The 97,230-nt window shown below is 68.8% G+C and carries 93 protein-coding genes, 3 pseudogenes and 2 riboswitches (1 of these 98 cut by a window edge); of the genes and pseudogenes, 50 read left to right on the forward strand and 46 right to left on the reverse strand.

Features of this window, described 5'->3' with window-relative positions; genetic code table 11:
* A protein-coding gene (locus QSJ95_RS10335; RefSeq protein ID WP_285642151.1) for an alpha/beta fold hydrolase crosses the window boundary here: on the reverse strand, nt 1–463 show its beginning. Its footprint begins 1,097 nt before the window's first position; 463 of the gene's 1,560 nt are visible here — the first part of the coding sequence; its start codon is at nt 461–463; its stop codon lies beyond the left edge, outside the window.
* A gap of 157 nt (nt 464–620) precedes the next feature.
* Between QSJ95_RS10335 and tusA the strand changes: the two genes are divergently transcribed.
* Both tusA and QSJ95_RS10345 read left to right on the forward strand, forming a co-directional pair.
* Nucleotides 621–860: a sulfurtransferase TusA gene (tusA, locus tag QSJ95_RS10340; RefSeq protein ID WP_009622807.1), complete on the forward strand. Its 240-nt coding sequence runs from the start codon at nt 621–623 to the stop codon at nt 858–860.
* A gap of 274 nt (nt 861–1,134) precedes the next feature.
* The gene (locus QSJ95_RS10345; RefSeq protein ID WP_285642154.1) at nt 1,135–1,998 is read left to right on the forward strand and encodes a LysR family transcriptional regulator; all 864 of its coding nucleotides are present in this window, start codon (nt 1,135–1,137) and stop codon (nt 1,996–1,998) included.
* Between the two features lie 325 nt (nt 1,999–2,323).
* Here the strand turns inward: QSJ95_RS10345 and QSJ95_RS10350 are convergent, their stop codons facing one another.
* The 4 genes from QSJ95_RS10350 to QSJ95_RS10365 form a co-directional block, all read right to left on the reverse strand.
* Nucleotides 2,324–2,452: a hypothetical protein gene (locus QSJ95_RS10350; protein ID WP_285642156.1), complete on the reverse strand. Its 129-nt coding sequence runs from the start codon at nt 2,450–2,452 to the stop codon at nt 2,324–2,326.
* On the reverse strand, nt 2,449–3,018 hold the full coding sequence (locus QSJ95_RS10355; RefSeq protein ID WP_285642158.1) for a DUF4865 family protein: 570 nt from the start codon (nt 3,016–3,018) through the stop codon (nt 2,449–2,451). The genes QSJ95_RS10350 and QSJ95_RS10355 overlap by 4 nt, the downstream gene beginning before the upstream one ends.
* An 89-nt stretch (nt 3,019–3,107) precedes the next feature.
* Nucleotides 3,108–5,504: an ATP-dependent DNA helicase gene (locus QSJ95_RS10360; protein WP_285642160.1), complete on the reverse strand. Its 2,397-nt coding sequence runs from the start codon at nt 5,502–5,504 to the stop codon at nt 3,108–3,110.
* The gene (locus QSJ95_RS10365) at nt 5,501–7,150 is read right to left on the reverse strand and encodes a VRR-NUC domain-containing protein (protein ID WP_285642162.1); all 1,650 of its coding nucleotides are present in this window, start codon (nt 7,148–7,150) and stop codon (nt 5,501–5,503) included. Before QSJ95_RS10365 ends, QSJ95_RS10360 begins: the two co-directional genes overlap by 4 nt.
* A gap of 499 nt (nt 7,151–7,649) precedes the next feature.
* On the opposite strand from QSJ95_RS10365, the gene QSJ95_RS10370 reads away from it, so the two are divergent.
* Complete coding sequence (locus QSJ95_RS10370; RefSeq protein ID WP_009622801.1) at nt 7,650–7,994, forward strand: PilZ domain-containing protein; 345 nt, start codon at nt 7,650–7,652, stop codon at nt 7,992–7,994.
* On the opposite strand, the gene QSJ95_RS10375 is transcribed toward QSJ95_RS10370, so the two are convergent.
* The 7 genes from QSJ95_RS10375 to QSJ95_RS10405 are packed head-to-tail and all read right to left on the reverse strand — an operon-like array spanning nt 7,995 to nt 14,253.
* A complete protein-coding gene (locus tag QSJ95_RS10375; RefSeq protein ID WP_064582856.1) occupies nt 7,995–10,091 on the reverse strand; it encodes a flagellar biosynthesis protein FlhA in 2,097 nt (698 codons plus the stop codon).
* Nucleotides 10,088–11,230, reverse strand: a complete 1,143-nt coding sequence (locus tag QSJ95_RS10380; RefSeq protein WP_285642165.1) for an EscU/YscU/HrcU family type III secretion system export apparatus switch protein — start codon at nt 11,228–11,230, stop codon at nt 10,088–10,090. The genes QSJ95_RS10375 and QSJ95_RS10380 overlap by 4 nt, the downstream gene beginning before the upstream one ends.
* Complete coding sequence (gene fliR, locus QSJ95_RS10385) at nt 11,223–12,023, reverse strand: flagellar biosynthetic protein FliR (protein ID WP_285642167.1); 801 nt, start codon at nt 12,021–12,023, stop codon at nt 11,223–11,225. Before fliR ends, QSJ95_RS10380 begins: the two co-directional genes overlap by 8 nt.
* Nucleotides 12,024–12,025: 2 nt before the next feature.
* Entirely contained in the window at nt 12,026–12,298 is a 273-nt protein-coding gene (locus QSJ95_RS10390) for a flagellar biosynthetic protein FliQ (RefSeq protein WP_009622793.1), read from the reverse strand.
* A gap of 7 nt (nt 12,299–12,305) precedes the next feature.
* Nucleotides 12,306–13,061 carry a flagellar type III secretion system pore protein FliP gene (gene fliP, locus QSJ95_RS10395; protein WP_285642170.1) on the reverse strand — a complete coding sequence of 252 codons (756 nt, stop codon included), beginning with the start codon at nt 13,059–13,061 and terminating at the stop codon, nt 12,306–12,308.
* Nucleotides 13,058–13,417, reverse strand: coding sequence for a flagellar motor switch protein FliN (locus tag QSJ95_RS10400; protein WP_043271854.1), 360 nt, complete (start codon nt 13,415–13,417; stop codon nt 13,058–13,060). The genes fliP and QSJ95_RS10400 overlap by 4 nt, the downstream gene beginning before the upstream one ends.
* Nucleotides 13,414–14,253 carry a FliM/FliN family flagellar motor switch protein gene (locus tag QSJ95_RS10405; RefSeq protein ID WP_285642173.1) on the reverse strand — a complete coding sequence of 280 codons (840 nt, stop codon included), beginning with the start codon at nt 14,251–14,253 and terminating at the stop codon, nt 13,414–13,416. Before QSJ95_RS10405 ends, QSJ95_RS10400 begins: the two co-directional genes overlap by 4 nt.
* Nucleotides 14,254–14,755: 502 nt before the next feature.
* On the opposite strand from QSJ95_RS10405, the gene QSJ95_RS10410 reads away from it, so the two are divergent.
* The 17 genes from QSJ95_RS10410 (at nt 14,756) to QSJ95_RS10490 (ending at nt 29,260) form a co-directional block, all read left to right on the forward strand.
* The gene (locus tag QSJ95_RS10410; protein ID WP_285642175.1) at nt 14,756–16,147 is read left to right on the forward strand and encodes a sigma-54 dependent transcriptional regulator; all 1,392 of its coding nucleotides are present in this window, start codon (nt 14,756–14,758) and stop codon (nt 16,145–16,147) included.
* A gap of 13 nt (nt 16,148–16,160) precedes the next feature.
* The gene (gene fliE / locus QSJ95_RS10415; RefSeq protein WP_043313269.1) at nt 16,161–16,487 is read left to right on the forward strand and encodes a flagellar hook-basal body complex protein FliE; all 327 of its coding nucleotides are present in this window, start codon (nt 16,161–16,163) and stop codon (nt 16,485–16,487) included.
* A gap of 20 nt (nt 16,488–16,507) precedes the next feature.
* A complete protein-coding gene (gene fliF / locus QSJ95_RS10420) occupies nt 16,508–18,190 on the forward strand; it encodes a flagellar basal-body MS-ring/collar protein FliF (protein WP_285642178.1) in 1,683 nt (560 codons plus the stop codon).
* A complete protein-coding gene (locus QSJ95_RS10425; RefSeq protein ID WP_285642180.1) occupies nt 18,162–19,205 on the forward strand; it encodes a FliG C-terminal domain-containing protein in 1,044 nt (347 codons plus the stop codon). The genes fliF and QSJ95_RS10425 overlap by 29 nt, the downstream gene beginning before the upstream one ends.
* 7 nt (nt 19,206–19,212) lie before the next feature.
* Nucleotides 19,213–19,908: a flagellar assembly protein FliH gene (fliH, locus tag QSJ95_RS10430; protein WP_009622779.1), complete on the forward strand. Its 696-nt coding sequence runs from the start codon at nt 19,213–19,215 to the stop codon at nt 19,906–19,908.
* Between the two features lie 2 nt (nt 19,909–19,910).
* Entirely contained in the window at nt 19,911–21,245 is a 1,335-nt protein-coding gene (fliI, locus tag QSJ95_RS10435) for a flagellar protein export ATPase FliI (protein ID WP_285642184.1), read from the forward strand.
* On the forward strand, nt 21,242–21,667 hold the full coding sequence (locus QSJ95_RS10440) for a flagellar FliJ family protein (RefSeq protein WP_009622775.1): 426 nt from the start codon (nt 21,242–21,244) through the stop codon (nt 21,665–21,667). The genes fliI and QSJ95_RS10440 overlap by 4 nt, the downstream gene beginning before the upstream one ends.
* Before the next feature lie 71 nt (nt 21,668–21,738).
* Nucleotides 21,739–22,020, forward strand: coding sequence for a flagellar biosynthesis anti-sigma factor FlgM (flgM, locus tag QSJ95_RS10445; protein ID WP_043271848.1), 282 nt, complete (start codon nt 21,739–21,741; stop codon nt 22,018–22,020).
* Nucleotides 22,017–22,457 carry a flagellar protein FlgN gene (gene flgN / locus QSJ95_RS10450; RefSeq protein WP_285642188.1) on the forward strand — a complete coding sequence of 147 codons (441 nt, stop codon included), beginning with the start codon at nt 22,017–22,019 and terminating at the stop codon, nt 22,455–22,457. Before flgM ends, flgN begins: the two co-directional genes overlap by 4 nt.
* Nucleotides 22,458–23,026: 569 nt before the next feature.
* On the forward strand, nt 23,027–24,334 hold the full coding sequence (gene fliD / locus QSJ95_RS10455; protein ID WP_043313279.1) for a flagellar filament capping protein FliD: 1,308 nt from the start codon (nt 23,027–23,029) through the stop codon (nt 24,332–24,334).
* Nucleotides 24,331–24,726: a flagellar export chaperone FliS gene (gene fliS / locus QSJ95_RS10460; protein ID WP_009622771.1), complete on the forward strand. Its 396-nt coding sequence runs from the start codon at nt 24,331–24,333 to the stop codon at nt 24,724–24,726. The genes fliD and fliS overlap by 4 nt, the downstream gene beginning before the upstream one ends.
* Nucleotides 24,710–25,033 carry a hypothetical protein gene (locus QSJ95_RS10465; protein WP_249920127.1) on the forward strand — a complete coding sequence of 108 codons (324 nt, stop codon included), beginning with the start codon at nt 24,710–24,712 and terminating at the stop codon, nt 25,031–25,033. Before fliS ends, QSJ95_RS10465 begins: the two co-directional genes overlap by 17 nt.
* A 2-nt stretch (nt 25,034–25,035) precedes the next feature.
* On the forward strand, nt 25,036–26,142 hold the full coding sequence (locus QSJ95_RS10470; protein ID WP_285642191.1) for a flagellar hook-length control protein FliK: 1,107 nt from the start codon (nt 25,036–25,038) through the stop codon (nt 26,140–26,142).
* A gap of 40 nt (nt 26,143–26,182) precedes the next feature.
* The gene (locus QSJ95_RS10475) at nt 26,183–26,668 is read left to right on the forward strand and encodes a flagellar basal body-associated FliL family protein (RefSeq protein WP_009622764.1); all 486 of its coding nucleotides are present in this window, start codon (nt 26,183–26,185) and stop codon (nt 26,666–26,668) included.
* 10 nt (nt 26,669–26,678) lie between these two features.
* Nucleotides 26,679–27,410: a FliA/WhiG family RNA polymerase sigma factor gene (locus tag QSJ95_RS10480; protein ID WP_009622762.1), complete on the forward strand. Its 732-nt coding sequence runs from the start codon at nt 26,679–26,681 to the stop codon at nt 27,408–27,410.
* 3 nt (nt 27,411–27,413) lie between these two features.
* On the forward strand, nt 27,414–28,286 hold the full coding sequence (gene motA / locus QSJ95_RS10485) for a flagellar motor stator protein MotA (RefSeq protein ID WP_043313286.1): 873 nt from the start codon (nt 27,414–27,416) through the stop codon (nt 28,284–28,286).
* Entirely contained in the window at nt 28,283–29,260 is a 978-nt protein-coding gene (locus tag QSJ95_RS10490; RefSeq protein ID WP_285642195.1) for an OmpA family protein, read from the forward strand. Before motA ends, QSJ95_RS10490 begins: the two co-directional genes overlap by 4 nt.
* Here QSJ95_RS10490 and QSJ95_RS10495 read toward each other — a convergent pair.
* From QSJ95_RS10495 to flgA, 4 genes are all read right to left on the reverse strand, one after another.
* Complete coding sequence (locus tag QSJ95_RS10495; RefSeq protein WP_285642197.1) at nt 29,227–29,688, reverse strand: hypothetical protein; 462 nt, start codon at nt 29,686–29,688, stop codon at nt 29,227–29,229. The two genes, QSJ95_RS10490 and QSJ95_RS10495, sit on opposite strands and share 34 nt — an antisense overlap.
* Nucleotides 29,685–30,530 carry a winged helix-turn-helix domain-containing protein gene (locus QSJ95_RS10500; protein WP_285642199.1) on the reverse strand — a complete coding sequence of 282 codons (846 nt, stop codon included), beginning with the start codon at nt 30,528–30,530 and terminating at the stop codon, nt 29,685–29,687. The genes QSJ95_RS10495 and QSJ95_RS10500 overlap by 4 nt, the downstream gene beginning before the upstream one ends.
* A 218-nt stretch (nt 30,531–30,748) precedes the next feature.
* The gene (lafA, locus tag QSJ95_RS10505) at nt 30,749–31,633 is read right to left on the reverse strand and encodes a lateral flagellin LafA (RefSeq protein ID WP_285642200.1); all 885 of its coding nucleotides are present in this window, start codon (nt 31,631–31,633) and stop codon (nt 30,749–30,751) included.
* A 525-nt stretch (nt 31,634–32,158) separates the two neighbouring features.
* Entirely contained in the window at nt 32,159–32,782 is a 624-nt protein-coding gene (gene flgA, locus QSJ95_RS10510; RefSeq protein ID WP_285642202.1) for a flagellar basal body P-ring formation chaperone FlgA, read from the reverse strand.
* A gap of 264 nt (nt 32,783–33,046) precedes the next feature.
* Here flgA and flgB point away from each other — a divergent pair, with 264 nt between their 5' ends.
* The 15 genes from flgB (at nt 33,047) to QSJ95_RS10585 (ending at nt 45,388) form a co-directional block, all read left to right on the forward strand.
* Nucleotides 33,047–33,415, forward strand: a complete 369-nt coding sequence (gene flgB, locus QSJ95_RS10515) for a flagellar basal body rod protein FlgB (protein ID WP_009622749.1) — start codon at nt 33,047–33,049, stop codon at nt 33,413–33,415.
* 2 nt (nt 33,416–33,417) lie between these two features.
* Nucleotides 33,418–33,849, forward strand: coding sequence for a flagellar basal body rod protein FlgC (gene flgC / locus QSJ95_RS10520; RefSeq protein ID WP_009622747.1), 432 nt, complete (start codon nt 33,418–33,420; stop codon nt 33,847–33,849).
* Entirely contained in the window at nt 33,846–34,511 is a 666-nt protein-coding gene (locus QSJ95_RS10525; protein WP_285642207.1) for a flagellar hook capping FlgD N-terminal domain-containing protein, read from the forward strand. Before flgC ends, QSJ95_RS10525 begins: the two co-directional genes overlap by 4 nt.
* A 20-nt stretch (nt 34,512–34,531) precedes the next feature.
* Nucleotides 34,532–35,719: a flagellar hook protein FlgE gene (flgE, locus tag QSJ95_RS10530; RefSeq protein WP_285642208.1), complete on the forward strand. Its 1,188-nt coding sequence runs from the start codon at nt 34,532–34,534 to the stop codon at nt 35,717–35,719.
* A 9-nt stretch (nt 35,720–35,728) separates the two neighbouring features.
* Nucleotides 35,729–36,454: a flagellar basal body rod protein FlgF gene (locus QSJ95_RS10535; RefSeq protein WP_043271832.1), complete on the forward strand. Its 726-nt coding sequence runs from the start codon at nt 35,729–35,731 to the stop codon at nt 36,452–36,454.
* Between the two features lie 53 nt (nt 36,455–36,507).
* A complete protein-coding gene (flgG, locus tag QSJ95_RS10540) occupies nt 36,508–37,293 on the forward strand; it encodes a flagellar basal-body rod protein FlgG (protein WP_009622739.1) in 786 nt (261 codons plus the stop codon).
* A 5-nt stretch (nt 37,294–37,298) separates the two neighbouring features.
* Nucleotides 37,299–37,961 (forward strand): flagellar basal body L-ring protein FlgH, encoded by a 663-nt coding sequence (flgH, locus tag QSJ95_RS10545; protein ID WP_043313434.1) that lies wholly within the window; start codon nt 37,299–37,301, stop codon nt 37,959–37,961.
* A 13-nt stretch (nt 37,962–37,974) separates the two neighbouring features.
* Complete coding sequence (locus QSJ95_RS10550; RefSeq protein WP_074986158.1) at nt 37,975–39,078, forward strand: flagellar basal body P-ring protein FlgI; 1,104 nt, start codon at nt 37,975–37,977, stop codon at nt 39,076–39,078.
* 9 nt (nt 39,079–39,087) lie between these two features.
* Entirely contained in the window at nt 39,088–40,053 is a 966-nt protein-coding gene (locus QSJ95_RS10555; RefSeq protein WP_285642211.1) for a lytic transglycosylase domain-containing protein, read from the forward strand.
* Nucleotides 40,050–41,417 (forward strand): flagellar hook-associated protein FlgK, encoded by a 1,368-nt coding sequence (gene flgK, locus QSJ95_RS10560; protein WP_285642212.1) that lies wholly within the window; start codon nt 40,050–40,052, stop codon nt 41,415–41,417. Before QSJ95_RS10555 ends, flgK begins: the two co-directional genes overlap by 4 nt.
* Nucleotides 41,418–41,449: 32 nt before the next feature.
* Nucleotides 41,450–42,364, forward strand: a complete 915-nt coding sequence (flgL, locus tag QSJ95_RS10565; protein WP_249916917.1) for a flagellar hook-associated protein FlgL — start codon at nt 41,450–41,452, stop codon at nt 42,362–42,364.
* A 13-nt stretch (nt 42,365–42,377) separates the two neighbouring features.
* Nucleotides 42,378–43,412 (forward strand): hypothetical protein, encoded by a 1,035-nt coding sequence (locus QSJ95_RS10570; RefSeq protein ID WP_285642218.1) that lies wholly within the window; start codon nt 42,378–42,380, stop codon nt 43,410–43,412.
* Between the two features lie 114 nt (nt 43,413–43,526).
* Nucleotides 43,527–43,856: a tryptophan synthase subunit beta gene (locus QSJ95_RS10575; protein WP_074986169.1), complete on the forward strand. Its 330-nt coding sequence runs from the start codon at nt 43,527–43,529 to the stop codon at nt 43,854–43,856.
* Between the two features lie 425 nt (nt 43,857–44,281).
* The gene (locus tag QSJ95_RS10580) at nt 44,282–44,992 is read left to right on the forward strand and encodes a 2OG-Fe(II) oxygenase (protein ID WP_285642222.1); all 711 of its coding nucleotides are present in this window, start codon (nt 44,282–44,284) and stop codon (nt 44,990–44,992) included.
* Between the two features lie 51 nt (nt 44,993–45,043).
* Complete coding sequence (locus QSJ95_RS10585; protein WP_043313309.1) at nt 45,044–45,388, forward strand: SH3 domain-containing protein; 345 nt, start codon at nt 45,044–45,046, stop codon at nt 45,386–45,388.
* A gap of 292 nt (nt 45,389–45,680) precedes the next feature.
* Here QSJ95_RS10585 and QSJ95_RS10590 read toward each other — a convergent pair.
* Nucleotides 45,681–46,037 (reverse strand): annotated as a pseudogene (locus tag QSJ95_RS10590) (acetoin dehydrogenase dihydrolipoyllysine-residue acetyltransferase subunit); the annotation flags it as partial.
* On the opposite strand from QSJ95_RS10590, the pseudogene QSJ95_RS10595 reads away from it, so the two are divergent.
* Nucleotides 46,033–46,185: pseudogene (locus QSJ95_RS10595) on the forward strand (helix-turn-helix domain-containing protein); the annotation flags it as partial. The pseudogenes QSJ95_RS10590 and QSJ95_RS10595 sit on opposite strands and share 5 nt — an antisense overlap.
* A gap of 68 nt (nt 46,186–46,253) precedes the next feature.
* Here QSJ95_RS10595 and QSJ95_RS10600 read toward each other — a convergent pair.
* The 10 genes from QSJ95_RS10600 to QSJ95_RS10645 form a co-directional block, all read right to left on the reverse strand.
* Nucleotides 46,254–46,997 (reverse strand): class I SAM-dependent methyltransferase, encoded by a 744-nt coding sequence (locus tag QSJ95_RS10600; RefSeq protein ID WP_285642225.1) that lies wholly within the window; start codon nt 46,995–46,997, stop codon nt 46,254–46,256.
* Nucleotides 46,998–47,314: 317 nt separating this feature from the next.
* Nucleotides 47,315–48,706: an efflux transporter outer membrane subunit gene (locus tag QSJ95_RS10605; RefSeq protein ID WP_285642227.1), complete on the reverse strand. Its 1,392-nt coding sequence runs from the start codon at nt 48,704–48,706 to the stop codon at nt 47,315–47,317.
* A complete protein-coding gene (locus QSJ95_RS10610; RefSeq protein ID WP_285642229.1) occupies nt 48,703–51,888 on the reverse strand; it encodes an efflux RND transporter permease subunit in 3,186 nt (1,061 codons plus the stop codon). The genes QSJ95_RS10605 and QSJ95_RS10610 overlap by 4 nt, the downstream gene beginning before the upstream one ends.
* 117 nt (nt 51,889–52,005) lie before the next feature.
* Entirely contained in the window at nt 52,006–53,238 is a 1,233-nt protein-coding gene (mexE, locus tag QSJ95_RS10615) for a multidrug efflux RND transporter periplasmic adaptor subunit MexE (RefSeq protein ID WP_285642231.1), read from the reverse strand.
* A gap of 486 nt (nt 53,239–53,724) precedes the next feature.
* Nucleotides 53,725–54,627, reverse strand: coding sequence for a hydroxymethylglutaryl-CoA lyase (locus QSJ95_RS10620; protein ID WP_285642233.1), 903 nt, complete (start codon nt 54,625–54,627; stop codon nt 53,725–53,727).
* Between the two features lie 229 nt (nt 54,628–54,856).
* Complete coding sequence (locus tag QSJ95_RS10625; RefSeq protein ID WP_285642234.1) at nt 54,857–56,806, reverse strand: acetyl/propionyl/methylcrotonyl-CoA carboxylase subunit alpha; 1,950 nt, start codon at nt 56,804–56,806, stop codon at nt 54,857–54,859.
* A gap of 88 nt (nt 56,807–56,894) precedes the next feature.
* Nucleotides 56,895–57,692: a gamma-carboxygeranoyl-CoA hydratase gene (locus QSJ95_RS10630; RefSeq protein ID WP_285642236.1), complete on the reverse strand. Its 798-nt coding sequence runs from the start codon at nt 57,690–57,692 to the stop codon at nt 56,895–56,897.
* An 81-nt stretch (nt 57,693–57,773) separates the two neighbouring features.
* Nucleotides 57,774–59,381 (reverse strand): carboxyl transferase domain-containing protein, encoded by a 1,608-nt coding sequence (locus QSJ95_RS10635; RefSeq protein ID WP_285642238.1) that lies wholly within the window; start codon nt 59,379–59,381, stop codon nt 57,774–57,776.
* Between the two features lie 99 nt (nt 59,382–59,480).
* Nucleotides 59,481–60,644 carry an isovaleryl-CoA dehydrogenase gene (locus QSJ95_RS10640; protein ID WP_285642240.1) on the reverse strand — a complete coding sequence of 388 codons (1,164 nt, stop codon included), beginning with the start codon at nt 60,642–60,644 and terminating at the stop codon, nt 59,481–59,483.
* 43 nt (nt 60,645–60,687) lie between these two features.
* Nucleotides 60,688–61,080, reverse strand: a complete 393-nt coding sequence (locus QSJ95_RS10645; RefSeq protein WP_043271816.1) for a MerR family transcriptional regulator — start codon at nt 61,078–61,080, stop codon at nt 60,688–60,690.
* 210 nt (nt 61,081–61,290) lie between these two features.
* Between QSJ95_RS10645 and QSJ95_RS10650 the strand changes: the two genes are divergently transcribed.
* From QSJ95_RS10650 to qhpG, 4 genes are all read left to right on the forward strand, one after another.
* Entirely contained in the window at nt 61,291–63,198 is a 1,908-nt protein-coding gene (locus QSJ95_RS10650; protein WP_488417238.1) for a sigma-54-dependent Fis family transcriptional regulator, read from the forward strand.
* Nucleotides 63,198–64,931, forward strand: a complete 1,734-nt coding sequence (locus QSJ95_RS10655; RefSeq protein ID WP_285642246.1) for an ABC transporter ATP-binding protein — start codon at nt 63,198–63,200, stop codon at nt 64,929–64,931. The genes QSJ95_RS10650 and QSJ95_RS10655 overlap by 1 nt, the downstream gene beginning before the upstream one ends.
* The gene (gene qhpE, locus QSJ95_RS10660) at nt 64,924–65,592 is read left to right on the forward strand and encodes a subtilisin-like serine protease QhpE (RefSeq protein WP_285642248.1); all 669 of its coding nucleotides are present in this window, start codon (nt 64,924–64,926) and stop codon (nt 65,590–65,592) included. The genes QSJ95_RS10655 and qhpE overlap by 8 nt, the downstream gene beginning before the upstream one ends.
* Before the next feature lie 220 nt (nt 65,593–65,812).
* The gene (qhpG, locus tag QSJ95_RS10665; RefSeq protein WP_285642250.1) at nt 65,813–67,120 is read left to right on the forward strand and encodes a flavin-dependent monooxygenase QhpG; all 1,308 of its coding nucleotides are present in this window, start codon (nt 65,813–65,815) and stop codon (nt 67,118–67,120) included.
* On the opposite strand, the gene QSJ95_RS32985 is transcribed toward qhpG, so the two are convergent.
* From QSJ95_RS32985 to QSJ95_RS10705, 9 genes and pseudogenes are all read right to left on the reverse strand, one after another.
* The gene (locus QSJ95_RS32985; protein WP_502945270.1) at nt 67,121–67,675 is read right to left on the reverse strand and encodes a methyl-accepting chemotaxis protein; all 555 of its coding nucleotides are present in this window, start codon (nt 67,673–67,675) and stop codon (nt 67,121–67,123) included.
* A 303-nt stretch (nt 67,676–67,978) separates the two neighbouring features.
* Nucleotides 67,979–69,253 (reverse strand): annotated as a pseudogene (locus tag QSJ95_RS32990) (methyl-accepting chemotaxis protein); the annotation flags it as partial.
* Nucleotides 69,254–69,346: 93 nt separating this feature from the next.
* Nucleotides 69,347–70,672, reverse strand: a complete 1,326-nt coding sequence (locus QSJ95_RS10675; protein WP_043313438.1) for an alginate export family protein — start codon at nt 70,670–70,672, stop codon at nt 69,347–69,349.
* A gap of 583 nt (nt 70,673–71,255) precedes the next feature.
* Nucleotides 71,256–72,071 carry an ABC transporter permease gene (locus QSJ95_RS10680; protein WP_058072229.1) on the reverse strand — a complete coding sequence of 272 codons (816 nt, stop codon included), beginning with the start codon at nt 72,069–72,071 and terminating at the stop codon, nt 71,256–71,258.
* A gap of 10 nt (nt 72,072–72,081) precedes the next feature.
* Nucleotides 72,082–72,915, reverse strand: a complete 834-nt coding sequence (locus QSJ95_RS10685) for an ABC transporter permease (protein ID WP_285642257.1) — start codon at nt 72,913–72,915, stop codon at nt 72,082–72,084.
* Between the two features lie 9 nt (nt 72,916–72,924).
* Nucleotides 72,925–74,040 carry an ABC transporter substrate-binding protein gene (locus tag QSJ95_RS10690; protein ID WP_285642259.1) on the reverse strand — a complete coding sequence of 372 codons (1,116 nt, stop codon included), beginning with the start codon at nt 74,038–74,040 and terminating at the stop codon, nt 72,925–72,927.
* A gap of 62 nt (nt 74,041–74,102) precedes the next feature.
* Entirely contained in the window at nt 74,103–75,188 is a 1,086-nt protein-coding gene (locus tag QSJ95_RS10695; RefSeq protein WP_285642262.1) for an ABC transporter ATP-binding protein, read from the reverse strand.
* Nucleotides 75,189–75,305: 117 nt separating this feature from the next.
* Nucleotides 75,306–76,235 (reverse strand): LysR substrate-binding domain-containing protein, encoded by a 930-nt coding sequence (locus QSJ95_RS10700; RefSeq protein ID WP_009622667.1) that lies wholly within the window; start codon nt 76,233–76,235, stop codon nt 75,306–75,308.
* A 4-nt stretch (nt 76,236–76,239) separates the two neighbouring features.
* On the reverse strand, nt 76,240–77,283 hold the full coding sequence (locus tag QSJ95_RS10705) for a helix-turn-helix transcriptional regulator (protein WP_285642266.1): 1,044 nt from the start codon (nt 77,281–77,283) through the stop codon (nt 76,240–76,242).
* A gap of 103 nt (nt 77,284–77,386) precedes the next feature.
* Between QSJ95_RS10705 and QSJ95_RS10710 the strand changes: the two genes are divergently transcribed.
* A complete protein-coding gene (locus QSJ95_RS10710; RefSeq protein ID WP_285642267.1) occupies nt 77,387–79,132 on the forward strand; it encodes an amidohydrolase in 1,746 nt (581 codons plus the stop codon).
* Entirely contained in the window at nt 79,129–80,034 is a 906-nt protein-coding gene (locus QSJ95_RS10715; protein ID WP_285642268.1) for a CobW family GTP-binding protein, read from the forward strand. The genes QSJ95_RS10710 and QSJ95_RS10715 overlap by 4 nt, the downstream gene beginning before the upstream one ends.
* A gap of 517 nt (nt 80,035–80,551) precedes the next feature.
* Here QSJ95_RS10715 and QSJ95_RS10720 read toward each other — a convergent pair.
* From QSJ95_RS10720 to QSJ95_RS10730, 3 genes are all read right to left on the reverse strand, one after another.
* Nucleotides 80,552–81,865, reverse strand: coding sequence for an NAD(P)/FAD-dependent oxidoreductase (locus QSJ95_RS10720; protein ID WP_285642270.1), 1,314 nt, complete (start codon nt 81,863–81,865; stop codon nt 80,552–80,554).
* Nucleotides 81,866–82,066: 201 nt separating this feature from the next.
* Nucleotides 82,067–83,431 (reverse strand): glutamine synthetase family protein, encoded by a 1,365-nt coding sequence (locus QSJ95_RS10725; RefSeq protein ID WP_285642272.1) that lies wholly within the window; start codon nt 83,429–83,431, stop codon nt 82,067–82,069.
* Nucleotides 83,432–83,582: 151 nt separating this feature from the next.
* Nucleotides 83,583–83,768, reverse strand: a complete 186-nt coding sequence (locus tag QSJ95_RS10730; protein WP_009622653.1) for a hypothetical protein — start codon at nt 83,766–83,768, stop codon at nt 83,583–83,585.
* Between the two features lie 176 nt (nt 83,769–83,944).
* On the opposite strand from QSJ95_RS10730, the gene QSJ95_RS10735 reads away from it, so the two are divergent.
* Nucleotides 83,945–84,214 carry a MoaD/ThiS family protein gene (locus QSJ95_RS10735; RefSeq protein ID WP_058072220.1) on the forward strand — a complete coding sequence of 90 codons (270 nt, stop codon included), beginning with the start codon at nt 83,945–83,947 and terminating at the stop codon, nt 84,212–84,214.
* 17 nt (nt 84,215–84,231) lie between these two features.
* Nucleotides 84,232–85,335: a WD40/YVTN/BNR-like repeat-containing protein gene (locus tag QSJ95_RS10740; protein ID WP_285642277.1), complete on the forward strand. Its 1,104-nt coding sequence runs from the start codon at nt 84,232–84,234 to the stop codon at nt 85,333–85,335.
* Here QSJ95_RS10740 and QSJ95_RS10745 read toward each other — a convergent pair.
* On the reverse strand, nt 85,332–85,595 hold the full coding sequence (locus QSJ95_RS10745; RefSeq protein ID WP_285642280.1) for a hypothetical protein: 264 nt from the start codon (nt 85,593–85,595) through the stop codon (nt 85,332–85,334). The genes QSJ95_RS10740 and QSJ95_RS10745 overlap by 4 nt on opposite strands.
* A gap of 546 nt (nt 85,596–86,141) precedes the next feature.
* On the opposite strand from QSJ95_RS10745, the gene QSJ95_RS10750 reads away from it, so the two are divergent.
* Nucleotides 86,142–86,894: a CatB-related O-acetyltransferase gene (locus QSJ95_RS10750; protein WP_051879051.1), complete on the forward strand. Its 753-nt coding sequence runs from the start codon at nt 86,142–86,144 to the stop codon at nt 86,892–86,894.
* A 51-nt stretch (nt 86,895–86,945) separates the two neighbouring features.
* Here the strand turns inward: QSJ95_RS10750 and QSJ95_RS10755 are convergent, their stop codons facing one another.
* Nucleotides 86,946–87,203 (reverse strand): hypothetical protein, encoded by a 258-nt coding sequence (locus tag QSJ95_RS10755; protein ID WP_285642283.1) that lies wholly within the window; start codon nt 87,201–87,203, stop codon nt 86,946–86,948.
* 362 nt (nt 87,204–87,565) lie between these two features.
* Here QSJ95_RS10755 and QSJ95_RS10760 point away from each other — a divergent pair, with 362 nt between their 5' ends.
* The 5 genes from QSJ95_RS10760 (at nt 87,566) to QSJ95_RS10780 (ending at nt 90,999) form a co-directional block, all read left to right on the forward strand.
* Nucleotides 87,566–87,982 carry a hypothetical protein gene (locus QSJ95_RS10760; protein ID WP_009622640.1) on the forward strand — a complete coding sequence of 139 codons (417 nt, stop codon included), beginning with the start codon at nt 87,566–87,568 and terminating at the stop codon, nt 87,980–87,982.
* Between the two features lie 32 nt (nt 87,983–88,014).
* Nucleotides 88,015–88,076: riboswitch (Fluoride riboswitch) on the forward strand.
* Between the two features lie 135 nt (nt 88,077–88,211).
* Nucleotides 88,212–89,456 (forward strand): cation:proton antiporter, encoded by a 1,245-nt coding sequence (locus QSJ95_RS10765; RefSeq protein WP_285642285.1) that lies wholly within the window; start codon nt 88,212–88,214, stop codon nt 89,454–89,456.
* On the forward strand, nt 89,453–89,872 hold the full coding sequence (locus QSJ95_RS10770; protein ID WP_285642287.1) for a universal stress protein: 420 nt from the start codon (nt 89,453–89,455) through the stop codon (nt 89,870–89,872). Before QSJ95_RS10765 ends, QSJ95_RS10770 begins: the two co-directional genes overlap by 4 nt.
* Before the next feature lie 21 nt (nt 89,873–89,893).
* The gene (locus QSJ95_RS10775; RefSeq protein ID WP_285642289.1) at nt 89,894–90,364 is read left to right on the forward strand and encodes an HAD family hydrolase; all 471 of its coding nucleotides are present in this window, start codon (nt 89,894–89,896) and stop codon (nt 90,362–90,364) included.
* A 20-nt stretch (nt 90,365–90,384) separates the two neighbouring features.
* On the forward strand, nt 90,385–90,999 hold the full coding sequence (locus QSJ95_RS10780) for a histidine phosphatase family protein (protein WP_285642290.1): 615 nt from the start codon (nt 90,385–90,387) through the stop codon (nt 90,997–90,999).
* 697 nt (nt 91,000–91,696) lie between these two features.
* Here QSJ95_RS10780 and zapE read toward each other — a convergent pair.
* From zapE to ilvD, 5 genes are all read right to left on the reverse strand, one after another.
* A complete protein-coding gene (zapE, locus tag QSJ95_RS10785) occupies nt 91,697–92,779 on the reverse strand; it encodes a cell division protein ZapE (RefSeq protein ID WP_058489993.1) in 1,083 nt (360 codons plus the stop codon).
* 47 nt (nt 92,780–92,826) lie between these two features.
* Nucleotides 92,827–94,110: a phosphopyruvate hydratase gene (gene eno / locus QSJ95_RS10790; RefSeq protein WP_285642292.1), complete on the reverse strand. Its 1,284-nt coding sequence runs from the start codon at nt 94,108–94,110 to the stop codon at nt 92,827–92,829.
* 40 nt (nt 94,111–94,150) lie between these two features.
* The gene (gene cfa, locus QSJ95_RS10795; RefSeq protein ID WP_285642294.1) at nt 94,151–95,311 is read right to left on the reverse strand and encodes a cyclopropane fatty acyl phospholipid synthase; all 1,161 of its coding nucleotides are present in this window, start codon (nt 95,309–95,311) and stop codon (nt 94,151–94,153) included.
* Nucleotides 95,308–95,748 (reverse strand): hypothetical protein, encoded by a 441-nt coding sequence (locus tag QSJ95_RS10800; protein ID WP_253411069.1) that lies wholly within the window; start codon nt 95,746–95,748, stop codon nt 95,308–95,310. Before QSJ95_RS10800 ends, cfa begins: the two co-directional genes overlap by 4 nt.
* A gap of 118 nt (nt 95,749–95,866) precedes the next feature.
* Nucleotides 95,867–95,932, reverse strand: a riboswitch (Fluoride riboswitch).
* A gap of 48 nt (nt 95,933–95,980) precedes the next feature.
* On the reverse strand, nt 95,981–97,230 hold a 1,250-nt coding region (gene ilvD, locus QSJ95_RS10805), incomplete at its 5' end, for a dihydroxy-acid dehydratase (protein ID WP_285642298.1).

Here is a 97,230-nt window from a genome sequence, read left to right on the forward strand (position 1 = left end):
GGTCGCCCGGGCCGTCCATGCGCAGGCGCGGCAGGTGCGCGGCGGCCCAGTCGATCACCGCGCTGGCGTCGCTCACCTCGAAGCGCGGGTCCATCATCTCGATGCGCCCGTCGCTGCCGCCCCAGCCGCGCTGGTCGTAGCTGAGCACCCAGTAGCCGGCCTTCCAGGCCTTGAGCGCGGCGCGGCCGGACATCATGTTCTTGCCGTAGAAACCCTCCGGCCCGGTCACCCGCCAGCCGCCCCAGCCGTGGGTGTGGACGATCAGCGGCGCCGTCTCGCCGGCCTTCAGCGCCGGCTGGAACACGGTGGCGGACAGCCGCGTGCCGTCGCGGGCGCTGATCACCGCGTCGTACCAGGTGGCGGGCAGGTCCTGGCCGGCGCTGGCGGAATAGTCGGGGAGGTTGTCGCGGGCGGCGCAGCCGGCGAGCAGCAAGGCGAGGCAGAGCAGGGCGGGCAGGCGCATGGGCGGGGACATCCGCTGTCGGGGAAGGCGCCGAGCTTAGCCCAGCGGGCCAGGCCACGGGCCCGACGAAAGATTGGCCCGCCGCCGTTCGCCCGCCAGGCGTGACCCTGCCCGCGCTTTGGGCGACAATGCGCCATTCGTTTTGCGGAGCCTTTCCATGTCCCAACCTGTCGACGCCATTCTCGACGCCACCGGCCTGAACTGCCCCGAACCGGTCATGATGCTGCACAACAAGGTGCGCGACCTGCCGGCCGGCGGCCTGCTCAAGGTCATCGCCACCGACCCCTCCACCCGCCGCGACATCCCCAAGTTCTGCATCTTCCTCGGCCACGAACTGGTGGAACAGCAGGAAGAGGCGGGCACCTACCTGTACTGGATCCGCAAGAAGCTCGATTGAGCCTGTCATCGCCGACGATGTTTCCTGGACGTAGGGCGAATAACCGTTCGCGGTTATCCGCCGTTTGGCCTTGGCCGAACCCCGCTCGGGGCCGAGCCTGGACATGCTTGCGGGGAGCGCCAGGCCCGGCCATGGCGTTGACGATGAGATAGGCCAGTCGGCGGATAACGCCGTAGGCGTTATGCGCCCTACGCCGGCCACCACGAAACACCTCGCGCTTGACCTTTCCATGGCGAAAACGAATGCTGCCCGTTCTCCATCATTGGAAATGGACATGCCCGCCATGAAAGCCCTGGACATCGAGGCCGTGCAGGCCTTCGTGCTGGTCGCCGAGCTGAAGAGCTTCACCCGCGCCGCCGAGGCCCTGGCCAGCACCCAGTCGACGGTGAGCCTGAAGATCAAGCGCCTGGAAGACCATCTCGGCCGCCGCCTTCTGGAGCGCACGCCGCGCCTGGTGCGCCTGTCCGCCGACGGCGGGGTGTTCCTGGAGGCGGCCCGCGGCCTGGTGGCGGCGCACCGCCAGGCGCTGGGCGCGTTCGCCGGCGGCCAACCCAGGCGGCTGGTGGTGGGGATCAGCCACCATATCGTCGGCGCCGAACTGCCGGGCCTGCTGCGCCAGCTCACCCGCGCCGAGCCGGGCCTGCTGCTGGAGCTGCGGGTGGACAGCTCGCGGGAAACCCTGGAACGCTTCGACCGTGGCGAACTGGACGTGGCCCTGGTGCTGCAACAGGGCCCGCCGCGGCAGGATGCGGAGGTGGTGCTGCAGGAACCCTTCGCCTGGATGGGCGCCGCCGACTTCCAGCCATTGCCCGGCCAGCCGCTGCCCCTGGCCGCCCAGGCCGAGCCCTGCAGCGTGCGGCGCATGGCGGTGGACGCCCTGGACCAGGCCGGGGTGGCCTGGCGCGAGGTGTTCGTCGGTGGTGGGCTGATGACCATTGGCGCGGCGGTCAGCGCCGGGATAGCCGTGGCGGCCCTGGGCCGCCGGGTGGCGCCGGCGGGTTGCGAGGACGTGGGGACGCGGCTGGGGCTGCCGGCGTTGCCGGGGCGGGATGTGCTGCTGTTCTCCCATCCGCGGGATGCGCAGGCGCGGGGGATGTTGCGGACGTTGGTGGCGGCGGTGCGGAGTACGGTGGGGTAGGGGATGGCTATCCGACCTGGGGGCTTTTCGTAGGAGCGAGCTTGCTCGCGAACGAGGCTTCCTGGGACTTCAGCGCCAGACCAAGAGCACCCTCTCCCCAGCCCTCTCCCTGAAGGGAGAGGGGGCTTGTCCGTGCCGGCTGCAAGCCTGATGTTCGCCGGATACGCCAGAGTTTCCGGCTGACTCCGTAATACCCGTTTCTGCCCAACGGTCCCCTCTCCCTTCAGGGAGAGGGTTAGGGAGAGGGAGCGGAGTCAATCCGAAACATCGCAGTTACCGGGAAACTCCATTCGCGAGCAAGCTCGCTCCTACGAAAAGCCCACCCTCACCCCACCAGCACCCGCGCCACCCGCGCCACCCGCGCCACGCCCCAGGCCATGCCCAGCACCATGAAGGCGCCGAAGGCCAGCCCTGCCAGCTGTGCCGCCAGTTCCCGTTTCTGCCTGTCGTTCATGGCAGTCGCTCCAGCCCTGGCCGTGCCAGGTACAGGACTTCGTAGCCGACGCTGTCCGCACGCAGCTCCAGCGCCCCGGCGCTCATGCTGAAGCGCAGCAGCCTCCAGCGTTGCAGGTCGGCCACCAGCCAGACCGCCAGCACATCCTCCCGGCCCAGCAGCGCCTCGCCGGCGGCCAGGGCGCCGTCGCGCAGGGCGGCGGCGCCTCTATCTGGCAAGGGTAGTTCCTCGCGGTACAGCGCGCGGGCCGGGCGATCGAAGGCCGGGCCGCGGCGGGCGGCGAGGGGCAGCCAGGTTTCCACCGGCGGGCGGCCGAAGGCGTCGATCACCCCCTGGAAGGCTTCGCCGGCCAGGAAGGCCGCGGCGGCGGCCGGTTCGTGCCAGAGGTAGACCGAGGCGTAGAGGTTGCCTTCGGCGCCGTGGCGGCCCTTTTCCTGGAGGACGAAGGCCTTGCACGCCAGGCCCGGCCAGGCGTCCCACTGCGGGCCCTTGGCGGCGGCGCGTTGGCGGATGGCGTCGAGATCGTGCTCCGCCGGCAGGCGGTGGCTGTATTGCATGGCGAACATGGCGGGCTCCTTTTCAGCATGGGCTGGAAGGAGTCTGCGCGGCCGTTTTCATGTGAAACAGGTATGGATACTTGTTTCAGTGATTCGATCTAGAAATCATTGAAACCCAGCTCGCCCTGGGCCTGTTCCGGCTTCGGCCGTGCCGGGCGCTGGCGGGCCGGGGGCGCGGGCGCCTTGCGTGGCGCGCTGTTTTCCGCTTCCGGCTCCGGCGGCGGCAGGGCCAGGCGGCAGCTGCGCACCGTCCACCAGCGCGGCAGCAACTGGCGCACTTCGCTGCGGCCGAAGCGGTCGTCGATCAGCCAGACCACGCCTTCGTCCTGCTGGGTGCGGATCACCCGGCCGGCCGCCTGCACCACCTTCTGCAGGCCGGGGTAGAGGTAGGTGTAGTCGTAGCCGTCGCCGAACTGGTTATGCATGCGCTGGCGGATTTCCTCGTTCACCGTGTTCACCTGGGGCAGCCCCAGGGTGGCGACGAAGGCGCCGATCAGGCGGTCGCCGGGCAGGTCGATGCCTTCGCCGAAGGCGCCGCCGAGCACCGCGAAGCCGATGCCGCGGCCGCCGTTGCGGAACTGTTCGAGAAAGCCCTCGCGCTCGCTCTCGTCCATGTTGCGCGCCTGCACCCAGACCGGCACGCCCGGCTCGTCGCGGACGAAGCGTTCGCGCACCTGCTCCAGGTAGGCGTAGCTGCTGAAGAAGGCCAGGTAGTTGCCCGGCCGTTCGCGGTACTGGCGCGCCATCAGCTCGCAGATCGGCCGCACCGACTGGGCGCGGTGCTGGTAGCGGGTGGATAGGTTGCGCACCACCTGCACTTCCAGCTGCTCGGCGCGGAACGGCGATTCCACGTCGATCCAGGCGGTGTCCTCGGGCAGGCCCAGCAGGTCGCGGTAGTAGTGCGCCGGCGTCAGGGTGGCGGAGAACAGCGTGCAGCTGTGCGCTTCCTCGAAGCGCGGGGCGAGGAAGGGCGCGGGGATGACGTTGCGCAGGCACAGGGTGGAATAGACCCGGCCGCTTTCGGTCTGGCGGCGGGTGATGTCGAACAGCGAGTGCTCGCCGAAGGCCTCGGCCAGGCGGCAGAAGGCCATGGCGTCGAGGTAGAAGCTCAGCAGCTCCAGGCTGTTGCCGTCGGGCTGTTCGCTGAGGTGGTCGGTGATGGCGGTCACCGCCTTCTGCAGCGCGAGGATGAATAGCTCCGGGGCCAGCGGGTAGACCTGGTATTCCAGCTCCTGGTCGCGGTGCAGCTGGTTCCAGTGGCGGCCGACGCGTTCCAGCGCGCCCTTGAGCTTGGCCGGGGCGATGCGGCGCAGGTCCTGGAAGTCGGCCTGGTCCAGCTCGCCGGTGTACATCTTGCGCCCGCGCTCCACCAGGTTGTGGGCCTCGTCCACCAGCAGCGCCACCTTCCATTCGTTGAGCGCGGTGAGGGCGTAGAGCAGGGCGCTCATGTCGAAGTAGTAGTTGTAGTCGCACACCACCACGTCGGCCCAGCGGCTCAGTTCCTGGCTCAGGTAGTAGGGGCAGATGGCGTGCTCGCGGGCCACCTCGCGGACCCGCGCCTGGTCCAGCCAGGCGCCGTCGAGGGCGGCCAGGCGCGCGGCCGGCAGGCGGTCGTAGAAGCCCTTGGCCAGCGGGCAGGAGTCGCCGTGGCAGGCCTTGTCCGGGTGTTCGCAGGCCTTGTCGCGGGCCACGTGCTCCAGCACCCGCAGCGGCAGCTCGGGCTCGTCCTGGCGCAGGCTGGCCAGGGCTTCCAGGGCCAGGCGCCGGCCGGGGGTCTTGGCGCTGAGGAAGAACAACCGGTCCAGGCCCTGGCCGGGCATGGCCTTGAGCTGCGGGAACAGGGTGCCGAGGGTCTTGCCGATGCCGGTGGTGGCCTGGGCCATCAGGTGGCGGCCATCGCGGGCGGCGCGGTACACCGCCTCGGCGAGCTGGCGCTGGCCGTGGCGGAACTGCGGCCAGGGGAAGCGCAGGCTTTCCAGGGCGCCATCGCGGGCCGCGCGGTGGGCCATCTCGCGTTCGGCCCAGACCACGAAGCGCTGGCAGTGCTCCTCGAAGAAGGCGTGCAGTTCGTCGGCGCTGAAGCTTTCCTGGAACACCGTTTCCTTCTGCGTCATGACGTTGAAGTAGACGACCGCCAGGTCGATCTGCTCCAGGTCCTGCAGGGCGCAGAGCAGCCAGCCGTAGACCTTGGCCTGGGCCCAGTGCAGCTGGCGGTGGTTGTCGGGGATGCGCGAGATGTCGCCGCGGTGCGTCTTGATCTCTTCCAGGCAGTTGCGCGCCGGGTCGTAGCCGTCGGCGCGGCCGCGCACCAGCAGGTTGCGGTAGGCGCCGGCCAGCGGCAGCTCGGCGAGGTAGCCGGGGTCGCGGCGGCCGACCACGGTGGCGTGCCCGGCCATGCCTTCCTGGGCGCTGGGCGAAGGGGTGAAGCGCAGGTCGAGGTCGCCGACCTTGGCGGTGAATTCGCAGAGGGCGCGCACCGCGACCTGGTAGTTCATGCGGCCGGCTCCCCGGCCCAGGTCACGTAGCAGACCTCCACCGGCATGCCGTGCTCGGCGCAGAAGGCCAGCCAGCGCTTCTGGTTATCCTGCAGGCGGTCGCCGGGGCCCTTCACCTCGATCATCCGGTAGCCGCGCTCGGCGGGGTAGAACTGGATCAGGTCGGGCATGCCGGCGCGGTTGGCCTGCAGGTCTTCCAGCAGGCGGCCGAACCAGGCTTTCAGGTGCGCCGCCGGCAGGCAGGCCAGGGCCTGTTCCAGCAGGCTTTCGTCCAGCAGCTCCCAGAACACGAAGGGCGATTGCAGGCCCTGCTTCTCGCGGTGGATGCGGCGCATTTCGTCGGCGTAGGCGCCGCTGTCCAGCAGCGCCAGGCGGGCTTCGAACAGCTCGGCGCGGCGGGCGCGGAACCGGCTGTCGTAGAGGTCCGCGGGGCCGGCGTGGAAGGGGTGGAAGAAGGCGCCGGGCAGCGGGGTGAAGATCACTTCCCAGCAGAGCAGGCCGAACAGGCCGAGGACCAGGGTGTTCTCCACGTAGTGCACCGGCGCTTCGGGGCGGGCCAGGTGCAGCTGCACGCACTGCTCGACGCTCAGGCCGGGCTGCGGCTCCAGCTCCAGGTCGATGCGTGGCGGCGGCGCGGCCTTGGCCTTAGCCGGCTGGGCGTGGCCGAGCTGGCGGCGCAGGCGCACCAGGGCGCGCTCGATCAGCTGCGCCTCGGCGGCGTCCTGGGGTTGGGCCGCGGCTTGCAGGGCCAGGTCGTAGGCTGCGGCATGGCGTTCCAGGCGCTCCAGCACGCGCACCTGGCGCTGGCGGGCGGCGACGTGTTCGCTGGCGGCATAGACCTGCAAGGCGCCCTCCCAGTCGGCCTCGCGCTCCAGTTGCTGGCCGATGTGGAACAGCACGCGCCCGCGACGGCGCTGCAGCTGGGCGGTGCCGCAGTCGACGCTGGCGATCAGCGGCAGCAGTTCCTGGGCGGCGGCGCCCAGGTCGAAGGCTTCGCGGCAGCGTTGCAGGAACAGGTGCGCGTCTATCTCCTCGCGGCTGGCGAAGCCGCGGGATTCGCGGGTCAGCGGGACGGTTTCGTAGCGCAGGATGCCCAGGTCGGTGAGGACGAATTCGGTCCAGTCCTGGTACAGGTTGCCGAAGAACATCAGGCGCAGGCGCTCCACCTGGGGCGCGATGGCCAGGCTGTAGACCGCCTCGTCCAGTTGCGGGCACCAGGCAGCGAAGGTGCGCGGTGCGGGTTCGGCCTCGGCCAGTTCGGCCAGTAGCTCCGGCTTGCGCAACTGGCGGCTGGACAGCTGGGCGCCGAAGCAATCGAGGATCTCGTCCTTGCGCAGCAGGCCGAAGAGTTCCTCCAGGCCCAGCGCGGCGGCGCCATCCAGCCAGCCGGCCTCCAGCAGCGGCGCGGCGGCCCGGCGCGGGCAGCCGATCTCGGCGTAGTCCAGCTTGCTGGCGCGAAAGTGCGGGCCCTTGCGCATGATCAGCCGCACCAGCAGGGCGCGGGCCTCCAGCGGCATGGCCTGAAAGTCGCGGAGGAAGGCGCGCTCGGCGGTGTCGAAGAGGTCGTCGTAGCGTTCTTCCAGCCAGGCGAGGGCGCGGTGGAAGTTGGCCAGGTAGTAGAAGCGCGGGTCGGTCTGGAAGGGCATGGGCGAGGGCAGGGGCTGTATCTTTATACAGATATCAGGTGGGGTGGGGATTGGCAATCGGTGGGGGATGGGCGGGGGGATTTGTTGGTGGGGGGGGGTGGGCTTTCGGGCTTCTGGGCTTCTGGGCTTTTCGTAGGAGCGAGCTTGCTCGCGAATGGTTTCTCCCTGTCGCTAAATCGCCTGGGGTTGAGTCCGTTCCCTCTCCCTAACCCTCTCCCTGAAGGGAGAGGGGACCGTTCGGCGTGCGTTGGTGTTTCGGCGTTAGCCGGCTAGTGCGGAGACTGCCGGTTGAAGCCAGGCCTTCTCTCGGCACGGACGGCTCCCTCTCCCTTCAGGGAGAGGGCTGGGGAGAGGGTTGCGGACTTCGGCCCTGCTCCGGAGCCAGGCTTGGCACCGTTGTTCGCGAGCAAGCTCGCTCCTACAGTTTCAACGCCGGCCTTAAGGTTTCCCGCCCCCCGGTCGCCCTGCATTTCAAATCCCCCGCACGACGAGGTCGGGTATGCGCCAGCACAACCGTATCGTATTCCGCTCCATGTTTCGCATCCGCGTGCTCGACGCCGGCGGCGAGCTGCTCGGCTATGTCGCCGACCTTTCCGAAAGCGGCCTGAAGATCCGCTGCGACGTGCTGCTGGCGCCGGACAGCCAGTTGGAGCTGCGCCTGCGCATGCGCGACCGCGAGGAGCGCATGCGCGAGGCGCAGGTGAAGGTGCGCTGCGTGTGGTCGGGGGAGAACGCCCAGACCGGCCAGTACGAGGCCGGCCTTGCGCTGGAACAGCCTTCGGTTTCCTTCAACGAGCTGATGACCGAGCTGCGCGCCGGGCGCCGCAGCGCCACGCCCAACTGATCAGCCGAGGGTGCCGAGGACGTTCACCGCCACCCGCTCGGGTATCTCGTTCTGCGACAGCACGTGCAGCCCCGGGCTGAAGACCCTTGCATAACGCGCCAGCAGCGGGCGCAGCTGCGGCATCACGGTGAGGATCGGCGGGTGGCCTTCCTTGCGCAGTTTCTCCTTCACCACCGGCATGGTGTTCTGCAGCTGGTTGAGCAGGTTGGGCTCCACCGGGATGTTGTCCAGGCTCACCGGGCCGGCCTGCTGGGCGATGGCCAGGGCGCTGAGCAGGGTGTTCTCCAGGTTGTTGTCGAGGATGAACACCGACAGCTCGCCGCGCTCCCCGGCGATGCCCGAGACGATGCTGCGGCGCAGCGCGTAGCGCACGTCGGAAGCCAGCAGCACTGGGTCCTTGGTGGTCTCGGCGGCTTCCACCAGGGTGGTGGCGATGCTCACCAGGTCGCGCAGCGGCACCTGTTCCTGCAGCAACTGGCGGTACACCCGGTGCTGCAGGCTGAAGCTCAGCTGCGCGCGTAGGTGCTCGGCGAGCTTCGGCGCCTGGGCCGCCAGGCGCTGCATCAGGTGCTCGACGTCGTCGTGCTTGAAGATGTCCGGCAGGTGCTCGCGGATCACCTTGTTCAGGTGAGTGGCGATGACGCTGGCGCAGTCGATCACCTGGTAGCCGAGGTTGAGCGCGCGCGGCTTGTCCTCCGGGCGGATCCACACCACCGGCATCAGGTAGGCCGGGTCGTGGCCGAGAATGCCGTCGACCTCGCCGTAGGTTTCCGCCGAGGGAATGGCCATCAGGCGGTCGGCGTGCAGCTCGGCGCCGTCGATGCGCTCGCCGCTGATGTGGATGGCGTACTGCGAGGCCTTCAGCCGCAGGCTGTCGCGGATGTGGATTTCCGGCAGCAGGAAGCCCAGGCTCTCCGACAGCGTCTGGCGCACCCCGCGCACGCGCTGCACCAGGGGGGCGCCGCCGGCTTCGTTGACCAGCCCGACCAGCTTGTAGCCCAGGGAGATGGACAGCCGCTCCACCAGCGGGATGTCTTCCCAGCCCAGCTGCTGGGCGCGTTCCTGGTCCATGGCCTTGCCGATGGCCTCGACCTGCTCCAGGCTCTGCGCCTCGCCCGGCGGCTCGGCCAGGGACACGCGCCAGGCGACGAAGGCGATCAGCGCGGCGAAGCTGAGGAACGCCAGGTGCGGCATGCCGGGGACTATCGCCAGCACCGTAACGATGCCCGCCACCGTGTACAGCAGCGAGGGCGAGGCGAGCATCTGCCGGCGCACCAGCGCGGTGATCTCCGCCGACTCGTTGACCCGCGTGATGATGATCGCTGCCGCGGTGGACAGCAGCAGCGCCGGGATCTGCGCCGCCAGGCCGTCGCCGATGGTCAGCAGGGCGTACTGGCGGAAGGCGTCGGCGCCGGCCATGGCGTAGACGAATACGCCGATGGCCACGCCGCCGAACAGGTTGATCAGCAGGATCAGGATGCCGGCGATGGCGTCGCCGCGGACGAACTTGCTGGCGCCGTCCATGGCCCCGTAGAAGTCGGCCTCCTTGGACACCTCGGCGCGGCGCTTCTTGGCCTCGGCCTGGTCGATCAGGCCGGCGTTGAGGTCGGCGTCGATGGACATCTGCTTGCCCGGCAGGGCGTCCAGGGTGAAGCGCGCGGTGACCTCGGAGATGCGCTCGCCGCCCTTGGTGATGACCATGAAGTTGATGATGGTGAGGATCACGAAGACGATCAGGCCGACGATGAAGTTGCCGCCGATGACCACGTGGCCGAAGGCCTCGATCACCTTGCCGGCGGCCGCCGAGCCGGTGTGCCCGTCGAGCAGCACCACCCGCGAGGAGGCCACGTTCAGCGACAGCCGTAGCAGGGTGGTGACCAGCACCACCGTGGGCAGCAGCGAGAAGTCCAGCGGGCTGCGCGAGGACACGCTGACCATCAGCACCAGCAGGGCGATGCCGATGTTGAAGGTGAAGAGCACGTCCAGCAGCAGCGGCGGCAGCGGCAGGATGATCATCGCGAGGATGGAGAGGATGACCAGCGGGATGCCGATCCGCCCGCTGCGCAGTGTCGGCAGGAGCTGCTCGAGGAAGTTCATGGTTGGCCTCTGCTTGCCAGGCTGTCGGGGATGGGGAGGTTCTTGGCCAGTTCCGGCTTGCGCAGCCGGCGCCCCTGGCGGTAGGCGCGCAGCTGCAGGATGTAGGTGAGGACGTGGGCCACGGCGGTGTACAGCCCGGCCGGAATCTGCTGGTTGACCTGGGTGCTGAAGTAGATGGCGCGGGTCAGCGGCGGCACCTCCAGCACTTCAAGATTGTGCCTGGCGGCCATCTGGCGGATGTACAGGGCCATGTCGTCCATGCCGCGGGCCAGCACGTAGGGCGCCTGGGCCTTGTGCGGGTCGTACTTGAGGGCCACGGCGAAGTGCGTCGGGTTGGTCAGCACCACGTCGGCCCTGGGCAGCACACGGTTGATCTGGCGCTGCAGCAACTGGCGCTGCACCTGGCGGATGCGCGCCTTCACTTCCGGGCGGCCTTCCTGGGTCTTGTGCTCCTCGCGGCGCTCCTGCTTGGTCATGCGCATGCGCTTGCGGAACAGGAAGCGCTGCAGCGGGATGTCCAGCAGGGCGAAGAACACGAACACCGCCAGCAGGCCGATCAGGGTGTCGAACAGCAGGCCCAGGGCGCCGCCGATGGCGCTGCGGATGTCGCTGCGCTGCAGGGCGATGAGCTGCGGCAGGGCGTCCAGCAGCAGGTACCAGGCCACGCCCAGCAGCACCGCCATCTTCAGCAGCGACTTGAGCAGCTCGGTGAGGTTCTGCAGCGAGAACATCCGCGCAAGACCCGTGATGGGGTTGAGCTTGCTGGCCTTGAACGCCAGGTTGGCCGAGGCGAATATCCAGCCGCCGGGGACCATGCCGAAGGCCACCACCAGCAGCGGGGTGAGCAGCAGCGGCAGCAGCAGCTGGACCATCAGCCAGATGTGCTGGCCGAGGATCAGCGCCAGGTCGTCCAGGCCCACCTCGCTGCGGTTCAGGTCCAGGTAGGCGAAGCGGAAGCTGTCGGCCAGGCCGTCGAAGAAGCGCCCGACGCAGGCCTTGAGCACCAGCAGGGTGCAGAGCAGCGCCACGGTGCCGGCCAGGTCCTTGGAGCGCGGCACCTGGCCCTTCTGCCGGCTCTGGCGCAGCTTGTGCTCGCTGGCCTCTTCGGTCTTTTCCTGGGAGCCGCCCTGTTCAGCCATGGCCGGTGCCTCGCAGCAGCTGGCCGAGGTTGTCCAGCAGCGCGCGGGTCAGCTGCAGGTAGGTGTCGGGCAGGTCCGGCAGGGTCAGGCGGATGCACGCAAGGCCGGTGAGGATGGCCATGGGGAAGCCCAGGGAGAACAGGTTCATCGCCGCCGAGATGCGGTTGAGCAGGCCGAAGCAGAACTGTACGAGGAACATGCAGAAGGCCAGCGGCAGGCTGATCAGGGTGGCCGCGGAGAACACCCAGGCCAGGGCGTAGGCCAGGGTGGCGAAGCCGGCGTAGGCCAGGCCGCCGCCCACCGGCCAGTAGTGGAAGCTCTGGTAGAGCACGCTGACCACCAGCAGGTGGCCGTCGCTGGCGAGGAACAGCAGGGCCAGCAGCAGGAAGTACAACTGGCCGACCACCGAGGACGAGGACACGCCGTTCACCGGGTCGTTGTAGCGCGCCATGGCCATGCCCATCTGCGTGGAGACCACCTCGCCGACCAGGCTGAAGATCACGAACACCAGTTGCAGCGCAAGGCCCAGTACGGCGCCCACGGCGATCTGCTCCAGCGCCGCCAGCAGGCCTTCGGCCGACAGCGCTTCGATGGCCGGCGGGCGGGGCAGGGCACCGGCCAGCGCGAGGGTCAGGCCGATGGCCAGGAGGATGCGCACCTGGCGCGGCAGCGAGCGGTGGTTGAGCAGCGGTGCCATGGCGAGCATGGCCATGATCCGGCAGAACGGCCACCAGTAGCGCTGCAGTTCCTGCAGGTACTGGCTGGCCTGCAGCAGCGACTCGTTGGCGTGCATGGCTAGCCGACCAGGTGCCCGGCCTGCTTGAAGGTCTCGATGAACAGGTCGCTGAGGGTGCGCAGTATCCAGTGCCCGGCGAACACCAGCATGCCCAGGGTGATCAGCAGCCGCGGGAGGAAGCTGAGCATCTGCTCGTTGATCTGCGTGGCGGCCTGGAAGATGCTCACCAGCAGGCCGCCGAGCAGGCTCGGCAGGACCAGCACGCAGACCACGATGGCGGTGATGTGCACGGCGTTGGCGATGATCTCGACGGCGTATTCCGGGGTGAGCATGGCGGTCTCAGAACGGCTGGATGCTGGAGGTGAGGGTGCCCATCAGCAGCGCCCAGCCGTCGACCAGGACGAACACCATGAGCTTGAACGGCAGCGAGATCATCATCGGCGAGAGCATCATCATGCCCATGGCCATGAGCACGCTGGCCACCACCAGGTCGATGACCAGGAAGGGCACGAAGATCATGAAGCCGAGCTGGAAGGCGGTCTTCAGCTCGCTGAGCACGTAGGCCGGCAGCAGCAGGGAGAAGTCCAGGTCGGCCTTGTCCGCCGGCATCTTCTCGCCGGCCAGGGCCAGCAGGGTGTCCAGCGAGGTCTTGCCGGTCTGCGCGAGCATGAAGCGGCTGAGGCTGGCCTTGGCCTTGCCCAGGCCTTGCTCCAGGGTGATGGCGTCGCGCTGGAAGGGCTCGTAGGCCTCGGTGTAGACCTCCTTCCACACCGGGCGCATGACCAGCAGTGTCATGCACAGGGCGATGCCCACCAGCACATTGTTCGGCGGGCTCTGCTGCAGGCCCATGGCCTGGCGCAGGATGGCCAGCACGATGATGAAGCGGGTGAAGCTGGTCATCATCAGCAGCATGGCCGGCAGCAGCCCGAGCAGCGTCATCACCACCAGGATCTGCAGCTTCACGCTCAGCTCCTGGCCGTGGCCGGTGTCGTTCAGGCTCAGCAGGGAAATCTCGCCGCCGGCGGCCAGCACCACGCCGGGCAGCATGCCGGCCAGCGCCAGGCCCAGGGCCAGCCAGTGCCGCGCGCGCTTCATCGGGCCAGGTCGTCCAGGCCGGCGCCGCACAGTTCCAGCACGCGCAGGCCGTAGTTGCCGTTCATCACCACCACCTCGGCCTTGGCGAACAGCGCGCCGTTGACTTTCAGGTCCAGCGGCTCGCCGGCCAGCTTGTCGAGGACGATGACGCTGGAGGCGTCGACTTCCATCAGCTCCTTCAGGGAAATCTCGGTGGAGGCCACCTCCAGGGTGAGGTTCACCGGAATCTTGCCGAAGAAGCTCAGGTCCTGGCGCGGCGCGGCCAGCGCCTCGGGGCCGGCCGCCGGCGCCTCGTCCAGGGCCAGGCCGGCGTCGTTGAGGAGGTTGTCCAGTTCGCTGTCGGTGACTTGGCTCATGGGCTTTTCACGCTCTCGAGGGAGGTCAGGAAGAGGCCGCCGTCTTCTTCGAAGAGGGTGCCGCGGAAGAGTTTCTGCTGGTTCACCTGCACCTCGCAGCGCTCCAGCAGGCGCACCGGCAGGATGTCCCCGGGGCGCAGCTCCAGGGCCTGGGCCAGCGGCATCTGCAGCGCGGCGATGACGCAGTCCAGGCGCACCGGCAGGTGCAATAGATGCTGCGCCGGGCTGCCGCCCAGGCGCGCCGGCGGCGGGCCGGCCAGGCGGGTGGTGAGCGCGTCGGCCAGCTCGGCGTCCAGGTAGATGAACAGCGAGGCCTGGCTGCCGGTGATGTGGCTGAGGAAGTGGAACTCGGCCACGTACTCCCAGCTCGCCAGCTCGTAGTCGTTGTCGTGGGGCGTCAGCTCGCCGAAGGTGTCGCCCAGCAGCAGCGAGCGGGCGAACAGCTGGGTCACGTCCACCCCCAGGCGCTTGCGCATGCGCTGCTCGGAGGTGCTGATCGGCGGGGTATCGTGGCTGGGCAGCGAGGTGCCGCCGTAGTAGCACTCCAGGGCTTCGGTCAGCAGCGGGCGGTCGATGGCGAAACCGACCTTGCCGGAAGGGCAGCGGAAGATGCATTCGGCCGGCCGCGGAGTACTTTCCTGGACCTCGACTTTCTGCAGTTCCAGGTTGATGCGGTAACTACGCAGGAAATAATCGCTGATGATGCGCGGATGCTTGTGGGCGATCTCGCGAATATATTGCGGAACCTTGTGGTAATGCCGGCCCAACTTGTGCGGCTGCAGGCGCACGAGTCTTTCCGAGGGCACGCCGTGGTGGACTTTGGATTGGCCAGTCATGGGTTGGGTCGACTTCCGGAAGTGGGGCTGCGCAGGGGTTCGCCGGGGCGCGGCCTGAGGCGGCGCGGGGCGAACCCTGGGTGCTCGCCGCGGGCATCGGTTCGACGCGCGGCAGAGCCTGCGATTGGGGCGGAAGTCTAGGCAGGCGGGCCCTGGCGGTTAAATCAATAGATATCAAATGACGTTTTTGATCGTCATTCGCGGACGCCTGAGCGGATTTGACGAAAACTGACTCGTCGGTCGCGGTGTGCGCTGGTTAACGTTGCGCCTGTGACGAGGTTCTGTTGGAAAAGTTCCCTCGCACAGTTGAAGGGCGACAGGAAAAAGTCATTCCTTAAGGCCCCTTCGTAATTAAAGGGAAGGTGTTCGGTCATTCCTTCCTATAGAGGCCGGAAGTTCATTCGGCCACTGCCCGCCAGCAAATGAAAGTTCATCGCCGCCGTGGGCTGGATGGAATAACCGAGTGCCGTCCCGAGGGCGGCCCAGACGCAGGAAAGTTGCAGTGAAACAGTTCAGTCAATTGGCCAGTTGCAATGAAGAAGCCAGCCTGGCGGAGCAACAGGTGGTGATCGTCGGCGGCGCCGGCGAGATCGGCCTGGACCTGCTCAATGACGGCCTGGCGCGCCTGGGCCGGAACGTGCTGCGGGTGAAGAACGCGGCCGGGCTGGACGCCGTCGACCTGGCGGCCTGCGGCCCGGTCTTCGTCTTCGCCGAGCGCCGCCCGCAGCGCAGCTTCCCGCAGATCAGCGAACTGCTGCAGCGCGTGCCGCAGCTGAGCCTGGTGCCGGTGGTGGAATACGCCGACCAGGAAATGGCCGCCCAGCTGCTGGAAATGGGCTGCATCGACTACCTGCTGGCGCCCTTCAGCGAAAGCCAGCTGGCCGCGCTGCTGCACCGCCAGGAACAGGCGGCGGTGGCCGGCGAGGGCTTCGTCTCGCAGTCGCGCGCCGGGCGTCGCCTGCTGGCCCTGGCCCAGCGCGTGGCGCAGACCCGCGCGCCGATCCTGATCACTGGCGAGACCGGCACCGGCAAGGAGCTGATGGCGCGCTACATCCACCGCTTCTCCGCCGAGCCGCAGGCGCCCTTCGTGGCGGTGAACTGCGCGGCGATTCCCGAGCAGATGCTCGAATCCATCCTCTTCGGCCACGAGCGCGGCGCCTTCACCGGCGCGGTCAGCGCCCAGCCGGGCAAGTTCGAGCAGGCTAACGGCGGCACCCTGCTGCTGGACGAGATCGGCGAACTGCCCCTGGGCCTGCAGGCCAAGCTGCTGCGCGTGCTGCAGGAGCAGCGCGTGGAGCGCCTGGGCGGGCAGCGCGAAATCCGCCTGAACGTGCGCGTCATCGCCGCCACCAACCGCGACCTGCAGGAAGAAGTCAGCGCCGGACGCTTCCGCGCCGACCTGATGTTCCGCCTCGACGTGCTGCCGCTGCACATCAGCCCGCTGCGCGAGCGCAAGGACGACATCCTGCCCCTGGCGCAGCGCTTCATCCAGCAGTACGCACCCCAGGAACGCCACGCCGAGCTGCTCACCGAAGCGGCGCGGCAGGCCCTGCTGGCCCACGACTGGCCGGGCAACGTGCGCGAGCTGGAGAACGTCATCCAGCGCGCCCTGGTGCTGCGCGCCGGGCTGTTCATCCAGCCGCGCGACCTGGGGCTCGCGCCGCCGGCCGAGCAGCTGGCCAGCGTGGCCGCGGCGGCGCCGCTGCCGGGCGAGGGCGGCAAGGCGGCCCTGCGCGCCAGCGGCAAGTGGGCCGAGTACCAGCACGTGATCGACACCATCCGCCGCTTCGGCGGGCACAAGACCAAGGCCGCGGAAAGCCTCGGCATGACGCCTCGGGCCCTGCGCTACCGCCTCAACGCCATGCGCGAGCAGGGCGTGAACCTGTCCTTCTGAAACGAGAGTCGCGATGAACCCCATCGAGCAGGCCCGCAGCGAGATGCTCGGGCAGATGCAGCAATTGCGCGCGCTGTCGGCGGCGCCCATCCGCCCGGCCAGCGAGGCCCCCGGCGCCGAGCCGGGCTTCGGCAACGCCTTCGAGGACGCCCTGCGCGCCGTCGACGCCCAGCAGCACCAGGCCAGCGAAGCCATGGCCGCAGTGGACGCCGGGCGCAGCGACGACCTCGCCGGCGCCATGGTCCAGAGCCAGCAGGCCAGCGTGTCCTTCAGCGCCTTGCTGCAGGTGCGCAACAAGCTCGCCACCGCCTTCGACCAAGTCATGAACATGCCGCTGTGACGGCGCACAAGGGCTGAACCGTGCTGCAGAAGATCAAAGACCGCCTGCCCCTGGACAAGCTGCGTCTGGACCCGCGCCTGAGCCTGCTGGGCCTGGCCGGCGGCGCCGCGCTGCTGGCCCTGGGCAGCACCTGGTACCTGTGGCGCGACCAGGGCGCCTTCCACCCGCTGTACGGCGCCGGCGAAGCCTACCCGGCGGCCGAGGTGATGCAGGTGCTGGACGCCGACAGCATCGCCTACCGCCTGCACCCGCAGAGCGGCCAGGTGCTGGTGCGCGACGACCAGCTGGCGCGGGCGCGCATGTTGCTGGCGGCCAAGGGCGTGAAGGTCGCGGTGCCGGCCGGCTACGAACTGTTCGACAAGGACGAGCCGCTGGGCACCAGCCAGTTCGTCCAGGACGTGCGCCTGAAGCGCAGTCTGGAAGGCGAGCTGGCGCGCACCGTGATGGCCATGGAAGGGGTGCAGCAGGCCCGCGTGCACCTGGCCATCGACCAGCAGAGTTCCTTCGTGGTCAGCCAGCGCGAGCCGGCCAAGGCCTCGGTGATGCTGCAGCTGGCCCCGGGCTTCCGGCCCAAGCCGGAGCAGGTGGCGGCAGTGGTCAACCTGGTGGCCAACAGCGTGCCGCAGCTGCAGCCGGAGAACGTCAGCGTGGTCGACCAGCACGGCGTGCTGCTCTCCCGCGGGCTCGCCGCCTGGGGCGGGGCGCAGCAGAACGGCCAGCTGGTGGACGACTTCCAGCAGAAGGCGGTGGCCAACGTCGAGCAGGTGCTGGCGCCCATCGTCGGGCCGGGCAACTACCGCGTCAGCGTGGCCGCCGACATCGACTTCAGCCAGAAGGAAGAGACCCTGCAGAGCTACGGCGACACGCCGCGCCTGCGCCGCGAGACCCTGCGCGACGACAGCACCCTGGACGAACTGGCCCTGGGCGTGCCCGGCTCGCTGAGCAACCGCGCGCCGGTCAAGCCGCCGGAGCCGCAGCAGGGCCAGGGCAACGCCCAGGCCGGCGCCGCGCCAGCCAATAACACCCAGGACAAGGCGGCCACCTCGCAGCGCAAGGAGTCCAACCGCCAGCTCGACTACGACCAGAACATCACCCACGTCAAGCACGCGCCCTTCAACCTGCGCCAGCAGAGCGTGGCGGTGATGATCAACGCCGCCGCGGCCCCCGAGGGCGGCTGGAGCGAGGAAACCCGCAAGCAGCTGGAGCAGGCGGTGAAGAATGCCGTGGGCTTCAACGCCGCGCGCGGCGACAGCCTGTCGCTCTCGGTGCTGCCCTTCGTCGCCGCCGCGCCGCTGGACGAGCCTGTGCGCTGGTGGGACGACGCCCAGCTGCAGGGCTGGGTGCGCCTGGGCGTGTTCGGCCTGGTCAGCCTGTTGTTGCTGCTGCTGGTGGTGCGCCCCGCGGTGCGCAGCCTGACCCAGCGCAAGCCGGCGCCGGCCGCGGGCGAGGAGGGCCTGGGCACGCTGCTGGGCAACGAGCATGGCGAACGCCTGCTGGCGCGGGTCGGCGACGCGCCGCGCGCCCTGGGCGTGTTCAGCGAACTCAACCCGCTCTCGGAAATCCGCCTGCCGGCGCCGGGCTCGGGCCTGGAACACCAGATCGAGCACCTGCAGATGCTCGCCAAGAACGATCCCGAGCGGGTCTCCGAAGTGATCAAGCAATGGATAGGGCGCAATGAGCGAGACCTCAACCCCGTCGGCTGACGAAGCGCGCGTGCCGGTGCGCCGGCGCGCCATGAGCTCCATGGAGCAGGCGGCGATCCTCATGCTGAGCATGGGCGACGAGACCTCGGCCGGGGTGCTGCGGCACTTCTCCCGCGAGGAGATCATCAGCATCAGCCAGGCCATGGCGCGGCTGAACAACGTCAAGCTGCCCATGGTGTCGGACGTGATCGGCCGCTTCTTCGAGGACTACAAGGAGCAGAGCAGCATCAAGGGCGCCTCCCGCGGCTACCTCGCCGGCATGCTCGGCAAGGCCCTGGGCAGCGACATCACCCGCAGCCTGCTGGACAGCATCTACGGCGAGGAAATCCGCGCCCGCATGGCCCGCCTGGAATGGCTGGACCCCAAGCAGTTCGCCGCCCTCATCGCCAACGAGCATGCGCAGATGCAGGCGGTGTTCCTCGCCTTCCTGCCGCCGTCCATGGCCAGCCAGGTGCTCGAATGCCTGCCGGCCGAGCGCCAGGACGAGCTGCTGTACCGCATCGCCAACCTCAGCGAGGTCAGCGGCGAGGTCATCGCCGAGCTGGAACAACTGATCGACCGCAGCCTGGCGGTGCTCTCCACCCAGGGCTCGCAGGTGCGCGGCATCAAGCAGGCGGCGGACATCATGAACCGCTTCAAGGGCGACCGGAACCATATGTTCGAGCTGCTGCGCAGCCACGACTCCGGCCTGGTGGAGCGCATCGAGGAAGAGATGTACGACTTCTTCATCCTCTCCCGGCAAAGCCAGGACACCCTGCAGGCGCTGCTCGAAGCCATTCCCCTGGAAGAGTGGGTGGTGGCGCTCAAGGGGGCGGAGCCGGCGCTGGTCAAGGCCATCCAGGGAGCCATGCCCAAGCGCCAGGCGCAGCAGATGGACGCCATCAAGCGCCGCCAGGGCCCGGTACCGCTGAGCCGCGTCGAGCAGGTGCGCCGCGACATCATGGCGATGGTCCGCGAGCTGGCCGCCGAAGGCGAGATCCAGCTGCAGCTGTTCCGCGAACAGACGGTGGAGTGAGGCGCCCATGACGGTCAAGGTGATCCGCGGCGGCGCCCGCGACTGGCGGCCGTACCGCTTCCCGCCGCGTTGCAGCGGGGCGTTGCAGGAGCAATGGCAGGGCGGCGACCCGGCCGAGCTGCAGAAGGCGGTGGCCGACGGCTACCAGCAGGGCAGCGACAAGGGCTACCGCGAAGGCCTGGAGCAGGGCCGCGAGGCCGGCCATGAAGAGGGCTTGCGCCTGGGCCGCCAGGAAGGCCTGCGCCAGGGGCGCGAGGAAGGCCGCGAGGAGGGCCGCCGCGTCTTCGAGACCGCCGCCCAGCCGCTGGACCGGCTGTGCGAGGAATTTCGCCGCTTCGCCGAGGCCTTCGAGGCGCAGCGCCGCGAACAACTGCTGGAACTGGTGCAGAAGGTGGCGCGGCAGGTCATCCGCTGCGAGCTGACGCTGCACCCCACGCAACTGCTGAGCCTGGCCGACGAGGCCCTGGCGGCCATGCCGGAACAGCCGGACAGCGTGCAGCTGCTGCTCAACCCCGAGGAATGCGCGCGCATCCGCGAGCTGGCGCCGGAACGCGCCGCCGCCTGGCGCCTGGTCCCCGACGAGCGCCTGGCCCTGGGCGAATGCCGCCTGCTCACCGCCGAGGAAGAAACCGACATCGGTTGCCAGCAACGCCTGGACAGCTGCATGCAGGTGCTCGGCGAACACCTGCTGGGCGACGACTGACGATGGCCCTGGGCGAAAGCTTCAGCCTCGACGTCGACCAGGCCCTGCGCTCGCTGGACTCGGTGCAGTTGGCCAAGGTCAGCGGGCGCCTGGTGCGCGTCTCCGGGCTGCTGCTGGAAAGCCTCGGCTGCCGCCGCGCCACCGGCCAGCGCTGCCTGGTGGAACAGGCCGACGGCAGCCTGCTGGACGCCCAGGTGGTCGGCTTCAACCGCGACACCACCTACCTGATGCCGTTCAAGAAGCCGGTGGGCCTGGCCGCCGGCTCGCGGGTGTTCCCGGCCGAGGAACAGGCCGCGCTACGCATCGACGAATCCTGGCTGGGGCGGGTGGTCAACGGCCTCGGCGAACCCCTGGACGAACGCGGCCGCCTGGGCGGGCGCGACGCGCTCTCGGCGCAGCTGCCGTCGGTCAACCCGCTCAAGCGCCGCCCAGTGACCGAGGCGCTGGACGTCGGCGTGCGCGCCATCAACGCCCTGCTGACCCTTGGCAAGGGCCAGCGCGTCGGCCTGTTCGCCGGCAGCGGGGTGGGCAAGAGCGTGCTGCTGGGCATGATCACCCGGCAGACCAAGGCCGAAGTGGTGGTGGTCGGCTTGATCGGCGAGCGCGGCCGCGAGGTGCAGGAGTTCATCCAGCACTCCCTCGGCGAGGAAGGCCGGCGCAAGGCCGTGGTGGTGGTGGCGCCGGCCAACGAGTCGCCGCTGATGCGCCTGAAGGCCACCGAGCTGTGCCACAGCATCGCCGCCTACTTCCGCGACCAGGGCCGCGACGTGCTGCTGCTGGTGGATTCGCTGACGCGCTACGCCATGGCCCAGCGCGAGATCGCCCTGGCCCTGGGCGAGCCGCCGGCCACCAAGGGCTACCCGCCGTCGGTGTTCGGCATGCTCCCGGAACTGGTGGAAAGCGCCGGCAACGGCGTGGCCGGCAGCGGCAGCCTGAGCGCGCTGTACACGGTGCTGGCCGAGGGCGACGACCAGCAGGACCCGATCGCCGACAGCGCCCGTGCCATCCTCGACGGCCACATCGTGCTGTCGCGCCGACTGGCCGACGTCGGCCACTACCCGGCGATCGACATCGGCGCCTCGGTGAGCCGCTGCATGGCCCAGGTCGGCGAGCCGGCGCACCTGCGCGCGGCGCGGCAGTTCAAGGAGCTGCACGGCAGCTACGAGAAAATCCGCGAACTCATCCCCCTGGGCGGCTACACCGCCGGCCTGGACGCCCGCACCGACCGCGCCGTGCAACTGGCCCCGGCGCTGGAGCGCTTCCTGCGCCAGGAAGTCAACGAAGGCGCCGACCTGGCCGCCAGCCTCGAACACCTGCAACAGGCCCTGCGGCTATGAAGGAACAGATCGACACCCTGCGCCGCCTGGCCAGCGTGCGGAGCAACCGCGTGCGCGAGATGCTCGGCCGGGTGAACTACCAGCGCGGCCTGTGCCAGCGCTACCGCAACAACATCACCGGCCTGACGCGCCTGTGCGGCTTCGTGGTGCCCACCAGCACCGAGCTGCAGCGCGGCAACCAGCAGCAGTACAAGGCCACGCTGTTCCGCATGCTGGCCCTGCAGAAGCGCGAGCTGGAAGTGGCCGAGCAGACGCTGGAGCGCATCCAGGGCGAGCTGCTGCAGGCCATGCGCGGCGAGAAGGTGCTGGAGCAGGTCATCGAATCGCGCCTGGAGCAATGGCAGACACAACTGGCGCGCCAGGAGCAGAAAATCCAGGACGGCCTGGCGGCGCAGAGCTGGTGGCGGAGCCAGGGCGCATGAGGCAGCATTTAAGTTCTTCGCCGAGCCGGTCGCCTGTCGGTCGGTAGAACCCCTTTTTTCTGGACGCGAACATGGAAATCACCCGGCAACTCAAGCCCGTCATCGGCGCCCCCGTGCAGAGCGCCGCCCCCCAGCGCAGCCAGCGCGAGGAAGCCGCGCGCCCCGCCGCCCAGGCGCCGGCCGGCAGCGGCGCGCTGCCGCTGGAGCAGGTCCAGGAAGCCCTGGGCGCGCTGCCGGAAGTGGACCTGGACAAGGTCGCCGCGATCCGCGACGCCCTGGCCCGCGGCGAAGTCTCCCTCGACCCCGAGGCGCTGTCGCGCAGCATGCTCGACTTCCACGGCGGCGGTGCATGAGCGAAAGACGCGCCCGCCTGCTGCAACTGATCGAGGCCGACATCCGCCTCGACCGCGCGGACTACCTGTACCTGCGCAGCGCGCTGCTGGACCTGCACGACCAGTTGCTGGCCCGCGACAGCGAGGCCATCGCCCGCAGCAACGCCCGCATCGGCGAACTGGTGGAAGCCGTGCGCCAACGCGCCGAACGCCGCGCCAGGGTGCTCCAGGCCTTCGGCCTGGACATCGGCCGCGCCGGCATGCAGCGCCTGCTCGAACACTTCCCTGGCGCCGGCCGCCAACCCCTGCAGCGCGACTGGCAGGCATTGGCTGAGCAGGTGGAGGAATGCCGCCTGCTCAACGAACGCAACGGCCGCCTGCTGGCGATGCACAACGAGATCATCGGCCAGCTGCTGGCGGGGCAGGGCGGGCATGGGGTGTACTCGCCGGAGTATTGAGGTTTTCCTTTCGCGGCGCCTTCGGGCGCCGTTTTTTTGCCTGGCGAAGGGCCTAAGAGCCCCCTCTCCCGCAAGCGGGAGAGGGGGCTGTCCTGAGCGGTTTGTAGGTCTGGCACCATCCTTTCACCTCGTCATTCCCGCGAACGCGGGACGCGGCTCCATCGCGAACAGCGCTTGCGCTGGCCCGAAGGGGAATAACCCAGTGACTGCAAGGTTCGCGAGCAAACTGCAGTCACAGGATCACGCCGAACCTGCAGCGCGCAGAGGACAGCTCCCTCTCCCTTCAGGGAGAGGGTTGGGGAGAGGGGCGGAATATCCACCGCGCACCTGAGTAACCGGTTCGCACTTTTCGAAAAACCTTCCCCCACTTAACCCACCCGACCCAACGGTCGCCTTGAAAGCAAAGCACCTCCCGCACCGCCAGGCGGAAACGACATTTCCGGCCCGGCTTCCGGTTCCTTCGGGCGGAAGCGTCCTTTCACCTCGTCCTTGCCCGCAATGCCCGGAATACGGGCCTTCCAGGCGTTGGCACCGATATTGCTCCCAGGCTCGCAAAGGGGTACCCGACCATGGCAACCATAGATTCCGATTACGTCCAGCAGATGGCGACCCAGCTGGCCCAGTACGACATCCAGGCGTCGCAGACGCGGCTGAACCGCAACAAGACCAGCTACAACAGCGAGCTGTCCGCGGTCACCCAGCTGAAGTCGGCGCTGAGCACCTTTTCCTCGGCGGTCAGTGGGCTCAAGAGCAGTTCCAGCAGCACCAGCAACATGCTGGTCAACAGCGCCACCTTCAGCGCCGAGGGCTATGCCACCGCCAGTGTCGGTTCCACCGCGGTTTCCGGCAGCTACCAGTTCTTCGTCAAGCAGCTGGCGGCCAAGGACCAGGTGGCCCTGCAGGGCCTGAGCGACGGCGACCTGGGCAGCGGCGAGCTGACCATCGGCCAGGGCAGCGACAGCTTCAGGATCGACATGAGCGGCATCACCAGCCTCAGCGCCCTGGCTTCGGCCATCAACGGCGCTTCCGACAACACCGGGGTCAAGGCCACCCTGGTGCGTAGCGACGGCGCGGTGAACCTGGTGCTGACCAGCGACGAGAGCGGCGAGGACCAGGCCATCACTCTGTCCAGCAGCAATGCCGCGATGCAGGGCTCCATCGATGCCCGCAAGCAGCTTTCCAGCGCCCAGGACGCCATCGTCTACCTGGGCGGGCAGGGCGGCATCGAGCTGCGCAACGCCAGCAACACCTTCGACAAGGCCATCGACGGCGTGAGCCTGACCTTCACCAAGGTCAGCGACCCGGCCGAGGCGCCGCTGAGCCTCGACATCGGCCGCGACAAGGACGCCACCAGCAAGAAGCTGCAGGGCTTCCTGGATGCCTACAACACCCTGATGAGCAGCATCGGCACGCTGACCGCAAGCGGCAGCGGCAGCACAACCCGCGGCGCGCTGGCCGGAGACTCGGCGGTGCAGGCGATCAAGTCGGCGGTCAACGGCCTGATCCGCACCAGCTTCGGCGGCGTCAACCTGATCGGCTACGGCGTCAGCGCCGACAGCAGCGGCAAGCTGACCCTCGACAGCAGCAAGCTGGAGAAGGCCCTGGCGCAGAACGCCGACGGCTTCGAGCAGCTGTTCAGCGACAAGGGCAACCTGATCGACAGCCTGAGCAGCGCGCTCAAGACCTACACCAGCTCCACCAGCGGCCTGCTGACCTCGCGGGTGAACAGCCTGAACGACAAGCTGGCCGACATCGACGACCAGTTCGACGACCTGCAGACGCGCTACAACAACTCGTACGCGCGCTACCTCAAGCAGTACACCAACCTCATGCAAGTCATGAATTCCATGGACCAGACCTCCAGCATGTTCACATGACCTATTCGATGAACGAAGGCTACGACAGCTACCGCACCACGGACCTGGAGGCGCGCGCCGCCGCGGCATCGCCCTACGAGCTGGTGCTGGTGCTGTTCGACGGCCTGCTCGACGAACTGGCCCGCGCCCGCGGGCATATCGAGGCCAAGCGCTTCCAGCACAAGGGCCGCTCCCTGGACAAGTGCATGAACATCCTCAACGGCCTGTCCAGCGCCCTCGACTACGAGGCCGGCGGGCAGGTGGTGCAGGACCTGGCGCGGCTCTACGACTACTGCATCTACCGCCTCTCGGACGTCAGCGTGAACCTGTCGCTGGAGGGCCTGGACGAGGTGGCCGGCCTGCTCGGCACCCTGCGCGAAGGCTGGGCCGGTGTCCATGCCGCCCGTGGCTGACCCGCGCGTGCACGCGCTGCGCAGCCTCCACGCGCGCCTGGGCGAGGTGCTGGCGCGCGGCGAGTGGGCGAACCTGGGCGAGGTGGACGGCGCCATCCGCGCGCTGCTCGAACGCCTGGCCGCCGGCCCCGCGCTGGACGCCGCCGGCATGGAGGCCAAGCGCCGTTTGCAGCAGTTGCACGAGCAGGCGCGGCGCGCCTGCGCGCAGGAGGTGGAGCGCCTGCGCCAGTTGCTGGCGAGCCACCTGGAGTACGCCGAAGGGCGCTCCGCCTACATGCAGATAGATCGCCTGCTGGCCGGGAGATGACAGTGTTGCAGCTGAACAGCCGCCTGGCCGCGGACGCCGCGCCGGGCAAGGACGCGCCCTTGCCGGCCGTGCCCGCCATGGGTGCCGGGCAGATGGCCGAAGGTGTTGCCGCCAGGGGCTCGGAGGCGGCGGGCGAGGTGCTGCCGGCCTTCGCCGCGCAACTGGCCAAGGGCGCGGAAGCGGCCGAGGCGCCGCCGGAAACGCCATCGAGCCCTGCCGACCCGGCCGCATCGCAGGATGCGCAGCCGCAGCCCGACCCGAGCCTGGGCGCCTTGCCGGGCGCCGAGCAATGGCTGGCCAGCATGCTCGGCCAGCGCGAGGTGACGCTGCAGGCCCGCGATGCCGGCCAGGCCGGCGATGTCGCGAGCGCCCCGCTATCCCGTGGCTTGCCCGCCAACCTGCCGCTGCCGCAATTGCCCCAGGGCATGCTCGAGGCCGCGCCGACGCCGGCCCAGGGCCAGCCGCTGCCGAGCCTGGCCCTGCCGGCCAAGGCCGATGAAGCGCCGCTGGCGAAGACCGACACCGCCGGCGACGAACTGCTGCGCAGCCAGCTCGACAAGCTCGCCGGCCAGGCGCAGCCGAGCGCTGCGCCGGTGCAGGCGAACGCCCCGGCCGTGGCGAGCGATGCCCAGCCGCTGCCGGCCAGCCACGTGCCCGAGCGCCAGTTGAACCTGCAGGCGCCGGCCGAGCGCTGGGGCGAGCAGTTGCTCAATGCCCTGCGCGACAACGTCGAACTGCAATTGCGGCACAACCAGCAGAGCGCCGCCATCCGCCTGGACCCGCCGGAACTGGGGCGCCTGGAAATCTACCTGAGCCGGGACAACGCCGGCCTGACGGTGCAGATCCACGCCGCCCAGGGCGACGTCGCGCGCCTGCTGCAACAGGGCGCCGAACGCCTGCGCCAGGACATCGCCGGGGCCAGCCAGCAGCCGGTGGAGGTGCAGGTCTCCGACGGCCGCGCCGGCCAGCAGCAGGCGCAACAGCAACAGGCCCAGCAGGGACGCCCGGCGCCCTGGCTGGATGACGCGCCGCGCCGCGCGGCAGTTCTGGAACCCGAAGCGGCGCCAGACGAGGCACGCCGCCCGGGCGACGTGCTGGTCACCGTCTAGCGCCGGGCAATCAATGCAAACCGAGGATCGGGAAACCGTCATGACGATGCGCCGCATCATGTTGTTGTTCACTGTTCTGAATCTGCTGATCGCCGCCGGCGGCGTGGCCGGCACCTGGTACCTGGCGCGCCCGCTGCTGGCCGCCCAGGCCAAGGCCGGCGAGGCGGCCGGCGCCGGGCAGGACGCTGCGCAGGAGGAGGAAGCACCGGGCGAATACGAGTTCTTCCCGGTCAACAAGATCATCGTCAGCCTGCCGGGCAGCGATGGCCGCGAGCACTACTTCGTGCTCGACCTGGTGCTGCAGGCCGAGCTGGGCACCGAGCAGAAGAAGCTGCAGCAGATCGACCCCGTGGTGCGCAACTCGGCGGTGGCGCACCTGTCCGCGCTGACCTACGAGCAGCTGCGCGGCAAGAGCATCCCGGCGCTGCAGGGCGAGCTGGAGCAGGTGCTGCTGGCCGACTTCGCCACGCGCAAGGTGGCCGCGCCCTTCCAGCACGTGCTGGTCAGCAAGCTGATCGTGCAATAGGGGCCCGCCCATGAACGCCCACTGCGCCCTCGACTACCGCAACCCCGCCGAGGCGGGCCACCCGGCCTTCGCCCCGGGCGCCGAGCAGCAATGGCTGATGCGCTACCTGCCGCTGGTGCGGCGGGTGGTCAGCCAGCTGTCGCTGCAGGCCAACCAGGTGCTGGACCGCGAGGACATGGAGCAGATCGGCCTGATGGGCCTGCTGGAAAGCCTGCGCCGCTACGGCACGCCCGACGAGCAGTTCGCCGGCTTCGCCGTGCTGCGCATCCGCGGCGCCATCCTCGACGAGCTGCGCCGCCAGGACTGGCGTCCGCGCCAGGTGCGGCTGCAGGCGCACAAGGTGCGCGACGGCATCCGCGAGCTGGCCCGGCGCCTGGGACGGGTGCCCACGGACAAGGAAATCCTCGCCCACACCGGGCTCGACGAGCGCGCCTACCAGGACTACCTGCAGGCCGAGGCCTGCGAGGCTATCGAGAGCCTCGACGCGCTGCTCGGCGAAGGCCTGGAGAACCTGGTGGACGGCGAGTCGGCGCTGGAGGCGCGAGTGCTGCGCGAGCGCATGTTGGCCCAGGCCCTGGCTCAGCTCAACGAGCGCGAGCGCCTGGTGCTGACGCTGTACTACCAGCACGAGCTGAGCCTGAAGGAAATCGCCCTGGTGCTCGACGTGAGCGACGCCCGGGTCTGTCAACTGAGCAAGCAGGCGCTGAACAAGGCCTGCCGCTACCTGAGCGAGAGAAGCTGAATCATGCAGAAAGTCATAGGCGCGCTGATCATCGTCGCCTGCGTCCTGGGCGGCTACGCCATGGCCAACGGCGACATGCGCGTGCTCTGGCAGCCGGCCGAGGTGGTCATCATCCTCGGCGCCGGCCTGGGCAGCCTGGTGGTGGCCAACCCGCGCGAGGTGCTGCTGGAGATGCTCTCCCAGGTCAAGGGCGTGTTCGTCTACAAGCGCCGCGGCGAGGAGTTCCAGCGCCAGTTGCTGATGCTGCTCTACCAGTTGCTGGAGATGGTCGAGGTAGGCGGCCTGAAGGTGCTCGACGAGCACATAGAGGAGCCGGAGCAGAGCGAGCTGTTCGCCCGCTACCCGCTGATCCTCCAGGAAAGGAACCTGATGGCCTTCATCGCCGACAACTTCCGCCTGATGGCCATGGGCAAGATCAGCGCCCACGAGCTGGAAGGCTTCCTCGAACAGGAGCTGGACGCCATGGAGCACGCCCTGCTGCAGCCGTCGAAGTCGCTGCACAAGGTCGGCGAGGCCATGCCCGGCTTCGGCATCCTGGCGGCGATCATGGGCATCATCATCACCATGGGCAGCATCGGCGGCACCATCGGCGAGGTGGGCGCCCACGTGGCCGCGGCGCTGGTGGGCACCTTCCTCGGCATCTTCTTCTGCTACTGCCTGCTCGACCCGCTGTCCAACGCCATGGCCCAGCGGGTGAAGACCGAACTCTCGGCGCTGGAATGCGTGCGCACCACCCTGGTCGCCCACGTCGCCGGCAAGCCCACGCTGCTGGCGGTGGACGCCGGGCGCAAGCTGATCGAGCAGGACGTCAAGCCGGCCTTCCGCCAGCTCGAGACCTGGGTCAACCAGTACGAGGATGAAAGGGAAGCGGCATGAGGAAGCGTGGCGAGCAGCCCCACGAAGTCATCATCAAGCGGCGCAGCAAGAAGGGCCACGCCGAGGAACACAGCTCCGCCTGGAAGGTGGCCTTCGCCGACTTCACCCTGGCGATGATGGCGCTGTTCATGGTGCTGTGGATCGTGCAGCCGCGCAGCGTGGTGCAGAACCCGGCGGTGGGCGACCTGCAGAGCAACCCGCTGGTGGACGGCGGCGCCGGGGTGTTCGACGGCTCCAGCCGCACGCCGGTGGAACTGGACGGCCTGCCCATGCCGGTGCAGCCGCAGAACCCGCCGCGCACGCCCGAGGGCACCCGCGCCAGCGTCGACGGCAGCCAGCCGGGCGAGGGCAGCGAGCCGCGCCACTACGATTCCAGCGTCGACCTGCAGGAGCTGGCGGCGCTGATCCGCGCGGTTTCCGCGCAGACCGACGCGCTGGCCAACATCGAGGTCAAGGTGGTGCCCCAGGGCCTGCGCGTGCTGATCAAGGACGACCCCAAGCGCTTCATGTTCCCCCGCGGCAGCGCCATCCTCGATCCACATTTCCGCACGCTGCTGGCGGCCCTGGGCGGCGTGCTGGCGAAGGTCGACAACCGCCTGATCCTCAGCGGCCACACCGACGCCGTGCCCTACCGCGGGGCCAACGGCTACAACAACTGGAACCTCTCCGGCGACCGCGCCCTGCAGGCGCGCAACGTGCTGGTGGACGCCGGCCTGCCGGCGAACAACGTGCTCCAGGTGACCGCCCAGGCCGACGGCATGCCGCTGCTGCCGGAGGACCCGCAGAACGGCGCCAACCGTCGCATCGAACTGTTGTTGCTGACCGACAGCGCCGAGCAGCTGTACCGCCAGTTGTTCAGCGACGAACAGGCGCGTGTGCAGGTCGGTTCCGAGGGGGCGAAGTTCAATGGTGGGCAGGGGCCTCTGCGGCCAAGCCTTGATCAGGGCTCGCCGGCGAAGCGCTCGGCACAATAGAGCTGGCGGGTTTCCTCGGCTAACAGGCAGTCGCCGTGGGGCTGTAGGTTCAGCACGCTGTCGTTGTCGCTGCCGTAGAGCAGGTTGAACAGCAGCTCGTTGTCCAGCTGCGTGGCCTGCTGCAGTTCGGCCAGCTCGCTCTTTTCCACGCGCAGGCGCAGGTGGTCGAGGAAGCCCGACTCGACGTGGCCGGAGGTCTTCTGCACGGTATCGCCTTGGCGCGTCACCGCATAGAAGCGGCCGTCGCGCAGCAGCAGGCTGTGCTCCAGGCGCAGGACGCGGCCGTCGGCGAGGATCAGCTGGCCGCTGCTGCGGTAGCGGCCGTCGAACTCGCTGGCGGAGCGGTAGTTGAGCCAGGTGGCGGTCATCCCGCTGAACAGGCCCAGGCTCAGCATTGCGCTGCCGGCGAGCAGGTGCAGACGCTTCATGGCAGGCAGCTCCGCAGTTGCTCGTCGCCCAGGCGGGCGAGCTGGTCCTGGTGGATCAGCAGCAGGCGAGTGGAGGCCTGGGCGCTGCTGCAGGCCACTTCGTAGAAGCCGGCATGGCGCGACAGGGTGAATTGCGCGGGCTGCTCGCTCAGCGCGGCCAGGCGCGCGCTCAGGGCGCCGGTGCGCTCGCGCAGCTGGGCCAGGCCCTGGGCGCGCGCATCGAAATAGGTGAAATGCTTGTTGCCGATGTCCAGGTCCGCGCGCAGGTCCTGGGTTCGCTGCAGGGCATAGTGCAGCGTGGCGGCCAGGGCCAGCCCAATCAGCAGAAGCGGCGCCGCCACGGCCAGCAGCTCGGGCCTGCGCCAGCGGCGGGCCGGTCGCAGCGGCGGGGTGGCGGGCATGGCGGCCGGGGCCGGTTCCTGATCGGGGAGGGGCGCGTCCTCGGCTTCGACCGGTGCGCGCACGGCGAAGCGCGGGTTGAGCATGTAGCCGCGGCGCGGCAGGGTCTGGATGATCTCGCGGCGCTTCTCGTCGCCGAGTATCTGCCGCAGCGTGTAGATCTGCTGGTTGAGGCTGCCCTGGCCGACCACCCGGTCGCTCCAGGCGTGGGCCAGCAATTCGTCGCGCGCCACCACCTCGCCGGGTTCGCGCAGCAGGCGTTCGAGCAGGCGGCTGCCGGAGAAGCCCAGCTCGACCTTTTCCTCGAAACCCTCGCGCTGCAGCACCAACTGGTACAGCTCGGGCTGGAAGTGGGCGAGGCAACCGTCGGCCAGGCCGGTACGGATGAGGCGGGCGGGAAGGGGGCGGGCGTCGGCGACGGGCGTGATCTGAATCATGTCCATGAAGCGTCTGGCAGCCTGTCCCTGTACGAATTCGTATCGGTTCTGATGAAGAGGGACGACATTCTGGCGTCAATAAAATGTAGAGACAAGTCCCATTTCTATACCTTTCTTGCTTGACAGATTGCTAATTCCACTCGCGTCGCCGGATTCCCCGGCCCCAACGGCAAACGCCCCGAACGGGTCGGGGCGTTTGCTTTCGGTCAGTTGCGCGGGGCGGATCAGCCCAGCAGGGACATGACCATGCCCGGCATCTGGCCGGCCTGCTTGAGCATGGAGATGCCGGACTGCATCAGCATGCTGTTCTTGGTCATGGCCGCCGATTCGGAGGCGAAGTCGGCATCCATGATGGTGCCCTTGGCCACGTCGGTGTTGTCCTTCATGTTGGCCAGGTTGTTGGCGGTGTGGTTCAGGCGGTTGATGTTGGCGCCGAACTGGGCGCGCAGGGTGCCGATGCTGTCCAGGGCGTCGCTCAGCTTGTCGATCATGCCGTTGGCGTTGGTAGCATTGATTTCATCACCCGTCAGAGTGTCATCGCCGTAGGTTTTGGAGATATCGCCGAGAGCAGTCGCCACAGCTGAGACGTTGTCCTTGGCGTCCAGGCTCAGGACTTCGCCGCTACTGGCCCCGATCTGGAACTTGACGGCGTCGGAGAACTTGCCGCCGGTACCGTCGGTGGTGCTGCCGTCGGAGAAGAGGTTGGAGCCTGCATAGCTGGTGTTCTTCATGATATTGGCCAGCTCTTTGCCCAACTCGTCGTACTCGGCTTGCATGGAGTCTTGGTCATCTGTGTTGTTGGTGCCGTTCGCCGACTGGGTGGCCAGGTCCTTCATGCGCTGGACGATGTCGGTCATCTCGCTGAAGGCGCCTTCGGCGGTCTGCAGCAGGGACACGGAGTCGTTGACGTTGCGGGTGGCCACGGCCATGCCGCGGGACTGGGCGTCCAGGCGGGTGGCGATCTGCAGGCCGGCGGCGTCGTCGGCGGCGCTGTTCACGCGGTAACCGGTGCCCAGGCGCTGCTGGTTGGTGGCCAGCTTGGCGTTGGTCTTGTTCAGGTTGGTCTGGGTGGTCAGGGCGGAATAGTTGGTATGGATCGACAGAGCCATGGAATGAATCCTCGGATTGGGCTTGTGTAAAGCCGGCTTTGATCGCCTGCTGAAGGGGTAGGGCGACCGGGATGGAAAAGGGCTTAAGGGCCGATTCGAGAAATTCTTGCGGGAGGCGGGAAGAGGGCATCGCGGGCAGGGCCCGCTCCTACGAAGAGCACCTCGGCGCGATCGACAAGGCAACTGCTCCAGCCGCACCAGGGACGCACGAACGGAGCGGACCTTGTCCGCGATAGCCAGAGGTATCGGCGCGATTCGCGGATGAGATCCGCTACGCCGCCTCACCCGTGTCATTCCCCTGTAGGAGCGCGCCCTGCGCGCGAAATCGCGGGCAGGGCCCGCTCCTACAGATTGCCGGGGGGCACGGTATTCCTCCCCCGTAGGAGCGGACCTTGTCCGCGATAGCCGGGGGTATCGGCGCGATTCGCGGATGAGATCCTCCTACGCTGCCCCACCCGCGTCATTCCCCTGTAGGAGCGCGCCCTGCGCGCGAATCGCGGGCAGGGCCCGCTCCTACGGGCTCTTTCATTCGAAGGTGCTGCTCACCACCCCCGCCTCGACCACCCGCGCCTGGATCACTTTCTCGCTGCTCAGGTTGCGCACCTTGATCACTTCGCCCTGCTGCCCGTTGGCCAGGGCCTGGCCCGGGGTGCTGGCCTGGATGCCGTCGCGGCTGGCGTTGATGCGGACCTGCTGGCCGCGCTTGACCAGTTGCGCGCCGCTGAGCACCTGCGGGGTGAGCAGCTGGCCGGCGCGCAGGCGGCGGCGGGCGCCCTGGCCGATGACCTGTTCGGGGCGGGTGAAGAAGCCGTGGTGGGCGCGGGCGATGTTCTGCGCTTGCAGCTTCAGGTCGCCGGCGCCCAGGACCTGGCCGCGGTCGATGATGGCGGCGCTCACCAGCACCGGCAGGAAGGCATCGGCCTGGCTGCTGACCGTCACCGCCCAGCCGGCGCCGTCCGCGCAGCGCACTTCATAGCGCTGGCGGGCCAGGGCCGAGGGTTCGTCGCTGCGCCTTTGCAGTTGCAGCGGCGTTCTGCAGGGCGCTGGCGGCAGGCTGCCGAGCAATTCGTGGCTGAACTGGCTGCGCAGGCCCTGCCAGCCGTTGCGCCGGGCTTCTTCGCGCAGCTGGGCGTCCAGTTGCGCGCTCACCGCCTGTTCGACCTGAGCGCGGGCTTCGCCGGCGGCCTCGCCCGTGGGGCTGGCCAGGCCGGCGGCGAGGACCAGGAAGAGGGCGGAAAGGCTTTTTCCGCCCCGGCCCGCCAGGCGACGCGAAAGCGGAAGCCGGGGGGCGGCCGGGGGTTGGCGGTGTGGGCTGGAGGTCAGTGAAATCAAGGCTTCGCTCGCTGTTCTCAAGTTAGGCACGGTTCCTGCTGAAGGGGACGCCAGCAAGAGTCAGGCCGGAGACAGCCACCGATGAGCATACGGGTAGAAGAATCCCTCGCCGTGCACGTGCGTGCGCTGCAGGTGCGCACCCAGCGCAGCGAGATACTCGCCGCCAACCTGGCGAACCAGGACACCCCGGGCTTCCTCGCCCGCGATATCGACTTTGCCGGCGAGATGCGCCGCCTCGACCCGCAGGCCGAGGACGCCGGCCTGGCCTTCGCCGACGACGACGCGCAGCTGAAGTACCGCATCCCCAACCAGCCGTCGGAAGACGGCAACACCGTCGAGCAGGGCGTGGAGCAGTCGGAGTTCGCCCGCAACGCCATGGGCTTCCAGACCAGCCTGACCTTCCTCGGCATGAAGTTCCGCGGCCTCAAGCAGGCCATCGAAGGACGTTGAGCATGGCACTGGACTCCATCTACCGCATCGCCGGTTCCGCGATGACCGCGCAGACCGTGCGCCTGAACACCGTGGCCAGCAACCTGGCCAACGCCGACTCCGCCGCCTCCAGCGCCGATGCCGCGTACAAGGCGCGCAAGCCGATGTTCGCCGCCGTCTACGGCAACGACGAACTGGTGCGCGACGCCGGCATGGGCGGCGCCCGCGTGCAGGTGCTGGACGTGGTGACTTCCGGCACCGAGCCGCAGCGCCGCTACGAGCCGAACAACCCGCTGGCCAACCGCGACGGCTACGTCTACTACCCGGACGTCAACGAGATCGAGGAAATGACCGACATGATGTCGGCCACCCGCAGCTTCGAGACCAGTGTCGATGTCCTCAACCGTGTACGCAGCATGCAGCAGGGCCTGCTGAAGCTGGGAGAACAGTCATGACCAGCAGTGTCAACGGCACCAACTCCGCCAGCGGCAGCAGCACTGGCGGCGACAGCGTCGGCGTCAACCTGACCGACGTGTCGCAGCTGCAGAACAACTTCATCACCCTGATGGTCGCGCAGATCCAGTACCAGGACCCGACCGACCCGGTGGACAGCACCCAGTTCGTCAACCAGTACTCGCAGCTGTCCCAGGTGCAGAGCCTGGAGAACCTCAACACCATCCAGAAGAACAGCCTGGTACTCGCCGACAACCTGCAGAACCTCACCGCCGCCGGCCTGGTAGGGCAGAAGGTGATGGTCTCGGTGGACAGCCTGCAGCTGGACGACGCCGTGGTCGACGGCCAGGTGCAGCTGGAGCATGCCTCCACCAGCACCACCCTGAAGCTGACCAGCGCCGCCACCGGCGAGGTGACCAAGCTCGCCCTCGGCCCGCAGGAGGCCGGCAGCGTGGCCTTCAGCGTCGACCCGCGGAAGCTCGGCCTGGCGCCGGGCAAGTACAGCGTCGAGGTCGAGACCAGCAGCGGCGAGAAGCCCAAGGTCGAGGTCGGCGGCAAGGTCAGCCACGTGCGCGTCAGCGAAAGCGGCCCGGTACTGGAAGTCGAGGGCGCCGGTTCCGTGCCCTTCTACAACATCGTCGAATTCGGCAGCGCGGCTGCCTGATCCCGCCCAGGAGAACCCCGATGAGCTTCAATATTTCCCTGACCGGGCTGAACGCCGTCAGCGAGCAGCTGGACACCGTCAGCAACAACATCGCCAACGTCGGCACCGTCGGCTTCAAGTCCTCGCGCACAGAGTTCGGCAGCGTCTACGCCGACAGCCAGGCGATGGGCGTGGAAGTGCTGGGCAGCACCCAGAGCATCAGCCTCGGCGGCAGCCTCACCAACACCAGCCGCAACCTCGACCTGGCCATCTCCGGCACCGGCTTCTTCATGGTCAAGAGCGCCACCGGCGAGACCCAGTACACCCGCGCCGGGGTGTTCAACACCGACAACGCCAACTACATGGTCAACGCCTCCGGCCAGCGCCTGCAGGGTTACTCGGTGGACGCCGCCGGCAACCTGCAGGCCGGCGTGCTCGGCGACCTGCAGGTGAAGACCGCCAGCCTGCCGGCCAAGGCCACCGACAGCCTGGACTTCGTCGCCAACCTCGACGCCGACGGCGAAGTGCCGGCCCTGGCCTTCGACCCGGCCGACGCCTCCACCTACAACTCCACCTACACCACCAAGGTCTATGACTCCCAGGGCAAGGAACACACCCTGACGCAGTACTTCGTGAAGACTGGCGACAACACCTGGACCAGCCACTACTACGCCGACGGCAACGCCGTGGGCACCCAGGCGCTGAGCTTCGACAGCGCCGGCATGCTGACCTCGCCCAGCGCGCCCATCACCCTCAACGTCGGCGGCCTGGCCGGCGGCGTGAACGCCCTGGCGATCAACGTCGACTACACCGGCACCACCCAGTACGGCTCCGACTTCGCCGTCACCACCAACAAGGCCTCCGGCTATGCCTCCGGCGACAAGACCGGCCTGACCGTCGACGAGGACGGCATGGTCTACGTCAACTACAGCAACGGCCAGCGCCTGCTGCAGGGCCAGGTGGTGCTGGCCAGCTTCGTCAACCCCGAGGGCCTGCGCGCGGTCAGCGGCACCGCCTGGACCGAGACCTCGGCCTCCGGCGGCCCGCTGGTGGGCGCCCCCGGCGGCGGCCAGTTCGGCGACCTGGTGGCCGGCGCGCTGGAAGGCTCCAACGTCGACCTCACCGCGCAACTGGTGAGCCTGATGGAAGGCCAGCGCAACTACCAGGCCAACACCAAGGTGCTGACCACCGACAAGGAACTCACCCAAGCGCTGTTCGGCGCCGTCTGAGGCTGACCCATGGACCGCCTGGCCTATACCGCGATGAGCGCCGCCAGCCGCACCCTGCAGTCGCTGCAGGTGCGCGCCAACAACCTGGCCAATGCCAACACCCCGGGGTTCCGCGCCGACATGGAGCGCGTCAGCGCCGTGGACGTGAGCGGCTACGGCTACGACAGCCGGCACCTGGCGCGCCTGGAGAACAACGGCGTCGACATGGCCCCCGGCACCCTAACGGTGACCGGCCGCGACCTCGACTTCGCCATCCGCGGCCAGGGCCTGATCGCCCTGCGGGACGGCGAGGGCGAGGCCTACACCCGCCACGGCAGCATGGTCGTCGACAGCGAGGGGCGGCTGACCATCAACGGCCGCCAGGTGCTGGGGGAGGGCGGCCCGATCGTCCTGCCCGAGTACGACAGCGTGAACATTGGCGAGGACGGCACCGTCTCGGTGATGCCCCGAGGCGACTACCTGATGACCGAGGTGGACCGCATCAAGCTGGTCGACGCCCCGGCCGCCGAGCTGCAGAAGAACGCCGCCGGCCTGCTGGTGCGCAAGGACGGCCAGCCGGCCGAGGCCACCGAAAACGTGCGCCTGGTCAGCGGGTACCTGGAGGCGAGCAACGTGTCGTCGATCGACCAGCTCACCGCGACCATGAGCCTGAACCGCATGTTCGAGACCCAGGTGAAGATGATGAAGGCCGCCGAGGACATGGCGTCCGCCGGCGACCGCCTGCTGCGCGACTGACGCGCCCCGTACAACCCGGCCGCGCTGCGCGCGGCCCGCGAAGGAGATACCGCATGAGTTCGGCACTGTGGGTGAGCAAGACCGGCCTGGCCGCGCAGGACACCGCGCTGTCGGCGGTGGCCAACAACCTGGCCAACGTCAACACCACCGGCTTCAAGAGCGACCGGGTGGTCTTCGAGGACCTGTTCTATTCCATCGACCGACAGCCCGGCGCCCAGGCCGACCAGGTCAACACCGTGCCCTCGGGCATCCAGTTGGGCAGCGGCGTGCGCGTGGCCGGCACGCAGAAGGTGTTCACCGAAGGCAGCATGCAGACCACCGGGCAGCCGATGGACCTGGCCGTGGTCGGCCGCGGCTTCTTCCAGGTGGAAGCGCCCAACGGCGACACCCTGTACACCGAGAACGGCCAGCTGCAGCTCAACTCCGACGGCGTGGTGGTCAACGCCCAGGGCCTGCCGCTGATCCCCAACATCGAGGTGCCGGCCGGCAGCAGCAGCTTCACCGTGGGCAGCGACGGCACCGTCACCGCGATCATGGCCGGCGAGACGCAGCCGACCCAGCTGGGCCAGATCACCCTGGTCAACTTCACCAACCCGGCGGGCCTGGAGGCCCTGGGCGGCAACCTCTACCGCGAGACCGTGGCCAGCGGCCAGCCGGTGGAAGGCGTGCCCGGCGAAGACGGCCTGGGCACCCTCAAGCAGGGCGTGCTGGAAGGCTCCAACGTGCAGGTGGTGGAGGCCATGGTCAACATGATCGCCATCCAGCGCGCCTACGAGGCCAACGCCAAGGTACTGGACGCCGCCTCCGGCATGCAGCAGTTCCTCAACCAGACCGTATGACCGCCATGAGCCGCCTGCCGACGCTGCTCGCCCTGCTGCTATTGGGCGGCTGCGCGAGCTTCAACGAGATGCTCCCGGAAGAGGACTCCAGCGCCTACCAGCCGCCGACCCTCGACTACAGCCTGCCGCCCACCACCGGCGGCGGGCTGTACCGCCCCGGCTACTACGGCGGCCTGGTGCAGGACCAGCGCGCCCTGCGCGTGGGCGACGTGCTCACCGTGGTGCTGGAGGAGCAGACGCAGTCGAGCAAGAGCGCCGGCACCAGCTTCGACAAGAGTTCCAGCCTGGGCATCGGCATCCCCACCATCCTCGGCCACAGCTACGACCGCCTGGAAAGCTCGGCGGACAGCTCGCGGGACTTCAAGGGCGACGCCAAGAGCGAGCAGCAGAACTCCCTGCGCGGCGCCATCGCGGTGACCGTGCACCAGGTGCTGCCCAACGGCACCCTGGTGGTCCGCGGCGAGAAGAACCTGCGCCTGAACCAGGGCTCGGAATTCATCCGCCTCACCGGCCTGGTGCGGGTGGAAGACATCAACCGCAACAACCAGGTGTCCTCGCAGAACGTCGCCAACGCCAACATCTCCTATGCCGGGCGCGGCGTGCTCAACGACAGCAACTCGGCCGGCTGGCTGACGCGCTTCTTCACCCACCCCCTGTTCCCTCTGTGAGGCGCTGCCGGCCATGCGAGCCATCCTGAAGTACCTGCTGCCGCTGACGCTGTTCTGCTGGCCCCTGGCGAGTCGCGCCGTGCCGCTGCTGGAACTGGTGGACGTGGAGGGCATCCGCGGCAACCAGCTGATCGGCTACGGCCTGGTGGTCGGCCTCGACGGCACCGGCGACAAGACCCAGGTGAAGTTCACCAGCCAGTCGGTGGTGAACATGATCAAGCAGTTCGGCGTCAACCTGCCGGCCAACATCGACCCCAAGCTGAAGAACGTCGCCGCGGTGAGCATCACCGCCGAAGTGCCGCCCTCGTACAGCCCCGGGCAGACGGTGGACGTCACCGTGTCCTCGCTGGGCGACGCCAAGAGCCTGCGCGGCGGCCAGCTGCTGCTCACGCCGCTGCGCGGCATCGACGGCGAAACCTACGCCCTGGCCCAGGGCGCGGTGGCCGTGGGCGGCCTCAACGCCAGCGGCCAGAGCGGCTCCAGCGTGACCATCAACACCGCCAACGGCGGGCGCATCCCCAACGGCGCGACCGTCGAACGGATGATCCCCAGCGACTTCGCCAGCCGCCCGGACATCATGCTCAACCTGCGCCAGCCCAGCTTCCAGACCGCCGCGCACATCGTCACCGCGCTGGACAACCTGCTTGGCGCCGGCAGCGCCCAGGCCCTGGACGGCACCAAGGTCAGCGTGCGCGCGCCGGTCTCGGCCAACCAGCGCACCAGCTTCATGGCCCTGCTCGAAGGCGTGGAGGTGCAGGAAGGCCGCGAACGGCCCAAGGTGGTGTTCAACAGCCGCACCGGCACCGTGGTCATCGGCCAGGGCGTGCGGGTGAAGGCCGCCGCGGTGTCCCACGGCAGCCTCACCGTGACCATCAGCGAGAACCCCCAGGTCAGCCAGCCGGCGCCGTTCTCCGGCGGCCGCACCACGGTCACGCCGCAGTCCGACGTCAACGTCGCCCAGGACAAGAAGCCGATGTTCCGCTGGCCCGAGGGCGCCAGCCTGCAGGGCATCATCGACACCGTGAACAGCCTCGGCGCCACCCCGGACGACGTCATGAGCATTCTCCAGGCGCTGGAGAAGGCCGGCGCGCTGAACGCCGAACTCATCATCATCTAGGGCGCGCGCATGAGCATCGTTTCACTCCCCACCGCGCTGAACGCCGCGCGCGGCCAGGACGGCAACCCCCAGGCGCGCCTGGAGGCGGCCGCCGAGCAGTTCGAGGCGCTGTTCCTGCAGCAGATCCTCAAGCAGATGCGCAAGGCCGGCGACGTGCTCTCGGCCGGCGGCATCGGCCGCAGCCGCGACCTGGACACCCTGCGCGACTTCTACGACGGCGTGCTCGCCGACAGCCTGGCCGAGCGCAAGCAGACCGGCATCGCCGCGCTGCTGGTGCGCCAGCTTTCCGGCCACGACTCCGACAGCCGCGGCGAGGCGCTGGCCGGTGGCGATCAACTGGGCCTGCCGCGCAGCCTGCAGCAGGCCGTGGCGGCCGACTGGCAGCGCGGCGTGCAGGCCGCCGGGCGGCTCTGGCAACGCGGCAGCGCGGCCTTCGGCGAGCTGGTGGACAGCCTGATCGACCACGAATCCGCCGGCGACGTCGCCGCCGTCTCGCCCAAGGGCGCCCGCGGCCTGATGCAGCTGATGCCCGACACCGCGCGGGAAATGGCCGCCAAGCTGGGCCTGGAGTTCGACCCGCAGCGCCTGACCCAGGACGGCGCCTACAACCGCCAGCTCGGCAGCGCCTACCTCGACGAAATGCTGCAGCGCTACGACGGCCACCGCGCCCTGGCCCTGGCCGCCTACAACGCCGGCCCCGGCCGGGTGGACGAGTGGCTGAAGAGCAACGGCGACCCGCGCCGCGGCGAGATCAGCGGCGAGGCCTGGATCGAACGCATCCCCTTCGAGGAAACCCGCCGCTACACCCGCGGCATCCTCGACGACCTCGATCGCCGCGGCCAGGCCGCAGCGCCGGCGCCGCTTAAGCCGGCGGCCGAACCGGTCGCCTATCAGCAGCAGGGCAGGCAACACCAGGCACTCTCCGCCGCCTTCGCCCAACCGATCCGCCTTCAGCCCAAAGGGAAGCAGTCGTGAGCAATTTGACGCAGATCGCCTACAGCGGCGTGCGCGCCTCGGAGATCGGCCTGTCGATCACCGGGCAGAACACCTCCAACGTCAACACCCCCGGGTTCAGCCGCCTGTCGGTGCTCACCAGCTCCCTCGGCGGGCAGGGCTCGCTCAGCCCCGGCGGCGGGGTGAAGGTGACCGGCATCCGGCGCATGTCCGACGACTTCCTCAACCAGCAGCTGTGGCGCGCCACCACCGCGCAGAACTACTACAGCAACGCCCAGCAGTACCTGGGCGCGCTGGAGGACCTGATGTCCAGCGACGGCGCCAGCATCAGCGTCGGCCTCGACAACTTCTTCGCCGCCCTCAGCGAGGCCAGCGCCACCCCGGACTCCACCGCCCTGCGCCAGCAGATCATCGCCGAGGCCGGCAACCTGGCGCAGCGCTTCAACACCCTCTCCGGCAACCTCGACACCCAGCTCAAGTCCCTGCAGGAACAGCGCGGCACCATGGTCGGCGAGATCAACGGCCTGACCGGCAACATCGCCCTGCTGAACAAGAAGATCGTCGCCGCGCAGTCCGCCGCCGCCGACCCCTCGGCCCTGCAGGACCAGCGCGACGCGCTGATCACCCAGCTCAGCCAGTACAGCAGCATCCGCACCAGCGCCGCCGCCGACGGCTCGGTCTCGGTGTCCCTGGCCAACGGCCAGCCGCTGGTGGCCGGTGCCTCCGCCGCGCAGCTGAAGGTCAGCCTGACCAGCAGCGGCGAACAGGACGTCAGCCTGGCCTTCGCCGGCACCCAGTTCGCCATCCACCAGCAGGACCTGGGCGGCGCCATGGGCGCGCTGTACGACACCGAATACCAGACCCTGCGGCCGAACCTCGACAGCCTGGCGCAGATGGCCACCCAGGTCGCCGACCTGGTCAACTCCACCCTGGCCGGCGGCTATGACCTCAACGGCAACCCCGGCCAGGCGCTGCTGCAGGCCAACCCCGGCAGCACCGGCAAGCTGCTCAGCCTCACCGGCCTGCAGCCCACCGAACTGGCGCTGTCCGACAGCGCCGGGGAGAAGGGCAACAACGGCAACCTGCTGAAGCTGATCGACCTGAAGAGCCATGTCATCACCCTCGACGGCAATCAGGTGACGCTCAACGACGCCTACGCCGGGCTGATCGGCCGGGTGGCCAGCGACAGCCGGCAGAACCAGGCCGACCTGGACACCGCCAAGACCGTGACGCAGCAGGCGCAGAACCAGCGCGACAGCGTCAGCGCGGTGAACCTGGACGAGGAGGCGGTCAACCTGATGACCTACCAGCAGGCCTACCAGGCCAACATGAAGGTCATCAGCACCGCCAAGGACCTGTTCGACAGCATGCTCGCGGCCTTCTGAACGCCGTAGCCCGCCACCCGACGAGACGCCCCATGCGCATCACCAATTCGCAGAGCACCGCCATCCTCCTGGACTCGATGAGCCGCAACACCGAGAAGATGTCGCAGCTGATGCAGCAGATGTCCAGCAGCAACCGCATCCAGCACCCCTCGGACGACCCCATCGCCGCGGTGCGCATCCTGCGCATCCAGCGCTCGGAGGCCAGCCTGGCCCAGTACGGCAGCAACATCGCCGGGGTCTCGGGCAACCTGTCGATCCAGGAAACCAACCTGCAGTCCACCTCCGACACCCTGCTGGACATCCGCGACCTGCTGCTGTGGGCGGCCAACGGCTCCAACGCCAACGAGCAGCTCGGCGCCATGGCCGGCGAGCTGTCGAACCTGGAGAAGACCCTGGTCAGCTACCTCAACGTCAAGGACGAGGAGGGCCGCTACCTGTTCTCCGGCACCCTCACCGACCAGCCGGCGGTGACCTACGACGAGGCCAGCGGCACCTACAGCGCCACCGGCAACGACAAGACGCGCCAGGCGGTGGTGGCCAACGGCGTGATGGTCGACGAGAACGTCGCCATCCGCCCGCTGTTCGGCAACGGCATGGACCTGCTCAACGGCCTCCACGCCCTGGTGGCCAAGCTGCAGGACCCGGCCCTGGACAGCAGCGACCCGGCCATCCAGCAGAGCATCGCGGCTACCCTCGACCTGCTGGACGACAGCCACGGCAAGCTGCTGTCGGCCATCACCGACCTGGGCGGGCGGCAGAACACCCTGACCCTGCTGGACAACAGCAACCAGGACATCTCCCTGGTCAACCAGAAGGTCGAGGGCGACCTCTCGGCGCTGGACTACGCCAAGGCCAGCATCGACCTGGGCAACTACAAGCTGGCCCTGCAGGCGACGCAGAAGACCTACCTGACGGTCAACGGCTTGTCGCTGTTCAGCCTGCTCTGAGGACACTGGCGCGATGAAGGTCGAGAACCCGTTCCCGGCGGTCGCCGCCATCGACGGCCAGCCGCGCCAGGCGCCGCCGGCGGTGGGCGAGCGCACCCTGCGCCAGCGCAAGCCGGCGCGCAGCGCGGCCAGCACTGGCGAGCGCAGCCCGGGCAAGGCCGCCGGCTTCAGCATCCAGCTCAACCAGCAGCTCAGCGCCATGCAGAGCGCCGAAGGCTACCTGGGCGAGCTGGCCGACCGCCTCAACCAGCTCAAGCTCAGCCTGGGCCGCGAGCTGGGCAGCGGCCAGGGCGGCAACCGCAAGCAACTGGAGCAGCCGCTGCAGCAGGCCGCCGAGCTGCTGGCGCAACGCCGCGAGCGTAGCGCCGGCGGGCTGGACGCCAACCTCGACCTGCACCTGCACGAAGCGGCGCGCACCCGCTTCGCCATCGACGGCCTGGCCACCCTCGACGAAGCCCGCGCAGGCGGCCGCGAGACCCTGCTGTTCCAGACCGGCCGCGCCCAGGGCGAACCCGGCGTGGTAGTGCTGGACGACGCCATGAGCGACCAGCAGTTGCTGCGCAGCTTCAACGTCGGCCTGGCATCCAGCGGCATCCGCGCGGAACTCGACGCCGACGGCAGGCTGACTTTCTCCATGGCCGAGGCCGACTGGCGCAAGCAGGGCGGCCAGCTCAATGTGCAGGGGGAGGGCAAACGCTTCGCCAAGGACCGCGCCAGCCCTGCCCGCACCCGCGAGCAGCGCCTGCTGGACCTGCCGCAGAGCCTGGCCGGCAGCGACCAGCGCGAACTGCGCCACATGCTCGACCAGGTGATAGACGCGCTGGACCGCATCGGCACCCTGCGCGATCAGCTGCGCCAGCGCCAGGGCGAGATCCGCGAGTTCCTCGCCCGCCAGGCCGACCGCGACGAGCAGCAATGGGCGCAGGACTACGCGGCGTCGGTATTCAACCTGGTGCGCGACAGCGGCTCCAGTTACGCGGCGGTGACCCAGACCGTGGTGGCCCAGGCCAACCTGAGCCGTTTCGCGGTGGTCAGCCTGCTTTCTTGAGCCGGGCTTGTTAAGCTGCGCCGAACCCTGGGGCCGATCGACGGTCCCAGTTCGCAGACGACGGACAGGAAGGCTCCGTCCGCACCCTTGACAATGACGGTTAGGTCGATCCGCATGGTTTACGTACAACGCGATGGGCAAGGAAATCTGTTGAGAGTGGAAAGCCAGCCCTTCGAAGGCATGAACGGCACGCTGGCCTACCAGAGCGATGAACTCCGGCAATGGCTGGATGCGCGCACCGAGGTGCGCAGCCGGCTGGACCTGCTGCGCCAGTCCGACCTGGAAGTGATTCGTGTGCTGGAAGACGTGGTCAACGTGCTGGTCGAGCGCGGGGTGATCCGCTACACCGACCTGCCCGAGGCGGCCCGCCGCAAACTTGATGAACGCGCCGTGGCGCGCGCCGAGCTGGAAGGCCTGGCGGACCACCCCGGCGACGACGACTGAGCGGCCGCACCGAGGCGCTTTTCGCAGGATGGGTATCGCTGCGCTCAACACCATCCTGCGAGAGCCCGTGCCCGTCCGTAGGGTAGGAGCGGACCTTGTCCGCGATGGCCGGACGTTCCGGCGCGGATCGCGGATGAGATCCGCTCCTACGCCGCCCCCACCTGCGCCCATGCCCCTGCAGGAGCGACTGTCTTGCCCCGCGCGCCGAGGCGCTCTTCGTAGGATGGGTTGAGCCTGCGAAACCCATCGGGCCATGGTGATGGGTATCGCTGCGCTCAACGCCATCCTACGTCGCTGAGCCAGGCACCGCTCCCTGCAGGAGCGAGCTTGCTCGCGAACCCCCCGGGGGTTTGAAAGTCGGCATCGGGGCGCAGGGCGGCTGGCCGCTCGCCTAGACTGGCGGCATCGCCCCGCGGAGCCCGCCCATGATCCCACTCGCCGAGCGCATTGCCGCCCTGGACTGGCCAGCGCTGGCCGCGCGCCTGGACGCCGGCGGCCACGCCCTGGTCCCCGGGCTGCTCGACCGGCGTCAATGCCAGTGGCTGCGCGCCCTCTACGCCCGCGACGAACCCTTCCGCAGCCGGGTGGTCATGGCCCGCCACGGCTTCGGCCTGGGCGAGTACCGCTACTTCGCCTATCCCTTGCCGGCGCCGCTGCAGACGCTGCGCGAGGCCTTCTATCCGCCCCTGGCGAACATCGCCAACGCCTGGCAACGCCGCCTGGGCCTGGCGCCGGCATACCCGCCGCAGCACGCCGAATTCCTCGAACGTTGCCACGCCGCCGGCCAACTGCGCCCCACGCCGTTGCTGTTGCGCTATGGCGAGGGCGACTACAACTGCCTGCACCAGGACCTGTACGGCGAACTGGCCTTCCCGCTGCAGGTCGCCATCCTGCTGTCGCAGCCGGGCGAGGAGTTCGGCGGCGGCGAGTTCGTCCTCACCGAACAACGCCCGCGCATGCAGTCGCGGGTGGAGGTGGTGCCGTTGTGCCAGGGTGATGCCGTGGTGTTCGCCGTTTCGCAGCGGCCGGTGCGGCGCGCGCGTGGGGACTATCGGGTGAGCATGCGCCATGGGGTCAGCCGGTTGTTGTGGGGGGAGCGGTTTACATTGGGTGTCATCTTTCACGATGCGCTTTGAGGGCTGCCCTGCGTACCATCGCCTGCCGTACAGCAGACGAAGGAGCGTGCAATGCATTACGAGGTCGTGGTGGCCCACCGTAGCGAGTATCCGGAGCCGATCACTTTTGCCAGGGGCGCGTTGCTGAAGGTGGGTGAGCGCTACGAGGGGCCTGAGGGTTGGGACGATTGGTACTTCTGCGCGGCGGCTGGGCGGGAAGGCTGGGTGCCGGCTCAGGTCTTCGAACGGGTGGGCGAGGGCGTTGGGCGGGCGCTGGAGGACTATACGGCGCGGGAGATGGAGGTGGGGGTTGGGGAGAGAGTGGTTGGTGGCAGGATTCTTGGGGGATGGGTCTGGTGTTGCCGGGAAGGGGATTCGGGGTGGGTGCCTTTGGCGTGTCTGCGGGCGTTGGGTTGACGCTGCTCAAGAGCCCCTCTCCCTAACCCTCTCCCTGAAGGGAGAGGGGACTGTCCGTGCCGATGCTGGAGCCGTGCCTCATTGAGGTTTCAGACGCGGATAAAACGACCAGGGAGATTTGGAATATCGCTTCAGGCCATACGGCCCCCTCTCCCTCTGGGAGAGGGCTGGGGTGAGGGTTGCGGACCCGCAGCAAACACCCAAACCCCCACCTGGGCCCTCCAAAAAAAAGCCCCAGCCTGGCGCCAGGGCCGGGCCGCCATCCGCGGCCCAAGGTCAGAGGCTCCTGTTTTCAGTGACGCCCGAGGAAATCCATCAGCAGCGCATTCACCGCTTCCGCCGCCTCCATCTGCAGCATGTGCGCCTGTTCCGGCAGCACGTGGACTTCGGCGCTCAGGCCCTGGGCGTGGCTGGCCGGGATGATGGCGTCGGCCTCGCCCCGGATCACCAGCGCCGGGTGCTCGCCAGCTTCCAGCACGCCGCGCAGGTCCACCTGCTGGCGGCCATCGGCGAACAGCTTGCCGGCGAGCTGACGCAGCGCCGTGTCCACGCCTTCCAGGCGCTTGTACTTGAGCATGTCTTCCAGCATCTGCCGGTTCACCAGCGCGGCGTCGGAGAACAGCTGTACCAACTGCGGCTTGAGGGCATTGGCCAGCCCCAAGCGCCAGGCCCTGCTCGACGCCCTGGTGCGCCACCGCTGGCAGCCGGGCCCCGCGGCCCAGGCCCTGGGCATCTCGCGGGCGACGCTGTACCGCTGGGTGAAGCAGCACGGCATCGAGATGCCGCGGGCGAAACGCGAACCCGCCTGCTCTTCGCACGGCGGAAACCATGGCCCGGCAGGCTCCCCCTACGGGAAGCCTGCGCCTTATACCCTGCCCAGCCTGATGGTCAGCGGCCAGCTCACCTGGCGCGTTTCCACCTCGCCCCAGGCCGCCTGCAACTCCCCGCGCAGCGCCTCGACCGGGTCCTGGCCGGTGGCCTGGCGGTAGCTGGCCACCGCCGACCAGCTATACAGGTAGTCGACCAGGCGCTGGAAACTCCACTGCGCCTCCAGGGCGAAGGGTGGCGTCTCCACGCGCTCGAAGGGGAAGGGGATGGTTTCGTAGCCGGTCTCCACATGCTTGCGTTCCGGCGCCCAGTAGGGGCCGACCAGGTCGTGGTAGAGGTGGCGGATCAGCGCGTCCAGGCGCTCGTCGATGTTCAGCAGGTTGTAGGAGACCACCGCCAGCAGCGCGCCGGGGCGCGACACGCGGCGCACCTCGGCGTAGAAGCGCTCGACATCGAACCAGTGCAGGGCCTGGGCCACCAGGGTGAGGTCGACGCTGGCCGGCTGCAGCGAGGTGCTTTCCGCCGGTTCGCAGCGGTAGTCGACGTTGGCCTCGCGGGGGGCCTGTTCCAGCTGCTTGGCGTTGATGTCGGTGGCCACCACCTGCTGGAAGTGCCGGGCCAGGTCGAGGCTGGCCTGGCCGGAGCCGCAGCCGCAATCCCAGGCCAGGGCGGTGGAGGGCGCCACCTGCGCCAGCCAGGCGAAGAACGCCGGGTCGTAGGTCGGGCGACCGGCGCGGTAGGCGTCGGCCTGCTGGCTGAACAGCTGGCGGGTGTCGGTCATGGGGGAGCTCCGGGGGCTGCGGGCGGGGGACTATCTTGCCGGTGGGTGTGGGAGGGGCTCAAGGGGCGGAGTCAGCCCGATGCTCCGGCACAACCGGGAAACTCCGTTCGCGAGCAAGCTCGCTCCTACAGGTGCAGGAGATATGCTGTCGTAGGATGGGTTGAGCGAAGCGATACCCATCGCCACGGCCACATGGGTTTCGCAAGCTCAACCCATCCTACGAAAAGCGCTTCGGCGCAGCGGGCATAAAAAAGCCCCGCGATCAGCAGCGTGCGTCGCGGGGCCAAGTGGCCGGAGAGTGGCCAGGGAGGAACCTGTCAGGCCTGGGGTTGCCAGCCGCCGCCGAGGGCCTTGTAGATGGCGACTATGCCGCGGTACACGTCGACCTCGGCCAGGGCCTGGGCGTCTTCGGCGGCCAGTTGTTCGCGCTCGGCGTCCAGCAGGTCGAGGAAGTCCAGGGTGCCTTCGCGGTATTGCACGCCGGCCAGTTCGGCGGCCTTGCGGCTGGCCTCGGACTGGCGCACCAGCACCAGCATGCGCTGCTGGCGCTTGCCGTAGTCGCTGAAGGCGTTGGAGGACTCTTCCAGGGCCAGCAGCACCTGCTGCTCGTAGCTGGCGAGCGCGGCGTCGGCGTCGGCCCTGGAGGCGCGCAGGCGGGCGCGCACGCTGCCCAGGTCGAAGGCGGCCCAGCTGATGGTCGGCGCCACGCCCCAGGCGCGGGCCGCGCCTGAGCCTATCTGCGAGCCGCGCCCGGCGGTGTAGCCGAGGAAGCCACCGAGGCTCACCCGCGGGAACAGGTCGGCGGTGGCTACGCCGACGTCCGCCGTGGCCGCGGCCAGGCGGCGTTCGGCGGCGGCGACGTCGGCGCGGCGGCGCAGCAGGTCGCCCGGGTCGCCGATCGGCAGGGCCTTGGCGATGGCCGGCAACTGCCTGGGCGAGAGGTCCACGCTGAGCTGGTCCGGGCGCTGGCCGAGGAGGGTGGCGATGCGGTTGCGCTGGCGCACTTCCTCGGCCTGCAGTTGCGGCAGGGTGGCTTCGGTGGCGGCCAGGCGCGCTTCGGCGCGCTGCACGTCCAGTTCGTTGCCCACGCCGTTGTCGCGCAGCTGAATGGTCAGGTCGCGGGACTCGCGCTGGTTCTTCAGGTTGTCGCGGGCGATGCCTTCCCTCAACTGCGCGCCGCGCAGTTGCCCGTAGGCGTCGGCCAGCTCGGCGACCAGGCTGACCTGCAGCTGCTGCAGGTCGGCCTGGGCCGCCTGGCTCTGGGCGTCGGCCGATTCCAGTTCGCGGCGCACGCGGCCGAACAGGTCGACTTCCCAGATCATGTCCAGGCCCAGGTCGTAGCGTTCCTGGTTGACGCGGTCCTCGGTCTGCCCCGGCACCTGGCCCTTGCCGACCTGCGAGGAGGCGCGGCTGGTCACGGTGGGGAAGCGGTCGTTGGAGACGTCGTCGCGGATCGCCCGCGAGGCCAGCACGCGGTCGTAGGCCACGCGCAGCTCGCGGTTTTCCTGCAGGGCCTGGTCGACCAACTGGCTCAGCACCGGGTCGTCGAACTGTTTCCACCAGGCGTCTTCGAAGCGGCTGCGGTCGAAGGCTGCCGCGCCGGTTTCGAGCTTGGCCGGCGCGGTGTCCGGCTGCCTGTAGTCGGGGCCGACCATACAGGCGCTGAGGCTCAGGGCCAGCAGCGCCGGGGCGAAGTGTTTCAGGTTCATGCGTGGCTGGCCTCGTGGGTCAGGCGGGCTTGTTTCTTCGCTTCGCGGGCTTCCATGAAGCGGCGGATGAGGACGTAGAACACCGGCGTCAGCAACAGGCCGAAGAAGGTCACCCCGAGCATCCCGGAGAACACCGCGACGCCCATCGCGTGGCGCATCTCGGCGCCGGCGCCGGTGGACAGCACCAGCGGCACCACGCCCATGATGAAGGCGATGGAGGTCATCAGGATCGGCCGCAGGCGCAGGCGGCAGGCTTCCAGCACGGCGCTGACGCGGTCCATGCCTTCTTCCTGCTTGTCCTTGGCGAACTCGACGATGAGGATGGCGTTCTTGCACGCCAGGCCCACCAGTACGATCAGGCCGATCTGGGTGAAGATGTTGTTGTCGCCGCCGGCGACGATCACGCCGCCAATGGCCGACAGCAGGGTCATCGGCACGATCAGGATCACCGCCAGCGGCAGGCCCCAGCTCTCGTACAGCGCGGCGAGCACCAGGAAGGCCAGGAGCACGCACAGCGGGAAGACGAAGGCCGCGGTGTTGCCGGCGAGGATCTGCTGGTAGGTCAGGTCGGTCCACTCGTAGGTCATGCCGTTGGGCAGTTCCTGCCTGAGCAGTTTTTCCATCGCCGCCTCGGCCTGGCCGGAGCTGTAGCCGGGCGCCGCGGCGCCGTTGATCTCGGCGGTGATGAAGCCGTTGTAGTGCATCACCCGGTCGGGGCCGGAGGTGTCGCTGATCTTGATGAAGGTGGCCAGGGGGACCATTTCACCGAGGTTGTTGCGCACCTTCAGCTGGCCGATCTGTTCCGGGTCCAGGCGGAAGTTCTGGTCGGCCTGGACGTTGACCTGGTAGGTGCGGCCGAAGCGGTTGAAGTCGTTGGCGTACAGCGAGCCCAGGTACACCTGCAGGGTGTCGAAGATGTCGCTGATGGCCACGCCGTGGGTCTTGGCCTTCTCGCGGTCGATGGCGGCGTCCACCTGCGGCACGTTCACCTGGTAGCTGGTGAACACCGACATGGGGTTCAGCTCGGGCAGCGCGCGGGCCTTGGCGAGGATGTTCTGGGTCTGCGTGTAGAGCTCCTCGTAGCCCAGGCTGCCGCGGTCCTCGACCTGCACGCGGAAGCCGCCGATGGTCCCCAGCCCCTGTACCGGCGGCGGCGGGAAGATGGCGATGTAGGCGTCCTGGATGTCGGCGAACTGCTTGTTCAGCTCGGCGGCGATCTCGCCGGCGGACATGCCCGGGCCCTTGCGCTGGTCGAAGTCCTTCAGCGGGGTGAAGACGATGCCGCTGTTGGGGCTGTTGGTGAAGCCGTTGATCGACAGGCCCGGGAAGGACACGGTGTGCTCGATGCCCGGGTGCTTGCCGGCGATTTCCGACATGCGCTTGATCACCGCCTCGGTGCGGTCGAGGGTCGCCGCGTCGGGCAGCTGGGCGAAGGCCACCAGGTACTGCTTGTCCTGTTGCGGCACGAAGCCGGTCGGGGTGCTGGAGAAGCCCAGGTAGGTGAGGGCGATCAGCCCGGCGTAGATGAACAGGGCGATGGAGCTGCCGCGCAGCACGCGGGTGACGGTGCCAACGTAGCCATGGCTGGCGCGGTCGAAGAAGCGGTTGAACGGGCGGAACAGCCAGCTGCCCAGCAGCTTGTCGAGGATCAGCGAGAAGCGGTCCTTGGGCTCGTGGTGGCCCTTGAGCAGCACGGCGGCCAGGGCCGGGGACAGGGTCAGCGAGTTGAACGCGGAGATCACCGTGGAGATCGCGATGGTCAGCGCGAACTGCCGGTAGAACTGCCCGGTGAGGCCGGAGATGAACGCGGTCGGCACGAATACGGCGCACAGCACCAGGGCGGTGGCGATGATCGGCCCGGTCACTTCCTTCATGGCGCGCTTGGTCGCCTCGATGGGCGTCAGCCCGAGGCCGATGTTCCGTTCGACGTTCTCCACCACCACGATGGCGTCGTCCACCACGATGCCGATGGCCAGCACCAGGCCGAACAGCGACAGCGCGTTGAGCGAGAAGCCGAAGGCGTGCATCACCGCGAAGGTGCCGATCAGCGACACCGGCACGGCGGCCAGCGGGATGATCGAGGCGCGCCAGGTCTGCAGGAACAGCACCACCACCAGCACCACCAGGATCAGCGCTTCGAACAGGGTGTGCACCACCGCTTCGATGGAGCCGCGGACGAAGATGGTCGGGTCATAGACGATGGAGTAGTCCACGCCCTGGGGGAACTCCTTCTTCAGCTCGGCCATCTTCGCGCGCACCTCGTTGGAGATGGCGATGGCGTTGGAGCCGGGGCGCTGGAAGATCGGGATGGCCACCGCCGGCTGGTTGTCCAGCAGCGAGCGCAGGGCGTACTGGCTGGAGCCCAGTTCGATGCGCGCGATGTCCTTCAGGCGGGTGATCTCGCCGTCCGGGCCGCTGCGGATGATGATGTTCTCGAACTCCTCCTCGCTGACCAGGCGGCCCTGGGTGTTGATCGACAGCTGGAAGCTGGTGGCGCTGGGCGCGGGCGGCGCGCCCAGGGCACCGGCGGCGACCTGGCGGTTCTGCTCGCGGATGGCGTTGACCACGTCGGTGGCGGTCAGGTTGCGCGAGGCCACCTTGTTCGGGTCGAGCCACACGCGCAGCGAGTAGTCGCCCATGCCGAACAACTGCACGTCGCCCACGCCGTCCAGGCGCGCCAGTTCGTCCTTGATGTTGAGGATGGCGTAGTTGGACAGGTAGAGCATGTCGTAGCGGTTGTCCGGCGAGGTCAGGTGCACGACCATGGTCAGGTCGGGCGAGGCCTTGTCGACGGTGATGCCGATGTGGGTGACCTCCTCGGGCAGCTTCGGCTCGGTGCGCGTCACGCGGTTCTGCACCTGCACCTGGGCGTTGTCCAGGTCGGTGCCCAGGGCGAAGGTGATGGTCAGCGTCATCTTGCCGTCGGCGGTGGACTGCGAGGACATGTAGAGCATGTTCTCGACGCCGGTGATGGCCTGCTCCAGGGGAGCTGCGACGGTCTCGCCGATCACCTTGGGGTTGGCGCCGGGGAAGGTGGCGCGCACCACCACGGTGGGCGGCACCACTTCGGGGTATTCGCTGATCGGCAACTGGAACAGCGAGATGGCCCCGCCGATCAGGATGATCAGCGAGAGCACGGCGGCGAAGATCGGCCGCTGCACGAAGAATTGCGAGAAGTTCATGGTTCGTTCCTGGCGCGCGGGGCGCTAAACCCTGGGCAAAAGGTCACCCACGGCCCTGGGTGGGGCCAGGGCCGGGTACTGCGTTGTCGATGTGCCCCGCTCAGGGGCGGGTCGTCGTCAGATGCGGCTGGGCTTGCCCGGCGACTGCTCGGCGACCTTCGGCGGCTCGCTGTCTTCCACCGCCTGGCGCGAGCGGGCGAGGGCGGCGAGGGTGTCCGGGCTGGCCATGGGCACGCCCTGGGCATCCACCTCGGCGCCGGGGCGCACGCGCTGCAGGCCGTTGACCACGATGCGGTCGCCCTTGGCCAGGCCGCTGCGGACGATGCGCAGGCCCTCCAGCTTCGGCCCCAGTTCGATGGCGCGGTAGGCCACCTTCCTGTCGGCGCCGACCACCAGCACGAACTTCTTGCCCAGGTCCGTGCCGACCGCTTCGTCCTTGATCAGCGCGGCGTCGTAGGTGCCGGAGCCGACCAGCTTGATGCGCGCGTAGAGGCCGGGGGTGTAGAGGCCGTCCTTGTTGTCGAACACCGCGCGGCCGCGGATGGTGCCGGTCTTGGGGTTGACCTGGTTGTCGAGGAAGTCCAGGCGGCCCAGGTGCGGGAAGCCGTCCTCGCCGGTCAGGCCGAGGTACACCGGGGTGCTGCCGCGGGCGTCCGGGCCGCCGGCGCGGGCCATGGCCACGTACTTCAGGTAGACGCGCTCGTCGGCGTCGAAGTAGGCATAGACCTTGTCGGTGGAGACCAGGGTGGTGAGCAGGCTCTGCCCGGAGTTGACCAGGTTGCCGGAGGTGACTTCGGCGCGCGAGACGCGGCCGTCGATGGGCGCGGTGATCTGGGTGAACGACAGGTTCAGGCGCGCGTTGTCCAGCTCGGCCTGGGTCGCCGCGACCTGGGCGCGGGCCTCGGTGGCAGCGGCGCTGCGGGCGTCGGCCAGCTCGGCGGAGATGGCGTTGGTGGCGCGCAGGCGGTCGCCGCGGGCGGCTTCGTTGGCGGTGCGCGTCTGGTTGGCGCGGGCCTGCGCCAGCTGGGCCTCAAGGCGATGGACCTCGGCCTGGAACGGGCGCGGGTCGATCTGGAACAGCAGGTCGCCTTTCTTCACCAGGGCGCCTTCGCGGAAGGTCACCTTGTCGATGTAGCCGGAGACGCGCGGGCGCAGCTCGACGGACTCCGGTGCCTCCAGGCGGCCGGTGAACTCGTCCCACTCGTTGACCGGCTGTTCGATGACCTCGGCGACGCTGACCTTGGGCGCGGGCATGTTCTGCGCGGCTTCCTGGGTCTTGCCGCAGGCGCTGAGCACCAGGACGGCGGCCAGTGCGAGGGGGATACGCAAGGAATTGGGTGAACGCTCCATGGGGAAGACTCCGGCATTTTTTTCTGTAATGGGCGGAGTCTGCGTTCCAGGCGTCTAAGTCGCTAATCGAACGGGAGCATTCTTATTATCACGGCCAGTGATAAACCCTGTTGCATTATCCGTATCAATCGATGGGGGATTTTCTGCTACCGGGTGGTGGGTCTTGTGGCGGGCCGTTTGCGTATATGGATTCAGGGAGCTTCCAGGTTCCGCTTCACACCGAACGGTCCCCTCTCCCGCTTGCGGGGGAGGGTTAGGGAGGGGGAGCGGAGTGCAGGGTTGGCAGCGGAGTGTCGGCGAAGTCCGCAACCCTCACCCCAGCCCTCTCCCAGAGGGAGAGGGGGCCGTCCGGCGCGGGCGGCGAAGCCGGAGTCATCCTGATATGCCGGAGGCGTTATGCGCCCCAGGCTACAGGAGAGACGCCATCGTAGGATGGGTTGAGCGAAGCGATACCCATCGCCATGACCGAGCAATAGCGGCGCGGGATCAGGCCTTGGCCAGGCGGGCGCGGGCCACGCGGGAGCCGTTTTCCTTGCCGAGCACCTGGCAGATGCGCTGGCCGGCGGCGATCAGGGCGTCGAGGTCGATGCCGGTGTGGATGCCCAGGCCGTTTAGCAGGTAGAGCACGTCCTCGGTGGCCACGTTGCCGGTGGCGCCCTTGGCGTAGGGGCAGCCGCCGAGGCCGGCGACCGAGCTGTCGAACACGGCGATGCCTTCCAAGAGGCTTGCGTAGATGTTCGCCAGGGCCTGGCCGTAGGTGTCGTGGAAGTGCCCGGCCAGGCGTTCGCGCGGCACGCGGGCGCCGACCGTTTCGAACATGGCGCGGGTGGCGCCGGCGGTGCCGACGCCGATGGTGTCGCCCAGGGACACTTCGTAGCAGCCCATGGCGTCCAGCTCGGCGGCCACGGCGGCCACCTGCTGCACGTCCACCTCGCCCTGGTAGGGGCAACCGAGCACGCAGGACACGTAGCCGCGCACGCGGATGCCGTGCTCGCGGGCGGCGTCCATCACCGGCACGAAGCGTTCCAGGCTCTCCTTGATCGAGCAGTTGATGTTCTTCTGCGAGAAGGCCTCGGAGGCGGCGGCGAACACCGCCACTTCCTTCACCCCGGCCTCCAGCGCGGCCTCGAAGCCCTTGAGGTTGGGCGCCAGGGCGGCGTAGGTGACGCCGGGCTTCTGCCGGATGCCGGCGAAGACTTCGGCGGAGCCGGCCATCTGCGGCACCCACTTGGGCGAGACGAAGCTGCCGACCTCGACGTAGGCCAGGCCGGCGGCGCTCAGGTCGTCCACCAGGCGCACCTTGTCGGCGACGCTGATGGGCTGTTTCTCGTTCTGCAGGCCGTCGCGCGGGCCGACTTCGACCAGGCGGACGTGTTGGGGCAGGGGCATGCTGGGTCCTCGTTGTGTTCTGTGGGGAACTGTCCTGCGCAGCGGTGGCGGGCGGAGCGTAGGGCGAATAACCGTTCGCGGTTATCCGCCGCTTCACCGATCTCATGCCCGGCTTCCCGGTCGAGCCTGGAGCGCTCCGAAACAGGTGCTCCGTGACCAAATCCGCATCGCGCCGGAAGCCAAGGCCAAACGGCGTATAACGCGGAGCGTTATACGCCCTACGCAAGGGTCAGGCTTCTTCCAACTCCACCAGCGCCGTACCCTCGGCCACCAGTTCGCCTTCGCTGCAATACAGCGATTTCACCACGCCGGCGTGCGGCGCGCGAATGCTGTGTTCCATCTTCATGGCTTCCAGCACCACCAGGGCGGCGCCGGCTTCCACGCTTTGCCCGGGCTGGACCAGGATGCGCACGATGCTGCCGTTCATCGGCGCGCCCAGGCCGCCGTGGTGGGCGTGGGCGGCCTCGGCTTCGGCGATGGCGTCGTAGCGGCGCACCTGCACCAGCTCGCCCTGCCATTCCAGGTACAGGCTGTCGCCCTGGCGCAGGGCCAGATGGCGGCGGCGCAGGCCGTCGAGGTCCACTTCCAGCCATTCGCCCTTGAGCGTCGCGCCGCGCACGCCATCGGCATGGCGCAGGCGCACCACCTGGGATTCGCCCTTGGCCAGCAGGTGCAGGTCGGTTTCCCCCGGCAGGCCGCTGCGCCAGCCGTCGCGGGCGCTCCACGGGGAGTGGGCGTCGTCGTTGCGCACGCGCTCGGCTTCGCTTTGCGCCCAGGCCTCGCCGGCCAGTTGCCAGAATTGCGGCGGCAGTTCGCCGGGCGCCGGCAGCAGTTGTTCCTGGTGGCGGGCGATGAAGCCGGTGTCCAGTTCGGCGGCGGCGAAGGCCGGGTGGGCCAGCACGCGGCGCAGGAACGCCAGGTTGGTCTTGAAGCCGCCCACGGCGGTTTCGCCAAGCATCGCCAGCAGGCGCTGGCGGGCTTCCTCGCGGTTCTCGCCCCAGGCGATCAGCTTGGCCAGCATGGGGTCGTAGAACGGCGAGATGTCGTCGCCCTCGCGGATGCCGCTGTCCACCCGGCGGCCGGGGCCGGCCGGCGGTTCGCGGTACAGCGCCAGGTGGCCGCTGGCGGGCAGGAAGCCGCCTTCCGGGTCCTCGGCGTAGAGGCGCACTTCGATGGCGTGGCCGTTCAGCGGCACCTGCTCCTGGCTGATCGGCAGCGGCTCGCCACGGGCCACGCGAATCTGCCAGGCCACCAGGTCGAGGCCGGTGATGGCCTCGGTGACCGGGTGTTCCACCTGCAGGCGGGTGTTCATTTCCATGAAGAAGAACTGGCCGCTGCCTTCGTCGTAGAGGAACTCCACGGTGCCGGCGCCGACGTAGCCGATGGCCTGGGCGGCGCGCACGGCGGCCTCGCCCATGCCGCGACGCAGCTCCACCGAGAGGCCGGGGGCGGGAGCTTCCTCGACCACCTTCTGGTGGCGGCGCTGGATCGAGCAGTCGCGCTCGTTGAGGTACAGGCAGTTGCCGTGCTGGTCGGCGAACACCTGGATCTCCACGTGGCGCGGCTTGGTCAGGTATTTCTCCACCAGCATGCGCGAGTCGCCGAAGCCGGACTGGGCCTCGCGCTGGGCGGATTCCAGGGCCTCGGCCAGTTCGCTTTCGCGCTCCACCACCTTCATGCCCTTGCCGCCACCGCCGGCGGCGGCCTTGAGCAGCACCGGGTAGCCGATGCGCGCGGCTTCGCCCTGGAAGGTGGCGTAGTCCTGGGCCTCGCCGTGGTAGCCGGGCACCAGCGGCACGCCGGCGTCTTCCATCAGCGCCTTGGCCGCGGACTTGCTGCCCATGGCATCGATGGCGCTGGCCGGCGGACCGAGGAACACCAGCCCGGCCTCTTCGCAGGCGCGGGCGAAGCCGGCATTCTCCGAGAGGAAGCCGTAGCCGGGGTGGATGGCCTGGGCGCCGGCGGCCTTGGCCGCGGCCAGCACGGCGTCGGCGCGCAGGTAGGATTCGGCCGGCTTGGCGCCGCCCAGGTCGATGGCGATGTCCGCTTCCTCGACATGGCGGGCGTGGCGGTCGGTGGCGCTGTGCACGGCGACGGTGGTCAGGCCCAGGGCCTTGGCGGTGCGCATCACCCGGCAGGCGATCTCGCCGCGGTTGGCCACCAGTAGCGTTGTAATCATTGTTTTGCTCCGTTGAAGAGCTGGAAGCCGGAAGCTATAAGCTGGAAGCTGGAGAGCACTCCCGCTTCAAGCTTCCGGCTTCAAGCTTCTAGCTGCTCTTCTGCCATTTCGGTTTGCGTTTCTCGAGGAAGGCGTGCAGCCCTTCCTGGCCTTCGGGGCTGATGCGGATGCGGGCGATGGCGGCCTCGGTGTAGCGGCGCAGGTTGGGGCTCAATTCTCCGCTGCCGATCTCCTGGAACAGCGCCTTGCAGGCCACCAGCGCGGCCGGACTGTTGTTCAGCAGGTTGGCGACCCAGGCCTCGACCTTCTCCTCCAGCTCCTCGGCGGCGTAGCACTCGTCCAGCAGGCCCAGTTCGCGGGCGCGGGCGCCGTCGAAGCGCTCGGCGGTGAGGGCGTAGCGGGTGGCTGCGCGCTGGCCGATGGCCTTGGTCACGAAGGGCCCGATGGTCGCCGGGATCAGCCCGATACGCACTTCCGACAGGCAGAACTGCGCCTGCTCGCTGCCCAGGGCCATGTCGCAGCAGGCCACCAGGCCCACGCCACCGCCGAAGGCCGCGCCCTGGACCACGGCCAGGGTCGGTATCTTCAGCAGGTGCAGGTTGTTCAGCAGCTCGGCCAGTTGCTGGGCGTCGGCGAGGTTGCCCTGGTAGTCGAGCTTCACCGCCTCCTGCATCCAGGCCAGGTCGGCGCCGCCGCAGAAGTGCCTGCCGCGGCCGCGCAGCACCAGCAGGCGCACCTCGGCGTCGTCGGCCACCTGGTCCAGCGCCCGGATCAGCTCGGCGATGGTCTGGGCGTTGAAGGCGTTGTTCTTGTCCGGGCGGTTCAGCCACAGGGTGGCGACGCCGCGGTCGTCTTTCTCTAGCTGGATGTTTTCGTAAGTAGGCATGGTCGTTTCCTGGCTGGAGGCCGAAAGCTGGAAGCTGGAAGCGAAAGCCGCGCGACTTCCGGCTTCAAGCTTCCAGCTTTCTTACATCCTGAATACGCCGAAGCGGGTCGGCTCGATAGGCGCGTTGAGCGAGGCGGACAGGGCCAGGGCGAGCACTTCGCGGGTCTGCGCCGGGTCGATCACGCCGTCGTCCCACAGCCGCGCGCTGGAGTAGTAGGGGTGCCCCTGGCGCTCGTACTGGGCGAGGATCGGCGCCTTGATCTTCGCTTCCTCCTCGGCGCTCAGCGTATTGCCGGCGCGCTCGGCCTGCTCGCGCTTGACCTGGGCCAAGACGCCCGCGGCCTGCTCGCCGCCCATCACGCCGATCCGCGCGTTGGGCCACATCCACAGGAAACGCGGGTCGTAGGCGCGGCCGCACATGCCGTAGTTGCCGGCGCCGAAGCTGCCGCCGATGATCACGGTGAACTTCGGCACCTGGGCGCAGGCCACCGCGGTGACCAGCTTGGCGCCGTGCTTGGCGATGCCGCCGGCCTCGTACTTCTGGCCGACCATGAAGCCGGTGATGTTCTGCAGGAACAGCAGCGGGATGCCGCGCTGGCAGGCCAGTTCGATGAAGTGCGCGCCTTTCTGCGCGGCCTCGGCGAAGAGGATGCCGTTGTTCGCCAGGATGGCGATGGGGTAGCCGTGCAGGTGGGCGAAGCCGCACACCAGGGTGGTGCCGAACAGCGCCTTGAACTCGTCGAACTCGCTGCCGTCGACCAGGCGGGCGATGATCTCGCGCACGTCGAAGGGCTGCTTGCTGTCCACCGGAATGACGCCGTACAGCTCCTCGGCCGGGTACAGCGGCGCGCGCGGGGGCAGGGTGTTGAGCTTGCCCTGCTTGGTCCAGTTGAGGTTGGCGATGCAGCGGCGGGCGATGGCCAGGGCGTGGGCGTCGTCCTCGGCGTAGTGGTCGGCCACGCCGCTGGTCTTGCAGTGCACGTCGGCGCCGCCCAGGTCCTCGGCGCTGACCACCTCGCCGGTGGCGGCCTTCACCAGCGGCGGGCCGGCGAGGAAGATGGTGGCCTGCTCGCGGACCATGATGGTCTCGTCGCTCATCGCCGGCACGTAGGCGCCGCCGGCGGTGCACGAGCCCATCACCACGGCGATCTGCGGGATGCCCTGGGCGCTCATGTTGGCCTGGTTGAAGAAGATCCGCCCGAAGTGCTCGCGGTCGGGGAACACCTCGTCCTGGCGCGGCAGGTTGGCGCCGCCGGAGTCCACCAGGTAGATGCACGGCAGGCGGTTCTGCTGGGCGATGGCCTGGGCGCGCAGGTGCTTCTTCACGGTCAGTGGGTAGTAGCTGCCGCCCTTCACCGTGGCGTCGTTGCCGACGATCATGCATTCCACGCCTTCCACGCGGCCGATGCCGGCGACCACGCCGGCGGCGGCCACGTCCTCGCCGTACACCTCGTGGGCGGCGAGGGCGGAGACTTCGAGGAACGGCGAGCCGGCGTCGAGCAGGCGGTTGATGCGCTCGCGCACCAGCAGCTTGCCGCGCGCGCTGTGCTTGGCCTGGGCGGCGGCGCCGCCGCCTTCATGGACGCGGCCGAGCAGGGCGCGCAGGTCCTGGACGCTCTCCAGCATGGTCGCGGCGTTGGCGGCGTATTCGGGGGAGCGCGGGTTGATCTGGGTGCTAAGGATGGTCATTGGAGGCTCCGCGAGCTGGAAGCCGGAAGCTTGAAGCTGGAAGCAAGGGCTCTTCGCTTCCGGCTTTCAGCTTTCAGCTTTCAGCTTTCAGCTTCAGGCTTATTTGGTTTCGTTAAAGAGCTCGCGCCCAATCAACATCCGACGGATCTCGCTGGTGCCGGCGCCGATCTCGTAGAGCTTGGCGTCGCGCAGCAGGCGGCCGGTGGGGAATTCGTTGATGTAGCCGTTGCCGCCGAGGATCTGGATGGCGTCCAGGGCCATCTGCGTCGCGCGTTCGGCGGTGTAGAGGATCACCCCGGCGGCGTCCTTGCGGGTGGTCTCGCCGCGGTCGCAGGCCTGGGCCACCGCGTACAGGTAGGCGCGGCTGGCGTTGAGCTGGGTGTACATGTCGGCGACCTTGCCCTGGATCAGCTGGAACTCGCCTATGCTCTGGCCGAACTGCTTGCGGTCGTGGATGTAGGGGACGATCACGTCCATGCACGCCTGCATGATGCCGATCGGGCCGCCGGCAAGTACCACGCGCTCGTAGTCCAGGCCGCTCATCAGCACCTTCACGCCGCCGTTGACCGCGCCCAGCACGTTCTCTTCCGGCACTTCCACGTCATCGAAGAACAGCTCGCAGGTGTTCGAGCCGCGCATGCCCAGCTTGTCGAACTTGTTGCCGCGGCTGAAGCCCTTCCAGTCGCGCTCGACGATGAATGCGGTGATGCCGTGGGGGCCCTTTTCCGGCTCGGTCTTGGCGTAGATCACGTAGGTGTTGGCGTCCGGGCCGTTGGTGATCCAGGTCTTGCTGCCGTTGAGCACGAAGCGGTCGCCGCGCTTGTCGGCGCGCAGCTTCATGGAGACCACGTCGGAGCCGGCATTGGGCTCGCTCATGGCCAGCGCGCCGACGTGCTCGCCGCTGATCAGCTTGGGCAGGTACTTGGCTTTCTGTTCGGCATTGCCGTTGCGCTTTATCTGGTTGACGCACAGGTTGGAGTGCGCGCCGTAGGACAGGCCGACCGAGGCCGAGCCGCGGCTGATCTCCTCGATGGCGATGACGTGGGCCAGGTAGCCCATGTTGGCGCCGCCGTATTCCTCGCTGACGGTGATGCCGAGCAGGCCCATGTCGCCGAACTTCTTCCACATGTCCATGGGGAACAGGTTGTCGGCGTCGATCTGCGCGGCGCGCGGGGCCAGTTCGCTGGCGACGAAGCTCTGCACCTGCTCGCGGAGCATGTCGATGGTTTCGCCGAGGCCGAAGTTGAGGGACGGGTAGCTCATGGTTGCACCTGCTTTCTTGTACTTGGATAAGGGTAGGGCGCGCTCAGGCGCGCTGTTTCTTCTCGGTCTCGGCCAGGGCCGCCAGGCAGCGTTCCTCGGCCGTGTCCAGTTCCAGCTTCATCTGCTCGATGTCGAGCAACTGCTGCTCCAGCTGCGCGCGGCGCGCGGCGATCTTGCCCATGAAGGTATCGAGCTGCTTGCGGTTGCCGCTGCTGGGGTCGTAGAGGTCGATCAGCTCCTTGCACTCGGCCAGCGAGAAGCCGATGCGCTTGCCGCGCAGGATCAGCTTCAGCGCCACCAGGTCCTTGGGGCTGTAGATGCGTTCCTGGCCGCGGCGCTCGGGGCTGAGCATGCCTTGCTCCTCGTAGAAGCGGATGGCGCGGGTGGTGACGTCCAGTTCGCGGGCCAGGTCGGAAATGCTGTAGGTGGTCGGCATCGGGCTTGCTCGTTCGTTTACCTTTACGTTAACGTAAACCTGCGTCGAGGGGCTGTCAATCACTTCGCCGCGGGCCGGCTGGCCCGCTAATTGCGTGCGTTGCCGGGCAACCGGGAGTCCTCTTTACTGAAGGGGAGGACGGGTGTAGACAGTCCCTGACCAGCCTGACGTCCCGCGCGGCAACGCACCGCGCGGGCAAGCGGAGCCGAGATCGACATGACAAGAACAATAGGCAGCGACCTGCTGCGCGAGGCCCACCGGGCCCGCGAACGCCTGCAGCGCGAGGGCGAGCTACCCGCCGGCGTGCTGCGCGAGGAAATCGACGCCTCCTGGCGGCGCAGCCTGGGCCACGGCCTGGACTGCGGCAGCGGCAACGACCAGGAGCTGGACAACCGCGCCGGCATCGAGCTGCTGCTGGAGAACAACCGCCTGCTGCTCGACGCCGCCACCCCCGAGCTGGACTTCCTGCGCCAGCGCCAGGGCCACGACGCCCTGGTGATCCTGGCCAACGCCGACGCCACCATCGTCTCGGTGGCCGGCGCCCATGAGCGCCTGCGCCGCATCGGCCTGGAAGACATCGCCCCGGGCGCCTGCTGGAGCGAGGCCGCGCGCGGCACCAACGCCCTGGGCACCGCCCTGGTGGAAGGCCGCGCCACCCAGATCGACTGCGGCGAGCACTACCTGGAACGGCTCAGCCGCTTCTCCTGCACCTCCGTGCCCATCAGTTGCCCCCAGGGCAACCTGCTCGGCGTGCTCGACCTGACCCGCGAAGGCCCCCTGGCCGGCCCGGTGGAAAGCCTCAGCCTGCTCAACCGCGCCGCGGTGCAGATCGAGGAACGGCTGTTCGCCGCCAGCTTCCCGGGGCAGGTGGTGCTGTCCTTCCACAGCCGCCGCCAGTACCTGGATTCGCCCTGGCAGGGCCTGCTGGCGCTGAGCCTGGAGGGCCGCATCCTGGCCCTCAGCACGCCGGCCTGCCAGTTGCTCGGCGCGCCGCGCGAAACGCTGGTCGGGCGCCGCTGCGAAGACCTGCTGGGCGCCAGGGGCGAGCAACTGCTCGCGCGCCTGCAATCCGGCGCCCTGGGCAGCCTGCAGACGGCCAAGGGCGAGTTCTTCTACAAGGTGCTGCAGGCGCCGCTGCGCGCCAGCGCGGTGTCGGTGCCGGCGCGCCAGCCGCAGCGCCCGGCCCCGGCCGCGCCGGATCTGGAAGCCCTGGCCGGCGGCAACCCGCGCTACGCCCGCGCTTTGCGCATGGCCCGCCAGGGCCTGCTGAACGAACTGCCGGTGCTGCTGCTGGGCGAGACCGGCAGCGGCAAGGAGGTGGTGGCGCGCGCCCTGCACCAGAGCAGTGCGCGCTCCGGCAAGCCGTTCATCGCGGTGAACTGCGCGGCCATCCCCGAAGGGCTGATCGAATCCGAACTGTTCGGCTACCGCGAAGGCGCCTTCACCGGCTCGCGCCGCGGCGGCATGGTTGGCCGCCTGCAACAGGCCCACGGCGGCACCCTGTTCCTCGACGAGATCGGCGACATGCCCCTGGCCCTGCAGGCCCGCCTGCTGCGTGTGTTGCAGGAACGCAAGGTGGCGCCGCTGGGCGCGGGTGAAGAGCAGGACATAGACGTAGCGCTGATCTGCGCCACCCACCGCGACCTCAAGCGCCAAGTGGAAGAGAAGCACTTCCGCGAAGACCTCTACTACCGCGTCAACGGCATCAGCGTGCGCCTGCCGGCCCTGCGCGAGCGCGACGACCTCGGCCAACTGGCCCAGGGCCTGCTGGCCAAGCTGGGCGCGCCCGAGGTGCGGCTGGACGACGAACTCTTCGCGCTGCTGGCCGACTACCACTGGCCGGGCAACATCCGCCAGTTGGAAATGGTGCTGCGCACCGCCCTGGCCATGCGCGAGCCGGGCGAAAACACCCTGGGCCTGGAGCACCTGCCGGACAGCACCCTGGAAGAACTCGCCGCCGGCGAACGGCAGCCCTGTGGGCGCATCCGCGAGACCGAGATGGAGCTGATCCGCCAGGCCCTGGACCGCCACCAGGGCAACGTCTCGGCGGCCGCCGACGCCCTGGGCATCAGCCGCGCCACCCTGTACCGCAAGCTCAAGCAACTGAAGGGCGGCTGATGTTCTTCACCCGCCTGATCGACAGCGACGACCCCAAGGCCCTCAAGGAGGCGCTGCACTGGCTGTACGGCTTCGTCCGCCCGCAGCGCCTGGCCATCCTCGGCCTGCTCGGCCTGGCCCTGTGCGCCTCGCTGCTGGCCCTGGCGCAACCCTGGCTGACCAAGCTGCTGATCGACGACGGCCTGCTGGCCCGCGACTTCCCCCTGCTGGCGCTGCTGGCCGGGGTGATGATCGTGGTCGGGCTGGTCGGCACCGTGCTGTCGGGGCTCAACCGCTACCTGCACACGCGGCTGTCCGGGCGCATCCTGTTCGCCCTGCGCGATGCGCTGTACCGTCACCTGCAAAGCCTGTCGCCGACCTTCTTCGCCCGCCGCCGCATCGGCGACCTGATGTCGCGGCTGGACGGCGACGTCGCCGAAATCCAGCGCTTCGCGGTGGACTCGCTGTTCTCCGCGGTGTCTGCGGTGATCGGCCTGGTCGGCTCGCTGGCGTTGCTGCTGACGCTCAGTTGGCAACTGTCGCTGCTGGTCGCCGTGCTGATCCCGCTGGACGTGCTCTGGCTGCGCTGGATGCGCAAGAAGGTCGAGCGCGAGGCGCGCCAGCTGCGCGAGCGTTCGGCCGACCTGTCGTCGTTCTTCGTCGAGACCCTGCCGGCGATGAAGTTCATCCAGTCCGCCGGCCAGCAGGGCCGCGAGGCGCAACGCCTGGAAGGGCTGGGCCAGGGCTACCTGGGCCAGCTGCTGCGCCTGCAACTGACCGAATTCTTCACCCAGGCGCTGCCGGGGATGCTGATGTCGCTGTCGCGCGCCTGCGCCTTCCTGGTCGGCGGCTACTGGGTGGTGCAGGGCACCTGGCAACTGGGCTCGCTGATCGCCTTCTCCACCTACCTGGGCATGGCCATCGGCCCGGTGCAGAGCCTGCTCGGCCTGTACGTGGCGCTGCAACGCATGACCGTCAGCCTGGGCCGGGTGATGGAACTGCGCGGCGAAGCGCCGGGCGTGGCGTCGCCGGCGCAGCCCAGGCCGATGCCGAGCGTCGGCGAACTGCGCCTGGAAGGCGTGAGCTTCAACCACGCCGGCCGCAGCCAACCCTTGCTGGACCAGGTGGACGCCTGCATCCCGGCCGGGCGCAAGGTGGCCCTGAGCGGGCCCTCGGGCGTCGGCAAGTCGACCCTGACCGACCTGCTGCAACGCTTCTACGACCCGGACCAGGGCCGCATCCTGCTGGACGGCGTGGACCTGCGCGAGCTGGACCTGTTCGAGCTGCGCCGGCGCATCGCCGTGGTCAGCCAGGAGCTGGTGCTGTTCCGCGGCAGCCTGGCGGACAACCTGTCGTACAGCGCGCCCCACGTCAGCCGCGAGGAGATCGAAAGGGTAGCGACCCTGGCCCAGCTGGACGGCCTGATAGCCAGCCTGCCCGAAGGCCTCGACAGCCCCCTGGGGGAGCGCGGCCAGCAATTGTCCGGCGGGCAGAAGCAGCGTATCGCCATCGCCCGCGCGCTGTTGCAGGATCCGCTGGTGCTGATCCTCGACGAGGCCACCTCGCAGGTGGACGAAAGCACCGAGCGCGAGGTGATAGCCGCCATCGACCGGCTGTTCGCCGGGCGCACGCGCATCCTCGTCAGCCACCGTCCCTCGACATTGGCCGAGGCCGACCTGCGCCTGGAGTTGCAGGATGGCCGGCTGAGCGTGCGCGAGGTGCCGTTGGTGGCCGTGGGAGGGCAGGGTGGCTGAGGTGCGGGTGGGGGTGGTCGACAGCGGCCATGCCGTGGAGCAGGCGGGTTGCGTGGTGGCCGGGCAGCGTTTCTGTCTGGCCGATGAGGGAGTGGAGCGACTGCTACTGGCGGCCGATGTTTTGGGTCATGGCTCGGCGGTGATCCAGGCGGTGCTTTCCCGGGCGCCGCAAGCGCGCTTCAGCGTGGCCCAGGTGTTCGACGGTCGCGGTGTGACCAGCCCGTTGCAGATCGCGGCTGCGTTGCAGTGGTTGGGCGGACAGGGTGTGCGGGTGATCAACCTGAGCCTGGGGGTGCGCCAGGATCGGCCGATCCTCCGCGAGGCCGTCGCCGAACTGGTGGAGGCGGGCGTTCTGGTCTGCGCGTCCAGCCCGGCGCGGGGCGAGCCGGTGTTTCCGGCTGCCTATCCGGGGGTGGTGCGGGTGACCGGGGATGCGCGTTGTGGCGAGGGGGAGTGGTCGTGGCTGGGGAGTGCGCAGGCGGATTTCGGGGCGGCTGTGCGGGTTGCGGGGCAGGCGGGGGCGAGTCTTGGTTGCGCGGCGTTTTGTGGGCATCTGGTGGCTTTGCTGGGGGAGCGGTCGGCGTTGTCGAATGAAGAATTGTTGGCGCTGATGCGTGAGGGTGCCGTGTACAAGGGCATCGAGTGGAAGGTGAGTTTATGAGTGGGGTTGGGGTTCCTTTCCCTCTCCCTAACCCTCTCTCTGAAGGGAGAGGGGACTGTTTGGAGTGGCTGCGAGGTTCGACATTCCGCCGGCCACGTCGGAATAGCAGAATGACTCGGAATTCAAGTTCGCACCGAACGGCTCCCTCTCCCTTCAGGGAGAGGGCTGGGGAGAGGGTGCGGACCTACAGCCAACACCAAACCCCCCAGCGAACACCCCCATGCCCCCAATCCTGATCCTTGGCGCCGGCCCCGCCGGAGCAGCCACCGCCATCGGCCTCCACCACCTCGGCCATCCCGTCGCCGTCATCAGCGAATGGCGCCGCTTCGCCGCCGTCGAAGGCGTCTCCCAGCGCGTCCTCGACGGCCTGCGCCATGCCGGCCTCAACCACGCCATGGCCTGCACCGCGCCGCCTTCGCAACGCCGGGTGAACTGGAACGGCAGCGAAAGCGCGCAGAACATCGAATTCATCCTCGACCGCCCACTGTTCGACCAGGGCCTGCGCCAGGACCTGCATAACGTCGGCATCCAAGTGCTGGAAGACCGCGTGCTCGGCGTGGAATCCGACGCCACGGGCCACCACGTGCGCCTGGAAAGCGGCCAGCAGTTGCACACTCCCTTCCTCGTCGAAGCCCGCGGTCGCCAGGCGCCGCTGTACCAGAAGGCCGGCAAGGCCCGTCGCGGCCCGGAAACCCTCAGCCTGCTCAGCCGCTGGCAGGGCGCGCCGGGGCCGGTGGCCAGCGCGGTGCAGAGCCTGGTCGACGGCTGGGCGTGGATGGCGCGGCTGGCCGATGGGCGCTGCTACTGGCAGTTGACCCTGGACGTGGCCAGCAGCGCGCTGCCGCCCAAGGAGCAACTACTCGACTACTGCCGCGAACGGCGCCAGCGTTCCGCGCTCAGCCAGGCATTCTTCGGCGGCCACCCCGAGCAGGATCTGGAACTGCACGCCCGCAGCAGCACGCCGATCCTCTGCCTGGAGGCCTGCGGCGAGAACTGGATTCGCGTGGGCGATGCGGCCATGGCGGTGGACCCGCTGTCCGGCAACGGCATCTTCCAGTCGCTGTCCTCGGCGTTGCAGGCGCCCGCTGTCATCAACACGCTGTTGCGCGCCCCGCAGCGCGCCGAGTTGGCCAAGCGTTTCCACCAGCGCCGGGTGGAGCAGCTGTTCCTGCGCTTTGCCCGCGTTGGCCGCGACTTCTATGCCGAAGAAAAACAATGGGCCGAACAGCCCTTCTGGCAGGCCCGCCGCGCCTGGCCGGACGAGGTGCCCAGTCACGCCCCGGCGGACTTCGCCGCCTTGCGCATCGAGCGCGCCCCAGTGCTGCGCGACGGCCTGGTGGACGAGGCCGAGGTGGTGGTCAGCCCCGACCAGCCCCTGGGCATCTGGCACCTGCAGGGGCTGGAGCTGGCGCCCTGGCTGCGGCGCCTGCGCAGCGAGCCGCAGGCGCAGGTGCTGGCCGCGCTGCCGGAACAGCAGCGGCGCATCTTCCAGGGCTGGCTGCTGAGCCAGGGCTACCGCCCGCGCTGATCAGGCCTTGAACTGCTGCGCCAGGCGGTGCTGCTGCTCGGCGCTGTGGTTCAGCTGCTGGCTCAGGTGCGCCGAGCGCTCGGCCTGGTCCGACAGGGCCTGGGTCACGTCGCGGATGGCGCCGATGTTGCGGCCGATCTCCTCGGCCACGCTGCTCTGCTCCTCGGCGGCGCTGGCGATCTGCAGGTTCATGTCGCTGATCAGGTTCACCGCGCCGGTGATGCGTTGCAGCGCGTCTATGGCCTGGCGCGCCTGCTGCACGTTGTCCTGGGCCTGGCGGTAGCTGGCGTGCATGGCGTCGGCCACCGACAGGCTGCGCGCCTGCAGGTTCTCGATCACCCCGCGAATCTCTTCCACCGAGTCCTGGGTACGCCTGGCCAGGCCGCGCACTTCGTCGGCCACCACGGCGAAGCCGCGCCCGGATTCGCCGGCCCGCGCCGCTTCGATGGCGGCGTTGAGCGCCAGCAGGTTGGTCTGCGCGGCGATGCTCTGGATCACCTCGAGAATGGCGCCGATCTGCTCGTTGCTGCTGGCCAGGTTCTGCAGCTCGCCCATGGCCTGGTTCATGTCGCCGGCCAGGGCGTCGATGCCGGCGCTGGTGGCCTCGATGGTGGCGTAGCCCTGCTGGCTGGCGCGCTCGGCCTCGCTGGCGGCCTGGGCGGCGCTGGCCGCGCTCTGCGCCGAGGCGTTGGCGGTGGCGGACATCTCCTGCAGCGCGGTGGCGACCATGTCGATCTCGCGGAACTGCTGCTGGATGCCGTCGCTGGTCTGGCGGGCGATGGCGGCGGTCTGGTCGGCGCCGGCGCGGGCCTCGCCGCTGGCGGTCTGCACCGCGGCGATGCTCGGCTGCAGCTTGTCGAGGAAGCGGTTGAAGGCCAGGGCCAGGCGGCCCAGCTCGTCGTGGCGCGGGTAGTTCAGGCGGCGGGTGAGGTCGCCTTCGCCGTCGGCGATGTCCTCCAGCATGCGCGCAAGGCCGAGGATCGGCCGGCTGATGCCGCGGGCGGTGAGGGTGATGATGCCCAGGCCGAATAGCGCCACCAGCGCGCCCAGGCCGATTTCCAGCCAGGTGCTGCGCGCGCGCAGGCCCTCCAGGGTGTGCTTCAGCGACTGCGCCGGGGCCAGCAGCACCTGCCGGGGCACGCTGAGCAGGATGCCCCAGGGCTTGGCGCCGGCCAGCGGCGCCAGGCTGGCGAGCACGCTGACGTCGTCGCCCTGGTCGTAGGTCGGCGAGCGGCCCTGGGCCATGTCGCCCAGCACCTGGGGCAGCGCCGCGTCCTTGAACGGCTGGCCGAGGCCGGCGGCGTTGGCGCTGTCGCTGGCCAGCAGGCCGTTGGGGCTGAGGATGCGGATGCGCCCCTGGCCGTCGAAAAGCTGGCGGCTGCCCTCGACGCTGCTCTGCTGCAGCGCCGCGAGGTCGATGTCGAAGCCGATGGCGGCGAGGAACTTGCCGTTCTCCAGCAGCGGCAGGGTGATGCTGGTGACCAGCCGGCGTTGCCCGGAGGCGTCGTCGAAGTAGGGGTCGAGCACGCAGGGCGCGAGGCTGGCCCGCGAGCAGGTGAAGAAGGCGTTGTACGGCTGGCCGCTGGGGCCGGGGGTGGTGTCGGCCAGCACCTGCTCGGTGCCCACCACGTTCTGCTGCTGGCCGCCGCTGCGCAGCAGGTACAGGGTGAAGCGGCCGTTCTCGTTGCTGCCCAGCTCGTCGCGGCCCTTGAAGCGGGCGTCGGCGCCGTCCAGCGCGTCGACGCCGAAGACCACGAACAGCCCCAGCAGCTCCGGGTGCGCGGCCAGGGTGCCGCCCATCTCGGCGACCACCTTGCGCCGCAGCGCCTCGGCGTCGAGGTTGCCCAGGCGCTGCTGCTCGCGCAGCGCCTGCAGGGTACGCGACAGGCCCTCGCCGAGCAGCAGCTTGTCCTGCAGCTGGCGTTGCAGTTGCAGGGCCTGCACCTGGCCCTGGGTCTGCAGGCTGGCGTGGGCGGCCCCGGCGAACAGCTTGCCGCTGTCGTCGGCGATCACCTGGCTGTCCTGGCGCGCCTGGTACAGCGACAGGCCGATCAGGGTGGCGGCGATGCCCAGCAGGCACAGGCCGGCGAGCCAGGTGATGCGGCCCTGGAGGGTGGAGTGGATGCTGCGCATGGGAGGCCTCCCTGGAAACCGCGAAACCCGCCGGCGCGCCACCGCCGGGATGGGGGCCGGCGGTGGCGCGGAGGCGGGTTCTTGGCTTGTGGCTTAGAAGGTGCTGGTGAAGATCAGCTGGGTGTAGAGGTTGTCGTCGTTGCCGCCGATCTGGGTGCCGCCTTGCTCGGCGCTCTTCTTCGGCTTGTACACGCCGACCAGCGGGGTGATGGTCAGGTGCGGGCTGACGGTCCAGTCGGCGTACAGGTCGATCTCGTGGCCGCCGAGGTTGCCCAGGTCCTTGTCGATGGTGTCGAAGCGGAACCATTGCAGGCCGACGTCGAAGGTCTCCGTCGGCTGGATTTTGGCACCGACGTTGTGGACGCGGGTGTTGCTGTTGAAGGGGCCGGAGTAGTTGCCCGCCACCTCACCCTGGAACCAGGTGCCGAAGCCGCGGCTGAAGCCGTAGAACAGCGGATCGAAGCCTTCGGAGAAGCGGCTGAAGCGGTAGCTGACGTAGGGCTTCCAGGCGGCGTCGGCGAAGGTCCAGCCGGCCTCCAGGTACCAGGCGTTCTCGTCGTCGGCGTGGCGCTTGTCCTGCCAGGCGTACTCGCCGGAGAGGAACAGGTTCTCCACGCCGGCGTTGCCCTGGCCGCGCAGGCTGTAGGTCTTCATGTCCTTGCGGTCGAGCTGGGCGGGGGAGGCGTACTGCTCGTCGATGTCGGTGACGTCGATGTAGGTCAGGCCCAGGGTGCCGGCGTCACTGACGTGCTCCAGGGTGCCGACGTACAGTTCGGGCTTGGCCTGGGCCGGGTTGTCGGACTTCAGGCGCATGATGTCGCCGCGCCAGCCCTGCTTGCCGCCGATGCGCAGCACCGCGGTTTCGTCGAAGCTGCGGCGGCCGGCCAGGTAGTAGGCGCCGCCGCGGTCGAACATGCCGTCGGCCAGGCCATTGCCGAAGTTGAGGGCGTCGCCGTTGATCAGGAAGCCGTCGCCGACCACGATGTTCTGGCGGCCGAAGGAGAAGTCGATGCCGTCCTCGCCCAGCACCGGGAACAGCGTGCCCGAGCGCCAGCCCAGGTAGGCGTCCTCGATCTTGGTGGTGCGCTCGGAGCCGTCGGTGAAGCCGGCGGCGTCGCCGTCGCCCCAGGTCGCCGAGCTGAGCAGGGCGAAGGCGCCGTACAGGCTGCCGGCGCCGCCCAGGCGCTGGTCGCCGCTCAGGCCGTACTTGATGAAACCTTCCTGCCAGTAGGACGAACCCTTGTCCTTGGTGCCGCTCTGCGCGTAGTTCTCCTGGCTGTGCAGCAGCGCATAGACCGCGGTGAGGTCGGCGTTGAGGTGGGTGTCGTCGGTGGAATACAGCGAGTAGGCGCTGGCCTGGCCGCTGCCCGCGATCAGCAGGGCGAGCAGCGTCGGGCGCAGGACGGTGGATCGGGTCATGGCGTGCATCCGTATCGTTATTGTTGGCAGGGGACGAAACTGCCTGGGATGCTAAGGCCATGGGCGCAGCTGGCCTTGTGCCTGTCTGCCAAGTGCTTGGATGTGCTTGCCAGATGTCTGCGGGATCGCGGAGAGAGTCCGTTTCTACGGTGGGACAGGTGCCTCACGGAAACCTGTAGGAGCAGGCCCTGCCTGCGATTCGCGCGCAGGGCGCGCTCCTACATGGGAATGGCGTGAGTGGCGCAGCGTAGGAGCGGATCTCATCCGCGAATCGCGCCGGAACCCCCGGCTATCGCGGACAAGGTCCTACGTTCCAGGAAGCACGGCTTTTCGTAGGATGGTGTTGAGCGAAGCGATACCCATCAGCGCAACCGCATGGGTTTCGCAAGCTCAACCCATCCTACGAAGAGCACCTCGGCGCAAGACAGTTGCTCCTGCGTGGCAGGGAAACTCGGGCGTAGGAGCGGACTCCGTCCGCGATGGCTTCCCAGCGGCTCCGGGCCATGCGCTCGTGGGGAAGCCCAACCGGCGGCGCTGTCCGGGGCGCCGACAATCCCCCGGACAACGCCGCCGGCGTGGCTGCTCAGTGCCCGGCCGGCTTGGCGGCGGCGCGCCCGGCGAGCATGCGGCCGAGCAGGGCGAGGAGGGTGAGGGCGATCAGCAGCACCGAGATGGCCGCCACCGCCGGGTCGATGTTGTCGCGCAGGCCGGACCAGATCTGCCGCGGCAGGGTGTTGACCTCGGTGCTGGTGACGAACAGCGTCACCGCGATCTCTTCCCAGGAGAGCGCGAAGCACAGCAGCGCGGTGCTGGCCACGCCCAGCTTGAGGTTCGGCAGCACCACCAGGAAGGTGGTCTGCGCCAGGCTGGCGCCGAGGTTGCGCGCGGCCAGTTCGATGCGCCGGTCCAGTTGGCTCAGGGCCACCAGCATGGTCACCACGCCGTAGGGCACCACCATCACGATGTGGGCGATGGTCAGGCCGAACAGGGTGTCGTAGCCCAGGCCGGGGGCGAACTTGCTCACCGTGGTTTCCATGAAGTACAGCACCATCGCCGAGATCATCGGCGGGATGGCCATGGGCAGCAGCACCAGGCCGATCAGCAGCGCCGCCCAGCGCGAGCGCAGGTACCAGATGCCCAGGGCGAAGCTCACCGCCAGGGCGGTGGCGACCACGCAGGCGGCGCTGGCCACCACCAGGCTCTGGCCCACCGCCGAGAGCCACTCGGGGCTGTCCAGCAGGGCCTTGTAGTGGCGCAGCGACCAGTTGCCGTCGGGCATGGAGAGGAAGCGCTTGCCGGTGAAGGACACCGGGATCACCGCCAGCAGCGGGAACAGCATGAAGATCATCGCCATGGCGGCGAGCAGGCGGCTCGGCGCGCGGCTTTCGTGTGCGTTCATTCGGCTTTCCTCATCCCACCAGCTTGTCGACGCGGGTCATGCGCAGCAGCACCCAGATCAGCCCCGCCACCAGCGCCAGCAGCACCACCGAGAGCGCCGCGCCCAGGCCCCAGTTGCTGGTCTGGAACATCTGCAGGTAGACGTACTCGGCCACCATCACCGTCTGCCCGCCACCGAGGATCGCGGGGGTGATGAAGAAGCCCAGGCAGAACACGAAGACGATGATGAAGGCGCCGAGGATGCCGGGAATGGTCTGCGGCACGAAGATGCTCCAGAAGGTGTGCAGCTGCCCGGCGCCCAGGCCGCGGGCGGCCAGCAGCACGCGCGGGTCGAGGCGGCGCATGGTCGACACCAGCGGGAACAGCGCGAAGGGCACCATGAAGTGGACCATGCCGATCACCACCCCCAGCTCGTTGCGCGTGAGCTGCAGCGGCTCGCTGGTGATGCCCAGCGCCTGCAGCCAGCCGTTGAGCAGGCCGTTGCTGCGCAGGGCGATCAGCCAGCCGAAGGCGCGCACCAGCACCGACAGCCAGAAGGGGATGAACACGCAGATTTCCACCATGCGTTGCCAGAACGGCGGGCTGTACACCCAGCAGTAGGCCATCAGGTAGGCGATCAGCAGCGACACCACGCTCACCGTGGTGCACAGGCGGAAGGTGCGCCAGAGCACGTCGTGGATCGCCGGGTCGCTGGCGATGCGCTGGTACTGCTCGATGCCCGGGGTGGGCAGGCTGAAGCTCCAGCCCACCACCCCGGCGAAGGGCAGCACGTAGAACAGCAGCAGCACCAGCGGCAGCGGCGCCAGCAGCAGGGCCAGCTTCAGCCGCGAGGGGTTCTCCGCCATGGGCTCACCTCACTTGGAAACGTGGGTCAGGTACTGCTCCAGGGCCACCGCGTAGTGGTCGGTGTACCACTCGTGGCTGAGCATGATCTGCCTGGGCAGGTTGTCCGGGTCGGTGCAGTTCAGGTGCCTGCGGTCGGCCGGGATGAGCGAGGCGGCGGCCGGGTTGGCCGGGCCGTTGCCGAACAGCTTGAACAGCTCCACCTGGGATTGCGGGTCCTGGGCGTAGGCGATGAAGCGCATGGCCGCGTCCTTGCCCGCCGGGTTGCCCTTGAGCACGCCCCAGTTGCTGCAGCCCAGCAGGGCGTTGTCGAAGGTCCACTGGATGCGGCCCTCGCTGTCCTCGGTGATGACCTGGGCGCGGGTGTTCCAGATGGCGCCCATGCTCACCTCGCCCTCGATCAGCAGTTGCTGGGTCTCGGCGCCCGAGCCCCAGAAGGCCAGGATGTGCGGCTTGAGTTCGTCGATCTTCTTCAGCGCGCGCGGCACGTCCAGCGGGTAGAGCTGGTTCGCCGGCACGCCGTCGGCCAGCAGCGCGGCCTCCAGCATGCCGTTCATCCACTTGTACAGGGTGCGCTTGCCGGGGAAGGCCTCGACGTCCCAGAAGTCCTTCCAGGTCTTCGGCGCCTTGTCGCCGAAGCGCTCGCTGTCGTAGGCGATCACGTAGCTGAGCATGTAGTCGGCGATGCCGTATTCGTAGGCGAAGCCGGGCAGCACCTTGTCTTTCGAGACAATGCTGTAGTCGATCGGCTCCACCAGGTTTTCCTTGCCCAGGTTCTGCAGGATGGAGCTTTCCGCGTCGACCACGTCCCAGCTCACCCGGCCGCTGCTCATCTGCGTGCGGATGGCGCCCTCGGTGGGGCCGCTGCCGTCGATCTTCACCGGGATGCCGGTGCTCTTGGAAAAGCCCTCGGTCCAGGCCTTGCCGAACGCCTTGATGGCGTCGCCGCCCCAGTTCACCACCACCAGCGGCTTGTCGCCGGCGGCGAAGCTGACGCCGCTGCGCAGGGCCAGGGGCAGGGCGGCCAGCAGGCCCATGCCCTTGAGGAAGGTGCGGCGGTCGATCTGCCCGCGGCGGGCCTTTTCCATGAGGACTTCGATGCAGTCTTGCTGATGCGGGTTGAACATGAATGCAGCTCCCAGGCAGGGGAAGGCGAAAGGGGGAAGGGCGCGCGCGGGCGCCCCGGGAATCAGGCGAGCAGCAGGCTCTTCTCGATCGGCCAGCTCAGCCACACGCGGGCGCCCTGGTCCAGGCGCGCGGCCTGGTGCTCGGCGTGCACCGCCAGGCTCATGGGCAGCGCGCCCTCGGCGGCGGTGGCCAGGCCCAGTTCGGTGCTGGCGCCCTGGTAGGTCTTGGCGGTGAGCACCGCCTGCACCACGTTGTGGCCTTCCACCTGCGGCGGCGCGCTGTGCAGTTGCATGTGCTCGGGGCGCACCGCCAGCAGCGGCGCGGCGGCGTCCAGGGCGGCGGAGGGTTCGGCGTGCAGCTCGGCGTCGCCGAAGCGCCCGCGGGCCAGGGCGCCGGCGCGGCCCACCTGGCTCAGCGGGAACAGGTTCATCTTGCCGAGGAACTCGGCGACGAAGCGGTTGGCGGGCTGGTTGTAGATGGCCTGCGGGGTGTCGATCTGCGCCACCTGGCCGCGGTTGAAGATGGCGATGCGGGTGGACAGCGCCAGGGCCTCGTTCTGGTCGTGGGTGACGAACACGAAGGTGGTGCCGACCTGGCGGTGGATGCGCTGCAGTTCGGCCTGCAGCTGTTCGCGCAGGTTCTTGTCCAGCGCCGAGAGGGGTTCGTCGAGCAGCAGCAGGTCCGGCTCGAACACCAGTGCGCGGGCGATGGCCACGCGCTGCTGCTGGCCGCCGGAGAGCTCGCCGGGGCGCTTGCCGCGGTGTTCGCCCAGGCCCACTACTTCCAGCATGTGGCGCACCCGGCGGTTGCGTTCCTCGGCTTTGACGCCACGGATTTTCAGCGGGAAGGCGACGTTGTCGTCGATGCTCATGTGCGGGAACAGCGCGTAGCCCTGGAACACCATGCCGAAGTTGCGCTTCTCCGCCGGGCGCCGGGTGATGTCCTGGCCGAGGGCTTCGAGGCGCCCGCTGGACGGGTCCTGGAAGCCGGCGAGGATCATCAGGAAGGTGGTCTTGCCGGAGCCGGAGGGGCCGAGGAGGGTGAGGAACTCGCCCTGCTGGATATCGATGGACACATCGCTCAGGGCGCGGAAATCGCCGTAGCGCTTGCCGATGTCGATGGCACGAAGTTGGGGCTGTCGCTCCACTGCATTCACCTCGTCTTATTCTTGTTCTGTGGCGCGGCGACCCAGCGGTCAGCCGTCCTTTTGCGCAGTATTGTCAAATCCTCCTGCGCTTCAATCGCGTTTTTTTGCCGTCATTGTTCAAATTCCTTCACCAATCACCCCGCCGCGGCTGCCCTTGCGGAACTGTTCGGAAAGCCGCAGCTCGGCCTTCATCCAGGCCTTGAAGGCCTGCACGTCGGGGCGTTCGCTCTTGGCCGCGTCGGTGACGAAGTAGTAGCGGTTCGGCGGCTCGATGGAGACGTTGAACAGCCGCACCAACTGCCCCTTGGCCATGGCGTCGCCGCTGACCAGGGCGTCGCCCATGGCCACGCCTTGCCCGGCGATGGCCGCCGACTGCACCAGGTGCGCATCGGAGAAGACGATGCCGTTGCGCACGTTGAGGTCGCGCACCCCGGCCGCCGCCGCCCACAGCAGCCAGTCGGAGTGGTCGACCATGTGCAGCAGCGGCAGGTTGGCCAGGTCCTCCGGCGAGTCCAGCCCGCCGGCGGCGTTGAGCAGCGAGGGGCTGCACACCGGGAAGGTGTCCAGGGTGGCGATCAGTTCCACGCGCAGGTCCGGCCAGTCGCCCACGCCATAGGCGATGAACAGGTCGACGTCGCGGTTGCTGACGTCGTCGGGAATCCGCGGCGAGACCAGGTTCAGCTCCACCTGCGGGTGGGCGCGCTGGAACTTGCCGATCTGGTGGCACAGCCAGTAGGTGGCGAAGCCCGGGGTGCAGCTCACGCACAGGCGCCCGGCGATCTCCTGGGCGTCGGTGAAGCGCCGCGCCTCGTTGAGGATGCCCAGGGCGCGCTGTGTCTCGCGGGCGAAGTACTCGCCGCGGTAGGTCAGCACGATGCCGCGCCCGGATTTCTCGATCAGCGCGGTGCCCAGGCATTCCTCCAGGCTGCGCAACTGGTGGCTCACGGCGCTGCGGGTCAGGCTCAGCTCGCTGGCGGCGGCGGACAGGCTGCCCAGGCGGGCGACGGCGTCGAGCACGCGCAGGGCGGTCATCGAAGGGAAGCGCATGGGCTCACTCCTGGTGGGGGCGGGCGCGCCGCTGGCGGAAGCCTTCCGGGGTGGTCCCGGCGTGGCGCAGGAAGGCGCGGTGGAAGCTGGTGACGTGTTCGTAGCCGAGCAGAAAGGCGATCTCCTGCAGGCTCATGCGGCTGGCCAGCAGGTAGCGCTCGGCCAGGGCCATGCGCACCTCGTAGACCACGCCCTTGAAGGTCAGGCCGTGGGCGCGCAGGCGCCGCTGCAGGGTGTGCGGCGGCAGGCGGAAGTGCGCGGCGGCCTGCTCCAGGTCCGGCAGCGGCACCCGGGCGTTCTGCAGCAGGTAGAAGCGCAGGTCGTCGGGCAGCGCCTCGCCGCTCTCGAAGCTGGCCAGGGTGGCCGCGCCCTGGGCCTGGCACAGGCGCAGCACCGAGGGGTTGGAAGTGGAGAAGGGGCGCTCGTGGAATGCCCGCGGGATGCGCAGCTCGGCGCGGCTGGCGGCGAACTCGCTGCGGCCGGGGAACAGCTCGGCGTAGAGCGCGGCGTGGGGCGGCGCGGCGAACGGCAGGCGCACCTGCATGCCGGCGCACTCGGCCAGCTCCGGTAGGCGCTGGCACAGCCAGCGCCAGGTGCTGCTGAACCATTCCTCCAGCAGCGCCTGGGTTTCCACGGGGCTGTAGGGCGGCGCCTGAAGGGCCAGCACCAGGTGCTCGCCGTGTTCCTCGCGGGTGACGTGGATGGGGTGCGGCAGCAGGCTGGAGGGCTGGCCCAGGGAGATGTCCCAGGAGCGCCGCAGGTTGGCCGCGCTGATCAGCGCGTAGCCGATCACCCCCAGGTCGAACAGGTTGTAGCGCTGGCCCAGGCGCAGGAAGAAGTCGCTGGCGCCGAGCAGCCCGGCGGCCTGGCGCAGCAGGCGGTAGTAGCGGGCGAAGGTCATGCTGGCGGCGGCCTCGGCGGCGGGCACGCCAAGCCCGGCGAGCAGCGGCGCGAGCGGCGGCAGCCGGGGCCGGGCCTGCCATTCCTCGAGGAAGCGCTGGTACAGCTGGCGCGCGGCGTAGTCGATGTCGGACTGCTGGTCGGGCATGCTCGTGCTTGTTATCTGAAGCTAGCGAGTTGTCATCTTATGCTAGTCAAAGGCTTCTGGCAGCTCCCTATACTCGGCGCAAAACAACAAGGGGAGCACCGACATGACGGCGCCCGATACATTCCGTTCGTCCCATTCGCCTGCCAACCGCCACGCCGACCTGCTGCTGCGCAACGGCCGCTTCTACACCCTCGACCCGGCGCGGCCCTGGGCCGAGGCCGTGGCCATCCGCGACGGCCGTTTCCTCGCCGTCGGCCGCGCCGAGGAACTGGCGCACCTGGTCGGCCCGCAGACCCGCCAGCACGACCTCGGCGGCGCCTTCTGCATGCCCGGCCTGCACGACATGCACACCCACCCGGACCTGGCCCTGGCCCCGCGCTACGCCGACGACCTCGACGTGGGCATCGAAGACCCGAGCCCCGAGCAGTTGGCCGCGGCCATCCGCGCCTACGCCGACAGCCACCCGGGCGAGAGCTGGGTCTACGGCCAGTACTGGGTGCGCTACACCTTCCGCGAGGCCGGGCTGAAGCCGGGCCGCGAGTGGCTCGACAGCGTCATGCCGGACCGCCCGGTAGCGCTGCTCGACCGCATGTGGGGGACCATGATGGTCAACTCCCGCGCTCTCGAACTGGCCGGCATCGACGCCGCCACGCCCGACCCGCGCAACGGCTACCTGGAGCGCGACGAGCTGACCGGCGAGCCCAACGGCCTGCTGATCGACGGCGCCTACGCGCTGATCCACGCCGCCATGCCGCCCACCCCCATCGAGGTGCTGCGCCGCGCCTACCGCGACGGCGTGCACTTCCAGAGCGCCCGCGGCGTCACCGCCAGCAAGTACGTGCACGTCTGCGAACGCCGCCTGCAGGCGCTCAAGGAACTGGACGACGCCGGCCAGCTGACCCTGCGCGTGGAAGCGGCGATCAGTTGGCAGGACGACATCTTCCCGGTGCGCCGGCGCTGGGAACTGCTCAGCGGCGAGCGCCACTACTATCGCAGCGCGCGGCTGTCGGCCAACGCCGTGAAGTTCCACTTCGACGGCACCGTGGAGCCGCGCTCGTCGTTCCTCATCAGCCCCTGGCCGGGCGAGGACAGCTGGCGCGGCAAGCTCAACCTGACCCCCGAGCACATTACCGACATGGTGGTGGACATGGACCGCCGCGGCATCCGCGTCATCGCCCACTGCACCGGCGACGGCGCCTCCGACGTGTTCCTCGACGCGGTGGCCGAGGCGCGCCGGCGCAACGGCTTCAGCGGCATCCGCCACCAGTGCGCGCACAGCACCATCCTGCACCCGGGCAACCTCAAGCGCTTCCGCGAGCTGGAGGTGATCGCCGAATTCTCCCCGGCGGCCTGGTACCCGACGCCCTTCGCCAGCGGCGCGCGCTCCGGCTACGGCGCCGAGCGCCTGAAGCGCATCTACGACTACAAGGGCGTGCTCGCCGCCGGCGGCATCGCGGTGATGGGCACCGACTGGCCGGTGGCCTCCATCGACCCCTGGCTGGCCCTGGAAACCATGATCACCCGGCAGAACCCCTGGAACGACGACCCGGCCTGCTTCGGCGAGCCCATCGGCCTGGAGCAGGCGCTGCAGGTGGTGACGCTGAACGGCGCCCACGCCATGGGCCTGGAGCACCTGACCGGCAGCATCGAGGCCGGCAAGTCGGCGGACTTTATCGTGCTGGACCGCGACCTCTTCGCCCAGCCGCCGCGCGGCTACATCCACCGCACCCAGGTCGAGCAGACCTTCGTCGAGGGCCGCCCGGTCTACGACCGCCAGGGCGTGTTCAGCGGCCCGCTGCAGGCGGTGTGGCAGGGCGAAGTGCCGCAGATCATGAGGGACGACCGATGAGCATCCCGGTGACCGTGGTCGCCGGCTTCCTCGGCGCCGGCAAGACCACCCTGCTGCGCCGCCTGGTGCAGCAGTGCGCCGGGCAGCGCCTGGCGCTGATCGTCAACGACTTCGGCGAACTGAACGTGGACGCCGAGATGATCGCCGAACAGAGCGACGCGGTGTACGCCCTGCAGAACGGCTGCCTGTGCTGCACCATGCAGGACGACCTGCTGGCCCAGCTCGGCCGCCTGGCCGCGATGCAGCCGCCGGTGGAGCGCATCGTCATCGAATGCAGCGGCGTGGCCGACCCGCAGCCGATCATCCAGGCCCTGGGCTACCCGCAACTGCGCAGGCACATGCACCTGGACGCGCTCATCACCCTGGTGGACGCGGCCCGCAGCCAGCCGCTGGAAGGCGAATACGCGCAACTGGAACGCCGCCAGGCGGCCGCGGCCGACCTGCTGCTGCTGAACAAGGCCGACATAGCGACGCCGGAACAACTGCAGGCCCTGCGCCAGCGCTTCGGCGAGCCGCGGCGGATGCTGCAGACGGTGCAGGCGGAAATACCCGACGAGCTGCTCTACGGCGAACGCCCGGAGCGCGCGCAGCGCCTGGCGCCGCTGGGTGTCGATCACAGCCGGCTGTTCGACAGCTGGACCTGGCGCCACGCCGGCCAGCTCGACCCCCGGCGCCTGCGCGCCTGGCTCGACCAACTGCCGGAAGGCCTGTTCCGCCTCAAGGGCCGGGTGCAGGTCAGCGGCCGCGAACAGCCGCTGTGGCTGCAATACGTCGGCGGCCGCAGCCAGTTCCTGACGGCGCAGGTGCAGGAGGGCGACAACTGCCTGGTCTTCATCGCCAGCGCCGCTGCCGGACTGCGCGAGCGCCTGGAGGCCAGCCTGGAACAGTGCCTGGCCGCCTGACGCGAGGCTCTTCGTAGGAGCGGGCCCTGCCCGCGATATCGCGCGCAGGGCGCGCTCCTACATGGGGACGATTGTTGGTGGGGCAGCGTAGCGGATCTCATCCGCCAATCGCGCCGGAGATTCCGGCCATCGCGGACAAGGTCCGCTACGGGGGGAGGAATACCGTGCCTCCCGGCAACCTGTAGGAGCGGGCCCTGCCCGCGATTCGCGCGCAGGGCGCGCTCCTACATGGAATGGTGTGGGTGGGGCAGCGTAGGAGCGGATCTTATCCGCGAAGCGCGTCGATATGCCCGGCTATCGCGGACAAGGTCCGCTCCTACGGGGAAGGAATACCGTGCCTCCCGGCAACCTGTAGGAGCGGGCCCTGCCCGCGAAATCGCGCGCAGGGCGCGCTCCTACATGGGAATGGCGTGAGTGGGGCAGCGTAGGAGCGGATCTTATCCGCGAACCGCGCCTGGACCTCCGGCTATCGCGGACAAGGTCCGCTCCTACAGGGTGCGTGCTCGAGCCACGAAGCTCAGCGGAATTTCTCCAGCAACTGGTAGTACCACATCCCCGCCGCCAGCATCGGGTTGCCGAACACGTCGCCTAGGGGCACCTTCACGTGCTTGCACTGGGCGAAGGTATCGAATTGCTCCAGGTCGCCGCTCATGGCCGTGGCCATGATCTCGCCCATGATGTGGGTGGTGGCCACGCCGTGGCCGGAGTAGCCCTGGCAGTACCAGACGTTGTCCGAGAGCTTGCCCAGCTGTGGGATGCGGTTCATCACGATGCCCATGGCGCAGCTCCACTGGAATTCGATCTCCACGCCCTTGAGCGCCGGGAAGGTGCGTTCGATGCACGGGCGCAGTTCGCCGGCGATGTCCCGCGAGTCGCGCCCGGAGTAGTTGGCGCCGCCGCCGAACAGCAGGCGCCCGTCGGCGGTCAGGCGGTAGTAGTCGAGCACGAAGCGGCAGTCGTAGACGGCCAGGTCCTGCGGGTTGATGCGCTTGGCCAGCGCGCCCAGCGGCTTGGTGGTGACGATGCCGCCCATGGCCGGGAAGATCATGCCCTTGAGCTGCTTGCGTTCCAGCTTGTGGTAGACGTCGCCGGCCAGCAGCACCTGGGCGGCGTTGATCCGCCCGCCGGTGGTGACCACCGCCGGCCGTGGGCCGTGGACGATGTCCAGCACCTCGGAGTGCTCGAAGATCAGCCCGCCCAGGCTCTCCAGGGCCTTGGCCTCGCCGATGCACAGGTTGAGCGGGTGCAGGTGCATGTTGCGCATATTCTTGATGGCGCCGCAGTACAGGTCGCTTTCCAGGTGCTGGCGCACGCCGGCGGCGTCGAGCAGGTTGACCTCGGCGCCCATGCCGCGGCGCACGGCTTCTTCGTAGGAGGCTTCCAGCTCGGCCATGTGCGACGGCTTCATGGCCGCGTGCAGGTGGCCGAACTTGAGATCGCAGGCGATGCCGTATTTCGCCACGCGGCTCTTGATGATCTCGTGGCCGCGCCAGCGCAGGTGCCAGATGAAGTCGTCGACATCGTTGCCCAGCCACTGCTGCATCTGCTTGCGCATGGCCGAATCGCCGGACAGGCTGCCGGTGACCTGGCCGCCATTGCGCCCGCTGGCGCCCCAGCCGACCTTGTTGGTCTCGACGATGGCCACCTTGTAGCCGCGCTCGGCCAGCTCCACGGCGGTGGTCACGCCGGTGAAGCCGCCGCCGATGATGGCGATGTCGACGTTCACCTCGCCTTGCAGGCTGGGGTAGTCGGTTTCCACGGCGAGGCTGGCGGAATAGTAGGAAGGGGCGCGCTCGGGGGCGGCTTTGGCGGGTTTCAGTGCGGCGTTCATTCTTGTGTTTTTCCTGTTGTCTGGGGGCCCTCTCCCTAGCCCTCTCCCTGAAGGGAGAGGGGACTGGATCGGAGCGGGCTTTTGATTCGGTTTCAGCCGGTTGCGCTGGTGTTTCCGGAGGGCACGATTCCCATCTCGGCACGGATGCTCCCTCTCCCTTCAGGGAGAGGGCTGGGGAGAGGGGCTCTCAAGCCTTAAGCCTCAAGCCTGATGCAAATACCACCGCCAATCCTGCTCCCCGACCTCACCCATGAACTGCCGGTACTCCGCCTGCTTCACCTTCAGGTACACGCCCAGGAACTCCCGCCCCAACGCATCCCGCGCCCAGCTCGACCGCTCCAGCGCGCGCAGCGAGGTCAGCCAGTCGGTGGGCAGCAGTTCCTTGGCCTGGGCGTAGCCGTTGCCCTCGACGGGCGCGCCCGGGTCGATGTCTTCGCGGATGCCGCGATGGATGCCGGCAAGAATCGCCGCCGCCGCCAGATAGGGATTGGCATCGGCCCCACAGATGCGGTGCTCGATGTGCCGGGTGTGCGCCGGCCCGCCCGGCACGCGCAGGCTGACGGTGCGGTTGTCGCAGCCCCAGGTCGGCGCCAGGGGCGCGTAGCTGTTGGCCTGGAAGCGCCGGTAGGAGTTGGCGTTGGGGCAGAACAGCAGCAGCGAGTCGAGCAGGCTGGCGAGCATGCCGCCCACCGCCTGGCGCAGCAGCGGCGTGCCGGCCGGCTCTGCGCTGGCGAACAGGTTCGCCCCGGCAGCATCGGCCAGCGACACATGCATGTGCATGCCGGTGCCGGCCAGGTCGTCGAACGGCTTGGCCATGAAGCACGCCTGCATCCCATGCTTGTGCGCCACGCCCTTGACCAGGCGCTTGTAGCGCACGGCCTGGTCCATGGCGGTGAGTGCGTCGCCGTGCTCCAGGGTGATCTCCACCTGGCCCGGGGCGTATTCGGAGATGGCGGTGCGCGCCGGGATGCCCTGGGCCTTGCAGGCGGCGTAGAGGTCGGCGAGGAAGGGTTCGATCTGCTCCAGTTCGCGCAGGCCGTAGACCTGGGTGGAGCGTGGCCGGCCGCCGTCGGCGTCCAGCGCTGGCTGCGGGCGGCCGTTGGCGTCGCGCTTGGCGTCCAGCAGGTAGAACTCCAGCTCGCAGGCCATCACCGGGTGGTAGCCGGCGGCCTTGAGTTCGTCGATCACCTTGACCAGCACGTGGCGTGGGTCGGCGATGTCCGCCGGCTTGCCTTCGACCGGGTGCATGCTGACCTGCACGGCGGCCGTGGGAATCTGCCGCCAGGGCAGGCGCACCAGGCTGCCGGCCAGCGGGTAGGCGCGGCAGTCGATGTCGCCGACCTCCCACACCAGCCCGGAATCCTCCACGTCTTCGCCGTGCAGGGTGAGGCCGAGGATGGTGCTCGGCAAGGGCCGGCCGGACTCGTAGACCGCCAGCAGTTCCTCGCGGTGCAGCAGCTTGCCGCGGGGCACGCCGTTGGCGTCGAGGATGAACAGTTCGACCATCTCGATGTCGGGGTTGGCGGCCAGGAAGGCCTGGGCCTCTTGCACGGGGGCGAATTTCATTGGTGTTCTCGCATAGCGCCAATGGGCGCGCTGATGGCCTGCGCGGCCGGGCTGCGGCGGGGCAGGCGATGCAATGGCTACGCCAGCTCGCGCAGCGTCGGGCGCCTGCGTTCAGCGTAGTTCCAGCAAAGGGATGGGCGCGGGGCGCCCGTCAGCGTGCGGCGCTATCCGGTGGACGCGCGTGGCGGCAGTGCCAGAGCGCCCAGAAGGCCAGCTCCAGCGGCAGCGAGAGGGGTTGCAGGCGCAGCCAGCGGCAGCGTTCGCGCGGCAGGCGCTGGGGCTCTGCCTGGGAGGCGGAGGCGCTGGCGGCGGCGAAGTGCTGTTGCAGAAGGTGCATGGGTGGCTGCGTGGGGGACGATGCCGGCAGACTCGCACAGGCGATGGGTGCTTTAAATGTGAATCTAGTGGAACTCAGTTGAGCGAAATCGAAACTGATTGCCGCCCGGTCGATCCGCGCCACCAGCGCCGGCCCTGCCGCCTAAACTGAGCGAAACCCGTCACGCCGCGCAGCCCATGGCCCATATCGTCTTCGCCCCGTCCATCCAGCGCCACGTCGAAGTGCCCGAGCAGGACCTGCCCGGCGCCACCCTCGGCGGCCTGCTGGAGGGCGTGTTCGCCCGGCATCCGCGCCTGCGCGGCTACCTGCTGGACGACCAGGGTGGCCTGCGCCGGCACGTCACCGTGTTCATCGACGGCCTGCGCCTGCGCGACCGCCGGGGCCTGGGCGACGTGGTGGCGGACGACAGCGAGGTATACGTGGTGCAGGCGCTGTCCGGCGGCTGAAACCCGGAGGAGGACAGATGGAAGACCGACTGCTGGTGGCCACGCGCAAGGGCCTGTTCAGCTTCCTGCAGGATCGCGGCACCTGGCACGAGGCGGGCCAGGACTTCCTCGGCGAGCCGGTGAACATGCTGCTGGCCGACCCCCGCGACGATACCCTCTACGCCGCCCTGGACCTCGGCCACTTCGGCTGCAAGCTGTGGCGCAAGCCCAGCGGCGGCGACTGGCAGGAATGCGCCGTGCCAGTCTACCCGCCGCAGCCGGACCCGCTGCTCACGCCGGCCGAAGGCGACGCCCCGCAGGCGCCCTGGAGCCTGCAGCTGATCTGGTGCCTGGAGACCGGCGGCACCGACCAGGCCGGCACCCTCTGGGCCGGGACCATCCCCGGCGGCCTGTTCCGCAGCGACGACCATGGCGACAGCTGGACGCTCAACCGCCCGCTGTGGGACCGCCCCGAGCGTGCCCGCTGGTTCGGCGGCGGCTACGACTGGCCGGGCATCCATTCCATCAGCGTCGACCCGCGCGACAGCCGCCACCTCACCGTCGGGGTGTCCTGCGGCGGCGTCTGGCAGAGCCACGACGAAGGCGCCAGCTGGCGCAACACCACCGCCGGCATGTACGCCGACTACATGCCGCCGGAGCTGCGCGAGGAGGGCGCCATCCAGGACCCGCACCGCCTGGTGCACTGCCCGGCGCGGCCGGACCGGCTGTGGGTGCAGCACCACAACGGCATCTTCGTTTCCAGCGATGGCGGCGCCAACTGGCGCGACGTGCCGGCGCAACCGTCCAGCTTCGGCTTCGCCGTGGCCGTGCACCCCACGCGGCCGGACACCGCCTGGTTCGTCCCGGCGACGAAGGACATCTGCCGCATCCCGGTGGCCGGGCGATTCTTGGTCAACCGCACGGAGGATGGCGGCCAGAGCTTCCAGGCCCTGGACCAGGGCCTGCCCCAGGGCCCGTGCTACGACCTGGTGTACCGCCACGGCCTGGCCGTGGACGACGACGGCGAGCGCCTGGCCATGGGCTCGACCACCGGCGGCCTGTGGTTGTCGGAGGACGGCGGCGAGCGCTGGGAATGCCTGTCCGCGCACCTGCCGCCGATCTACTGCGTGCGCTTCGGCTAGGGCTGCCCGTCGCGCTCGTCCTGCTTCTGGTAGTGCGCCAGGATCATCCGCGCCGGGATCAGCGCCGCCAGGCCCAGGGCGCCGCACAGGGTGATGATGCTGGTGCCGGTGGGGTCTTCCAGGCTGTCGCCCAGGGCCGCCAGGCCGATGGTCAGCAGGATCATCACCAGGCCGAACCATTGCGCCAGCTGTGCCCAGCGCAACAGCATGGCGCGGCGCGCCTCGTGCAGGTGGAAATCCGGGTGGCTGTGGTGCCGCATGCTCGTGTCCTCCTCGTGTTCTCGCACCAGCCTACGCCGCTGAGGGCGTCGGCGGCGGCGGCCGGCCGAGCGGTAGGCCGTCACATCGCCGCGGCGATGAACTCCCGCAGCCACTGGTGCGCCGGGTCGCGGTGCCGCTTTTCGTAGGAGCGAGCTTGCTCGCGAACGGCGTGAACCGGCCACTTCTCTGCGTGGGCTTGACCACGGTCCCCTCTCCCCAGCCCTCGGCTGCGCGCCCCGCCCTGAAGGGAGAGGGGGCAGTCCGTGCCTGCTGAAACTCAAGGTGCACGCCGGCCACGCTGGAGCTGCCGGCGAGCATCGAGATTACAGCCCATGCCCAACGGTCCCCTCTCCCTTCAGGGAGAGGGTTAGGGAGAGGGCGCTCTCAAATCCAGCACTTGCATTCCCGGTGAACTCTGTTCGCGAGCAAGCTCGCCCCTACGAAAAAAACACCTCACACCTACGCAATTCACTTCAACCGAACCTTGCAGCCATCCCGCCTGTCAGAGGTCCGTATCGGAAAACATACAAAGGATCACGGGCCCCATGTTGAAGCGTTGGCGCAACAGTCACTGGAAGCACTGGCTGGAAGGCTACGACATCGAATTCCGCAGCGGCGTCAGCCGCCTGGGGCGCGGCAAGCGCCTGTTGGTCGAGGCGCCGGGCAGCATCGGCGAGGCGGAGTTCAAGATCTACCGGGACGAGATGCACATCGGCGCCTTTTCCACCATCCGCGCCACCAGCTTCCACCGCATTTCGCACATCGGCCGCTTCAGCTCCACCGGCCAGCTCTGCCGCATCGGCCTGGCCGCCCGGGCGCACCCGATGGACTGGCTGAGCACCAGCTCGGTGCAGTACGAGCCGGGCGTGTTCGACCGCTACGACACGCCGCGCCAGCGCTACGAGGACACCGACGCCGACACCTGGATCGGCAACGACGCCTTCATCGGCGAGGGCGCAGTGGTGATGAGCGGGGTGAAGATCCACGACGGCGCCGTGGTGGCCGCCATGTCGGTGGTGACGCGCGACGTGCCGCCCTACGCCATAGTCGCCGGCTCGCCGGCTAAGGTGGTGCGCTACCGTTTCCCGCCGGACATCTGCGAGCGCCTGCAGGCCAGCCGCTGGTGGGACCTGGCGCCGGCGCAGATCGCCGCGTTGCCGTTGCAGCGCATCGAGGAGGCGTTGGAGCGTGTGGAGGCCTTGCGGGCCAGCGGCGAGGCGCGGCCGCCGATCTATCCGAACATCGAAATCCGCCGCCAGGGCTGCCGCCTGCTGTCCGAGGGGCCGGCCAGCCCGTGAGATGCGGGGCGGCACTGCTGCGCCGCCCCGCACGCAAGCGCCCAGGGGCGCTCAGCTCCGGCTCTGGGCCAGTCGGTAGAGTTGCCGCGCTTCCGCCGCCATCGGCAGCAGGGCCGAGACCAGGCGGGCCTGGCCTTGTACCAGCGGCATTTCGTCGGGGCAGTCCGCCAGCAGGCAGAGCAGGTCTTCCAGGGCTATCAGGCGACGCTCGGCGGCCTCGTACAGATGCTCGGCGGGGGCGCCGGCATCGACGAACAGCACGTCGTCGTGGGGTTGCGAGAGGGTGGTGACGGGTTGCAGGTCAGTCATGGTGCGCCTCCAGGGTGTGGAGGGCGAAGTACGGATAGTGCATGTTCCATTGCTCCTGAGCGGGATCAAGAGCCGCCTCCCGGAAAAGGGAGGCGGACCGTACGGGGGTAGGATACCGCAGCAAAGGAGACGGCAGGCCCGAAGGCCTCCCCGGACGGCCCGCCATGGAACGTGAGTGCATACAACGATGGACCGACTGCTCTCACGGCTACGACGCACCACCCTTTACTGCGGGATCCTACCCCCGACCACAGCAACGCTGCGGCAGGGCGAAATCTATCCAGCGCCCTCGTAGGACCTCAAGGCGATTTCAGCGTGGGAATTTTCACGAAGGGTAGCGGCGCGGAGCCGGCCGAATCGCTATGCTCGACGCCATGAACGGCCAGCTCCCCCTCCGCCAACCCTGCCCGCCGGGCGCCTGCGATTGCGGGCGCGAGGCGCTGCTGGCCGAGCCCCATGGCGACATCCGCATCCTCCTGCTCACCCGCCAGGAAGAACAGCGCCTGGTGCAGCGCCTGGAACAGCTCAAGGACCTGGCCGACCTGCAGCACATGCAGCAGCGCATGTACGAACAGCTCGGCCTGCGCCTGAGCATCGCTCCCGGCTTCAACGAGGTGCGCAGCATGCGCGGCCTGGACATCCGCATCGCCGCGCAGCCCGGCCTGTGCCGCAAGACCCGCCAGGCCATCCCCGCGGCCATCCGCCGGGGCCTGGAACGCACCCCGGAAATCGCCTGGCGCCTGCTGGACTCCTTCGACCTGCTGGGCGGCAGCCACTAGGGGCGTGCATTTTCCCAAGGCTTTGCTAATGTCGTTAGGCAGGAGATGGCATTCCTCCTCTAACCGCCCCCCGGCTGATGATGCCTACGCATAACCTTCATGGGCGGCGTAGGCATTGTTCTGCTGTCCATGGTTTGCCCGTGGACAGCGAACATGCCCAACCCATCCCGTTCCGCCGCTTTTTCTCTTGCGCACCGCGCCGTCCCCCGGCTTCAGCGGAGCCGCCGCCATGACTGAGATCTGGGCCCAGGCCGCCCTGTGGCTGGGGCTGGCGCTGCTGGCGACGCTGGTGTCGATCTTCCTGCGCATCGCCACGGCATTGTCGGAAATCGTCGTGGGGACCATCGCCCAGCTGATCATCGGCGCGCTGCTGGGCATGGCGGTGCTGCAGGGCGACGCCAGCTGGATCAAGTTCCTCTCCGGCGCCGGGGCCATCCTGCTGACCTTCCTGGCCGGCGCCGAGCTGGACCCGAAGGTGTTCCGCGCGCACTGGAAGCAGGCCACGGTCATCGGCCTGGTGGGCTTCGTGGTGCCCTTCCTCGGCTGCGCGGCGCTGGCGCGCTGGGGCCTGGGCTGGGACGCGCAGGCCAGCTGGCTAGCCGGCATCGCCATGTCCACCACTTCGGTGGCGGTGGTCTACGCGGTGATGCTGGAGCTGGGGCTGAACACCAGCGAGTACGGCAAGATCGTGCTGGCCGCCTGCTTCGTCAACGACTTGGCCACGGTGATCGCCCTGGGGCTGATCTTCGCCCCCTTCACCCTGAAGACCGCCGGTTTCGCCGGGGCCCTGGTCCTGGCCGCGCTGCTGCTGCCGTGGCTCACCCCGCGCTTCTTCCGCCGCTTCGGCGGCCGCCCTTCGGAGCTGGAGGCCAAGTTCCTCATGCTCTGCCTGTTCGGCCTGGGCGCGGCGGCGACCTGGGCCGGCAGCGAGGCGGTGCTGCCGGCCTACCTGATCGGCATGGTGCTGGCCGGCACCGTGGGCAAGGACCACGCGCTGATCCGCCGCCTGCGCACCCTGACCTTCGGCCTGCTGACGCCGTTCTACTTCATCCGTGCCGGCTCGCTGGTGTCGCTGCCGGCCCTGGCCGCCGCGCCCGCGGCCTTCGTGCTGCTGTTGCTGGTGAAGATGCTCACCAAGCTGGTGGGCGTGTACCCCACCTGCCTGGTCTACGGCTCGCCGCGCCGGGAAGGGGCCTACACCACGCTGCTGATGTCCACCGGGCTGACCTTCGGCACCATCTCGGCGCTGTTCGGCCTGGCCCACGGGCTGATCGACCAGGGCCAGTATTCGGCGCTGGTGGCCGCGGTGATCGGCAGCGCCGTGGTGCCGACGCTGATCGCCAACGCCTTCTTCCTGCCCCGGCACCTGCTGCCCAAGGGCGATGCGGAGGAGGAGGGCGCCACCCCGCCGGCGGAGCCCGCGCGCCACGACGACTTGCGCCCGCAGACGCGGCGCAGAGGAGGTGAAGCATGATCAAGCGCATCCTGGTGGCCTACGACGCCTCCACCGCGGCGGAGCTGGCCCTGAACTTCGCCAACGAGCTGGCCGAACGCTTCGGCGCCAGCTTGCACATCCTCTCGGTGGCGCAGCCGCCGGAGTTCGGCGACGAGGTGGAGACCGAGGCGGTGATCGAACGCTCCCGCGCGCATTTCCACCACGCCTTCAAGCTGCTGGGCTACAGCCGCCTGCCGGTCGAGGAACGACCGACCACCCACGTCTCGGTGGGCCGCCCGGCCGAGCAGATCGTGCGCTACGCCGAGGAGCACCACATCGACCACATCGTCATCGGCCACCGCGGCCACTCGGGATTCGAGCGCTGGCTGCTGGGCTCGGTGGCGCGCCAGGTGATCGACCACGCGCCCTGCGCGGTCACGGTCATCCGCGGCTGAGCGGGCAGGGGAGGAAGCGACATGCTGCAGATCGACATTCCCGGGCTGGGGAGCTTGCAGTTGAAACACATGATCTGTGACTACAACGGCACCCTGGCGGTGGATGGCCGGCTGATCGACGGGGTGGCCGAGCGCCTGGAGGCGCTGGGCCGCAAGCTGGCGCTGCACGTGGTCACCGGCGACACCTTCGGCAGCGCCGAGGCGGAACTGGCGACGCTGGACGTCAACCTGCTGGTGCTCTCGGAGAAGGACCAGGCCATTTCCAAGGAGGACTACCTGCGCACCCTGGGCCTGCACGGCGTGGTGGCCATCGGCAACGGCAGCAACGACCGCTACATGCTGCAGCAGTCGGCCCTGGGCATCGCGGTGATCGGCCCGGAGGGCGCGTCCTCGGTGGCCATCGGCTCGGCGGACCTGGTGGCGCTGGACATCCTCTCGGCCCTGGATATGCTGAGCCACCCGCAGCGCATCATCGCCAGCCTGCGCTGCTGAACCTTCGAAGGAGCAGGAAGATGACCAGGATCATTCTGACCCGCCACGGCCACGTGGACTGGATCGCCCCGGAACGCTTCCGCGGCCGCGCCGAACTGCCGCTGTCGGCCCTGGGCCGGCGCCAGGCCGAAGCGGTGGCCCGGCACATAGCCGAAAGCTGGCAGCCGGTGGCGATCTATACCAGCCCGCTGTCGCGCTGTATCGACACCGGCGCCGCCATCGCCCAGGCCACCGGTGCCCCGGCCCAGGTGCTGGAGGGGTTGGCCGACACCGACTACGGCCAATGGCAGGGCCTGACCCACGATGAAGTCCGCGCCCGCTGGCCGGAAGAACACCGCACCTGGCTGGAGACGCCGGACCTGGCGGCCATCCCCGATGGCGAGAGCCTGGCCGACGTTCTGGCCCGGGGTACCCGGGTGCTGCGTGAGGTGTTGCGGCGTCACGCCGGGCAGACGTTGGTGTTGGTGGGGCATGACAGCATCAATCGGGTTCTGTTGCTGCAGGCGCTGGGGTTGCCGTTGGCGCGGTATTGGCGGTTGAAGCAGGAGCCTTGTTGCCTTAACGAGATCGCCGTCGAGGATGACGTGTTCACGTTGTATCGGATCAATGAGACCTATCACCTGGCTGGGGTGTAGGAGCGAGCTTGCTCGCGAACAGTGCTCACCTGTGGCGTAGGTGCCGGGTTTAAGAGCCCCTCTCCCCAGCCCTCTCCCTGAAGGGAGAGGGGGCTAGTCCGTGCCGAGAGAAGGTATGGTTTCAACCAGAAATCACGGTGCCAGCCGGCTGACTCCAGAACATCCGACCCTGCCCAACGGTCCCCTCTCCCTTCAGGGAGAGGGTTAGGGAGAGGGAAAGGCGTCCAGCCAAAACACCGCAGCCGCAGGTGAGCACTGTTCGCGAGCAAGCTCGCTCCTACGAAAAGCACTTCACCGACCCGGTGGCACGGCCAACGGCGGATAACCGCGAACGGTTATGCGCCCTACGGCGGAGTATCAGGATGACTCCGGAGCCGCCGCCCGCTCCAAACGGCCCCCTCTCCCTTCAGGGAGAGGGCTGGGGAGAGGGGCCGTGGTTAAGTCCAGGCAGCGAAGTGGCCGGTATGCGCCATTCGCGAGCAAGCTCGCTCCTACGACAAGCACTTCACCGGCCCGGTGGCACGGCCAACGGCGGATAACCGCGAACGGTTATGCGCCCTACGGTAGGACGAGTATCAGGATGACGCCGAAGTTTCCGCCCGCTCCAAACGGCCCCCTCTCCCTCCGGGAGAGGGCTGGGGTGAGGGTGCGGAGTCAGCCCAATGCACCATTTCCCACAGCGAAGGCCTGGCCTCACTCAAACCGCCGCCAGCCGTACCCGCGTCATCTGCCGCAAGCGACTGAGGGTGCGCTCGAAGTCCAGGGTGATGTCGCCGCTGGCCAGGCGCTCCAGCGGCACCGTGGCGTAGAGTTGCAGTTTCAGGCGCTTGTCGTAGGCGATGTCGATGAAGTTCAGGAAGCGCCTGGCGACGTCGTCGGGGTAGTTCTGCAGTGGTTCCAGGCCGCTCACCGCCAGGTACGGGAAGCGTTCGATCAGCCACAGGTAGTCGGCCGCCGAGTGCGGGCGTTCGAACAGTTCGTCGAAGTCGAGCCAGGCGTGGTCGTCGTCGTGGGCGCGCACGCGCAGCGGGTGGTGGTTGACCTGCAGCACTTCGTCGAAGCAGGCCTGCGGGCCCAGCCCGAAGCGCTCGCGCAGCGGCGCGGGGGCGTCGGCCGTGGCGGGCCACAGGTAGCTGCCCCAGGCGTCCAGTGGCGTCAGCCGGCGCCGGTAGTCCTCGCCCTTGTCCAGCGCCAGGACCTCGAAGCGCTGCTCGATCAGTTCGACCACCGGGCGGAAGCGCTCGCCGTACAGCGGGTCCGCGCACAGCCCGGACGGCGGGTAGTTGGAGGTGCACACCAGGCCGACGCCCTGGTCCACCAGCTGTTGCAGCGTCGGCCCCAGCAGCATGGCGTCGCCGATGTCGTGTACGTGGAATTCGTCGAAGCACAGCAGGCGGGTTTCCGCGGCGATGCGCCGGGCGGTCTTCGCCAGCGGGTCGGGCTGGCCGGCGAAGGCCTGCAGGCGCGCCTGCACTTCGTCCAGGAAGGCGTGGAAGTGCACGCGGCGCTTGGCTTGCAGCGGGGCCGCGGCGAAGAAGGCGTCCATCACGAAGCTCTTGCCGCGGCCCACGTCGCCCCACAGGTAGACACCGGCGGTCGGCTTGCGGAACCAGCCATGGCGGCCCTGGAGGAAGCCTTCCAGCCAGTTGGCCAGGTGCTCGATGGCGTATTGCTGCTGAGGGTCGGCGCGGTAGCCGCGCTCCTCCAGGGCCACCCGGAAATGCCGGAGGATGCGTTCGGCGATCGATTCCGGGGCGGCCAGACGGTCGGCGGCGCTCATGCTTCACCTCTGCGCGAGTGGCGCGGGGCGCGAGGCGCCCCGGCCGTTCAGTGGACGAAGGCCTGGCGGCCGGCGTAGTGGGCGGTGCCGCCGAGCATTTCCTCGATGCGCAGCAACTGGTTGTACTTCTCCACCCGCTCGCCGCGGCAGGGCGCGCCGGCCTTCAGGTGGCCGGTGCCGAAGGCCACGGTGAGGTCGGCGATGAAGCTGTCGACGGTCTCGCCGCTGCGGTGCGAGACCATCGCGCCCCAGCCGTTGTTGTGGGCCAGCAGCACGGTGGTGCGGGTTTCGCTGAGGGTGCCGATCTGGTTGGGCTTGATCAGCACGGCGTTGGCGGTGTGTTCGAGGATGCCGCGGCGGATGCGTTCGGCGCTGGTCACGAAGAGGTCGTCGCCGACCAGTTCGATACGCTGGCCGAGCGCCGCGGTCAGGCGCTTCCAGCCCTCCCAGTCGTCTTCCGCCAGGCCGTCCTCCAGCACCACTATGGGGTAGCGCTGCACCCAGTCGGCATACAGCCCGATCATCTCGTCGGCGTCCAGCAGGCGGCCTTCGCTGTGCAGGCGGTAGAAACCGTTCTCGTAGAGGGCGCTGGGTGCCGGGTCGATGGCCAGCTGGACCTGCTCGCCGGGGCGGTAGCCGGCGGCCTCGATGGCTTTCATCAGCAGGTCCAGGGCTTCGGCGTTGTATTTCAGCGGCGGGGCGAAGCCGCCTTCGTCGCCTACCGAGGTGGAGAAGCCCCTGGCCTCCAGCAGGGTGCGCAGGTGCCGGTAGATTTCCGCGCCCCAGCGCAGCGCCTCGCGGAAGCTGCCGGCGCCGGAAGGGACGATCATGAATTCCTGGAAGTCCGTGCCTTGCCAGTGGGCGTGCACGCCGCCGTTGAGCACGTTGAACATGGGCACCGGCATGCGCGTGGCCTGCTCGCCGCCGAGGTAGCGGAACAGCGGCATGCCGCTGGCGGCCGCTGCCGCGCGGGCCACCGCCAGGCTGACGCCGAGGATGGCGTTGCTGCCCAGGCGCGCTTTGTTCGGCGTGCCGTCGCACTGCAGCATCGCCAGGTCCACCGCCGTCTGCTCGCTGGCGTCGTGGCCGCGCAGCAACGGGGCGATCTCGCTACGGATGTTGTGCACCGCGCGCAGCACACCCTTGCCCGCGTAGCGCGCGGGGTCGCAGTCGCGCAGTTCCACCGCCTCGTGCTTGCCGGTGGAGGCGCCCGAAGGCACCGAGGCGCGCCCCTGGGAACCGTCTTCCAGGGTCACGTCCACTTCCACCGTCGGGTTGCCCCTTGAGTCGAGGATTTCCCGGGCGTCTATCTGCTTGATGAATACGGCCATGCCGCTCTCCTTCAGTCGTTCGAATGCTTACGCGGGGTGTTCACAGCTGCGGGCGCAGGTAGCCGCCGGCCACGCCGCGCCTGGACAGCACCCACTGCCAGAGCTGGATGTCGCGGGCGCGGAAGGCGCCGGCGCAGGACAGCAGGTAGTAGCGCCACATGCGCCGGAAGCGCTCGCCCAGCGCCGAGAAGCGCGGCCAGGCGGCTTCGAAGTTGGCGTGCCAGGCCATCAGCGTGCGGTCGTAGTAGGTGCCGAAGTTGTGCAGGTCCTCGACCACGAAGAGGCCGTCCGCGGCATCGCCGACCTGGCCGATGGAGGGCAGGTCGCCGTTGGGGAAGATGTAGCGGTCGATCCACGGATCGGGCCGGGCGCGGCGTTCGTTCTTGCCGATGCTGTGCAGCAGGAACAGGCCGTCGTCGGCCAGGCAGCGCTGGGCCACCTGCATGAACGCGCGGTGGTTCTTGTGCCCGACGTGCTCGAACATGCCGACGCTGGCGATGCGGTCGAACTTGCCGGTCAGGGTGCGGTAGTCCTGCAGGCGGAACTCCACGGGCAGGTCGCGGTAGCGGTCGCTGGCCCAGTTCGCCTGCTCCTGGGAGACGGTCACGCCCACGCATTCCACGCCATGGTGCTGGGCGGCATAGGCCATCAGGCTGCCCCAGCCGCAACCGATGTCCAGCAGGCGCATGCCCGGCTCCAGCCGCAGCTTGCGGCAGATCAGTTCCAGCTTGGCCTCCTGGGCCTGCTCCAGGGTGGTGGCCGTTTCCCAGTAGCCGCAGCTGTAGGTCATGCGCGGGTCGAGCATGGCCTGGTAGAGCGCGTTGCTCAGGTCGTAGTGGCGCCGCCCCACCTGCCAGGCGCGCCTGGCGTTCTGCAGGTTGAGCAGGCGGTAGCGCAGGGCGTGGGCGAGCAGGCGCCAGGGCTGCACTTCGCGGTCGAGCCGGGCGCGCAGCAGGCGGTGGAAGAATTCGTCCAGGTGCTGCGCGTCCCAGTCGCCGTCCATGTAGCTTTCGCCCAGGCCCAGGCTGCCCTGGCCCAGCGCGCGCTCGAACACGCGCGGGCGCAGCACCTGCATGTCCCAGGGGCGCTGGCCGTTGATCTGGATGCCGGCCTTGTGCAGCAGGCCGGCGGCGAGCTCTCGCAGTTCCGGATTTTCCCCGGGCTGTGGCTCCACTGACGGGGTTCCCAGAATCTCGCTCATACCAGACTCCTCGTGTCGTCGACAGGCAACGCTGGTGTGCTACTTACGGTTGCGTATGTCGTTGCAAGGGCTTGGGTGCGTTGTGCGGTTAGCGTCTCTCGGTAGAAGCCAACGCGATAGATGCTCACCCCGATGGCCAGGCTGGCGTATCGCAGGCAGCAGTATGTGTCCCAGGCCTCGTGAGGCTCCGAGAACACCAGGTAGCGGGCGGCGCTTTCGATTAGCAGGGCGGAACGCTTCAGCCCTTGGGTGAACAACAATCGGGCAAGATGTTCTTGTTGTTCACGGGCGATATTGAGCGCCGTGGGATAGGTGATTTTTAGAAGGATGTATTGAGCGGGAAGCTGCTGAAGGAAGGCTTCCAGGTCATCGGAGACGACACTGGTGACTGACGAGGACCAAGCAAGACCAGGCTCATGATGCAGAGGGGTTCCCACATTTACCTCCAGGTATTGGACCAGCGCGTGCCCTATGGCGAATCGCGACTGGCGAGGGGACTACCTGAACGAAGTGGGGCGGCAGATACGAAAAATGCCTACCGCTCCCGCCTTCGCGAGTTCGGTAGGCATCATCAGCTGACGGCGTCAGCGGTTAACGGAGAATGCCATCTCCTGTGAAAACTCTATCACCGGCTCCCGGGCTTGCAAGAAATCTGGGGCCTTCGGGGCATCAGTCCTCCAGCAGCGCTTTGTTGCGCACTGCGCCCTTGTCGGCGCTGGTGGCCATCAGGGCGTAGGCTTTCAACGCGGTGCTGACGCGGCGTGCACGCGGTTGCGCCGGCTTCCAGCCCTTCTTGTCCTGCTCGATGCGGCGGGCGGCGAGTTCTTCGTCGCTGACCAGCAGGTTGATGCTGCGGTTGGGGATGTCGATCAGCACCTTGTCGCCATCGTTGACCAGGCCGATGGCGCCGCCCGCGGCGGCTTCCGGCGAGGCGTGGCCGATGGACAGGCCCGAGGTGCCGCCGGAGAAGCGGCCGTCGGTGAGCAGGGCGCATTGCTTGCCCAGGCCCTTGGACTTCAGGTAGCTGGTGGGGTAGAGCATTTCCTGCATGCCCGGGCCGCCTTTCGGGCCTTCGTAGCGGATGATCACGATGTCGCCCGGCTTCACTTGGTCGGCGAGGATGCCTTTCACCGCGGCGTCCTGGCTTTCGAAGATTTTCGCCGTGCCCTCGAAGACGTAGAGGGATTCGTCGACGCCGGCGGTCTTCACCACGCAGCCATCCAGCGCGATGTTGCCATACAGCATGGCCAGGCCGCCTTCCTGCGAATAAGCGTGCTCGACGCTGCGGATGCAGCCTTCGGCGCGGTCGTCGTCCAGGCTCGGCCAGCGGGTGTTCTGACTGAATGCGGTCTGCGTCGGGATGCCGGCGGGGCCTGCCTTGAAGAAGGTGTGGACGGCTTCGTCGCGGGTCTGGGTGATGTCCCACTGGGCGATGGCGTCGGCCATGCTCGGGCTGTGCACGGTCGGTACGTCGGTGTGCAGCAGGCCGCCGCGGGCCAGCTCGCCGAGGATGGAGAAGATGCCGCCGGCACGGTGCACGTCTTCCAAGTGGTACTTCTGGATGTTCGGCGCCACCTTGCACAGCTGCGGCACCTTGCGCGACAGGCGATCGATGTCGCGCAGGTCGAAGGGCACCTCGCCCTCCTGGGCGGCGGCCAGCAGGTGCAGGATGGTGTTGGTCGAGCCGCCCATGGCGATGTCCAGGCTCATGGCGTTCTCGAAGGCGAGCACGTTGGCGATGCTGCGCGGCAAGACCGAGGCGTCGCCTTCGCCGTAGTAGCGCTGGCACAGCTCCACGGCCAGGCGCCCGGCGCGCAGGAACAGCTGCTCGCGGTCGGCGTGGGTGGCCAGGGTCGAGCCGTTGCCCGGCAGCGACAGGCCCAGGGCCTCGGTCAGGCAGTTCATCGAGTTGGCGGTGA

It is taken from the genome of Pseudomonas sp. NBRC 100443 (genome assembly GCF_030268185.1).
Taxonomy (GTDB): Bacteria; Pseudomonadota; Gammaproteobacteria; order Pseudomonadales; family Pseudomonadaceae; genus Pseudomonas; species Pseudomonas citronellolis.

Coding starts and splice junctions, on each gene's coding strand:
- QSJ95_RS10570 (WP_285642218.1), top strand. CDS start 42,378: ATGAAGGTCGAGAACCCGTTCCCGGCGGTCGCCGCCATCGACGGCCAG.
- QSJ95_RS10425 (WP_285642180.1), top strand. CDS start 18,162: ATGAGCGAGACCTCAACCCCGTCGGCTGACGAAGCGCGCGTGCCGGTG.
- QSJ95_RS10620 (WP_285642233.1), bottom strand. CDS start 54,627: ATGCCCCTGCCCCAACACGTCCGCCTGGTCGAAGTCGGCCCGCGCGAC.
- QSJ95_RS10370 (WP_009622801.1), top strand. CDS start 7,650: ATGCGCCAGCACAACCGTATCGTATTCCGCTCCATGTTTCGCATCCGC.
- fliP (WP_285642170.1), bottom strand. CDS start 13,061: ATGAAGCGCGCGCGGCACTGGCTGGCCCTGGGCCTGGCGCTGGCCGGC.
- flgB (WP_009622749.1), top strand. CDS start 33,047: ATGAGCATACGGGTAGAAGAATCCCTCGCCGTGCACGTGCGTGCGCTG.
- fliR (WP_285642167.1), bottom strand. CDS start 12,023: ATGCACGCCAACGAGTCGCTGCTGCAGGCCAGCCAGTACCTGCAGGAA.
- fliH (WP_009622779.1), top strand. CDS start 19,213: ATGACGGTCAAGGTGATCCGCGGCGGCGCCCGCGACTGGCGGCCGTAC.
- QSJ95_RS10770 (WP_285642287.1), top strand. CDS start 89,453: ATGATCAAGCGCATCCTGGTGGCCTACGACGCCTCCACCGCGGCGGAG.
- QSJ95_RS10345 (WP_285642154.1), top strand. CDS start 1,135: ATGCCCGCCATGAAAGCCCTGGACATCGAGGCCGTGCAGGCCTTCGTG.
- QSJ95_RS10760 (WP_009622640.1), top strand. CDS start 87,566: ATGCTCGACGCCATGAACGGCCAGCTCCCCCTCCGCCAACCCTGCCCG.
- QSJ95_RS10655 (WP_285642246.1), top strand. CDS start 63,198: ATGTTCTTCACCCGCCTGATCGACAGCGACGACCCCAAGGCCCTCAAG.
- QSJ95_RS10475 (WP_009622764.1), top strand. CDS start 26,183: ATGACGATGCGCCGCATCATGTTGTTGTTCACTGTTCTGAATCTGCTG.
- QSJ95_RS10360 (WP_285642160.1), bottom strand. CDS start 5,504: ATGAACTACCAGGTCGCGGTGCGCGCCCTCTGCGAATTCACCGCCAAG.
- lafA (WP_285642200.1), bottom strand. CDS start 31,633: ATGGCTCTGTCGATCCATACCAACTATTCCGCCCTGACCACCCAGACC.
- QSJ95_RS10715 (WP_285642268.1), top strand. CDS start 79,129: ATGAGCATCCCGGTGACCGTGGTCGCCGGCTTCCTCGGCGCCGGCAAG.
- QSJ95_RS10725 (WP_285642272.1), bottom strand. CDS start 83,431: ATGAAATTCGCCCCCGTGCAAGAGGCCCAGGCCTTCCTGGCCGCCAAC.
- QSJ95_RS10610 (WP_285642229.1), bottom strand. CDS start 51,888: ATGAACTTCTCGCAATTCTTCGTGCAGCGGCCGATCTTCGCCGCCGTG.
- QSJ95_RS10630 (WP_285642236.1), bottom strand. CDS start 57,692: ATGCCTACTTACGAAAACATCCAGCTAGAGAAAGACGACCGCGGCGTC.
- QSJ95_RS10700 (WP_009622667.1), bottom strand. CDS start 76,235: ATGCGCTTCCCTTCGATGACCGCCCTGCGCGTGCTCGACGCCGTCGCC.
- flgL (WP_249916917.1), top strand. CDS start 41,450: ATGCGCATCACCAATTCGCAGAGCACCGCCATCCTCCTGGACTCGATG.
- QSJ95_RS10675 (WP_043313438.1), bottom strand. CDS start 70,672: ATGACCCGATCCACCGTCCTGCGCCCGACGCTGCTCGCCCTGCTGATC.
- QSJ95_RS10745 (WP_285642280.1), bottom strand. CDS start 85,595: ATGCGGCACCACAGCCACCCGGATTTCCACCTGCACGAGGCGCGCCGC.
- QSJ95_RS10780 (WP_285642290.1), top strand. CDS start 90,385: ATGACCAGGATCATTCTGACCCGCCACGGCCACGTGGACTGGATCGCC.
- QSJ95_RS10355 (WP_285642158.1), bottom strand. CDS start 3,018: ATGTTCGCCATGCAATACAGCCACCGCCTGCCGGCGGAGCACGATCTC.
- QSJ95_RS10390 (WP_009622793.1), bottom strand. CDS start 12,298: ATGCTCACCCCGGAATACGCCGTCGAGATCATCGCCAACGCCGTGCAC.
- flgN (WP_285642188.1), top strand. CDS start 22,017: ATGAGCGAAAGACGCGCCCGCCTGCTGCAACTGATCGAGGCCGACATC.
- QSJ95_RS10405 (WP_285642173.1), bottom strand. CDS start 14,253: ATGACTGGCCAATCCAAAGTCCACCACGGCGTGCCCTCGGAAAGACTC.
- QSJ95_RS10375 (WP_064582856.1), bottom strand. CDS start 10,091: ATGAACTTCCTCGAGCAGCTCCTGCCGACACTGCGCAGCGGGCGGATC.
- cfa (WP_285642294.1), bottom strand. CDS start 95,311: ATGAGCGAGATTCTGGGAACCCCGTCAGTGGAGCCACAGCCCGGGGAA.
- QSJ95_RS10380 (WP_285642165.1), bottom strand. CDS start 11,230: ATGGCTGAACAGGGCGGCTCCCAGGAAAAGACCGAAGAGGCCAGCGAG.
- QSJ95_RS10705 (WP_285642266.1), bottom strand. CDS start 77,283: ATGCCCGACCAGCAGTCCGACATCGACTACGCCGCGCGCCAGCTGTAC.
- flgC (WP_009622747.1), top strand. CDS start 33,418: ATGGCACTGGACTCCATCTACCGCATCGCCGGTTCCGCGATGACCGCG.
- QSJ95_RS10625 (WP_285642234.1), bottom strand. CDS start 56,806: ATGATTACAACGCTACTGGTGGCCAACCGCGGCGAGATCGCCTGCCGG.
- QSJ95_RS10465 (WP_249920127.1), top strand. CDS start 24,710: ATGCCGCCCGTGGCTGACCCGCGCGTGCACGCGCTGCGCAGCCTCCAC.
- fliI (WP_285642184.1), top strand. CDS start 19,911: ATGGCCCTGGGCGAAAGCTTCAGCCTCGACGTCGACCAGGCCCTGCGC.
- QSJ95_RS10690 (WP_285642259.1), bottom strand. CDS start 74,040: ATGTTCAACCCGCATCAGCAAGACTGCATCGAAGTCCTCATGGAAAAG.
- QSJ95_RS10350 (WP_285642156.1), bottom strand. CDS start 2,452: ATGAACGACAGGCAGAAACGGGAACTGGCGGCACAGCTGGCAGGGCTG.
- QSJ95_RS10685 (WP_285642257.1), bottom strand. CDS start 72,915: ATGGCGGAGAACCCCTCGCGGCTGAAGCTGGCCCTGCTGCTGGCGCCG.
- QSJ95_RS10765 (WP_285642285.1), top strand. CDS start 88,212: ATGACTGAGATCTGGGCCCAGGCCGCCCTGTGGCTGGGGCTGGCGCTG.
- fliD (WP_043313279.1), top strand. CDS start 23,027: ATGGCAACCATAGATTCCGATTACGTCCAGCAGATGGCGACCCAGCTG.
- QSJ95_RS10500 (WP_285642199.1), bottom strand. CDS start 30,530: ATGGACATGATTCAGATCACGCCCGTCGCCGACGCCCGCCCCCTTCCC.
- zapE (WP_058489993.1), bottom strand. CDS start 92,779: ATGAGCGCCGCCGACCGTCTGGCCGCCCCGGAATCGATCGCCGAACGC.
- QSJ95_RS10735 (WP_058072220.1), top strand. CDS start 83,945: ATGGCCCATATCGTCTTCGCCCCGTCCATCCAGCGCCACGTCGAAGTG.
- QSJ95_RS10480 (WP_009622762.1), top strand. CDS start 26,679: ATGAACGCCCACTGCGCCCTCGACTACCGCAACCCCGCCGAGGCGGGC.
- QSJ95_RS10400 (WP_043271854.1), bottom strand. CDS start 13,417: ATGAGCCAAGTCACCGACAGCGAACTGGACAACCTCCTCAACGACGCC.
- QSJ95_RS10775 (WP_285642289.1), top strand. CDS start 89,894: ATGCTGCAGATCGACATTCCCGGGCTGGGGAGCTTGCAGTTGAAACAC.
- QSJ95_RS10680 (WP_058072229.1), bottom strand. CDS start 72,071: ATGAACGCACACGAAAGCCGCGCGCCGAGCCGCCTGCTCGCCGCCATG.
- QSJ95_RS10750 (WP_051879051.1), top strand. CDS start 86,142: ATGTTGAAGCGTTGGCGCAACAGTCACTGGAAGCACTGGCTGGAAGGC.
- flgH (WP_043313434.1), top strand. CDS start 37,299: ATGAGCCGCCTGCCGACGCTGCTCGCCCTGCTGCTATTGGGCGGCTGC.
- QSJ95_RS10365 (WP_285642162.1), bottom strand. CDS start 7,150: ATGCCCTTCCAGACCGACCCGCGCTTCTACTACCTGGCCAACTTCCAC.
- eno (WP_285642292.1), bottom strand. CDS start 94,110: ATGGCCGTATTCATCAAGCAGATAGACGCCCGGGAAATCCTCGACTCA.
- QSJ95_RS10495 (WP_285642197.1), bottom strand. CDS start 29,688: ATGAAGCGTCTGCACCTGCTCGCCGGCAGCGCAATGCTGAGCCTGGGC.
- QSJ95_RS10605 (WP_285642227.1), bottom strand. CDS start 48,706: ATGAACCTGAAACACTTCGCCCCGGCGCTGCTGGCCCTGAGCCTCAGC.
- motA (WP_043313286.1), top strand. CDS start 27,414: ATGCAGAAAGTCATAGGCGCGCTGATCATCGTCGCCTGCGTCCTGGGC.
- QSJ95_RS10710 (WP_285642267.1), top strand. CDS start 77,387: ATGACGGCGCCCGATACATTCCGTTCGTCCCATTCGCCTGCCAACCGC.
- QSJ95_RS32985 (WP_502945270.1), bottom strand. CDS start 67,675: ATGGGCGAGCTGCAGAACCTGGCCAGCAGCAACGAGCAGATCGGCGCC.
- flgM (WP_043271848.1), top strand. CDS start 21,739: ATGGAAATCACCCGGCAACTCAAGCCCGTCATCGGCGCCCCCGTGCAG.
- QSJ95_RS10755 (WP_285642283.1), bottom strand. CDS start 87,203: ATGACTGACCTGCAACCCGTCACCACCCTCTCGCAACCCCACGACGAC.
- qhpG (WP_285642250.1), top strand. CDS start 65,813: ATGCCCCCAATCCTGATCCTTGGCGCCGGCCCCGCCGGAGCAGCCACC.
- tusA (WP_009622807.1), top strand. CDS start 621: ATGTCCCAACCTGTCGACGCCATTCTCGACGCCACCGGCCTGAACTGC.
- flgE (WP_285642208.1), top strand. CDS start 34,532: ATGAGCTTCAATATTTCCCTGACCGGGCTGAACGCCGTCAGCGAGCAG.
- QSJ95_RS10440 (WP_009622775.1), top strand. CDS start 21,242: ATGAAGGAACAGATCGACACCCTGCGCCGCCTGGCCAGCGTGCGGAGC.
- flgG (WP_009622739.1), top strand. CDS start 36,508: ATGAGTTCGGCACTGTGGGTGAGCAAGACCGGCCTGGCCGCGCAGGAC.
- QSJ95_RS10525 (WP_285642207.1), top strand. CDS start 33,846: ATGACCAGCAGTGTCAACGGCACCAACTCCGCCAGCGGCAGCAGCACT.
- QSJ95_RS10645 (WP_043271816.1), bottom strand. CDS start 61,080: ATGCCGACCACCTACAGCATTTCCGACCTGGCCCGCGAACTGGACGTC.
- QSJ95_RS10600 (WP_285642225.1), bottom strand. CDS start 46,997: ATGACCGACACCCGCCAGCTGTTCAGCCAGCAGGCCGACGCCTACCGC.
- QSJ95_RS10635 (WP_285642238.1), bottom strand. CDS start 59,381: ATGACCATCCTTAGCACCCAGATCAACCCGCGCTCCCCCGAATACGCC.
- QSJ95_RS10575 (WP_074986169.1), top strand. CDS start 43,527: ATGGTTTACGTACAACGCGATGGGCAAGGAAATCTGTTGAGAGTGGAA.
- QSJ95_RS10640 (WP_285642240.1), bottom strand. CDS start 60,644: ATGAGCTACCCGTCCCTCAACTTCGGCCTCGGCGAAACCATCGACATG.
- QSJ95_RS10730 (WP_009622653.1), bottom strand. CDS start 83,768: ATGCACCTTCTGCAACAGCACTTCGCCGCCGCCAGCGCCTCCGCCTCC.
- QSJ95_RS10555 (WP_285642211.1), top strand. CDS start 39,088: ATGAGCATCGTTTCACTCCCCACCGCGCTGAACGCCGCGCGCGGCCAG.
- fliE (WP_043313269.1), top strand. CDS start 16,161: ATGAACCCCATCGAGCAGGCCCGCAGCGAGATGCTCGGGCAGATGCAG.
- QSJ95_RS10535 (WP_043271832.1), top strand. CDS start 35,729: ATGGACCGCCTGGCCTATACCGCGATGAGCGCCGCCAGCCGCACCCTG.
- QSJ95_RS10720 (WP_285642270.1), bottom strand. CDS start 81,865: ATGAACGCCGCACTGAAACCCGCCAAAGCCGCCCCCGAGCGCGCCCCT.
- fliS (WP_009622771.1), top strand. CDS start 24,331: ATGACCTATTCGATGAACGAAGGCTACGACAGCTACCGCACCACGGAC.
- mexE (WP_285642231.1), bottom strand. CDS start 53,238: ATGGAGCGTTCACCCAATTCCTTGCGTATCCCCCTCGCACTGGCCGCC.
- QSJ95_RS10490 (WP_285642195.1), top strand. CDS start 28,283: ATGAGGAAGCGTGGCGAGCAGCCCCACGAAGTCATCATCAAGCGGCGC.
- QSJ95_RS10585 (WP_043313309.1), top strand. CDS start 45,044: ATGCATTACGAGGTCGTGGTGGCCCACCGTAGCGAGTATCCGGAGCCG.
- QSJ95_RS10740 (WP_285642277.1), top strand. CDS start 84,232: ATGGAAGACCGACTGCTGGTGGCCACGCGCAAGGGCCTGTTCAGCTTC.
- QSJ95_RS10580 (WP_285642222.1), top strand. CDS start 44,282: ATGATCCCACTCGCCGAGCGCATTGCCGCCCTGGACTGGCCAGCGCTG.
- QSJ95_RS10550 (WP_074986158.1), top strand. CDS start 37,975: ATGCGAGCCATCCTGAAGTACCTGCTGCCGCTGACGCTGTTCTGCTGG.